General features: G+C 46.4%; 101 protein-coding genes and 1 pseudogene. 57 read left to right on the top strand and 45 right to left on the bottom strand.

From position 1 onward, the window contains the following. Positions 1 to 116: pseudogene (locus ACQ4M5_RS27760) on the bottom strand (IS982 family transposase); the annotation flags it as partial. 82 nt (positions 117 to 198) lie between these two features. On the opposite strand from ACQ4M5_RS27760, the gene ACQ4M5_RS27765 reads away from it, so the two are divergent. The 5 genes from ACQ4M5_RS27765 (at position 199) to ACQ4M5_RS27785 (ending at position 2,690) form a co-directional block, all read left to right on the top strand. Beyond that, a complete protein-coding gene (locus ACQ4M5_RS27765; RefSeq protein WP_430679100.1) occupies positions 199 to 441 on the top strand; it encodes a GNAT family N-acetyltransferase in 243 nt (80 codons plus the stop codon). Between the two features lie 183 nt (positions 442 to 624). After that, the gene (locus ACQ4M5_RS27770) at positions 625 to 1,383 is read left to right on the top strand and encodes an Rpn family recombination-promoting nuclease/putative transposase (protein WP_430679001.1); all 759 of its coding nucleotides are present in this window, start codon (positions 625 to 627) and stop codon (positions 1,381 to 1,383) included. A 182-nt stretch (positions 1,384 to 1,565) separates the two neighbouring features. Beyond that, entirely contained in the window at positions 1,566 to 1,868 is a 303-nt protein-coding gene (locus tag ACQ4M5_RS27775; protein ID WP_430679002.1) for a hypothetical protein, read from the top strand. Beyond that, positions 1,865 to 2,317: a type II toxin-antitoxin system VapC family toxin gene (locus ACQ4M5_RS27780; RefSeq protein ID WP_430679003.1), complete on the top strand. Its 453-nt coding sequence runs from the start codon at positions 1,865 to 1,867 to the stop codon at positions 2,315 to 2,317. The genes ACQ4M5_RS27775 and ACQ4M5_RS27780 overlap by 4 nt, the downstream gene beginning before the upstream one ends. 202 nt (positions 2,318 to 2,519) lie before the next feature. Next, positions 2,520 to 2,690, top strand: coding sequence for a hypothetical protein (locus ACQ4M5_RS27785; RefSeq protein ID WP_430679004.1), 171 nt, complete (start codon positions 2,520 to 2,522; stop codon positions 2,688 to 2,690). A 435-nt stretch (positions 2,691 to 3,125) separates the two neighbouring features. Here ACQ4M5_RS27785 and ACQ4M5_RS27790 read toward each other — a convergent pair whose 3' ends face one another. The 4 genes from ACQ4M5_RS27790 to ACQ4M5_RS27805 form a co-directional block, all read right to left on the bottom strand. After that, positions 3,126 to 3,560, bottom strand: coding sequence for an ArsC/Spx/MgsR family protein (locus ACQ4M5_RS27790; protein ID WP_430679005.1), 435 nt, complete (start codon positions 3,558 to 3,560; stop codon positions 3,126 to 3,128). A gap of 12 nt (positions 3,561 to 3,572) precedes the next feature. Then, positions 3,573 to 4,577: an LLM class flavin-dependent oxidoreductase gene (locus tag ACQ4M5_RS27795; RefSeq protein ID WP_430679006.1), complete on the bottom strand. Its 1,005-nt coding sequence runs from the start codon at positions 4,575 to 4,577 to the stop codon at positions 3,573 to 3,575. Next, entirely contained in the window at positions 4,574 to 4,930 is a 357-nt protein-coding gene (locus ACQ4M5_RS27800; RefSeq protein ID WP_430679007.1) for a hypothetical protein, read from the bottom strand. Before ACQ4M5_RS27800 ends, ACQ4M5_RS27795 begins: the two co-directional genes overlap by 4 nt. A gap of 393 nt (positions 4,931 to 5,323) precedes the next feature. Further along, a complete protein-coding gene (locus ACQ4M5_RS27805) occupies positions 5,324 to 5,686 on the bottom strand; it encodes a winged helix-turn-helix transcriptional regulator (protein ID WP_430679008.1) in 363 nt (120 codons plus the stop codon). Between the two features lie 221 nt (positions 5,687 to 5,907). On the opposite strand from ACQ4M5_RS27805, the gene ACQ4M5_RS27810 reads away from it, so the two are divergent. The 6 genes from ACQ4M5_RS27810 (at position 5,908) to ACQ4M5_RS27835 (ending at position 18,002) form a co-directional block, all read left to right on the top strand. Beyond that, complete coding sequence (locus ACQ4M5_RS27810; protein WP_430679101.1) at positions 5,908 to 6,633, top strand: alternative oxidase; 726 nt, start codon at positions 5,908 to 5,910, stop codon at positions 6,631 to 6,633. 430 nt (positions 6,634 to 7,063) lie between these two features. Beyond that, positions 7,064 to 9,292, top strand: coding sequence for a formate C-acetyltransferase (pflB, locus tag ACQ4M5_RS27815; protein WP_430679009.1), 2,229 nt, complete (start codon positions 7,064 to 7,066; stop codon positions 9,290 to 9,292). Positions 9,293 to 9,312: 20 nt separating this feature from the next. Beyond that, positions 9,313 to 10,056, top strand: a complete 744-nt coding sequence (gene pflA / locus ACQ4M5_RS27820) for a pyruvate formate-lyase-activating protein (RefSeq protein WP_430679010.1) — start codon at positions 9,313 to 9,315, stop codon at positions 10,054 to 10,056. Between the two features lie 2 nt (positions 10,057 to 10,058). Then, positions 10,059 to 12,719: a bifunctional acetaldehyde-CoA/alcohol dehydrogenase gene (adhE, locus tag ACQ4M5_RS27825; RefSeq protein ID WP_430679011.1), complete on the top strand. Its 2,661-nt coding sequence runs from the start codon at positions 10,059 to 10,061 to the stop codon at positions 12,717 to 12,719. Next, complete coding sequence (locus ACQ4M5_RS27830) at positions 12,716 to 15,454, top strand: bifunctional acetate--CoA ligase family protein/GNAT family N-acetyltransferase (RefSeq protein WP_430679012.1); 2,739 nt, start codon at positions 12,716 to 12,718, stop codon at positions 15,452 to 15,454. The genes adhE and ACQ4M5_RS27830 overlap by 4 nt, the downstream gene beginning before the upstream one ends. A gap of 97 nt (positions 15,455 to 15,551) precedes the next feature. Then, entirely contained in the window at positions 15,552 to 18,002 is a 2,451-nt protein-coding gene (locus ACQ4M5_RS27835; protein WP_430679013.1) for a phosphoketolase family protein, read from the top strand. Positions 18,003 to 18,125: 123 nt separating this feature from the next. Here ACQ4M5_RS27835 and surE read toward each other — a convergent pair whose 3' ends face one another. Then, on the bottom strand, positions 18,126 to 18,911 hold the full coding sequence (gene surE, locus ACQ4M5_RS27840) for a 5'/3'-nucleotidase SurE (protein ID WP_430679014.1): 786 nt from the start codon (positions 18,909 to 18,911) through the stop codon (positions 18,126 to 18,128). 65 nt (positions 18,912 to 18,976) lie between these two features. On the opposite strand from surE, the gene pheS reads away from it, so the two are divergent. Beyond that, positions 18,977 to 19,978 (top strand): phenylalanine--tRNA ligase subunit alpha, encoded by a 1,002-nt coding sequence (pheS, locus tag ACQ4M5_RS27845; protein WP_430679015.1) that lies wholly within the window; start codon positions 18,977 to 18,979, stop codon positions 19,976 to 19,978. Here the strand turns inward: pheS and ACQ4M5_RS27850 are convergent. Continuing rightward, positions 19,975 to 20,532, bottom strand: coding sequence for a YIP1 family protein (locus tag ACQ4M5_RS27850; protein WP_430679016.1), 558 nt, complete (start codon positions 20,530 to 20,532; stop codon positions 19,975 to 19,977). The genes pheS and ACQ4M5_RS27850 overlap by 4 nt on opposite strands. Positions 20,533 to 20,606: 74 nt before the next feature. On the opposite strand from ACQ4M5_RS27850, the gene ACQ4M5_RS27855 reads away from it, so the two are divergent. Continuing rightward, positions 20,607 to 21,629 carry a hypothetical protein gene (locus ACQ4M5_RS27855; protein WP_430679017.1) on the top strand — a complete coding sequence of 341 codons (1,023 nt, stop codon included), beginning with the start codon at positions 20,607 to 20,609 and terminating at the stop codon, positions 21,627 to 21,629. A gap of 182 nt (positions 21,630 to 21,811) precedes the next feature. Here ACQ4M5_RS27855 and psb30 read toward each other — a convergent pair whose 3' ends face one another. Beyond that, complete coding sequence (gene psb30 / locus ACQ4M5_RS27860) at positions 21,812 to 21,940, bottom strand: photosystem II reaction center protein Ycf12/Psb30 (protein ID WP_068382178.1); 129 nt, start codon at positions 21,938 to 21,940, stop codon at positions 21,812 to 21,814. Positions 21,941 to 22,164: 224 nt separating this feature from the next. On the opposite strand from psb30, the gene ACQ4M5_RS27865 reads away from it, so the two are divergent. The 5 genes from ACQ4M5_RS27865 to ACQ4M5_RS27885 all read left to right on the top strand — a co-directional run bounded on the left by ACQ4M5_RS27865 (position 22,165) and on the right by ACQ4M5_RS27885 (position 27,989). Next, entirely contained in the window at positions 22,165 to 22,869 is a 705-nt protein-coding gene (locus ACQ4M5_RS27865; protein ID WP_430679018.1) for a response regulator, read from the top strand. Further along, positions 22,866 to 23,990: a sensor histidine kinase gene (locus ACQ4M5_RS27870; RefSeq protein WP_430679019.1), complete on the top strand. Its 1,125-nt coding sequence runs from the start codon at positions 22,866 to 22,868 to the stop codon at positions 23,988 to 23,990. Before ACQ4M5_RS27865 ends, ACQ4M5_RS27870 begins: the two co-directional genes overlap by 4 nt. A 209-nt stretch (positions 23,991 to 24,199) precedes the next feature. Further along, positions 24,200 to 25,009 carry an alpha/beta fold hydrolase gene (locus ACQ4M5_RS27875; RefSeq protein WP_430679020.1) on the top strand — a complete coding sequence of 270 codons (810 nt, stop codon included), beginning with the start codon at positions 24,200 to 24,202 and terminating at the stop codon, positions 25,007 to 25,009. Between the two features lie 191 nt (positions 25,010 to 25,200). Further along, entirely contained in the window at positions 25,201 to 27,003 is a 1,803-nt protein-coding gene (locus tag ACQ4M5_RS27880) for a TolC family protein (protein WP_430679021.1), read from the top strand. A 74-nt stretch (positions 27,004 to 27,077) separates the two neighbouring features. Beyond that, positions 27,078 to 27,989, top strand: a complete 912-nt coding sequence (locus tag ACQ4M5_RS27885) for a M23 family metallopeptidase (RefSeq protein ID WP_430679022.1) — start codon at positions 27,078 to 27,080, stop codon at positions 27,987 to 27,989. Here ACQ4M5_RS27885 and ACQ4M5_RS27890 read toward each other — a convergent pair. Together ACQ4M5_RS27890 and ACQ4M5_RS27895 are read right to left on the bottom strand one after the other, a co-directional pair. Beyond that, positions 27,986 to 28,981, bottom strand: coding sequence for a pentapeptide repeat-containing protein (locus ACQ4M5_RS27890; RefSeq protein WP_430679023.1), 996 nt, complete (start codon positions 28,979 to 28,981; stop codon positions 27,986 to 27,988). The genes ACQ4M5_RS27885 and ACQ4M5_RS27890 overlap by 4 nt on opposite strands. A 13-nt stretch (positions 28,982 to 28,994) precedes the next feature. Then, positions 28,995 to 30,011, bottom strand: a complete 1,017-nt coding sequence (locus tag ACQ4M5_RS27895; RefSeq protein WP_430679024.1) for a hypothetical protein — start codon at positions 30,009 to 30,011, stop codon at positions 28,995 to 28,997. 99 nt (positions 30,012 to 30,110) lie between these two features. Between ACQ4M5_RS27895 and ACQ4M5_RS27900 the strand changes: the two genes are divergently transcribed. The 4 genes from ACQ4M5_RS27900 (at position 30,111) to ACQ4M5_RS27915 (ending at position 32,325) form a co-directional block, all read left to right on the top strand. Continuing rightward, on the top strand, positions 30,111 to 30,434 hold the full coding sequence (locus ACQ4M5_RS27900; protein ID WP_430679025.1) for a 2Fe-2S iron-sulfur cluster-binding protein: 324 nt from the start codon (positions 30,111 to 30,113) through the stop codon (positions 30,432 to 30,434). Beyond that, complete coding sequence (locus ACQ4M5_RS27905; RefSeq protein WP_430679026.1) at positions 30,431 to 30,598, top strand: hypothetical protein; 168 nt, start codon at positions 30,431 to 30,433, stop codon at positions 30,596 to 30,598. Before ACQ4M5_RS27900 ends, ACQ4M5_RS27905 begins: the two co-directional genes overlap by 4 nt. Further along, positions 30,591 to 31,646, top strand: a complete 1,056-nt coding sequence (locus tag ACQ4M5_RS27910) for a DUF3326 domain-containing protein (protein ID WP_430679027.1) — start codon at positions 30,591 to 30,593, stop codon at positions 31,644 to 31,646. Before ACQ4M5_RS27905 ends, ACQ4M5_RS27910 begins: the two co-directional genes overlap by 8 nt. Positions 31,647 to 31,728: 82 nt before the next feature. Then, entirely contained in the window at positions 31,729 to 32,325 is a 597-nt protein-coding gene (locus tag ACQ4M5_RS27915) for a CPBP family intramembrane glutamic endopeptidase (RefSeq protein ID WP_430679028.1), read from the top strand. A gap of 46 nt (positions 32,326 to 32,371) precedes the next feature. Here the strand turns inward: ACQ4M5_RS27915 and ACQ4M5_RS27920 are convergent, their stop codons facing one another. After that, positions 32,372 to 32,710: a hypothetical protein gene (locus ACQ4M5_RS27920; RefSeq protein WP_430679029.1), complete on the bottom strand. Its 339-nt coding sequence runs from the start codon at positions 32,708 to 32,710 to the stop codon at positions 32,372 to 32,374. A 507-nt stretch (positions 32,711 to 33,217) separates the two neighbouring features. Between ACQ4M5_RS27920 and ACQ4M5_RS27925 the strand changes: the two genes are divergently transcribed. The 3 genes from ACQ4M5_RS27925 to ACQ4M5_RS27935 are packed head-to-tail and all read left to right on the top strand — an operon-like array spanning position 33,218 to position 34,287. Then, complete coding sequence (locus ACQ4M5_RS27925) at positions 33,218 to 33,568, top strand: YkgJ family cysteine cluster protein (protein WP_430679030.1); 351 nt, start codon at positions 33,218 to 33,220, stop codon at positions 33,566 to 33,568. 59 nt (positions 33,569 to 33,627) lie between these two features. Next, positions 33,628 to 33,987, top strand: coding sequence for a TMEM165/GDT1 family protein (locus tag ACQ4M5_RS27930; protein WP_430679031.1), 360 nt, complete (start codon positions 33,628 to 33,630; stop codon positions 33,985 to 33,987). Next, complete coding sequence (locus ACQ4M5_RS27935) at positions 33,988 to 34,287, top strand: TMEM165/GDT1 family protein (protein WP_430679032.1); 300 nt, start codon at positions 33,988 to 33,990, stop codon at positions 34,285 to 34,287. It begins immediately after the preceding gene. Between the two features lie 58 nt (positions 34,288 to 34,345). Here the strand turns inward: ACQ4M5_RS27935 and ACQ4M5_RS27940 are convergent, their stop codons facing one another. Continuing rightward, entirely contained in the window at positions 34,346 to 34,816 is a 471-nt protein-coding gene (locus ACQ4M5_RS27940; RefSeq protein WP_430679033.1) for a DUF4149 domain-containing protein, read from the bottom strand. Positions 34,817 to 35,313: 497 nt separating this feature from the next. Here ACQ4M5_RS27940 and ACQ4M5_RS27945 point away from each other — a divergent pair, with 497 nt between their 5' ends. Continuing rightward, positions 35,314 to 35,898, top strand: a complete 585-nt coding sequence (locus tag ACQ4M5_RS27945) for a DUF2808 domain-containing protein (RefSeq protein ID WP_430679034.1) — start codon at positions 35,314 to 35,316, stop codon at positions 35,896 to 35,898. On the opposite strand, the gene ACQ4M5_RS27950 is transcribed toward ACQ4M5_RS27945, so the two are convergent. After that, on the bottom strand, positions 35,895 to 36,248 hold the full coding sequence (locus ACQ4M5_RS27950) for a phenylpyruvate tautomerase MIF-related protein (RefSeq protein WP_430679035.1): 354 nt from the start codon (positions 36,246 to 36,248) through the stop codon (positions 35,895 to 35,897). The two genes, ACQ4M5_RS27945 and ACQ4M5_RS27950, sit on opposite strands and share 4 nt — an antisense overlap. Before the next feature lie 141 nt (positions 36,249 to 36,389). Here ACQ4M5_RS27950 and ACQ4M5_RS27955 point away from each other — a divergent pair, with 141 nt between their 5' ends. Next, positions 36,390 to 36,806 carry a hypothetical protein gene (locus ACQ4M5_RS27955; RefSeq protein WP_430679036.1) on the top strand — a complete coding sequence of 139 codons (417 nt, stop codon included), beginning with the start codon at positions 36,390 to 36,392 and terminating at the stop codon, positions 36,804 to 36,806. Positions 36,807 to 36,905: 99 nt separating this feature from the next. Here ACQ4M5_RS27955 and gltD read toward each other — a convergent pair whose 3' ends face one another. Both gltD and gltB read right to left on the bottom strand, forming a co-directional pair. Further along, positions 36,906 to 38,384, bottom strand: a complete 1,479-nt coding sequence (gltD, locus tag ACQ4M5_RS27960; protein ID WP_430679037.1) for a glutamate synthase small subunit — start codon at positions 38,382 to 38,384, stop codon at positions 36,906 to 36,908. Positions 38,385 to 38,528: 144 nt separating this feature from the next. Beyond that, positions 38,529 to 43,118, bottom strand: a complete 4,590-nt coding sequence (gltB, locus tag ACQ4M5_RS27965) for a glutamate synthase large subunit (protein WP_430679038.1) — start codon at positions 43,116 to 43,118, stop codon at positions 38,529 to 38,531. Positions 43,119 to 43,369: 251 nt separating this feature from the next. On the opposite strand from gltB, the gene ACQ4M5_RS27970 reads away from it, so the two are divergent. Then, positions 43,370 to 43,840 (top strand): DUF4383 domain-containing protein, encoded by a 471-nt coding sequence (locus ACQ4M5_RS27970; protein WP_430679039.1) that lies wholly within the window; start codon positions 43,370 to 43,372, stop codon positions 43,838 to 43,840. A gap of 14 nt (positions 43,841 to 43,854) precedes the next feature. Here the strand turns inward: ACQ4M5_RS27970 and ACQ4M5_RS27975 are convergent, their stop codons facing one another. Next, positions 43,855 to 44,532 (bottom strand): tetratricopeptide repeat protein, encoded by a 678-nt coding sequence (locus ACQ4M5_RS27975; protein WP_430679040.1) that lies wholly within the window; start codon positions 44,530 to 44,532, stop codon positions 43,855 to 43,857. A 153-nt stretch (positions 44,533 to 44,685) separates the two neighbouring features. Here ACQ4M5_RS27975 and ACQ4M5_RS27980 point away from each other — a divergent pair, with 153 nt between their 5' ends. Further along, complete coding sequence (locus tag ACQ4M5_RS27980; RefSeq protein WP_430679042.1) at positions 44,686 to 44,964, top strand: NIL domain-containing protein; 279 nt, start codon at positions 44,686 to 44,688, stop codon at positions 44,962 to 44,964. Here ACQ4M5_RS27980 and ACQ4M5_RS27985 read toward each other — a convergent pair. After that, positions 44,907 to 46,091 (bottom strand): AbrB family transcriptional regulator, encoded by a 1,185-nt coding sequence (locus ACQ4M5_RS27985; protein WP_430679043.1) that lies wholly within the window; start codon positions 46,089 to 46,091, stop codon positions 44,907 to 44,909. The genes ACQ4M5_RS27980 and ACQ4M5_RS27985 overlap by 58 nt on opposite strands. 63 nt (positions 46,092 to 46,154) lie before the next feature. Between ACQ4M5_RS27985 and ACQ4M5_RS27990 the strand changes: the two genes are divergently transcribed. Further along, the gene (locus ACQ4M5_RS27990) at positions 46,155 to 46,883 is read left to right on the top strand and encodes an SDR family NAD(P)-dependent oxidoreductase (protein WP_430679044.1); all 729 of its coding nucleotides are present in this window, start codon (positions 46,155 to 46,157) and stop codon (positions 46,881 to 46,883) included. A 197-nt stretch (positions 46,884 to 47,080) separates the two neighbouring features. On the opposite strand, the gene ACQ4M5_RS27995 is transcribed toward ACQ4M5_RS27990, so the two are convergent. The 3 genes from ACQ4M5_RS27995 to ACQ4M5_RS28005 are packed head-to-tail and all read right to left on the bottom strand — an operon-like array spanning position 47,081 to position 48,177. Beyond that, positions 47,081 to 47,440 (bottom strand): DUF1818 family protein, encoded by a 360-nt coding sequence (locus tag ACQ4M5_RS27995; RefSeq protein ID WP_430679045.1) that lies wholly within the window; start codon positions 47,438 to 47,440, stop codon positions 47,081 to 47,083. Further along, the gene (locus ACQ4M5_RS28000) at positions 47,437 to 47,886 is read right to left on the bottom strand and encodes a hypothetical protein (protein ID WP_430679046.1); all 450 of its coding nucleotides are present in this window, start codon (positions 47,884 to 47,886) and stop codon (positions 47,437 to 47,439) included. Before ACQ4M5_RS28000 ends, ACQ4M5_RS27995 begins: the two co-directional genes overlap by 4 nt. 45 nt (positions 47,887 to 47,931) lie before the next feature. Beyond that, a complete protein-coding gene (locus tag ACQ4M5_RS28005) occupies positions 47,932 to 48,177 on the bottom strand; it encodes a DNA-directed RNA polymerase subunit omega (RefSeq protein WP_068382241.1) in 246 nt (81 codons plus the stop codon). Between the two features lie 153 nt (positions 48,178 to 48,330). On the opposite strand from ACQ4M5_RS28005, the gene ACQ4M5_RS28010 reads away from it, so the two are divergent. The 5 genes from ACQ4M5_RS28010 to ACQ4M5_RS28030 all read left to right on the top strand — a co-directional run bounded on the left by ACQ4M5_RS28010 (position 48,331) and on the right by ACQ4M5_RS28030 (position 51,209). Further along, the gene (locus ACQ4M5_RS28010; RefSeq protein WP_430679047.1) at positions 48,331 to 49,023 is read left to right on the top strand and encodes a GDSL-type esterase/lipase family protein; all 693 of its coding nucleotides are present in this window, start codon (positions 48,331 to 48,333) and stop codon (positions 49,021 to 49,023) included. Further along, positions 49,020 to 49,592 (top strand): RdgB/HAM1 family non-canonical purine NTP pyrophosphatase, encoded by a 573-nt coding sequence (gene rdgB / locus ACQ4M5_RS28015; protein WP_430679048.1) that lies wholly within the window; start codon positions 49,020 to 49,022, stop codon positions 49,590 to 49,592. The genes ACQ4M5_RS28010 and rdgB overlap by 4 nt, the downstream gene beginning before the upstream one ends. Before the next feature lie 237 nt (positions 49,593 to 49,829). Beyond that, positions 49,830 to 50,150 (top strand): NfeD family protein, encoded by a 321-nt coding sequence (locus ACQ4M5_RS28020; protein WP_430679049.1) that lies wholly within the window; start codon positions 49,830 to 49,832, stop codon positions 50,148 to 50,150. A gap of 235 nt (positions 50,151 to 50,385) precedes the next feature. Then, complete coding sequence (locus tag ACQ4M5_RS28025; RefSeq protein ID WP_430679050.1) at positions 50,386 to 50,661, top strand: hypothetical protein; 276 nt, start codon at positions 50,386 to 50,388, stop codon at positions 50,659 to 50,661. A gap of 173 nt (positions 50,662 to 50,834) precedes the next feature. Then, positions 50,835 to 51,209, top strand: coding sequence for a hypothetical protein (locus tag ACQ4M5_RS28030; protein ID WP_430679051.1), 375 nt, complete (start codon positions 50,835 to 50,837; stop codon positions 51,207 to 51,209). Between the two features lie 47 nt (positions 51,210 to 51,256). On the opposite strand, the gene ppc is transcribed toward ACQ4M5_RS28030, so the two are convergent. Next, positions 51,257 to 54,301, bottom strand: a complete 3,045-nt coding sequence (gene ppc / locus ACQ4M5_RS28035) for a phosphoenolpyruvate carboxylase (protein ID WP_430679052.1) — start codon at positions 54,299 to 54,301, stop codon at positions 51,257 to 51,259. 58 nt (positions 54,302 to 54,359) lie between these two features. Then, positions 54,360 to 54,557, bottom strand: a complete 198-nt coding sequence (locus ACQ4M5_RS28040; RefSeq protein ID WP_430679053.1) for a hypothetical protein — start codon at positions 54,555 to 54,557, stop codon at positions 54,360 to 54,362. A 332-nt stretch (positions 54,558 to 54,889) separates the two neighbouring features. On the opposite strand from ACQ4M5_RS28040, the gene ACQ4M5_RS28045 reads away from it, so the two are divergent. The 5 genes from ACQ4M5_RS28045 to ACQ4M5_RS28065 all read left to right on the top strand — a co-directional run bounded on the left by ACQ4M5_RS28045 (position 54,890) and on the right by ACQ4M5_RS28065 (position 59,874). Then, positions 54,890 to 57,895 (top strand): hypothetical protein, encoded by a 3,006-nt coding sequence (locus tag ACQ4M5_RS28045; protein ID WP_430679055.1) that lies wholly within the window; start codon positions 54,890 to 54,892, stop codon positions 57,893 to 57,895. Beyond that, entirely contained in the window at positions 57,892 to 58,128 is a 237-nt protein-coding gene (locus ACQ4M5_RS28050) for a hypothetical protein (RefSeq protein ID WP_430679056.1), read from the top strand. The genes ACQ4M5_RS28045 and ACQ4M5_RS28050 overlap by 4 nt, the downstream gene beginning before the upstream one ends. Beyond that, positions 58,129 to 58,311 carry a hypothetical protein gene (locus ACQ4M5_RS28055; RefSeq protein ID WP_430679057.1) on the top strand — a complete coding sequence of 61 codons (183 nt, stop codon included), beginning with the start codon at positions 58,129 to 58,131 and terminating at the stop codon, positions 58,309 to 58,311. 71 nt (positions 58,312 to 58,382) lie between these two features. Then, positions 58,383 to 59,573, top strand: coding sequence for an RNA-guided endonuclease InsQ/TnpB family protein (locus ACQ4M5_RS28060; RefSeq protein WP_430679058.1), 1,191 nt, complete (start codon positions 58,383 to 58,385; stop codon positions 59,571 to 59,573). Positions 59,574 to 59,589: 16 nt separating this feature from the next. After that, positions 59,590 to 59,874: a PIN domain-containing protein gene (locus tag ACQ4M5_RS28065; RefSeq protein WP_430679102.1), complete on the top strand. Its 285-nt coding sequence runs from the start codon at positions 59,590 to 59,592 to the stop codon at positions 59,872 to 59,874. A gap of 12 nt (positions 59,875 to 59,886) precedes the next feature. Here the strand turns inward: ACQ4M5_RS28065 and ACQ4M5_RS28070 are convergent, their stop codons facing one another. Next, the gene (locus ACQ4M5_RS28070; RefSeq protein ID WP_430679059.1) at positions 59,887 to 61,683 is read right to left on the bottom strand and encodes a DUF3352 domain-containing protein; all 1,797 of its coding nucleotides are present in this window, start codon (positions 61,681 to 61,683) and stop codon (positions 59,887 to 59,889) included. 130 nt (positions 61,684 to 61,813) lie between these two features. Here ACQ4M5_RS28070 and ACQ4M5_RS28075 point away from each other — a divergent pair, with 130 nt between their 5' ends. The 5 genes from ACQ4M5_RS28075 (at position 61,814) to ACQ4M5_RS28095 (ending at position 68,683) form a co-directional block, all read left to right on the top strand. Continuing rightward, positions 61,814 to 62,701 (top strand): CNNM domain-containing protein, encoded by an 888-nt coding sequence (locus tag ACQ4M5_RS28075; protein WP_430679060.1) that lies wholly within the window; start codon positions 61,814 to 61,816, stop codon positions 62,699 to 62,701. Continuing rightward, entirely contained in the window at positions 62,694 to 63,602 is a 909-nt protein-coding gene (locus ACQ4M5_RS28080) for a YgfZ/GcvT domain-containing protein (protein WP_430679061.1), read from the top strand. The genes ACQ4M5_RS28075 and ACQ4M5_RS28080 overlap by 8 nt, the downstream gene beginning before the upstream one ends. A gap of 224 nt (positions 63,603 to 63,826) precedes the next feature. Continuing rightward, complete coding sequence (locus tag ACQ4M5_RS28085; protein ID WP_430679062.1) at positions 63,827 to 64,510, top strand: response regulator transcription factor; 684 nt, start codon at positions 63,827 to 63,829, stop codon at positions 64,508 to 64,510. Next, complete coding sequence (locus tag ACQ4M5_RS28090; RefSeq protein ID WP_430679063.1) at positions 64,504 to 65,868, top strand: sensor histidine kinase; 1,365 nt, start codon at positions 64,504 to 64,506, stop codon at positions 65,866 to 65,868. Before ACQ4M5_RS28085 ends, ACQ4M5_RS28090 begins: the two co-directional genes overlap by 7 nt. 61 nt (positions 65,869 to 65,929) lie before the next feature. Further along, complete coding sequence (locus tag ACQ4M5_RS28095) at positions 65,930 to 68,683, top strand: HAD-IC family P-type ATPase (protein ID WP_430679064.1); 2,754 nt, start codon at positions 65,930 to 65,932, stop codon at positions 68,681 to 68,683. Positions 68,684 to 68,732: 49 nt separating this feature from the next. On the opposite strand, the gene ACQ4M5_RS28100 is transcribed toward ACQ4M5_RS28095, so the two are convergent. After that, positions 68,733 to 70,061: a Rieske 2Fe-2S domain-containing protein gene (locus ACQ4M5_RS28100; RefSeq protein ID WP_430679065.1), complete on the bottom strand. Its 1,329-nt coding sequence runs from the start codon at positions 70,059 to 70,061 to the stop codon at positions 68,733 to 68,735. Between the two features lie 178 nt (positions 70,062 to 70,239). Between ACQ4M5_RS28100 and ACQ4M5_RS28105 the strand changes: the two genes are divergently transcribed. After that, positions 70,240 to 70,425, top strand: coding sequence for a DUF433 domain-containing protein (locus tag ACQ4M5_RS28105; protein WP_430679066.1), 186 nt, complete (start codon positions 70,240 to 70,242; stop codon positions 70,423 to 70,425). Here the strand turns inward: ACQ4M5_RS28105 and ACQ4M5_RS28110 are convergent. The 6 genes from ACQ4M5_RS28110 to ACQ4M5_RS28135 are packed head-to-tail and all read right to left on the bottom strand — an operon-like array spanning position 70,422 to position 76,111. Then, positions 70,422 to 71,684, bottom strand: a complete 1,263-nt coding sequence (locus ACQ4M5_RS28110; protein WP_430679067.1) for a SufS family cysteine desulfurase — start codon at positions 71,682 to 71,684, stop codon at positions 70,422 to 70,424. The two genes, ACQ4M5_RS28105 and ACQ4M5_RS28110, sit on opposite strands and share 4 nt — an antisense overlap. Positions 71,685 to 71,687: 3 nt before the next feature. Continuing rightward, positions 71,688 to 73,010 (bottom strand): Fe-S cluster assembly protein SufD, encoded by a 1,323-nt coding sequence (gene sufD / locus ACQ4M5_RS28115; protein ID WP_430679068.1) that lies wholly within the window; start codon positions 73,008 to 73,010, stop codon positions 71,688 to 71,690. Continuing rightward, complete coding sequence (gene sufC / locus ACQ4M5_RS28120; protein ID WP_430679069.1) at positions 73,010 to 73,792, bottom strand: Fe-S cluster assembly ATPase SufC; 783 nt, start codon at positions 73,790 to 73,792, stop codon at positions 73,010 to 73,012. The genes sufD and sufC overlap by 1 nt, the downstream gene beginning before the upstream one ends. Before the next feature lie 26 nt (positions 73,793 to 73,818). Then, positions 73,819 to 74,247: a clan AA aspartic protease gene (locus ACQ4M5_RS28125; RefSeq protein WP_430679070.1), complete on the bottom strand. Its 429-nt coding sequence runs from the start codon at positions 74,245 to 74,247 to the stop codon at positions 73,819 to 73,821. Between the two features lie 17 nt (positions 74,248 to 74,264). After that, entirely contained in the window at positions 74,265 to 75,701 is a 1,437-nt protein-coding gene (sufB, locus tag ACQ4M5_RS28130) for a Fe-S cluster assembly protein SufB (RefSeq protein ID WP_430679071.1), read from the bottom strand. A 47-nt stretch (positions 75,702 to 75,748) separates the two neighbouring features. Then, complete coding sequence (locus ACQ4M5_RS28135; RefSeq protein WP_430679072.1) at positions 75,749 to 76,111, bottom strand: ferredoxin thioredoxin reductase catalytic beta subunit; 363 nt, start codon at positions 76,109 to 76,111, stop codon at positions 75,749 to 75,751. 253 nt (positions 76,112 to 76,364) lie between these two features. On the opposite strand from ACQ4M5_RS28135, the gene sufR reads away from it, so the two are divergent. Beyond that, positions 76,365 to 77,000 (top strand): iron-sulfur cluster biosynthesis transcriptional regulator SufR, encoded by a 636-nt coding sequence (sufR, locus tag ACQ4M5_RS28140; RefSeq protein WP_430679073.1) that lies wholly within the window; start codon positions 76,365 to 76,367, stop codon positions 76,998 to 77,000. Here sufR and ACQ4M5_RS28145 read toward each other — a convergent pair. From ACQ4M5_RS28145 to ACQ4M5_RS28170, 6 genes are all read right to left on the bottom strand, one after another. Then, complete coding sequence (locus tag ACQ4M5_RS28145) at positions 76,991 to 77,692, bottom strand: gamma-glutamyl-gamma-aminobutyrate hydrolase family protein (RefSeq protein ID WP_430679074.1); 702 nt, start codon at positions 77,690 to 77,692, stop codon at positions 76,991 to 76,993. The two genes, sufR and ACQ4M5_RS28145, sit on opposite strands and share 10 nt — an antisense overlap. Positions 77,693 to 77,761: 69 nt before the next feature. Then, complete coding sequence (locus tag ACQ4M5_RS28150; RefSeq protein ID WP_430679075.1) at positions 77,762 to 78,655, bottom strand: Rpn family recombination-promoting nuclease/putative transposase; 894 nt, start codon at positions 78,653 to 78,655, stop codon at positions 77,762 to 77,764. Next, positions 78,652 to 79,434 (bottom strand): ABC transporter permease, encoded by a 783-nt coding sequence (locus ACQ4M5_RS28155; protein WP_430679076.1) that lies wholly within the window; start codon positions 79,432 to 79,434, stop codon positions 78,652 to 78,654. Before ACQ4M5_RS28155 ends, ACQ4M5_RS28150 begins: the two co-directional genes overlap by 4 nt. Beyond that, positions 79,431 to 80,219, bottom strand: a complete 789-nt coding sequence (locus ACQ4M5_RS28160) for an ABC transporter permease (RefSeq protein WP_430679077.1) — start codon at positions 80,217 to 80,219, stop codon at positions 79,431 to 79,433. Before ACQ4M5_RS28160 ends, ACQ4M5_RS28155 begins: the two co-directional genes overlap by 4 nt. Positions 80,220 to 80,493: 274 nt before the next feature. Further along, complete coding sequence (locus ACQ4M5_RS28165; protein WP_430679078.1) at positions 80,494 to 81,186, bottom strand: GntR family transcriptional regulator; 693 nt, start codon at positions 81,184 to 81,186, stop codon at positions 80,494 to 80,496. 199 nt (positions 81,187 to 81,385) lie between these two features. Further along, a complete protein-coding gene (locus tag ACQ4M5_RS28170) occupies positions 81,386 to 82,339 on the bottom strand; it encodes a glycosyltransferase (RefSeq protein WP_430679079.1) in 954 nt (317 codons plus the stop codon). A gap of 44 nt (positions 82,340 to 82,383) precedes the next feature. On the opposite strand from ACQ4M5_RS28170, the gene rnhA reads away from it, so the two are divergent. From rnhA to ACQ4M5_RS28190, 4 genes are all read left to right on the top strand, one after another. Beyond that, positions 82,384 to 83,169 carry a ribonuclease HI gene (rnhA, locus tag ACQ4M5_RS28175; RefSeq protein ID WP_430679080.1) on the top strand — a complete coding sequence of 262 codons (786 nt, stop codon included), beginning with the start codon at positions 82,384 to 82,386 and terminating at the stop codon, positions 83,167 to 83,169. Continuing rightward, entirely contained in the window at positions 83,145 to 84,245 is a 1,101-nt protein-coding gene (cbiD, locus tag ACQ4M5_RS28180; RefSeq protein WP_430679081.1) for a cobalt-precorrin-5B (C(1))-methyltransferase CbiD, read from the top strand. The genes rnhA and cbiD overlap by 25 nt, the downstream gene beginning before the upstream one ends. Before the next feature lie 107 nt (positions 84,246 to 84,352). After that, positions 84,353 to 85,978, top strand: a complete 1,626-nt coding sequence (guaA, locus tag ACQ4M5_RS28185; RefSeq protein WP_430679082.1) for a glutamine-hydrolyzing GMP synthase — start codon at positions 84,353 to 84,355, stop codon at positions 85,976 to 85,978. Between the two features lie 191 nt (positions 85,979 to 86,169). Further along, positions 86,170 to 86,688 carry a DUF3122 domain-containing protein gene (locus ACQ4M5_RS28190; protein ID WP_430679083.1) on the top strand — a complete coding sequence of 173 codons (519 nt, stop codon included), beginning with the start codon at positions 86,170 to 86,172 and terminating at the stop codon, positions 86,686 to 86,688. 199 nt (positions 86,689 to 86,887) lie between these two features. Here ACQ4M5_RS28190 and ACQ4M5_RS28195 read toward each other — a convergent pair whose 3' ends face one another. After that, positions 86,888 to 88,063, bottom strand: coding sequence for a tellurite resistance TerB C-terminal domain-containing protein (locus tag ACQ4M5_RS28195; protein ID WP_430679084.1), 1,176 nt, complete (start codon positions 88,061 to 88,063; stop codon positions 86,888 to 86,890). Positions 88,064 to 88,070: 7 nt separating this feature from the next. Beyond that, a complete protein-coding gene (locus tag ACQ4M5_RS28200) occupies positions 88,071 to 89,291 on the bottom strand; it encodes an MFS transporter (protein ID WP_430679085.1) in 1,221 nt (406 codons plus the stop codon). Positions 89,292 to 89,476: 185 nt separating this feature from the next. Between ACQ4M5_RS28200 and ACQ4M5_RS28205 the strand changes: the two genes are divergently transcribed. Continuing rightward, positions 89,477 to 94,315 (top strand): caspase family protein, encoded by a 4,839-nt coding sequence (locus ACQ4M5_RS28205; protein WP_430679086.1) that lies wholly within the window; start codon positions 89,477 to 89,479, stop codon positions 94,313 to 94,315. 131 nt (positions 94,316 to 94,446) lie between these two features. Here the strand turns inward: ACQ4M5_RS28205 and sipA are convergent, their stop codons facing one another. After that, the gene (sipA, locus tag ACQ4M5_RS28210) at positions 94,447 to 94,659 is read right to left on the bottom strand and encodes a regulatory protein SipA (protein ID WP_430679088.1); all 213 of its coding nucleotides are present in this window, start codon (positions 94,657 to 94,659) and stop codon (positions 94,447 to 94,449) included. Between the two features lie 100 nt (positions 94,660 to 94,759). On the opposite strand from sipA, the gene ACQ4M5_RS28215 reads away from it, so the two are divergent. Genes ACQ4M5_RS28215 through ACQ4M5_RS28225 form a run of 3 tightly spaced genes read left to right on the top strand, consistent with a single transcriptional unit; the run spans position 94,760 to position 96,957 of the window. Beyond that, a complete protein-coding gene (locus ACQ4M5_RS28215; RefSeq protein WP_430679089.1) occupies positions 94,760 to 95,560 on the top strand; it encodes a class I SAM-dependent methyltransferase in 801 nt (266 codons plus the stop codon). Between the two features lie 50 nt (positions 95,561 to 95,610). Continuing rightward, the gene (locus tag ACQ4M5_RS28220) at positions 95,611 to 96,438 is read left to right on the top strand and encodes a carbohydrate ABC transporter permease (protein ID WP_430679090.1); all 828 of its coding nucleotides are present in this window, start codon (positions 95,611 to 95,613) and stop codon (positions 96,436 to 96,438) included. A gap of 57 nt (positions 96,439 to 96,495) precedes the next feature. Continuing rightward, on the top strand, positions 96,496 to 96,957 hold the full coding sequence (locus ACQ4M5_RS28225) for a MarR family winged helix-turn-helix transcriptional regulator (RefSeq protein WP_430679091.1): 462 nt from the start codon (positions 96,496 to 96,498) through the stop codon (positions 96,955 to 96,957). Here ACQ4M5_RS28225 and ACQ4M5_RS28230 read toward each other — a convergent pair. Together ACQ4M5_RS28230 and ACQ4M5_RS28235 are read right to left on the bottom strand one after the other, a co-directional pair. Further along, positions 96,947 to 97,513, bottom strand: coding sequence for a chromophore lyase CpcT/CpeT (locus ACQ4M5_RS28230; RefSeq protein WP_430679092.1), 567 nt, complete (start codon positions 97,511 to 97,513; stop codon positions 96,947 to 96,949). The genes ACQ4M5_RS28225 and ACQ4M5_RS28230 overlap by 11 nt on opposite strands. 66 nt (positions 97,514 to 97,579) lie before the next feature. Continuing rightward, the gene (locus tag ACQ4M5_RS28235; RefSeq protein WP_430679093.1) at positions 97,580 to 97,834 is read right to left on the bottom strand and encodes a hypothetical protein; all 255 of its coding nucleotides are present in this window, start codon (positions 97,832 to 97,834) and stop codon (positions 97,580 to 97,582) included. Positions 97,835 to 97,975: 141 nt separating this feature from the next. On the opposite strand from ACQ4M5_RS28235, the gene crtH reads away from it, so the two are divergent. Together crtH and ACQ4M5_RS28245 are read left to right on the top strand one after the other, a co-directional pair. Further along, on the top strand, positions 97,976 to 99,478 hold the full coding sequence (gene crtH, locus ACQ4M5_RS28240) for a carotenoid isomerase (RefSeq protein WP_430679094.1): 1,503 nt from the start codon (positions 97,976 to 97,978) through the stop codon (positions 99,476 to 99,478). A gap of 122 nt (positions 99,479 to 99,600) precedes the next feature. Further along, positions 99,601 to 101,304 carry a DUF262 domain-containing protein gene (locus tag ACQ4M5_RS28245; RefSeq protein WP_430679095.1) on the top strand — a complete coding sequence of 568 codons (1,704 nt, stop codon included), beginning with the start codon at positions 99,601 to 99,603 and terminating at the stop codon, positions 101,302 to 101,304. A gap of 27 nt (positions 101,305 to 101,331) precedes the next feature. Here the strand turns inward: ACQ4M5_RS28245 and ACQ4M5_RS28250 are convergent, their stop codons facing one another. From ACQ4M5_RS28250 to ACQ4M5_RS28265, 4 genes are all read right to left on the bottom strand, one after another. Continuing rightward, the gene (locus ACQ4M5_RS28250; protein ID WP_430679096.1) at positions 101,332 to 101,766 is read right to left on the bottom strand and encodes a surface-adhesin E family protein; all 435 of its coding nucleotides are present in this window, start codon (positions 101,764 to 101,766) and stop codon (positions 101,332 to 101,334) included. 7 nt (positions 101,767 to 101,773) lie between these two features. Next, the gene (locus ACQ4M5_RS28255) at positions 101,774 to 102,442 is read right to left on the bottom strand and encodes a hypothetical protein (protein WP_430679097.1); all 669 of its coding nucleotides are present in this window, start codon (positions 102,440 to 102,442) and stop codon (positions 101,774 to 101,776) included. Between the two features lie 237 nt (positions 102,443 to 102,679). Then, entirely contained in the window at positions 102,680 to 103,114 is a 435-nt protein-coding gene (locus ACQ4M5_RS28260; RefSeq protein WP_430679098.1) for a CAAD domain-containing protein, read from the bottom strand. A gap of 286 nt (positions 103,115 to 103,400) precedes the next feature. Further along, positions 103,401 to 104,033: a YqiA/YcfP family alpha/beta fold hydrolase gene (locus ACQ4M5_RS28265; RefSeq protein WP_430679099.1), complete on the bottom strand. Its 633-nt coding sequence runs from the start codon at positions 104,031 to 104,033 to the stop codon at positions 103,401 to 103,403. Positions 104,034 to 104,177 lie beyond the last annotated feature (144 nt).

Below are 104,177 nucleotides of genomic sequence, written 5' to 3' on the forward strand. Positions count from 1 at the left end.
AAGGCAGTGGTGATCACTTCGGCATCACTTAGTTGAGCGCGGCAGTCATCTTGATGTCCGATGGCTTTAAGCAAGTCGTCGGTAATTGCATAAATCGCTATAATTTCGTCAAGCATTTTTCTTCTCTCCGAGGGTCAACATCTTGAAGAGATTTTATTGGCTTTGCTCCCTGACCGCTTCTAACTAGCAACTTGGGTTATTACTGGGCTATACGTTTGCTCATCATGGTGTCGCAGAGGTATTGGTCGTATAATTATGGACAGTCTTGAAATGGAAATCTTGAGACGTGGGTATACGTGCGCGAGACTAGGATCGAGTCCAGATGCTGTCGGCTTCTACACTAAGCTCGGTTATGAAGCAGTTGGATCTCTGGATGAAGATAGAGCAGTTCCGATGAAGAAACATCTTAGAATAGCTGACTCTAAATCTACGGCTGTATAACAAGCCTGTTGCAACGGGCAGTTTGAGAATCTTGGTTACAGTTCAAGGTTGTCTGCCTCCGTTGAACAGGGTCGTTAATCTTTCTAGGTGAGTGAAACAGCGATCGCTTCCCAACCTTTACGAATTGAATTTGATTTTCGAGAATGAAATCGGCATCATAGAGCGTACAATCTTACTATTTCCATGTACGATGATACCTGTCGATTTTTAGCCGAACACTTCTCCGCCGACTTTGCCAGTTGGCTGATGGGAGAACCTGTCGAAATGACAGAACTCCAACCGTCCGAACTTTCCCTTGATCCAATTCGTGCTGATGCGATGATTTTGCTTCAGTCTGAAGACTCCATACTGCACATCGAATTTCAAACGTTGCCGAAGAAGAAAATTCCGTTTCGCATGGCAGATTATCGCTTGCGTGGGTATCGGCGCTACGAAGACAAAACGATGCAGCAAGTCGTAATTTACCTCAAGCCTACTACCTCTGAATTGGTCTATCAAACCAGCTTTACGCTCGAAAACACTCGTCACGATTTTGGGGTCATTCGGTTGTGGGAGCAACCTGCTTCGCTATTCCTGCAATACCCTGGATTGTTGCCCTTTGCAGCACTGGGACAGAGTGACAGCCCAGCCGAGATGTTACGACAAGCCACTCAAATTGTTGATCAGATTGAAGACCCAACCACGCAAGCGAATTTAATGGCAGCCTCAGCGATTCTTGCTGGGTTACGATTAGAGGAAGACGTAATTTACCGTTTGGTACAGAGGGACATTATGCAAGAATCTGTGATTTACCAGTCGATTAAGAAAGACGAGAAGAGAGCGATCGCACGCAATCTCCTGCAAGAAGGTGTATTACTTGAAACTATCGTTCGTAGCACTGGGTTATCGATCGAAGAAGTTCAGCAGCTTCAGCAACAACTCAACGGCTCCGCGCAAAGTTGATCGGTGCACGGAGAGTTGATCGTAAAAAACGGCATACCAACCCGATTGGAGCGGACAGTTGATAGTCTTTTCGTCTATCGTTCGAGTCAATCTGCTGCTCAATCGGATCGTTAATCTTGCTAGGTGAGTGAAACAGCGATCGCTTACGTTAAAATTGGCATAGTCACAGAAAATTTGCATATATGGCAGACCGTTCTAGCTCACCTCCAACCTCTCTTGAATTGCTGCTTCATGAAATCGAAGCAACGCCCAGAGAGTACTGGGCAGATTTGCTGAATGCCTTACGCCAGTTTCGGCAACAGATTCCGCCAACCGCTTCACCGATGATTGATGCCGAGCAAGCCCGGAAAAATCAAGCAGCGATTGACCTGTTAGACTCTTGGCTGGATGAGACTGAAGACGCATCTGAGCATCAGCAAGCTTGGGATTTTTTGAAAACAGCACTTGATGAAGATCGGTTGTCTGATCGTCCCTTGTTTCCATGAGTCGTCTGATTTTACTAGATTCTGGACCATTGGGAATGGTAACGAATCCCAAAGCTACAGGTATTCCCCTCGATTGCCAACTATGGCTAAAATCCCTCCTGCGGCGTGGAGAGAAAATTGTCATTCCTGAGATTTCGGATTATGAAGTCCGTCGTGAACTTCTTCGCGCTGGTTTATTGAAAAGTTTGCGGCGGCTTGACAACTTGAAGCAGACGCTCGATTATATTCCGATTCAGACAGCTACAATGATCCTGGCGGCTGAATTATGGGCAGAAGCTAGGAAGACTGGACAGCCTACCGCAGATCCCAAAGCGTTAGACGGAGATGTGATTCTGTCTGCTCAAGCCTGTCTTCTCGGTAATGAGGTGACAGAAGTAATCGTTGCGACAACGAACGTAGCTCATTTGTCTCGGTTTATTACAGCGTCGGACTGGCAATCTATTGAATGAGTTGATTGGGAAGCGATCGCAGCATAACAATCCCGTTGCGCACCGACTGAATAAAGTTGGTTAGTAAATCCGAAAGGTGACTAGCGGCAGGTGAACGGGGTCGTTAATCTTGCTAGGTGATTGAATCAGCGATCGCTCTCCAGCATCTATCGATTAAATTTTGATTAAAGATATAATCTACGGCTTAGTACGGAGAGACATCATGCAAGAATCTGTGATTTACCAGTCGATTAAGAAAGACGAGAAGAGAGCGATCGCACTCAATTTCCTCCGAGATGGTTTATCAGTCGAAGCCGTTGCCCGTGGCACTGAACTATCGATCGGTGAAGTTCAACAACTTCAGCAGCAACTCAACGGCTCCGCACAAAGCTGAAGTCGATCGGTGTACGAAGCCTCGATCGCAGAAAACGGCATACCAAACCCCAATGCAGTGAACGAGCAAAACCTTCACTCTTCGTCTTTGGCTTTCTTGTCGCTGCTGACTGGGAACGTTAATTTTTCTAGGTGATTGAATCAGCGATCGTGTTCGTAAGAGGGTGTTTGAGAAGTAATCGTTCATCGCATTCACCCGCCCGGAAATGAATCTCCGGGCTAATCAGGGGAAGCCCACTGAACTGGGCTAAGAACTCCGCATTACTCTCCCAGCCCGCTTCAGCGGGGTTTCTTCCATTAGCCCGGAGATTCATTTCCGGGCTGACTCGCAACGTAGCAAAGCCGCTTTTTATCCTTCTCAAACACCCTCTAAGAGCATTAAAACTCGCCTTAAAAACGCGAACATTCCAGAGGCAGTCGAAAAAGCTGAAACCAACTAATGAGAATGACCTCGCGGACAATTTTGTAAATCTTGTTGTTTGAGGGTATCGCTGATTTTCTGTTGGGTTAGGTCAATAGGTTGCAGTCCGATCCAAGTCTCGATCGCTTCAACCTCAAATCCAATCGATCGTTGATTTCCAATCTGAATTAAGGGACGACGAATCAATAACGGATTCTGAATCATCAAAGATAATGCAGTTTCAGCGTCTAATTGTTCGGGAACAATCTCGCCCGATTTCACCATTGGCGCAGAACGATTAAACCAGTCTGAAACTGGAAGCGACCCAAAGAATAAACGTAGATTGTCGATCGACCAATCTTCAGTTAGTAAATTATGCGCTTCTACTGTGTGTCCTGCGGCTTCGAGTAAGGCTTTCTGTTTCGTATTATTGATGCAGCCAGGTTTCTCATAAAAAATTACAGTTGCCATTATTCATCTCCATTACACATACGATCGAACTTCTTGTTGATATCGAGTTAAGCTCTCTTGATTCTTGAGCAAATCAAACGCGATCGGTTGAAGCGCGACCGCATCTACATTCAATTCATCTTGAAATTGTTTGACTCGATCGCGACAAGTTTGCACACTTCCAATAATCGAATTTGCTAGTAGAAAATCAGAATCAAACGCATTCGATTGTTGGCTTAGTTGAGTGAAATTCTGAACATTGCCACTGTGTTGAATTTGATTCGCAAACCCTCGCATTCGATGACTGAATTTATCAATAAAAGGTAACGCTTCACTCACCGCTTCTTCATCAGTTCGAGCAACAAAAAAGAATCGAGACAGCATCAGTTTTTCTGAGCCGCTTTGATTTAATTGGCGATACTTGGATAGAGTTGCTTTTAACTTTTGAAGCGAGAACGGCGCACCACCCATCAATCCAAATGAATGTTCTGCCGCAAATACGATCGCGTCTTCATCTCCACTCGCAACATACACAGGCAGCGATCGCTGAATCGGCTTCGGATAAATCGTCGTGCGATCGCATTCATAAAACTGACCTTGAAACGAAACCTCTGATTCGTACAATAATTTCCAAATCAAGGTCATTGACTCCAGCATCTTCACACGAGCATCTGAAATCGAAGTATCAAACTGTTTATTCTGTTCTGGAAACGGACCACCTTTCGCGATTCCGAACATAAACCGACCTTTACACAAGTGATCTAATGTTGCGATCGCTTCTGCAACTTGAATCGGATGATGAAAAGCTAATAACACCGCAGCAGAACCTAATTGAATCCGATGCGTTGCACCTGCTAAATGAGCTAACAACAGTAAGATCGAAGGACTCACATAGAACGGATCAAAATGATGTTCTGTCACCCAAGCTTGATCGAATTCTAGAGCTTCTGCGTGTTGGACTAGCGCGATTTGATTCGCGATCGCAGAATTCGTATCCTGATGATAGTTCTCGTAGGGGCAGAATAAACCGATTTTCATGAGTCTTCTGGGGGTTGAGCAGGTAAGATCCAGTGCAGTTCCAACCAGAATCGCGGTGCTTCTTGCTTCAACTTAGATTTGGGATCGCGCAGCAACCGAGACACATTAATACAAGCAGGCTCACCTAGTCCCATATAGCGAGAGATATGGCTAAATGCTTCTTGTTGTTGAGAGACTCGATCGATCATCGAATTAGGACAGTAGATCGCCAGATAATCCAAGCGAGAAGGAGGCTGTCCCCAATGAGATGTAATGAGCTTGATGTAGCAATGCCGCAATGCCTTACCAGCTTGCGGATAGGTTCGCCTGAGTAGCGTTGTGAATTCATGCACTAAAAGGGGTTCCGAGAGCATATTGGATGCCGTCAGTGGGGTATGAAATTTGTACCATACGAGGCTCGATCGAGTAGGTTTTAACCGTTCTCATTAGACTGATTAAACTTGTACTCAACATCCAAATGCTTGATCGGATCAAAGCTCAACTTTTTGTGTTGGGATCAGGTGCAAGTATTTTTCGTGGGAGGAACAAGTATTTTAGAGGGTGTTTGAAAAGTATAAAAAGCGGCTTTGCTGCGTTGCCAGTCCGCCCGGAAATGAATCTCCGGGCTAATGGAAGAAACCCCGCTGAAGCGGGCTGGGAGCGTAATGCGGAGTTCTTAGCCCAGTTTAGTGGGCTTCCCGCGATTAGCCCGGAGATTCATTTCCGGGCGGGTGAATGCGATCAACGATTACTTCTCAAATACCCTCTTAGGATTCAATCCGCTGTAAAGGACAAGCACAAGGATCTTGATCGAGCCATTGAGTTCCCACTTGATATAAAGCTGCCATGACAGGCTGAATCTGGCGACCTTTAGCCGTTAAAGAATATTCAACATGGGGTGGAACTTCTGCGAACACTTGTCGATCGATTAAGCCATATTCTTCCAATTCTCTTAACCGGATCATCAAAGTCTTGGTACTAATCCCCGGCAATGCTGCTAACAATTCATGAGTACGACGACTGCCCGTAAATAGCTCTCTTAAAACCAAAATTGACCATTTATTTCCTAATAAATCCACCACAAATTGAATTGGACATTTCACATCAAGGCAATCGTTCACCGTATTCATGTATCCACCTGATCCCACCTGTTCCTATTGTAACCATTGATGAGATTGGCGACTTTTCTCAAACATTTAAGAGTTTCTTTACAGTTCTGCAAACCTCTGACAGCGAGTTAATCTTTTACTTTAAGTAACTATAAGGTGTTCAAAGTAATCAACTTGCAGCTTCAGCAGAAGTGTCTAGGATGAGGAAGTTGATGCAAATCAATCTGAATCCGTCCTGTCTGATGGGTTCTGTGAGTGAGAGTTATTGGGAGACTGTGACAATGATTCGATTATTAGTAGGAATTTTGGCTTTCGTGATCAATCAGGTTTATCGCGATCGACCCATGCCGCGTTTTTATGTGCTAGAAACTGTCGCACGAGTTCCCTATTTTTCTTATCTGTCGGTTTTGCACTTGTACGAAACATTAGGACTTTGGCGCAAAGCAGACTGGCTGAAGGTTCACTTTGCAGAATCTTGGAATGAACTGCACCACTTGTTAATCATGGAAGAGTTGGGTGGCAGTCAAAACTGGATCGATCGGGTGTTTGCGCGGAGTGTTGCACTCGTGTACTACTGGATTGTTGTCGCTCTGTATGTTGTCCATCCCCGTGCTGCTTACAACTTCATGGAGCTTGTGGAAGGTCATGCGTATCGCAGCTATGACAAGTACCTGAAAACGAACAAACAATATTTAGAAGGTCAGCCTGCGCCACAAGTTGCAGTAAACTACTACCGTGATGGCGATCTCTATATGTTTGATGAATTTCAGGCAAGCAGAAAGCCCGAAGAGCGTCGTCCAAAGATTGACAACCTCTATGATGTGTTTGTGGCGATTCGAGATGATGAAGCAGAACACGTAAAAACGATGGTGGCTTGTCAACGTCCTAATGCTCAATTGACTTTGAATAGTCCGCATAGTGTTTGTGCGATCGAGGAAAATGGCTCTGAGTTAGCACCCAATTCTTAGAGGATGTTTGAAGAGTATAGAAAGATTCTTCACTGCGATTGCGTTCCGCCCGTGATTGGAAATCACGGTCTATCGGAGAAAGTCCACTAAAGGGGACTGAAAGCCAGTCGTCAGATCCTCTTCAGTCTGTTTCAACAGACTTTGTTCCGATAGCCCCGAATTCCATTCGAGGGGCGATTCAGGCGATGAACGATGGCTTTTCAAACATCCTCTTAGGGTGATCAAGCAGTTGCAGCTTAATAAGTGTCCATCTAACCCTAGTAGCATCAGAACTGCTAGGGTTTTCTTAAGCTTTCAGATGTTCTCTTCTGAGCATAAAAACTTATAATCATAGAGAACAGGAAACGAGTTCGCTGACCGCTACACTAGCTTTCTCTATTTCTGTTTCGCATTGCGAACTTGCCCGCCTTCACCCACAGGAGCAATCAAGATGGTGGAACAATGGAAAGGCTTCAATTTAGGTAAATGGGAAACCGAGATCGATGTTCGTGATTTCATCCAAACGAACTACACTCCCTATATTGAAGATGCTTCGTTTCTTGCAGGAACGACCGAGACAACGAATGCACTCTGGCATCAAGTCAAAGATTTGATGCAGTTGGAGCGAGAAAAAGGAATCCTGAATGCAGATACGACGATCGTTTCAACAATCACCTCTCATGCACCGGGATATATCGATCGTAGTTTGGAGACGATCGTTGGATTGCAAACGGATCAACCATTGAAGCGATCGATTATGCCCTTTGGCGGAATTCGAGTCGTTAAATCTGCACTCAAAGCGTATGGTTATCAGCTTGATCCCCAGACTGAAACTATCTTCACCAAGTACCGGAAAACGCACAATGATGGTGTGTTTGATGGTTACACTCAAGAGATGCGGTTAGCGCGGCATTCTGGCATCATTACAGGCTTACCCGATGCGTATGGTCGAGGTCGAATCATTGGAGACTATCGACGAGTTGCACTATATGGAGTCGATCGGTTAATCGATGACAAAAAAGCTCAACTCAAAGCCTTGGAATTAGACACGATCGATGAAACGGTGATCCGATCGAGAGAAGAACTGTCTGAACAGATTCGCGCCTTGTTTGAACTCAAAGATATGGCAGCCACTTACGAGTTTGATATCAGCGAACCTGCACAAACTACTCAAGAAGCAGTTCAGTGGCTTTATTTTGGCTATTTGGCAGCGATCAAAGAGCAAAATGGAGCCGCAATGTCGATCGGACGAATTTCAACGTTTCTAGACATCTATTGCGAACGAGATCTTGCTCAAGGCGTTGCAACTGAAACCGAACTGCAAGAGTTGATCGATCACTTTGTGATGAAGCTTCGCATCGTCAGATTTTTGCGAACTCCAGACTATAACGAACTGTTCTCAGGCGATCCCACTTGGGTTACAGAAAGCATTGGTGGAATTGGTGAAGATGGTCGTCCATTGGTGACAAAGAATAGCTTCCGATTCTTACATACCTTGCAAAATCTTGGACCTGCACCAGAACCGAATCTAACTGTTTTATGGTCAGGACAACTGCCCAGAGCATTCAAGGAATTCTGCACTCGATTGTCAATCAAGACCAGTGCAATTCAGTACGAAAACGATGATCTGATGCGTCCGTATTGGGGAGATGATTATGCGATCGCTTGTTGTGTTTCAGCAATGCGAGTCGGTAAACAAATGCAGTTCTTTGGCGCACGAGCGAATTTAGCAAAGTGCTTGCTGTATGCGATTAACGGCGGTAAAGATGAAAAATCTGGAGAACAAATCGCAACTCCGATCGAACCCATTACTTCTGATCAGTTGAATGACGAAGAAGTGATGGATAAGTTCAAGCAAATGATGGGATGGTTAGCAAAGACTTACATCAATACATTGAACGTGATCCATTATATGCACGACAAGTATTGCTATGAACGTTTAGAAATGGCATTGCACGATCGAGACATTCTGAGAACGATGGCTTGTGGAATTGCAGGCTTGTCAGTGGTCACAGATGCGCTCTCTGCAATTCGATATGCAAAAGTGAATGTGATTCGGAACACAGAAGGTTTAGCCGTTGACTATGAGATCGAAGGTGACTTTCCGAAGTACGGCAACAATGACGATCGAGCCGATGAAATTGCTCAATCAATCGTGCATGACTTTATGAGCGAACTACGCCAGCATCAGACCTATCGAGATGCGGTTCCAACTCAATCGGTACTCACGATTACTTCAAATGTTGTTTACGGCAAGAAAACAGGCAACACACCAGACGGACGGAAAGCAGGCGAACCGTTTGCACCTGGAGCCAATCCGATGCACGGTCGAGATCATAAAGGTGCGATCGCGTCTTTAGCTTCTGTAGCTAAATTGTCTTATCAAGATGCTCAAGATGGTATCTCGAATACATTTTCAGTTGTGCCTTCTGCTTTAGGAAGAAGTGAAGCAGATCGACTGAGTAACCTCATTGGCATGATTGATGGTTACTTTCATCAAGGTGGACATCATATCAATGTGAATGTACTCGATCGAGAAACCCTGCTCGACGCAATGCAACACCCAGAGTTCTATCCACAGCTAACGATTCGAGTATCGGGCTATGCGGTGAACTTCATCAAGCTGACGAGAGAACAGCAGTTAGATGTGTTGCAGCGAACATTCCATGAACAGTTCTAGCGAGTTAATGCGGAGAAACAATGGTTAACACACTTGCAACAACAGGTTACATTCACTCCGTCGAAACTTGTGGCACAGTGGATGGTCCCGGAATCCGATTTATTGTCTTTACTGCGGGCTGTCCATTGCGCTGTTTGTATTGTGCCAATCCCGATTGTCGCCATCTCGAAGATGGGGATCAAGTGAATGTCGATCGATTAATCGATGAAATTCAGCAGTACATTCCTTATATGCAGGCTTCGGGCGGTGGTGTAACAGTTTGTGGCGGTGAACCCTTGTTTCAGCCGCAATTTGTTCGAGAAATTTTTCGACGATGTAAAGCGCTAAACATCCACACAGCACTAGATACATCAGGTTTTTGTGAATTGTCGTTAGCACAAACTGTGATCGAGTTTACAGACTTAGTGTTGCTAGATATTAAATCATTCGATGTAAGCACTTACCACAAAGTAACAGGTGTTAAGATTGAGCCGACCTTAGCACTCGCTCGCTATTTAGATCAGATTCATAAGCCTGTTTGGATTCGATTTGTTCTTGTACCCGGTCTTACGGATGATCCTCACAATATTGCTGGACTCGCTGATTTTCTAGCCACGCTCTCGAACATTGAAAAAGTGGATGTTTTACCTTTCCACAAATTAGGTGAATACAAGTGGGAACAGTTGGGATACGAGTATTCGCTAAAAGATACGCCGATTCCAACACCAGAGCAAGTTAAAGCTGCGATCGACATTTTCAAAAGTCGTAATCTGAATGCAATGTAAGCTTGCTCTGTATTCTTTATTGCTACTCTCAAGGGACAAAAGTTATGAATGTTGTAGCTGAGAAAACACAAGACCTTGAAACCCTGATTCAACAGGCAAAAGCAGCACAAGCGACCTATGCGACCTTTACGCAAGCTCAGGTCGATCGCATTTTCAAACAAGCTGCCCAAGCCGCAAATGAGGCAAGAATTCCGCTTGCTAAACTTGCAGTCGCGGAAACTGGAATGGGCATCGTTGAAGATAAAGTCATCAAAAATCACTTTGCTTCAGAGTTTATCTACAACAAGTACAAAAACGAGCAAACCTGCGGCATCCTCGAAGATGATCCTGCTTTTGGCTACCAAAAAATTGCTGAACCGATCGGCATCCTAGCGGGAATTGTGCCTGTCACGAATCCAACTTCAACAACGATCTTTAAGGCGTTGCTGGCACTCAAAACCCGCAACGCCATTATTTTCTCTCCCCATCCAAAAGCAAAACAATGTTCGATCGCGGCTGCGAAAATTATTCTAGAAGCTGCGATCGCGGCGGGTGCTCCTCCCGGATTAATTGGTTGGATTGAAGAACCGACGATTGATCGATCTCAAGCTTTGATGCAGCATCCAGATATCAAATTGATCATTGCAACAGGCGGACCAAACATGGTGAAAGCTGCCTATTCATCGGGTCATCCGTCGTTAGGTGTTGGAGCAGGAAATACTCCTGCGGTGATCGATGAGACAGCAAACATTAAGATGGCAGTTTCTTCGATTCTGCTCAGCAAAACGTTTGATAACGGGATGATTTGCGCGAGTGAACAATCGATCGTGATTGTTGATTCGGTGTATGAAGCAGTCAAGCAGGAATTTATCGATCGAGGTGCATATTTTCTAGATGCGCCAGAACGCGATCGCTTAAGAGGTTGTGTTCTCGAAAATGGTCATCTCAATGCCAAGATCGTTGGACAATCGGTAGAGCGACTTGCTGAACTTGCTGATCTTCACTTTGAGCAGAATTTTCCGAAAGTTCTGATGGCAGAAGTTCAGGACGTAGGAACGCAAGAACCTTTATCGTATGAGAAGCTATCACCAATTTTGGCAGTTTATCGATCGAGTACTTTTGAAGAAGCAGTTCTAACAGCGGAAGCAATTGTCGAATTTGGTGGATTGGGTCATACTTCTGTACTCTATACCTCTGATCCAAACCACATTCGACGCTTTGAGGAGACTTTGAGAACATCGAGAGTGTTGATCAACACACCTGCTTCTCAAGGTGCGATCGGGGATTTGTATAATTTCAGACTTGATCCTTCTCTTACATTAGGCTGCGGAAGTTGGGGAGGGAACACTGTTTCTGAAAACGTAGCTCCTCATCACTTGCTCAACGTCAAAACGGTTTCACAACGTCGTGAAAATATGTTGTGGTTCCGAGTGCCCCCGAAAGTCTATTTTCGCGATGGATGCTTACCTGTCGCGCTGAGAGAACTCACCGGAAAACATCGAGCCTTTGTTGTCACTGATAAACCGTTGTTTGATTTAGGAGTTTCGGAGAAAGTCACAAAAGTTTTAGAGTCTTTAGGTATCACCCATCAAACATTCTATGATGTCGAACCTGATCCCTCGTTAGAAACAGTGCAAAAAGGACTGGCTCAAATCAATCTGTTTCAGCCTGATGTAATTCTTGCGATCGGGGGTGGTTCTCCGATGGATGCTGCAAAAGTGATGTGGTTAATGTATGAGCAACCTGATACCGAATTCGAGGGATTAGCTACTCGATTTATGGACATTCGCAAGCGAGTGTATGAAGTGCAACCTCTGGGACAAAAAGCTTTGATGGTTTGCATTCCAACGACTTCAGGAACAGGCTCAGAAGTCACTCCGTTTGCAGTGGTGACGGATCAACACACAGGAATTAAATATCCGTTAGCAGACTACGCACTTACTCCAAATGTTGCGATCGTTGATCCTGATCTCGTGATGCAAATGCCGAAACGATTGACTGCGTATGGTGGAGTTGATGCCTTGACTCATGCGATCGAGGCTTATGTATCAGTGTTCGCTTCTGAGTTTACAAACGGGATGGCACTCGAATCAATTCGATTGTTGATGAAGTATCTACCTGCTGCATATCACGACGGTGTGAGCAATCCCAAAGCACGAGAAAAGGTTCACTATGCTTCCACAATGGCAGGAATGGCGTTTGCAAATGCGTTCCTGGGAATTTGTCACTCGTTAGCTCACAAACTGGGTTCAATGTTCCATGTTCCTCATGGATTAGCAAATGCACTGATGATCTCTCATGTGATTCGGTACAACGCCACCGATATGCCATTCAAGCAAGCGATCTTCCCACAGTACAAGTATCCGAATGCAAAATGGCGCTATGCTCAAATTGCGGACTATATCGGCTTGTCAGGTGCGACTGATGATGGAAAAATCGATCGACTCATTGATGCGATCGAATCTCTCAAGGCACAGCTTGATATTCCCAAAACCATTAAGGAAGCTTGCTCGATCGACGATCGGACTTTCTACTCTGAAGTGGAATCGATGGCAGAACAAGCCTTTGATGATCAATGCACAGGTGCAAATCCTCGCTATCCTCTGATTGCAGACCTCAAATCACTTTACATCCAAGCTTATGAAGGGGTTTGCGCTGACGTTCTTGTGAAGGAGAAGGTATGAATTTGATATCGTTTAAGGATTCACAAGAGCAGATTTCTAAGCTTTTTCGGACTGAACCTCATCCGCTCGATGCGATCTTTTCACCAAAGACGATCGCAGTAATTGGAGCGACTGAACGAGAAGGCAGTGTTGGGAGAACTGTGCTTTGGAATCTGATGACTCATCCGTTTGGAGGTACTGTTTTTCCAGTCAATCCACAGCGATCGAGTGTGTTAGGAATCAAAGCTTATAATTCGATTTCTGAAGTTCCAGAAGCGGTTGATCTGGTGATTATTGCAACTCCAGCAAAGACTGTTCCTGATGTTGTAAGTCAATGTGTTGATGCAGGCGTGAAAGGTGCGATCGTACTTTCTGCTGGGTTTCGTGAAATTGGTGCGATCGGCACTGATTTAGAGCAACAGATTTGTGCTCATCTCAAACGCGGACAGATGAGAATGATCGGTCCAAACTGTTTGGGCGTAATGAATCCGCACTTAGGACTGAATGCCACATTTGCAAACTCGATCGCACAACCAGGAAAAGTAGGCTTTATCAGTCAAAGTGGAGCATTGTGTAGTGCAATTCTAGATTGGAGTTTGCACGAGAATGTTGGCTTTAGTTCATTTATCTCGATCGGTTCTATGCTCGATGTGGATTGGGGTGATTTAATCTACTACCTGGGCGATGATCCCCACACTGAAAGCATTGTGATTTACATGGAATCGATCGGAAATGCTCGATCGTTTCTTTCGGCTGCACGAGAAGTCGCACTCACTAAACCGATCATTGTAATCAAAGCTGGAAGAACAGAAGCAGCAGCACAAGCAGCAACCTCACACACCGGAGCAATGGCGGGAAGTGATGAAGTATTCAATGCTGCATTACGTCGCTGTGGGGTGCTGAGAGTCGATCGTATTTCTGATTTGTTTATGATGGCTGAGATTCTAGCCAAACAGCCTCGCCCAAAGGGTTCTCGTCTTAGCATTATTACCAATGCAGGAGGTCCTGGAGTTCTCGCCACGGATGCTTTAGTCACCAATGGTGGAACATTAGCTGAACTATCACCCGATACGATCGAACAATTAAACCAGCATCTTCCCGAACATTGGAGCCATCACAATCCGATCGATATTCTTGGAGATGCTGATCCCGATCGATACGCCAAAACGCTAGAAGTTGCAGTGAATGATCCCAATAGCGATGGATTGCTTGTGATTCTAACTCCGCAATCAATGAGCGATCCAACTGAAACGGCTCAACAACTCCAACAATATGCACGAATTGGAAAGCCCATTTTAGCTAGTTGGATGGGCAATTCAGAAGTTGCATCTGGAGCAGATATTCTAAATCAAGCAAACATTCCGACCTTTGCTTTTCCCGATACAGCCGCACGATTGTTTAACTATATGTGGCGCTATAGCTACAATCTGCGAGGCATCTACGAAACACCGACACTCGCACAAGCCGAAACCGTTGACCAAACTGCGATCGCATCATTAATTCAATCGGCAAGATCCGCAGGAAGAACACTCTTAACCGAGTTTGAATCCAAGCAAATTCTCGCAGCTTACGGGATTCCAACGATTGAAACCGAAATTGCTCCAACTGTTGATGAAGCGGTGCAACTTGCTGAAAAACTAGGCTATCCGGTTGTACTCAAACTCCATTCTGAAACGATTACCCATAAAACGGATGTCGGTGGTGTGCAGTTGAATTTGCTTAATGCAGCCGCAGTTCGAGAAGCTTACACTGCGATCGCATCAACTGTTCTAGAACGAACCCAAGACCCAACTGCATTTCTGGGTGTAACCGTACAGCCAATGATCCAGCGAGAAGGCTATGAATTGATTGTTGGGAGTAGCTTAGATCCTCAGTTTGGTGCTGTAATGTTGTTTGGCTCTGGTGGGCAATTAGTTGAAGTGTATCAAGATCGAGCGATCGCGCTTCCTCCATTGAACACAACCTTGGCACGTCGAATGATAGAGCAAACCCGAATCTATCAAGCTTTGCAAGGAGTCCGAGGACGAAAAGCGATCGACCTAGCTGCACTTGAACAGTTATTAGTTCGATTCAGTCAGTTAGTCGTCGAACAGCGATGGATTAAAGAGATTGAAATTAATCCATTGTTAGCTTCATCCAGTACACTAACGGCGTTAGATGCTCGGATTGTACTTCACGATCCGAATGTCACCGAATCTGAGCTTCCTTCTCCTGCCGTTCGTCCTTATCCAAATCAGTTCACCTGGGAAGAAACCTTACCGAATCAAAGAACAGTCACAATTCGTCCGATTCGTCCAGAGGATGAACCCTCGCTGATTCAGTTTCACAAGACTTTATCTGAGGAAAGCGTTTATTTTCGCTACTTTCATCTAATCGGACTAAAGCAGCGAATTGCTCACGAACGTCTCACAAGACTGTGCTTTATTGACTACGATCGAGAACTTGCTTTAGTGGCTGAAGCCAAATATCCCCAAACGGGAACCTCGGAAATTTTAGCGATCGCACGACTCAATAAACTCCATGCGATCAATGAAGCCGAATTTGGGTTGATGGTCAGCGATCGACATCAGCACCAAGGATTAGGCACACTCTTGCTTCAATGTTTGCTCAAAGTTGGACAGCATGAAGGGATCGATCGGATTCGGGCTGAGATCCTCTGTGAAAACCGAGCGATGCAGCAAATATGTAAGAAATTAGGCTTCCAACTCCGTCGCAACTCAGAAGACGGCGTGATGCAAGCTGAAATTTCACTCTAGTTCAGGGAGCAATTTCGTCACATTGTTGCTGGCTGGTCATCTCCCATTAACCCAGTCGTAAGAACAATTCAAACATATCCTTTGAGGAGTAACAATCATGGTTTCAACCCCTAGCAGACCGACTTCTAGTAATCTCAGTGCAGAACGATCGATCAGTGCGTATGGTGAAGCTCGATCGACCGTTAAAGGTTCGCCCCTGTCTTCAGAAGAACTCCGCAAAACTCACGCCTTCTGGCAAGCTTGTAACTATCTTGCAGCAGGCATGATCTATCTGCGGGACAATCCGTTATTGAAAGAACCGCTCAAGCCTGAACACATCAAAAATCGTCTCTTAGGACACTGGGGATCTAGCCCAGGATTGAGCTTTATCTACACGCACTGCAATCGATTGATCAAGCAATTGGATCTAGATTTGATCTTTCTTGCAGGTCCAGGACATGGTGCACCTGGTGTACTAGCTCCCATCTATCTCGAAGGTACTTATTCTGAAGTCTTTCCAGATAAAAGCGAAGATACTGACGGACTCTTGCGGTTCTTCAAACAATTCTCATTTCCAGGTGGAATTGGAAGTCACTGTACTCCAGAAACACCAGGCTCAATCCATGAAGGTGGCGAACTCGGTTACAGTGTTTCTCATGCTTACGGAACTGTCTTCGACAATCCCGATTTGATTAGCGTCGTCGTTGTGGGTGATGGTGAATCTGAGACAGGACCTTTAGCAACCGCATGGCACTCGAACAAATTCATCAATCCTGCTCGTGATGGTGCAGTGTTGCCGATCCTGCACTTGAATGGCTACAAGATCAACAATCCAACAATCTTGTCTCGTGTGAGTCATGAAGAGCTTGAGGATTTGTTCAAAGGCTATGGTTACAAGCCTTACTTTGTAGAAGGCAGCGATCCTGAAACCATGCACCAAGCAATGGCAGCAACACTCGATCGCTGTATTCATGAAATCAAAGCGATTCAGCAACTTGCTCGGAGTGGGAATGTTGTTCAGCGTCCTCGCTTTCCGATGATCATTTTACGGACTCCGAAAGGTTGGACAGGTCCGCAAATGGTTGATGGTCATAAAGTTGAAGGATTTTGGCGATCGCATCAAGTTCCCCTTTCTGAAGTTCAACGCAATCCCGAACATCTCCAACAGCTTGAAGCTTGGATGAAAAGCTACAATCCAGAAGCTTTATTTGACGAACAAGGAAAGCTGATTGCTGAACTCAAAGAACTGGTTCCAACTGGAACGGCTCGAATGAGTGCGAATCCTCATGCCAATGGTGGACTCCTAAGACGATCGCTGAAAATGCCCAACTTCCGCGATTATGGAATTGAGATTCCAAAACCTGGTCAACTCGAAGTTGAAAACACGAAACCATTGGGTCAATTCCTCCGAGACGTGATGAAGATGAATCCAAATAACTTCCGAGTTTTTGGACCTGATGAAACTACTTCTAATAAGCTCAATGCAATCTACGAAGTTAGTAAAAAGTTCTGGATAGCAGATTATCTCCCTGAAGATGAGGACGGGGGCGAACTTTCTCCAGACGGTCGCGTGATGGAAATGCTGAGTGAGCATACCTTAGAAGGTTGGCTAGAAGGCTATTTGCTCACAGGACGACATGGTTTCTTTTCAACTTACGAAGCGTTTGTGCATGTGATTGACTCAATGTTCAATCAACACGCAAAATGGCTAGAAATCTGTAATCATCTCTCTTGGCGTGAAGATGTTGCTTCGTTGAACCTTCTGATTACTTCTACAGTGTGGCGGCAAGATCACAATGGTTTCACTCACCAAGATCCAGGCTTCCTCGATTTAGTTGTAAACAAAAGTCCTTCGGTCACTCGAATCTATCTACCGCCTGACGTGAACTCTCTGCTATCAGTTGCAGATCATTGTTTGCAAAGCACAAACTACATCAATGTGATTGTGTCTGACAAGCAGCAGCATTTCCAATACATGGATATGGATACTGCGATCAAACATTGCACCAAAGGAATTGGCATCTGGCAATGGGCAAGTAATGATCAAGGGTCAGAACCGGATGTTGTAATGGCAACCGCAGGGGACATTCCAACTCAGGAAGCACTAGCCGCAACTGCAATGTTGCGAGAGGAATTTCCAGAGTTGAAAATTCGATTTATCAATGTTGTGGATTTGTTCAAACTCCAACCGAGTAGTGAACATCCACATGGAATGAGCGATCGAGATTTTGATAGTCTATTCACAACCGATAAGCCGATCATTTTCAACTTCCACGGTTATCCCTGGCTGATCCACCGTCTTGCTTATCGTCGAACGAATCACCCCAATCTACATGTCCGTGGCTACAAAGAGAAAGGCAACATCAATACGCCGTTGGAACTGGCGATTAACAATAATATCGATCGCTTTAGTTTAGCGATGGATGTCATCGATCGAGTTCCAAAACTGAGAATTGCGGGCGCTCATGCGAAAGAGAAGTTCAAGAATTTTCAGATTCAGTGTCGCCAGTATGCCTACGAGCATGGGACAGATCTGCCTGAAGTCATGAACTGGAGGTGGGATCTTTAAGGAGAATTTAGACGAACAGACAATTGCGGCTCAAGCTGCAAGAGAACTGCGCTCTCTAAGTTAAATCTAAGTAGAGACGTGATTAAGAGCCTTGCCGTACTTCGCGTCTCTACGATTGGAATCTTAAATCTCAAGTTTCCGATGTTTCATCAGATTTAAGCCGATCGGGGAAGTCAAATTGTAATGCAGCGGAGTCACCGTGATGTATCGATCGCGAATTGCCTCTACATCGGTTGGAACATCGTTCGGAATATCCGGATCTTCAACATCTTCAAGCAGTTCGCCCGATAGCCAGTAATAAATTTTACCTCTTGGATCAACCCGCTTTTCAAATACATCGGTATAACGACGAACGCCTTGACGAGTGACGATCGCACCTCGAATTTGATCACGCTCGATCGCTGGAACATTCACATTCAACAACATCAATTCCGACAATGGATCTTTTTCTAACTGTTGAACCAGCGTACAAGCAAAATCTGCCGCAGGCTGAAACTCCTTCGACTCAAAGCTAGTGAGACTAAACGCAATACTGGGAATCCCTTCGATCACGCCTTCCATTGCCGCAGAAACCGTTCCCGAATAAAGCACATCCGTCCCAAGATTCGAGCCGTGATTAATTCCAGACAATACGAAATCGGGTTTTTCATCGAGCAACGCCCAGAGCGCGAGTTTGACACAATCCGAAGGAGTTCCCGAACACGCCCAGGCTTTCACCGATGAATGAAAAACATGATCCATCTGCACCACACGAATCGGATCGTGCAAAGTCAAACCGTGTCCTGTGGCGGATCGTTCTCGATCGGGGCACACCACCGTCACTTCGTGTCCCGCCTCAGCCAGAGTATTCGCAAGCGTCCGAATCCCCAGAGCGTAAACACCATCATCGTTACTGACCAGGAGTCTCATATCCACTACAATAAACAAGTTCGCAGTTCATTGTGACGCGAATTAGGACTTACAAGTAACTCATTATGGCGGCTCAACCGAACGAACTTGAATCTCAATTAGATGCCATTCGGCAAGAAGCGAAATATGCGATCGCCGAATCCACCACACTCGATCAGCTTGAACAATTGCGGGTCAAGTATCTCGGTAAAAAAGGTCCAATTCCTCAAGTCTTAGGCGGAATGGGCAAACTCGATCCGGCAGAACGTCCGAGAATCGGGGCACGTGCCAATGAGGTGAAAGAAGCGATTCAAGTTGATTTAGACGAGAAGAAATCTGCACTTCAAACGGCAGCGATCGCGGCTCGACTCGAAGCCGAAACGATCGATGTAACGATGCCGGGAGTGACGCGCCCTCAAGGACGATTGCATCCTTTAAATAGCACGATCGATCAAGTGCTCGATATTTTTGTCGGACTCGGCTACACAGTGGCAGAAGGTCCCGAAATGGAGACCGATTACTATAATTTTGAGGCGTTGAACTTCTTGCCGGATCACCCTGCGCGAGATATGCAAGATACGCTGTATCTCCCAGATGGCAATCTGTTGAGAACTCATACTTCTCCGGTGCAGATTCGCTACATGGAAGCCAATGATCCGCCGATTCGTGTGGCAGTTCCAGGAAAAACTTACAGACGAGATACGGTTGATGCGACTCATTCGGCTGTGTTTCATCAGATTGAAATTTTAGCGATCGATGAAGGTCTGACGTTTACCGATCTCAAAGGAACGATCAAAGTGTTCTTGCAAGAACTTTTTGGCGAAGTTGAAATTCGATTCCGTCCAAGTTTCTTCCCGTTCACGGAACCGTCTGCGGAAGTAGATGTGAAGTGGAAAGGACGCTGGCTCGAAATTCTCGGATGTGGAATGGTCGATCCGAATGTGCTAAAAGCAGTGGGATACGATCCAGAGGTTTATACCGGATTTGCGGCTGGATTTGGAGTCGAACGCTTGGCAATGGTGCTACACCAAATCGATGATATTCGTCGGTTGTACAACAGTGATTTGAGATTTCTCAAGCAGTTTTAATCAAACAATTGCTGTGCAGCTTGAATCACTCCGGTTACAACTTGAATCACCGGGAACCAGAGTACACAAATCAGGGCAGCCCGACGAGTGCCAATATCTAAGCCTTGACGGGTTGCCACAATGACCGCAAGTAATGTCCAGCCCGAAAGTAAAAGCTCGATCGCTCTTCCCAACAACGGAATCACGGTCAGAAAATTGAGAACCTGTGGCGCATACGCAAACCCGATCGGACTCAGTAAAGCCCGATAATTTGGCGCGTCCGTCTTCATCCAATGTCCAATTCTCCAAATCGTGAACGTCCAAACATAGTAGCTGACGACCACACTGAGAAGATCAAGGAAGAAAGACAGCACAGCAGCAATCAATGTCGTTCGTGTTAGAAGCAAAATTACTATGCTGCCGATCGCACGAGAGAGCGCAGCAAGAAGCACGATCGATAAAGCGAGTCCTTGTGTTCTCGGCGTATTCTGAGCATCTTCATAAAATTGCCCGTTCAGTGTCAGGGCATCCCGAATCGTTCGCCAAATTCCGCCGTGAGAAATATGTTCAGACATAGTTCTATCTTTTGAGAGTGATGTCGATCGAGTCTGTTTGAGAAAGTGATCACAGACTATACCGCGATCGACTCATGAAGGAATGGCTCAGAAGTGCGATTCAAGAGTTGAGCGGCACGACCTCTAAGCTGATTTTTACACTTGGAGGCTTCTTGCTGCTCTGGGGAATTTTTGCGCCTGTCACCACGATCGTTTGGTGGCTGAATCACGGTGGTGAAGAGCTAAGACTGATCGAGGAACAAGAACCGAATCCAGTCGCAAGCTTGCCTGGAAATGGTTCAGCTAAAGAAATCGATTGTTACATTGTCTTTCTCCCCGGAGTTGGGAATTTCTCACCCGATGAAATTGATTCAGGAGAAAAGTACTTTATCGAGCAGTTAGCGAAACAGCATTCTAACTGTGTGGTTGTGCGAGATGTGTTTCCGTATTCGATCGCAAATCGAGATTTAGGTAGCCAGCGATTGTTAACTCCGTTGTGGGAAGAAGCAAAAAACAGCGATGGATGGATTGGCACGGTTTTGATTCAGCTTCGGAACTTATGGCGATTTGCGATCGCGGCTGACTACCGATATAGTCCGGTTTACAGTCTGGGGATTGCAACTACGATCGTGGAGCGAATGAATGCTGCTCATCCCATTTCCAATTCTGAAAAACCGATTAATTTAATTCTAATTAGTACCAGTGGCGGAACCCAAGTTGCATTAGGCTCAACCGCTTATTTAGATGAGTGGCTAGATGCTCGACTCACAGTAGTCTCGATCGGTGGAACGTTCGACGGCAATACTGGATTTGAACACATTCAACACATGTACCATTTCCAGGGCGAAAAAGACTTCGTTCCAACCTTAAGCTATCTCGTGTTTCCGTCGCGCTGGAATTGGACTGTCGGATCGCCCATTAATCGAGCAAACCGACAAGGAAGATTCACCGTGTGTAATTCTGGAGCGCATGAACATAGTGGTGATCAAGGCTACTTTGGAACCGACAAGGCGGAGAATGGTGAACCTTATGTTGAGCAAATGATCGCTCAAGTTGCACAGTTACCGATTTGGTCGATCGATCAGCCTTTGATCTCTAAATGTCCCTCAGTGAAGTAGTTCTTTTAGCAAGCTGTTAGTTCGTTCAATCTGTTCTGTGTCTTGCAAGTTCTGATTCTGCGATCGATCGAGTTGCACAGCAGTTCCACACATGAAAAAGCCCGATCGCTAAACACGATCGAGCCTTGGAGCTACTCTCTCTTAAACCTGATAAAACTTTGATGTCACACTAATCGAAGATCTTACAAATCGCCGCCTCGAAACGCCAACAAGAAAATGACCACTGGACCTGCCAACATGATCATGGCAATCAAAGTCAATTGAACGATCGCTTCAAAGTTAACATCGTTCAGAAAACTTAAAAACTCCATCTGTTCCCCCCGTTTGCGTTTAGCCCTAATAGAAATTTGTGAAGCTTCGATACAAGTTATTTTATCGGTCGATCGCTGCGTTCTTAAGGATGTTTACAAAACTCCATAATCTGAAACACGATCACGATAAAAGTTCTTGAGTTGAAAAATTCCGACCTTCTTCGAGTTGTCAAATTGATACACTCAGAGCTATACCAGTTGTGACCTTCTAGCGCCCGGTGACTATGGAAATCTTGATTGTCGAAGACGAAGCCGAAATCGCCCAACTGATTCAACTTTACCTTGAAAAAGAAGGCTTTTCTTGTCGAACTTGTCGCGATGGCATTTCCGCTTTACAAGTCTTCCAAGAGCAAAAACCGGATCTGATTATTCTCGATTTGATGATTCCAGGACTTGATGGACTGGAGGTTTGTGCCCGTGTCCGCCAAAAACCAGGAGCCAAAGATCCATTCATTCTGATGCTGACCGCGAAAGGGGAAGAAATCGATCGAATTATCGGACTTTCGACGGGCGCGGACGATTATATGGTGAAGCCCTTTAGCCCGAAGGAATTGGTAGCACGAGTTCGGGCACTTTTGCGGCGAACTATGCGACAAGGCGGACAATCTCAGGTGTATCGAACGCAGAATTTTGTTTTAGATGTAGATCAGCGATCGGCATCTCGACAAAAGGACGATCGAACGGAGCCTTTAGATTTGACCACGCTCGAATTCGATTTGCTCTCCACGTTTATGAGCTATCCAGGACGAGTTTGGAATCGCACTCAATTAATCGATAAACTCTGGGGCAGTAACTTTTTTGGCGATGAACGAGTCGTCGATACCCACGTCGCACGATTAAGAAAGAAAATCGAACCCGACCCAGCCAATCCAACCTTTGTTAAAACGGTAATCGGAGTCGGCTACAAATTTGAAGACACTGCCGCATGAGTAAACCCAACCTCCGAACCCGTCTATTTTTGTCCCACATGATCGTGATGGTGGTTGGGATTAGCACCCTCCTGACCGTTGGAAAAGTCTACTCGCCGCGATTGTTTCTGGTGCATCTAGAACAGTTGCAGGGCATTGATTTTAGTGTCGTTCGGATGAAAGGGCGACTGGTCGATGGGTTTGAATCGGCTTGGAGTCGGGGCGCATTCTGGTCGGTGATTGTCGGGGGCACGACCGCGATCGGGCTAAGTTACTGGGTGTCGAAACGCATCATGCAGCCTTTGATTCAAATGGAGGAAATCACTCAGCGATTTGCGTCGGGTCACATGGAAGAACGGGTTCCTGAGAACGAAATTCCTGAACTGAATCGATTAGCGGAAAGCTTTAACCGCATGGCTCAAGATCTTGAAGGAGTAGAGCAACGCAGACGAGATTTAGTCGGGGATTTAACTCACGAACTGCGGACTCCTTTGACCGTACTCGAAGGCTATTTAGAAGGATTGGCAGACGGCACGATCGAGCCATCTCCTGACATTTATCAACGTCTTGCCAGAGAAACCGTTCGCCTGCGTCGATTAGTCAACGATCTTCAAGAACTCTCGAAAGCGGAAGCAGGCTATTTACCGATTCAACTCCAACCGCTGCAAATTCGTCCCTTATTAGTGTCGATCGTTGAAAAATTCTCAGATCAATTAATGGACGATAGCCCAACGCTCAAATTGGATTGTCCCGAATCGTTGCCTTCTGCGATGGCGGATTCTGAAAGAGTTGAACAAGTCTTAATGAACTTAGTCGGAAACGCCCTGCGCTACACCTCCAAAGGCAGTATTACGTTACGAGCTTGGACAGAATCCGACAAATTATGGATCGCAGTCGAAGATACGGGACAGGGAATCAAAGCCGAAGATTTGCCGCATGTATTTGAGCGATTTTGGCGATCGGATCGATCCCGCGATCGCACTTCAGGCGGAACCGGGATCGGACTTGCCATCTCGCGCCGCCTTGTCGAACTCCAAAAAGGCTCGATCGAGGTCGAAAGTGAATTCGGCAAAGGCAGTACCTTTCGATTCTGTTTACCGATCGTTCCTGAAAAATCTAAACTTCTGTCTCTACGAGAATAGAGATACTGTCATTTTCTTGTCATTTCATTGTGATAAGCCAGTCAAACGAGTTCTCTAAAATAACAGAGTCACAAACTCCCACCCCCCTCTGTTATGGTTCCTATAGCTCTTGTCGTGTTGATCATTGGCGCAATTACGCTTGGGGGACTCGCCTCAATGCGCTATTTATTTCCGCAGAGTCATCGTCCTTATCGCACCCGAAAACTTAGATGACGCGATCGACCGCCCTTTCCGACTTAGACGGATCACCGATCAAACTCGGCAAAGTTACACTCCAAGTTGCTCATTCTCCAGGGACATCTCCCGCGATCGTCTTCGTTCACGGCGGATTAGGCAGTCGATTAAATTGGTGCTTACAGTGGGAGTATTTCCAGTCCCAGGGTCAAGAAGTTCTCACGTATGATTTAGCCGGACACGGACAATCTGGACGCTACAGCCGCTACTCGGTCGGACGACATCGCCGCGATCTGACTCGCCTCATTCACCATTTCAAGCTGCATCGTCCGATTCTCTGCTGTCATAGTTACGGAGTCCCAGTTGGATTAGAGTGGGCAAGACGACACGCCGCTACTGCACTAATCGCGATCGGAGGCGGAACTCACAATCTCACGCCTTGGTGGGAAATTCCGTTAATTAAATTCTTCGCGATCGGCGGTCATCATCTTTACCGCTGGCAATTTGTCCAAGAGTTTTTGCGATCGCTGATGGTATCGAATGAAGCAATGGCAGAATTTCACGATCGCAATCCAGTCCCAAGTGATGCTCATCCGTATGAAGCGATCGAAGCCTTTTGGGGCTATAACGCTCAACATCATCCGCTAAAATGTCCCGTCACGGTGATTACAGGCGGGGATGATCCGATGTTTCCTCCTGCAATGGGTCACGAATGGTTAGCCAATTTGTTGCATGACCAACCCCAGAGCCAGCACATTACTGTTCCGAAAGTGGGGCATTTAGTTATGGCAGAAGCTCCAGAAATCGTGAATCAAGCGATCTCTAATTGGATCAATGTTGATTAAATCCAGTATCGATTCGCACCACAACCATTACAGCAAGCTCGATTTGGCGGTAGTACGTATCTGAAGAAACTCCAAAATTTTGTCGATCGACCTCTAGAAGCGGTATTCTGCTTAAGACTGAACAAATCTAAACGAGTGTGCTAAAACACAGTTCAGATTTGATTGTGATTGCGTGGGCGAACCGAAATCGTATGAAACCGTCTTTTGAATTACTCGCTTTAGGTGTGGGAGTGTGGTTGAGCGTTGGAACGATGGGAGCGGCATCTGCCAATCCTGTCCCCAAACCAGACGAATCGGACTCCTCCCCGCCAAATATCACGAACTCTCGTTCTGCTGCGACTCCGTTAACTTTGAGCGCACATCGCGACACCGATGGCGATCCAACTCCACCCTTTGCGTTAACGGCACTGCAAAAACCGTCCGCGCTGATCCCTAAACCCAGCGCACCCGATACGATCGCACAAGCGGTTCCCATCCGCAAACCGACCGCCGCCAAACCAACTACGGCTCAAGGCACTCCTTCTGCCCCTCTGCCCACGACCGGATCACCGACTCCTTCTAGTACTCCTGCTCCCACCAATCCCACTGGCGCACCCGCAACGCCTAGCGCCCAGCCCCCGACTCCCCTCACGCCAGGAACCGGAGGAGCCAATCAACTCGTTCCCGTTCCTCCCGGTCTTGAACCGTCTCCAAACCGTCTCCAGTTCCCAACTCGACCCGGAGAAGTTCAAGTTCGTAACGTTCAGCCGATTAGTCTCCAGCAAGCGCTCGAACTGGCAGAACGAAATAATCGCGACCTAGAAGTGGCACGTCTGCAAGTCGAGCAAAGTCGAGCGGCAATTCGAGAAGCCAGAGCATCGAACTTTCCGACCTTAGCGCTGACTGCCAATCTGACGCGATCGGGCAATGTTTTTATTTCACAGCAGCCCAGTCTGGCACAGCAATTCTCAGGGGTTGATCCCAATTCGACCAGTACCGCATTCAGCACAGGGCTTCAACTCGATTACAGTCTGTTCACGTCTGGACTGATTCAGGCGCAAATCCGAGCCGTCGAACGCCAATCTCGATCGCAGGAATTACAGCTTGAACAAACTCGTGAACAACTGCGTCTCGATGTCTCAACCAACTATTACAACTTGCAGAACGCCGATTCTCAGGTGGCAATTTTTGAGGCAGCCGTTCGGAACGCAGAAGCCAGTTTGCGAGATGCGAGAGCACAGGAAACCGCAGGTCTTGGGACTCGATTTGATACGCTGCAAGCCGAAGTGAACTTGGCAAACGTACAGCAGCAGTTACGCAATGCTCAAGCAAACCAGGAAATTGCTCGTCGTCAATTGGTTCAGACCTTGAGCTTGTCAGAAACGGCAACGCTAACCGCCGCTGATCCGGTTGAACCTGCCGGAAGTTGGACAATTCCGCTCGAAGACAGTATCGTTTTGGCATATCGAAATCGGGCAGAGTTAGAACAACAACTCGCACTCCGAGAAGCGAGCCAAGCGCAAATTCAAGCCGCCCGTGCCCGAAATGGTGTCGCTCTCAATCTAGTCGGCGCTTATAACTTTCAGCGATCGGGCACAACAAACACCAGCACCAACAACGCCGACAGCTACAGTTTGGCACTGCAAGCCCGCTGGAGTTTGTTCGATGGCGGTGCGACGAATGCAATTATCAGTCAGCGAGAACGCGATCGAGATATTGCAGAAGCCCGATTCGCCCAAAACCGCAACGTAGTCCGGTTCCAGGTCGAGCAAGCCTATGCCAACCTGCAAGCGAACCTGGCGAATCTCAACACAACTCAGCAGTCCGTGGCACAGGCACAAGAAGCCTTACGACTGGCTGCACTGCGGTTTCAGGCAGGAGTCGGAACTCAAACCGATCGGATTGCTGCTGAAGCGGCTCTGACTCAGGCACAAGGCAACCGGATCAGCGCGGTTATCAACTACAATCTGGCACTTGCCCAGCTTCGACGGTTCGTGAGTAACCTGAGTCCGTGAGCCATTTTGTTGAATTCCCGGCAAAATGAAGGGTGAGCTTCTTCATTCGCTGTTGTTCTCTTATAAATTGTCCTATGCGTCAATCTCTCTTAAATGCCACTTCCATCCTTCGAGTTTTTTTACTTTCGGGATTAGGCAGCTTGATTGGGTTCAGCGAAATCAGTCGCGCTCAAACTCCTGCGGCAATTGATTCGATTCCTGCGCCTCAAACTCCTGCCGCTAAAATTACGATTCCTGCGGGTGGCGATGCGTTTATCGATCGAACGGATTACGGTCTAGGGGCAACAGAACGGATTGAACCGGAAAAGGCGATCGCAAAACCCGTTCCTGCTGCTCCAAAGTCCTATGCTGCCTCTGATCCAGTGAGTGCGGCTCCGGTTGAAGTGGGTGGTTTTAGCTTGTCGTCGAGCGGAATTTCCTGGAATACGACCGCGCCCGCGAACTCGATCGGGTCTGCTTACGGCACAGTTCAGAATTATTACAATCGCACCGTTCGCCCGATCGGAAGAATCGGAAATGGTGATCTCAAGCTAATTTTCCCGTTAGCGATTCCGGCTCCAATTACGTCGATGTTCGGTTGGCGACTGCATCCAATTACTGGAGATGCTCGACTTCATACTGGAACGGATATTGGTGCGCCGCTTGGAACACCTGTGTTAGCGGCTTTAACAGGTCGAGTGATCATGGCAGAGTTCTTCGGAGGATACGGTTTATCTGTCGCACTTGAACACAATGCAGGCGCACAACAAACCCTATATGCTCACTTGTCGGAGCTTTTTGTTAAGCCGGGTGAGATTGTGAAGCAAGGAGCAGTGATCGGACGAGTGGGCAGCACCGGAAATTCGACGGGACCGCACTTGCACTTTGAAGTCCGTCAGCAAACGACAGAAGGTTGGGTCGCGATGGATGCAGGCGTTGTTCTAGAGACGGCGATGGCGGAATTGGTGAAGTCGATGCAGGTGGCGCAGGCTCCTAAAACTCGTTAATCTTCTACTGTGCCATCGGGTCGAATCATGCCTTGGACGATCGCATTTCTCAAAAGCGCACTACTCATTTCGGCTCGTGTAAAGTTCGCGTGAGACAAATTGGCTTCTCGGAGATCTGCACGTCCAAGATAGGCTTCGACTAAGGTTGCATCGATCAAAATTGCAGATTGGAGATTGGCACGACTGAGATCGGCATGATTCAATTTTGCACGAGTCAGATTTGCCTGAGTCAGATTTGCTTTGTGCAATTTGGCGTGATTTAAAGTTGCTTCTGTGAGATTTGCAGATTGGAGATTGGTTTGAACGAGTGTCGATCGATTTAATTTGGCATCTCTAAGATTGGCTTCGCTCAAATTCGCCTCAGTTAAATCGGCATCCGTGAGGAACGCTCCCGTCAAAATTGATTCACTTAAGTTTGCTTGAATGAGTTTGGTTTCTCGGAGGTTGGCATCACTTAAATTTGCGCCTGCGAGATTCGATCGAGTTAAATCCGCTCCCGTCAAATTTGCTCCACGTAGATCTGCTCCACGTAAATCTGCTCCCCGTAGAATGGCTCCTTCATAGCTGCGTTTCTCTTCTCGAAAATTCGCCCCGCGTAAATCTGCCCCGCGTAAATCTGCTCCACTAAAATTCGCGTTTCGTAAGTCTGCCCCACTCAAATTTGCATCAAGAATCATCGCGAGTGAAAGGTCTGCCCCGCGTAAATCTGCTCCACAGAAAATTGCGCCATGCAGATCTGTATCGCGCAAATTGGCATTGATTAAAATCGATTGACTCAAATTTGCGCCGCTCAAAACGGCATACGCGAAATTCGCTTGAGTCAGGTTTGCACGATTCAGATAGGCAAAAGTGAGGACGGCATGATTGAGATCGGCTTGAGATAAATTTGAGCCGATTAAATCAGCATCGGTGAGATTAATTCCTCCCAAGTTCTTGCCCGCAAAATCTAATTGACCTGCGTTGTATCGTTGGATCAATTCTTGAGCATTCATGGTGATGCAACCTTTATAGACTGGGCTTTGTTGAACTGGCTAAAGTTCTATCCGCAACGCTGCTGGTTCTAAGCGACGTTAAAAGATTTTGGCGCAACTGAGTGTAGTTTGATTTGAGCGATCGTACTAAAATCGGCACAATTTCCAAATAGGTTTCTGGCTCTTTCAAGTAGCTGGCTTTCTCGTTCAAAAGCTGCTCGAATTGCTCGATCGTTTCTACCTGAGTTAGAACTGTTCGCAGCAATCCATCCAAGCTATAGAGTTTCAAATTTGACCAATCTTGCGAACAGAATTCAAACGAGTAATAGACCGATGAAAACAACAGAATCTTAGCTTTCAAAGGATTTGCATATTTGAGAATTTCTTGACGGACATTGAACAAATCAACTCGCTCAATTTGTTCAACAACAGGATGAGAATTTTTTGTTCCATAAATTGGCTCAACTTCGTGCAAAATGCTTTCAGCGACGACCGCATATTCAGCAGGTTTATTGAGCGTTTTAACCACAATATTTAAGCCCGATCGCACTTCTTCTAAAGTTGCATATTGCTCCATCAATTCATTGAGCAATTCTGAAGTTAAAGTCTGCTCAATGATGTAAGAATTAGCTTCCCAATATTTGCGACAAGTGTAAATCAAGAGCTTTTTAATTCGGCTCACATTCACATCTTGATCAATTTGCAATGGTTTTGGAGTCGTGATTTCTGTAGCTGCTTCCTGTGCATAAATCCGCTCAAATACAGATAAAATAATTTGTCCAATGAGTGCATATTCAGCCGATTTATTCAGCGTTCCGATTTGATGAGCTAGACGCGATCGCAATCCTTCAATTGTCGAATACTTCTCGCGAACTTCTTCAATGAGCGATCGCCAATTGGCAGCATCCAGCCGAGTACTATCACTTTCCCAACGATTCCGACACACATAAAACAGCAGTTTTTGAATGCGAACGGCATTGGGGTCTTGTTCAAACTGGTGAATCACACTCATCGGCACAGGACACCGAGTTAGGGCTATCGAATCGTGCATTGTTTTCTGTCCATTCCACACCTCGATAGCATTCCCGAATCGATCAGAGGGTTAACCGAAGACCGTATAATGAGGATCTTTGACTAGACACGTTTAGATATGGCTAACACATACACCGTTGAAATCTCGCATCAAGGACAAACTTATACGATCGAGGTTCCTGAAGATCGAACGATTCTTGAAGTTGCGAACGACGAAAAAGGCTTAGATTTACCCGTTTCTTGCACTGCGGGAGTTTGTACCACTTGTGCTGCTTTGATTACCGAAGGAACGGTTGATCAGGCAGATGGAATGGGAGTCAGCACTGAACTTCAAGCACAAGGATATGCGCTGCTCTGTGTTTCTTATCCTCGATCGAACATTAAGCTCGTCACCGAAAAAGAAGAAGAAGTGTACAAGCAACAATTCGGAAAGCAAGGATGATCACGGATTTCATTACGATCGCGATTCCACTCCAAGCTTCAGTTCGAGATCTTCATCGAGCGATCGACCAAGAGTTACGAATCTTTGGAGAGCCATTACGTTGGGCGATTACACGAGTCACTTCAGAAACCGTTGAAATCGAAGCGGTGGTGACTCGTGACTAGACCCTATACGGTTGGATTGATCATTCCGACAGGGATCGGAGCCGCGATCGGGGGTTATGCGGGTGATGCGCTTCCGGTTGCTCGTGCGATCGCTCAAGTTGCCGATCGGTTGATCACGCATCCGAATGTCCTCAATGGCGCACAGCTTTACTGGAATATTCCGAATGCACTTTATGTAGAAGGCTATGGTTTAGATCAGTTTGCAGCGGGACATTGGGGATTGTTGCCAGAACGATCGAATCGAATTGGAATTATTCTCGATCGTGGAATTGAACCCGATCTGCAATTGCGGCATCTCCAAGTCGCGGATGCTGCAATTGCAACATTAGGACTAAATTTGACTGATTACATCGTGACAGATCAACCCTTGAATGTAGAACTGAGAGCGGCGAAATCGGGAGCTACTTGGGGCACGATCGAACATCCAGATAGTTTGCTAAGAGCCGCTGAGAAGTTGATCCAAATTGGGGGAGCCGATGCGATCGCAGTTGTTGCCAGATTTCCCGAAAATCCAGAAAGTGAAGCGTTGCAGAACTATCGACATGGACAAGGAGTCGATCATTTGGCGGGCGCGGAAGCGGTGATTAGTCATTTAATTGTTCGATCGTTCAAAGTTCCCTGCGCTCATGCACCTGCACTTTCTCCATTGCCGATTGATCCGAATTTATCTCCTCGATCGGCTGCCGAAGAACTTGGATACACTTTTCTCCCGTGTGTGTTAGTTGGATTAAGTCGCGCTCCTCGATTTACCGATGTTCCAAATCCTCATGCAATTTGGGCGGATGAAGTAGATGCTTTGGTGATCCCCGCTTCAGCTTGTGGGGGAAGTGCGACTTTGAGTTTGAGCCAGACGAACACTCGAATCATTGCAGTTCAGGAGAATCACACGAAGATTCAAGTGCCATCCGAAGCATTGGGAATTCGATCGACGATCGTAAAGTCTTATCTCGAAGCGTTGGGCGTTTTGATTTGCGATCGGGCGGGGATCAATACAGCATCCTTCAGTCCGGAGATGGCTTCGATTCGATCGCAAATTTTAGGAACTTGATCACCTGGTTTCCTTTCTGAGTCCTAAGTTATACTGTGAGCCTTCAGAGCTAGATTCAGATATAAACGCGATAGAGATTCCTGTGGCAGAACAAATTCCTGATACTCCAGAAATGCAGCCACTCACCCGTGTCCAAGTTCTGATCGCGATGGGTGTGACTGCCGTTGTTTTATTAGTAATTTCTAAAGTTTGGCTCCATTTCAGTACAGTTCCATTGCTTGCGGTACGATTCTCAACTCCAGCTTTACTTCAAGGCATCGGACTGGGAATTGGAATTTCGGTTGCAAGTTCGATCGTCTATCGAATTTGGGGCGAGTACCGCAAAAGCGCTGATCAATATCTCGCAATGGTATTAAAACCGTTGTTGCTTCCCGATATTCTCTGGCTTGGATTGTTACCCGGATTGAGCGAGGAATTGCTGTTTCGGGGTGTGATGTTGCCAGAAGTTGGCTTAGATTTTATTGGTGTTTTAATTTCAAGCCTTTGTTTCGGTGTGCTGCACATGAGCAATCTGAAACAATGGTCGTATGTTGTGTGGGCATCGATCGTCGGGATTGCCTTGGGAATGAGTGCGGTCTGGACGGGGAATTTACTCGTCCCGATCGTAGCTCACGTGCTGACGAATTTGGTTTCGGGCGCAATTTGGAAATTTAGCGATCGCACCTCTAAAAACTCATAAGCCCCAATTTCTAAATCAAGGATCGGGGCTTCGTGATCAATTCTTTTTAGATTACTCTTCGCAAGAATCGGGACATTGCAAACAGAATCAGGACGGCGAAAATAAAATCAACAAGATCGTAAATAAATGCGCCAATCCGAAGTCCTCCAATCACCAAGCTCTGCATACTGCTAATGCCGATGCCCTTGAGGATGGGCGTGAAAATGATGGGTGCGATAAAGTTCGCCATGAATGAGCTTAATAAATTGGCAACACTGAACGCCGCCACCAGTGGAACTGCTAGAACGATTAACACAAGTATCCAATCCTTGAAATTTCCTTTAAGTGCCAAAGCTCTCAAGGCATTTAGTAAATTTCGTTTTGCGTCGCTTCTAGATCCCGTCATTCTTATGCTCCATGATTGACTGGCTCTAGAATGCCCAATCAATCGAAAATGAAAAAGCTCCAGCGTAAAAGCTGGAGCTTCTCATTTGGTGGCGGGGCATGGATTTGAACCATGGACCTTCGGGTTATGCTTACCACTACAGTTTTCACTGCCTGAATCAATCAGTTTGTGGTCTGGACTGTCCCTTCACCCTCAGCTTTCCTGTTAGGGTGCTTGCCTAACCAGTCTCTACACCTTCCTCTTTCGAGGCTTGGTTCGGGATTACCACGCTAATGGCTTCCCCGACTTAGACAAGTAATCACATATCGGTTTCCCAATATGCCGCCCATCTAGAAAATCAGCTTGTAAGCGTATAACTGACTTTCGATCCGAGCCCGACGAGCTACCAGACTGCTCTACCCCGCGTCGTTTTTTAACCAACTTATCCAGTATAGCCCTAAGTTCCCAAAAGTTGCAATACCCAATTTAAAACGAGAAGATGGAGAGGTTCTTTTTCGATCTGCACTTATGGCGACTTGGCGCTGCGTTAAATATTGTGGGGCTTGCTGCAACCTTGATCCGAGCGATCGACCCGATTTAGAAACCTACCTCAACCCTGAAGAACTCCATCTGTATCTCAGCCTGGTGGGCGAGGATGGCTGGTGCGTGAATTTCAACAAGATGACGCGAGAATGCAACATTTATGAAACTCGTCCTCGGTTCTGTCGGGTAACTCCTGAGACGTTTGAAGAGATGTTTGGGGTGGAGCCGGAAGAAATGAATGATTTCGCGATCGACTGTTGCCGCGAACAAATCGAAGCCGTGTATGGCGATCGGAGTCTGGAACTCTTGAAGTTCGAGCGGGAAATTGGTGTATAGCGAAAATCTCCAATTGCAGGTATAGTGCTAGATAATGAAAAGAAAATGAAAACAAGTTCATGTCTTCCACGAACCTACCCGTTACTGAAACCCAGGAATTGCTGATCCTCGAACAGACCCAGCCTGCGAAAGCAAAATCAAACTTCCTCAGTGTGTTTGGCTCGACGTTTATCACCATTTTTCTCGCAGAACTGGGAGACAAAACTCAGATTGCGACTCTATTAATGAGTGCTCAGTCTCATGCTCCTTGGATTGTGTTTACAGGGGCGGCTTCTGCGCTGGTGGCGACGAGTTTGGTCGGAGTTCTGGTTGGACGCTGGTTATGTCAGAACGTTTCGCCTAAGACCTTAGAGAAGGCAACAGGCGCAATTCTGCTCCTAGTCTCAGCGCTATTGGTTCTTGATGTAGTGGGGATGTAGATGATGGACTGGCAACTCTTGGGAATTAGCTTCGTGACGGTGTTTTTGGCGGAGTTGGGAGATAAAAGTCAGCTTGCCGCGATCGCACTCAGCAGCGATTGTCGGAAGTCTACAAAAGCGATTTTTCTTGGAAGTGTTACGGCTCTGATTTTGGCGAGTTTAATCGGAGTTGTACTGGGAGAAGGAACGGCGCAACTGTTACCGACGAAATGGACAAAGATCGTCGCCGCGATCGGGTTTGCGATTCTCGCGGTTCGACTCCTGTGGTTTAACAAAGACGAAGAAGAAACGGTGCAATAGAAAAAAGCCTCCCGAACAAGGAGGCTTCTTTAATGGAGTTCACCGCATCCAAACTTGATTAGAATTCGCGCTTGATTAGCCAACCACCTGCCACGAGTTTCACCGCTTCGAGCATCCAGTAGGTAAGGTGGAGTTGATTCATTCCAGCAGGAATGTGCGCGGGTTCAAAGAGATTGAGATTAAGACCGATCGCACTCATTTGCGGAGAGAGAACGTAAGTGCAAGCGATCGTAATCGTAAATAAAATGCCTGCGAGACTGAGCGAAATTGGCGATTTCTCAAACTGTTGACGCACTAAAACCGCAGTCAAAGCAAACGCAGCGCAGAGCAATTCTAGGCGATTAAACACCCAAAAAATTCCATAGCCTGCTGTTGTAAAGTCAGGCTGCGTCATCATTCCAGCCGCAAAAAGACTCGGCATAACAACGAAATCAAGCAATACACTACTGCCGATCCAGAATGCTAAAACGAGAATTAAACGTTTATGCCAGTTAACAGAATTGAAATTGGCTCTTGAAGCGATAGCCATTATCTAGACCTATGCTTGAAATGTTCTAAATTCAGACTAACAAATCTGTCTTGAAGCGGTTGAATTGGGACAAGAAACTTAGCAAAGAATTAAACCAAAATAAAGGGTCTAGCCAAATGAACTAGACCCTTTATTTAGAACGAAAGTAATGTGAATTAGGGTGGACTAGAATCTGCAACTCTTGAATTGAAGAGATAGAAATTCCTCCTTGAAAGTCAACGGTAATGAAATTAATCAACAACGTATCGAAATCGTGGAACAATTGAGTTGCAGGTAGCTCTGAGACGGGTGACACAGCTCTCAAAGCGGTGGTGTGGAGATTGAGGAGATATCTCTTCTGTGCCATGTATTTAAATTAGCATTCCTCTCCTCGATCGAGCCTTGCTTTTAATAGTTAAAAACCGAACTTAATACAAGTTAATCTTCGCTTAATATGGTTAAGAATTTGGCTCGAAAAAGAATCGATTAGACTAAAGATATTGCTCTAAAACCGTTCTATGAAACGCTTTCTTCGCAGTTTGATTGTTCCGATCGGGATTACCTTAAGTTCGATTTTCTCTAGCACGATGATTCCTGCTCAAGCGGTTCAAGTTCGCGGCACGACTTATTTTGTGTCTCCACCGCGATTAGTGGATGCTTCTACCACTCAAAATTCTGTCTATGCCTGGAGCGCGACTTATTACTTTACGCTGGATGTTCCCGAAAATGCGGGTGAGCCGTTACAGCGAGTGACGATCGCACAAGATCGAGGAATCGATCGCGTTCGTTTCAATCTCAGAGAAACCGAAGCATTTGACGGCGATAAACGCTCGAATACTAGACTTGGTTTAGGCGAAGTCACTCAAGACGAAAAAACCAGAGCGATTACAGTAAATTTCAATCCGCCCGTTCCGCCTGGGAAACGAGTAACGATCGCGCTTTCACCGTATCAGAATCCCGCTTTTGGGGGCGTTTATCTTTTCGGGGTCACGGCGTTTCCGCAGGGTGAACCTGCTTATGGGCAGTTCCTTGGCTTCGGGCGGATCTCGATTTACGACAGCGGCAATGATTCGGTATTTTTCAGACCATTTTTCCGCCACTAACCGAAGGTCGCACCATTCCAGCCCCACATATACCCTTTCGCATCTGCAAACTCGATATAGATGCGATCGATTGGAACGTTCAAAGCTTGCTCAATCTGCTGACAAAAATCCTGGCTCATCGATTTCGTTTGATCTGGAGTCATTGAGCCAACACTTTTCACTTCGATGTAGCAAGTGGGATCAGTCATGCCACCAAAGGTCATTGGGACAGCCGCTTCAAATGCGGTCATCACATACGATTCAGGTTTACGAGTATGTTTTGCCAGTGCCGCAGAAAGTTGTTTGAGCAGATTTGTAACTTGAGCGGCATCAGGATTCGCGATCGAGGTTTGGACTTTGATCAGAGGCATCGATTTCACATCAAACACAACGAGAACGATTGTAGTTCCTGATGTGTCCGTGCCACTTGCAGAACAGGAACAGGATCTTGGACAGTCTCGATTGCGACTGGTCATACTGAAGATAGCTACGAGTCCCCAGGAGTGAACACTATGCAAGCTTCTCTACGTTGGTCTGTTTTACCTACCGCGATCGCAGCCGTCGTCGCAATGTCTAATATGGCACTGAGTCAGGTTGTCTCGATCGCTCAAAATTCGCAACCGATTACCCTAAGTGGTACATCAGGCGGCGACAAGAAAGATTCGAGTTGTGCAGGCTTTATCAGCGATCAACCAAACCATACAGTGCAAGTCACCGCTGATAGCAACTTGAAATTCACACTACAAGGCAGCGGAGAACCGACGCTATTGATTACAGGTGCAGGACAAACTTTTTGTGTCCAAGCCGATCGCTTATCGAATGGTAAAGTCGAAATTCCGGGACGCTGGACAAAAGCAAATTACTCGGTGTTTGTGGGCGATCGGGGCAGAGGGAGAAATCCTTACACGTTGTCGATCGCGCCTCAGTAGCTCACGTTGCGAACTCCTCTGGAACAAAATTCGGGGCTAATAGAATGAGATCCACTGAAGGAACCAAATCTTGAGTCTCTTCAGTGGATTTTTGTTGAATTAAGGCAAATCAGTTTCGCCCATGAGATAGCGATCGCATTCTCGTGCGGCTCCTCGACCTTCATTGAATGCCCAGACCACTAAGCTTTGTCCGCGTCGGCAATCTCCCGCTGCGAATACACCTGGAATACTGGTGGTGTATTTGCCGTATTCCGATTTGATGTTGCTGCGGGGATCTCGATCGAGTCCCATTGCATCAAGTAGCGGCTGTTCAGGACCTAAAAAGCCCATTGCTAACAGAACGAGTTGTGCTGGCAATACTTTCTCAGTTCCCGGAATGTGCTTTGGAATGAATTGTCCTTGCTCGTTGCGCTCCCACTGCACTTCGACAGTATGGATTGCTTTTACATTCCCGTTTTCGTCGCCTTCAAACTTAGTCGCTGTTCGCAGATAAGCTCGTGGATCGGCTCCAAATTTGGCGGCGGCTTCTTCTTGTCCATAGTCCATTTTGTAGACTTTGGGGTATTCGGGCCAAGGATTGTTTGCAGCACGTTCTTCGGGAGGTTGAGGCATAATTTCCAATTGCACAACGCTGTTGCAGCCATGTCGAATTGAAGTACCAACGCAGTCAGTTCCGGTGTCACCCCCGCCAATGATCACGACATCTTTTCCTTGGGCGGAAAGTTCGGGATTGGTGCTGTCTAAGACAGATTTAGTGTTTGCAGTGAGGAAATCCATTGCAAAGTGAATGCCTTTGAGGTCGCGACCTTCGATCGACAAATCACGCGGCTTGGTGGCTCCGGTACAAAGCACGACTGCATCATGGTTGTTGATCAAGTCTTCAGCAGAGATATCCTTGCCAATTTCGGTGTTGCAGACGAATTTTACGCCCTCAGTTTCGAGTACGTTTAACCGCCGCATGACCACTTTTTCTTTGTCGAGCTTCATGTTGGGGATGCCATACATCAGCAATCCACCTGGACGATCGGCGCGTTCGTAGACTGTTACCCAATGTCCAGCTTTGTTTAATTGAGCTGCCGCACATAATCCAGCGGGACCCGAACCGACGATCGCGATTTTTTTCCCGGTTCGTTTTTCGGGTGGCTCTGGTGTAATCCAGCCTTCATCCCAGCCTTTATCTACGATCGAATATTCAATGTTCTTGATCGTCACAGGCGGATTGTGAATTCCTAGCACACAGGAACCTTCACAGGGAGCGGGACAGACTCGCCCAGTGAATTCGGGGAAATTGTTCGTTTTGTGTAATCGATCGAGCGCTTCTTTCCACAGTCCGCGATAGATCAAATCGTTCCACTCAGGAATCAGATTATTGATCGGACAACCGCTTGCCATGCCGCTGATCAAGTTCCCGGTATGACAAAAAGGGATGCCACAATCCATACAGCGAGCGCCCTGAGTGCGTAGATTCTCTTCAGGCATTGGTAAATGGAATTCGTCCCAGTTGCGAATGCGATCGAGCGGTGCAAGTTCAGACGGCAGTTCGCGGAGAAATTCGATGAATCCAGTCGGTTTTCCCATAGTTCAAAATTGGATTGTGTAAGAGATTTTGATCGATAAAGGAGTGGGGAGTGGGGAGTGGGGAGTAGGGAAGTAGAATTAGTTTCATTGGCAAAAAGAAGTTATTCTTGCGTTCTATCTCCCCACTCCCCACTCCCCACTTTCCTAGCTGCCGCCAACCCGCGCTACATCTCGCACGTTTTCTTCAAACGCTGCTGAGAGTGCATCATCCCCACTTAAGCCTGCCTCTTCTGCCCGTTTCAGAGCTTGTAGAACTCGCTTATAGTCCTTCGGCATGACTTTGACAAAGCGCGATCGTACTTCGTCCCATTGTTCCAGTAGCTCTTTGGCTCGGTGGCTGTGAGTCAAGTTAGCGTGATTTTGGATCATCTGACGCACGATCGCGATGTCTTCTGGATCGTCAAAGGCTTCGATCGCGACCATTTGAGTGTTACAACGAGTTGCAAAATCGCCTGCCTCATCGTAGATGTAAGCGGCTCCTCCACTCATTCCTGCTGCAAAATTGCGCCCAGTTTTTCCGAGAACAACAACTGTACCGCCTGTCATGTATTCGCAGCCATGATCACCCACTCCTTCGACCACAGTGTTCACACCAGAGTTGCGAACACAGAATCGCTCACCTGCAATGCCGCTAATGTAAGCTTCTCCTTTAGTTGCACCGTAGAAAGCAACATTGCCGACAATGATGTTTTCTGAGGCTTTAAAGGTTGATGCTTTGTGGGGATAAACAATGATTTTCCCACCACTTAAACCTTTGCCTACATAGTCATTGGCATCGCCTTCGAGTTCGAGTGTGACTCCTTTCGGAACGAACGCACCAAAGCTCTGTCCTGCACTTCCTTGGAAATGGAGTTGTACTGTATCTTCGGGTAGCCCGTTCCAGTGGCGTTTAGTGATTTCGTTGCCGAGAATTGTGCCAACGACTCGATTGATGTTCTGAATCGGTAGAGTTGCTTTCACAGGTTTGCCCTGCTCGATCGCATCTTTGCAAAGTTCTAGAAGCACTGATAAATCAAGCGATTTCTCTAAGCCGTGATCTTGTGAAATTTGGCAATACAAGCCCACAGACGGATCAACATTGGGTTGATAAAGAATCTTAGAAAAGTCTAAGCCTTTTGCTTTCCAATGGTCGATCGCTTGTTTCGGCTCCAAAACATCAGTTCTTCCAACCATCTCATTTAATGTTCGGAATCCAAGCTGCGCCATCAGTTCTCGAACTTCTTGAGCAATGAATTTCATGAAGTTCTCGGTGTACTGTGGATCGCCTGTGAAGCTTTCGCGCAGATGTGGATCTTGAGTGGCAATGCCAACCGGACAAGTATTGAGATGGCAAACGCGCATCATAATACAGCCCAATGTGACCAAAGGCGCAGTCGCAAATCCGAACTCTTCAGCACCGAGCAATGCAGCCATTACGACATCGCGCCCAGTTTTCATCTGACCATCAGTTTCGACTACAATTCGCGATCGTAGATTGTTCAACACTAAAGTCTGATGCGTTTCAGCCAAACCCAGTTCCCAAGGCAATCCCGCGTGTTTGATGGAAGTCTGTGGTGATGCTCCGGTTCCGCCATCGTAACCAGAGATTAACACCACATCCGCGTGAGCTTTTGCAACTCCAGCCGCGATCGTGCCAACTCCAACTTCCGAGACGAGCTTGACGCTGATTCGGGCAGCCCTGTTCGCGTTTTTCAAATCGTGGATCAGTTCGGCAAGATCTTCGATCGAATAAATGTCATGGTGCGGAGGGGGCGAAATTAAGCCAACTCCTGGTGTGGAATGTCGAACTTTCGCGATCCAAGGATAGACTTTACGACCTGGTAACTGTCCGCCTTCTCCTGGTTTTGCACCTTGAGCCATTTTGATTTGAAGTTCTCTTGCTTGTGAGAGATACAAGCTCGTCACTCCAAAGCGACCGGATGCAACTTGTTTGATCGCACTGTTCTTAGAATCGCCCCGATCGTTTGTCCAAGTATAGCGATCGGGATCTTCGCCACCCTCGCCAGTATTGGATTTGCCGCCGATTCGATTCATTGCGATCGCTAAAGCTTCATGGGCTTCTTTCGAGATCGATCCATAGCTCATTGCACCTGTTTTGAAGCGGCTCATGATAGCTTCAATTGGCTCTACTTCTTCGAGTGGGATTGGTTGTTGAGCTTTGAACTGCAACAATCCACGCAAAGTAAAGTGCTGTTGATTCTGCTCATTTACTAATGCAGCATATTGCTTGAACAGATCATAGTTTCCTTCTCGAACGGCTCTTTGAAGCGTGTGAATGGTTTGAGGGCTGAATAGATGCGCCTCACCTTCTTTGCGCCATTGGTATTCGCCGCCAACATCAAGTGTATGTCCATTCGTTTGACGCTCAGGAAACGCATGATGATGACGCAAGAGAGCTTCTTTAGTGATTACTTCTAAATCGGCTCCTTCTACGCGAGAAGCAGTCCAAGTGAAATATCGATCGACAACCGAATGATTTAGCCCGATCGCTTCAAAGATTTGCGCTCCTCGATAGCTCTGAATCGTGGATATTCCAATCTTAGAAGCCACTTTGATCACGCCTTTGGTCACAGCTTTGATGTAGTTCTTACAAGCTGTTTTGTAATCCACACCAACGACTGAACCTTGAGCGATCATCGAATCCATTGTTTCAAAGGCAAGATACGGATTAATTGCACCGCATCCATAACCGATTAACATTGCAAAGTGATGAACTTCGCGGGGTTCACCGGATTCAAGAACTAGACCAACTTTGGTTCTTGTACCTGTTCGGATGAGATGGTGATGTAAACCTGAAACTGCTAACAATGCAGGAATTGGAGCATTTTGAGCATTGACACTACGATCGCTCAAAATCAGAATGTTCACACCCGACTCGATCGCTTGATCCGCTTGCTTGCAGAGATTAACGATCGATTGTTCCAATCCAGTCACACCAGACTTCGGATCAAACACGATCGGTAATACGATCGACTTAAATCCTTGCTCATTGATGTACTTCAGTTTCGCGAGTTCTTCATTACTGAGAATCGGCGTTTTTAGCTCGATCAAATGACAGCTTTCGGGTTCCGGTTTGAGCAAGTTTCGCTCTGATCCGATCGTTGTTTCAGCAGAGGTAATAATTTCTTCGCGGATGGAATCGATCGGCGGATTTGTCACCTGAGCAAACAACTGTTTGAAATAGTCATAGAGCAACTTTGGTCGATCGGATAACACTGCTAACGGCGTATCGGCTCCCATTGCTCCAGTTGCTTCTACACCATCTCGCGCCATCGGAGTCAGCAACAATCGCAACTCTTCAAAGGTGTAACCGAATGCAAGTTGCCTCTGCATCACAGTTTTGAGATCAGACTGTGGAATTTCTGGAGCATCTTTGAGGTCTGCCAGTCCTACCATGTTCTGATCGATCCATTCTTGGTACGGTTCAGCCGTGGAAATGCCTTGTTTAATCTCTTCATCTGAGACAATTCGACCCTGCTCCATATCGACCAAGAACATTCGACCTGGCTCTAAGCGACCTTTCAGAGCAACATTCTCAGGCGCAACAGGTAGCACACCCGCTTCTGATGCCATGATCACAAAATCATCTTTGGTGACATAGTAGCGTGACGGACGTAGACCATTTCGATCGAGCACTGCGCCCATCATTCGACCATCAGTAAATGCGATCGAAGCAGGACCATCCCAAGGCTCCATCAAACACGAATGATACTTGTAAAACGCTTTCCGCTCTGGAGGCATCGATTCATGAGCCGTCCAAGGTTCCGGAATCATCATCATCACTGCATGAGGCAGCGATCGACCGGATAAAGTCAACAGTTCTAAAGCATTATCAAAAATCGTCGAATCACTGCCATCAATGTTAATGACAGGTTGAGCTTTTCTTAAATCATCACCAAACAAATCAGATTGAAACAACGCTTGTCGAGCATTCATCCAGTTGATATTGCCGCGCAACGTATTGATTTCGCCATTGTGAGCAATGTAGCGGTAAGGATGCGATCGCTCCCAGCTTGGAAATGTGTTCGTACTAAACCGAGAATGCACCAACCCTAAAGCACTTTCTAAGTCGGGATCGCTCAAGTCGGGATAATATTCGCCCACTTGCAGCGGCATTAACATTCCTTTGTAAACGATCGTGCGGCAGGAAATACTCGCCGGATACCAAAACGAATCAATTCCGGTCGATCGAATCGCACTATGCGATCGCTTCCGAATCACATACAGCTTTCGTTCAAATGCCAAATCATCCTTTAGATCCGCAGAACGACTAATGATCGCCTGCTGCATAAACGGTTCACTCGACTTCGCGGTTTCGCCCAAAGTCGAATGATTCGTCGGAACATCGCGCCAACCGAGAACCGTTTGCCCCTCTTCTGCCACAATCTTCTCGAATTCGCGCCGTCCAGCCTCACGAGAAGCGCGATCGGGAGACGAATAAATCATTGCGACCCCGTACTGCCCAGCATCCGGTAACGCAATATTGAGTTCTGTTGCGACTTTTTGAAAAAACCGATGCGGAACCTGCATCAAAATGCCTGCCCCGTCTCCTGTATTTGTTTCTGCACCACAAGCGCCTCGATGCTCCAAATTCGCCAAAATCGTTAGCGCTTGTTGCACGATCGCATGAGACACTTTTCCTTTCATCTGCACAATAAACCCGACTCCACAGGCATCATGCTCGAACTGCGGATCATACAAACCTTGCTTCGCTGGCAGTCCGTATCTAGTCATTATCATTACCCTATTCAGTGGCAGAGAGAGTATGAACTAGAGCTTCGGTGAAGATATCTCTAGTTCTCTTGAAATTCTCTTACATCCTTCCGAAATACCTCAAAGGTCTTAAGGAAATCGTCAGATCTGTTGAAGAGAATTTTCAAGTCTCTTACTTAATCCTGATGGAGTTTCGATCGACTGTGGTTAGTGTTAATTAAATTCAATATTTGATTCACGAATCTTGTAGTTTTTTATTAGGTAGACACGTCATGAAACGCGGACAACTTTACGCTTTTGTTACAGGTATTTTCTTTTTATCACTGTCAATTTTAGGTTTTATTCCTCAACTACAAAATCCAATTAATGCGATCGAGGTTCACAACGGTCTGGAAATTCAATTGGGCTATCTCTTCGGGTTACTCCCAATCAATCCGATCCTGAATACGGTTTATGCGATCGTTGGAATTCTCGGCTTGGTTAGCTCGATCGGTCTGGGTGGTTCGCGCTTCTATGGTCGCGGATTGTTCCAGTTCTTTGGGGTGTTAGCAATTCTCGGATCATTGACCCCGACCAACACCTTTTTTGGCTTGATGCCGCTGTTTGGTAGCAATGCTACGTTGTATGCGGTGATGTCGATCGTCTCTTTCTACTTCGGATTTATCGATGCTCCTGGATTGCTGGAAATTGCCGCTCAACCGCCTGAGAATGCAGTTGGACTTGATAACTCGATTACTGAGTAACAAGCAATCGAATTTTATTTAGTTAGAACGCATCCCCCGATCGTTACAGATTTAGCCGCTTCTGCGTATCGGGGGTCGAATGCTTCCCAACCCAACGATAGATCTCGGATGAGCTGAAGAAACTGACATTCTTTCTGTCGATCTCCCATTGCTCTGACGATCGGTAAAGCTTGATAATAGGACTCTACCGCCTGTTGATACTGATTATCTAACAGGTAAGCAAGACCAAGATTCTCAAGTGCGGTTAGGGTCTGCTTTTGATCTCCGATCTGTTGAGAAACTGTGAGAAGGCGTTGAAACGACCCGATCGCTTTTGTGTTTTGCTTCAAGGCGAGTTGCAATCTTCCGATGGTGGTTATAATCTTGGCTTCCTCGCGCTGGTCGATTTGTTTTGCGATCGGCAATGCTTTTTCAAAAATCTCCAGCGCCTTCGGAAGGTTCTTGATTTGTACATATGCAGCGCCAATATTGCTCAACGTTGTGAGTTCTCCTTGTTTCCAGTTACTCATACGGACATCAATTAAGGCTTGCTCAAATTTTGGGAGTGCTTCTTGAGCCTGTCCTTTCCTGAGCAGTTCCAATCCATCTGCATTTAGCGCATTCGCCCTCGCATTGTCAGAGCGAGCGGCAGGAACAAAGAGAAGACAGAACATCAAAATCGTAAAACCAGTAGTTTTCAGACAAGCATTCATCCTGAAACCTCTCAAATGACTACATATTGCTTCTAGTACTACACTTCTTCAACAGAAGCATTTGTAGGGTTTGGGCTACCTTTTTTACTCGGCATCCGGTAGAATTAATTTACGGTTAACCAATCGGGTTTTAGTAATATAGGAGAAGAAGAGATGCGATCGCTGACAACGCCTTCTGAGCGCACGACTGAGCAACGAATCCGGATTCGGATTCCCAAGCATTATCATCAAGAGCCTGTGATTTCTCATCTCGTGTCGCAGTATCATCTGACCGTAAACATTGTCGCGGCGATTCTGGGTGCGAATGCGAATGGGGACGGATGGTTTGATCTCAATCTCAAAGGCAGCGATACCAATATCGAAGCGGCTTTGAGCTATTTGGATGAACTTGATTTGGAAGTGTGGCGCGGCGAAGAATCGGACGGCTGGTGAGCCGTTTGATATGCTGCAAATCCAAGCAAAATCGGTAAGGATAGATTAATCGTGAGCAGTCGAATGATGTGCGCGATCGTAATAATCTCCGGATCTTGCTGGAGGGTTAACGCAATCGCGATCATTTCTGGAGAGCCACCCGGAGCCGCCATCAACAAGCAAGATAGCCAACTCAGATGTGTCAGAGCGTGAATGATCGCAGCAGCAATTAGTCCAGCAATTAGCATCATTCCAACGGGAACGATCGCTCGTAGAACAGTTACGAATTTTAAGCGGGGATTGATTCCCCAATATTCACCGATCGTAATTCCCAAGAGGATTTGACCGATGACATTGAAGATGATTGGATAGTCCACATGAAAGAGGTCATCCAATATCGAGAGAAATTCAAAGCCCAAACCCACTGCGATCGCACCGAAAAAAGCTGCAAGTGGAATGTTTAGCTGAGTCGCAAAGTGAACGATTACAACTGCGATCGTAATCATCAAACTAGATTTTGCATAAGTCTGCCAAGGAACATTCAGCGCTTGTCCGACAAAGGTTGTAACCGTGTGAGTAGAGTTTGGAAGTGCAACATTCGCGATAAGTGGTACAGAGAAAATAACAGTTGTAAACCGCATCAATTGAACCAGAGAAACCAGTGCTATATGGTTTCCATAATCTGCCGCTAAACTGGACATCACGCCAATATTGCCGGGAGTTGTCGCTAACAATCCGCTCATCAGATCAATCTTTTCTAAGCGCGAATAGAGAACACCGATCGCGCCTCCTGCAACCATGAGAAAAATCGGCAATCCGAGCAGAATCAAGCTCTGAGAAGCAAAATTGGCTAAGCGATCGATAGGAAGCGAAAGCCCGATCGACAATCCAACAATCAATTGCCCTGCTTTTCGAGCATTCCGATTTGGTTGAATATCTGGATCGAAAGGTCGATCACCAAAATACACGATCGCGCCCGCAGCAATTCCACTCAGAATCCAAGCTGCACTGCCCAAACCAATTGCTAACAATCCGAACCCGATTAGCGATGCCAGACTGATTTCGAGTGCGACTAACAGCGATCGGGCTTGTAGCTTCGATTGTTCAACATTCGGCACGATGCAGCCTTCCAAAAACCCACAAGGCATTTTACCTGCCTGACTAGAATTCCGATGGTATACTCAGAACAATTTGAATTGTAAAGAAATGTAATGGCAACCACAGCGCTGATTGTAGGAGCAAGTCAAGGCATTGGATTAGAGTTTGCACGACAGTTCTTAGAACGAGTCGATCAAGTATATGCGACTTACCGCACTCCAGACTGTGACCTCTCCAATTTAGAACATCCGAACTTAGTTCGATTACTGCTAGATATTACCGATGAAGCTCGGATTGAAGAAGCGATCGCTAAAATCAAATCCGAAACTTCAGAACTTCAGTACGTGATCAACTGTGTTGGTGTTCTACATGATGGCGCAATGCAACCGGAAAAAAGCTTGCGTCATTTGAATGCAGATCAGCTTGTGAAATACTTTCAGATCAATAGTATTGGCGCGGCATTGTTAGCGAAGCATGTTCAACCGTTGTTAAAACATCGCGATCGCTCAATTCTCGCAACCATCTCCGCTAAAGTTGGAAGCATCTCAGATAATCAAATCGGCGGATGGTATGGGTATCGTGCCTCGAAAGCTGCCTTGAATATGTTCATGCGAACGACTGCGATCGAATTTAGACGCACTTGTCCAAATGCGATCGTTGTGACCTTACATCCAGGGACAACAGATACGAGACTGTCTAAACCGTTTCAGCGTAGTGTTCCGCCTGAGAAATTATTTTCTGTCGATCGAACGGTTGGACAGTTAATAGCTGTGATTGACAAACTACAAGATAGTGACAGCGGTGAGTTCTTTTCTTGGGACGGGACGAAGTTACCGTATTAAGATTAATTCAACGGTTAATTCTCGCTTCGTTTGGGTCGGCTAATGCCCCCTAAATCCCCCAAATTTGGGGGACTTTGAACCGTGAATAATCTTTAGAATTCTGAGGATGTTTTTTCTCAAAGTTCCCCAGAATGGGGGATTTGGGGGGCGAACTCTAAAGAGGATTCGTTGATCAAATTATCTATCAAATTGCGTTTCTAGAAACCCTCGATCGTATTCAAAGCCTGTCTCAATTCCAGCGCATTTTCCCAATATCCTTCAGCTCTGCGTCCGGTTTGAACAATCAATCTCAAACTATAAGCATTCGGAAATCCTTCAGCTTCGAGCCAAATACGATCGCTTTCCAGTTCACAAGAAATACGCTCCTCGTCCATCAATTCCTGGGCAATCTGCTGAAGGGCTTCATGCAATTGATCACTCAGACGACGAAAATCGTTCCATTCCTCTTCTGTAAGCTCGATCGCCCAATCATTTCCCCCGACCAAGCCTTTGAACTCAGAAGCCGTCGCATCCCATCCCAAACGCCAACCTTCTCCAGATTTTAGAATTCGGCTCATTGTGACGGACGAGTGAAGGCATTGACTAAGGCTTGAACGATCGCATCTCGTTGTTGGCGATTTAGTTTTTGAATGATGGCTCGATCGCTTTCAAATGGATTTTTTCGCAAGTTATCTGAACCCGGATAACCCTCAGCCTGCATCGGCTCATTGATGCCTAAATAATCCGCCAGCGTGTATTTCCAATCGAGCCGAAAATTAACGGGACGACCTTTGACAAAATAGTGATATCGAATAAGACGAGTGACCAACGTATTATTCGGATCGACTTTGCCCGTTTCGCGACTCATATACTGATTCTCAAGTGGCAACTCTGGAACTGCCTTGTACACTTCCTGCCAAGCTTGTTGAACCCGATCTTGGCGAACAGGAGCAACTTGAGCGATCGCTGGACTGACCGAAAACAAAATCGCCACCACACTCGCAAGCATTAGAAATCGCTTCATCCGTGTCATCCTAAAAAAAATCGGGGCGATCTCGCCCCACTAACTCTATTCTCCAATAATTTCGGGCTGCGTCAGCTCATCTGACATTTCGATAATTGCCCGCATTACAGGTTTCATCATCGGATCGTCTCCGCTGTCGAAATCCTCGAACCGACGACGCTTCGCCCGATTTGCGACCTGAACCGTAATGCGATACCGATTCGAGGCAGCGCTAATTAGTTCATCAGCGCGGCGCATCAATTGAACGGTGTCAAACGTATTGCGTTTGTGTAAAGAGCCAGATTTAGCCATCAGTAGTTCTCTCAGTAAAGACGAGCGGAATCCTCGATCGTGACAGATTGCCAAAGCTTGTGTAAAGTTTTGAAAAAATCCGTCTAGAGTGATAGAGTCCGAGTTAGCTCAGACTCTATTAATAGCGCAGACCTGTTTCTTTCGCACGAGTTCATGCAAATTTTCGCTCCTTCTCCGATCGATTTAACCGCTTCTTCTGCTCCGTCCCTCCGAATTTTGGCATTAGGGGACAGTCTCGTTTACGGATTTGGTGATCCGGTGGGCGGCGGCTGGGTGGAACGACTTCGACGACGCTGGATGAGTCCTGGTGGAACGAATCATGCGCTTTATAATCTGGGCGTTCGAGGAGATGGTGTGCGGCAAGTGGCGCAACGGCTTGAGGATGAATTTCGCCATCGGGGAGAATTACGCAATCGTGTCCCGGATTTGATTATTCTTTCGGTTGGTGTGAATGATTCGCCGAGACTGGGTAGACCGGATGGCAAGAATTTTCTGCCGTTTGAAGGATTTGAAATCGGGATTGCGGACTTGCTCGATCGAGCTTTACGCCTATGTCCGGTTTTATTCGTCGGCATGATTCCTGTGGATGAGGAGAAAATGCCGTTTCTCGATTGTATGTACTACAATCATGCGGATCAGAGCCAATATAACGATGCGATTCGATCGGCGTGTGAAGCGCGTCAGATTCCGCATTTGAACCTGTTTGAAATTTGGCGATCGAGAGGATTGGACTGGTGCAGGCAGCAATTCACCGAAGACGGCTTGCATCCAAATGTCAGCGGATATCAGGCATTATTAGAGGATATTTCGAGTTGGGATGCGTTTCGGCATTGGATTGAACAATGACAGTTTTAGTAGTTGCCACCGGAAATCCAGGCAAAGTTAAAGAGATCGAGCCTTATCTTGCGGGGCTGAATTGGGAATTGCAGTTGAAGCCCTCGGATTTAGAGATGGAAGAAACCGGAACCACGTTTCGGGAAAATGCAGCGCAAAAAGCCACCCAAGTTGCGATCGCAACGGGACATTGGGCGATCGCAGATGATTCTGGTTTAGAAGTGACAGCACTTAATGGCAGACCGGGGATATATTCGGCTCGATATGCAGATTCGGATCAAGCGAGAATTGCGAAATTATTAGGGGAATTAGGCAACAATCCCGATCGACGAGCGCAATTTGTTTGTGCGATCGCGCTTGCGAAACCGGATGGCTCGATCGCGCTTCTGACTGAGGGAGTTTGTCCGGGTGAGATTTTAACGGCTCCACGCGGTGAAGGTGGATTTGGCTACGATCCGATCTTTTATGTGCCTGATAAGAGAATGACATTTTCAGAGATGCCGTTAGAGGTGAAACAGGAGATTAGTCATCGCGGACGAGCATTTCAGGAATTGTTGCCGCAGTTAAGAGCGATCGACTAATCCCTCTTCACGGAACAAATGCAAAGGGTAAGGGCAGCTTGATATTGCTCTTACTAGATTTCGCTTAAAGATTTCCGGCAAGATATTGACACACTAAGCTTACACATTTATTGTGTATATATGGCTGAAATTCAGCAGTTAAATTGTTTAGATTTTGGTGTGAACTGATAAAAGCATCTCTGTCAGTGGTGAGTGAAACATACTGAATTCAGCCTCAAATCTACTGTGGAGGCAATCATGAACTATTCCCTATTGCAATCGTTTCGATCGTTCTTTTCTGTTGCCGATCCCTACCACGAACCCGATCCTGAAATTGCCAAACAAGTGTTTGATTTATACGAAATTGCAGTCGTGTGTTACAGAATTTCCCCTCGAAATGTAGGACAAGTCGAATATCAAGGACGACACTGGAGCGCAGTCTGTTTGGAAGATCTTGTCCTTCTTCCTGGAACTCAAGTGAAAGTGATCGATCGAGTCGAACTCAATCTTGTCGTTAGACCGCTCATGATCTCTCAAGCGCGTTCTCTTCCCAAAAAGCGGTTGAATCGGTCTGCCTGAATCAATGCGTCGTCTGAGACTTGTCGATCGACAGACGATGCAATTTAAAAGTTGTGTTAAATTTACACAAAAGATGAACAGATCCAGCGCAAATTTCTTAATCTAGACTAGAACTTGTAAGCAGAAATCGCACAAGTGAGCAAAAGCAGACTCAAATTACCCGAATGGCTGCTTTTGGTACGGTTCTGATTTTCAAGTTTGTGGATCGCGTAGTCGCTCGTAGAGGATTAAAACAATGGCGGAGAATACTCCTGTAGCAGAAACAGCATCACAACAAAAAGGTGCAACCAAATCTGCAACATCCAAGCTAAAAAAGCGATTGAATCTGGATCTGTCGCCGGAAGCTTACGATTTGCTCCAAGAACTCTCGGAAGAATCGGGCAAGAACATGGCGGAAGTCTTACGAACTGGGCTGGCTCTGTATGGGATTGCACGAGAAGAAAAGAAAAAAGGACGGAGCTTGGGCGTAGTTGAGGACGATCGAGTTGTGAAAGAGATCGTCATTCCGTAACCAAAGTCTGCATCCTATTGAAAAACTCAGGACGGTGATTTCTCTTCAAGCCAAAGTAGGTGACTCAGGTTAGATGGTGAGAGTGAGTGGCAAACGATAGTGACAAACTACTGTGTTTGCTTGACTGGGTTTGCTCGACATCGTTCTGAGGCTTTTTTAATACGGAGGCACTTATGGATTTGCTGGAGGATTTTTTTGCCCGAAAAAGGCTGTACGAGAATGCGATCGAGATTGCCAAAGTCGAAGACACGAAGATCGCAGAACTACCGACTCCTGCATTAGTCATTGTGATTCGCAAAGTTAAACCTCGAAAACTACTGCGTAGACCTGCATTCAATCGGGCAAAACTCGCACCGATAAGAAGTACACGCCAATGGCTCGAATGGGTGCTGATTCCACTTGCGATCGGGCAGTTCTGGTGGTTAGCGCTGTTGTCTCTTCCAGCCTTGAGTGCTCAATGCAATCCACTACACAATCTAGGTTCTGTCGATGTGAGCCATTGGAAATTACCAAACTCAGAGGATTTCTTGAGTTTGTTTAGAAAATAAATCAAAGGCGCGATCGCATCGCCATCGTGATTTGATCGCACCCTTGATCAACCTGTGTTCCGCATTCCCGCAGCGATTCCATTAATCGTGAGTAATGCGCCGCGTAGCAGTTCACCTTTGCTGTAACGCGATCGTACAACTCCAGAAGCTGCAAGCGTTTTATGTTGCCGTAATCGTTTCAACAAGGACACCTGTAGGAATCCGAGGGGCACGATCGTCCCATTGCGTAACTGGACTGATCGCTGAAGTTCTGGATCGCCATCTAACAATCGATTGTGTCCAGTAATCGTCAGAACCAGTTCACGAGTTAGCAGATACTCATTGCGAATCTGCTCGAACACAGGAGCAAACCGCTCTCGATCTTCAGGTTGTGTCAGTTCATCGACGTAGTGACCTGCAATTTGCAAATCGACTTTAGAAAGCGTCATTTCAACTCTGGAAATTGCCATTTTGAAAAAGGGCCATTTGAAGTAGAAATGCCGTAGAAGCTGCATGTGTTTTTCAGGCGCTTCATCTAAAAATCCTTGCAGCGCCGTTCCAACTCCATACCAGGACGGCAGTAAGAATCGGCTTTGTGTCCAGCTAAAGACCCAAGGAATTGCTCTGAGGCTACCTAAATCTTTTTTGCCACCTCGACGAGCGGGACGAGAACTAATTTGAAGCTGGCTAATTTCCTCGATCGGGGTGACTTGATGGAAGAAGTCAATAAAATCGGGTTGCTCGTAAATGAGTGCGCGATAGTGTGTGCGCGATCGCGCCGCCAATTCTTCCATGACTTGCTGCCACGGTGCAATCTCATCGAACTTATTCTGCAACAAGCTTCCTTGAATCACAGCAGTTGTAACGGTTTCCAAGTTATACAGCGCAAGTTCTGGTAACGAATACTTAGAAGCCAGCACTTCGCCTTGTTCTGTAATCTTGATTCGACCATTCACACTGTGTCCAGGTTGCGCCAGAATCGCTTCGTAAGCAGGACCACCACCACGACCCACAGAACCGCCGCGACCGTGGAAAATTCGCAGCACGACACCATGTTCATCGGCAATACTTTGGAGAGCTTGCTGCGCTTTGTGAATTTCCCAGTTACTACTCAGGAAACCCGAATCTTTGTTGCTATCTGAATAGCCGAGCATCACTTCTTGGAGTGCAAGCTTAACGCCGATCGATTCGAATCCACCTGCCAATAGTGCTTTATAGAACGGCAGATCGAACACACCGCGCATAATACCAGGTGCTTTCTGCAAGTCTTCTACCGTTTCAAACAAAGGGACAACTTGAATCGTTCCGAATCCAGTTGCTGGATCATACAATCCTGCTTCCTTTGCAAACAACAGCACTTCGAGTAAGTCACTGACATCATGACTCATACTGATGATGTAAGTGCGACAGATATCGATGCCAAACTCCTGTTGGAGCTTGCGAACCATGCGGAAAGTTGCGATCGCTTCACGAGTACGATCGGAAAATGGCAGTTCAGAAGGAATCAAAGGTCTGCGGGTTTTTAGCTCACTGATCAACCATTGACATCGTTCTTCTTCGCTCATGTCGTTGTAAGCTTTTGGCAGAACTTGAAGATAGTCCACGACTTCATTCATGGTTTCTGAATGACGTGGGCTTTCCTGGCGAATATCTAAGTGAGCTAAGTTGAATCCAAAGATTTCGACTTGGCAGATTAGATGATCCAAATCGCGACAGCTTAATCCAGTTGCCGCTAGATTGCTTTGAATTAATCGCAGTTCAGTTAAGAAATCATCGCCCGATCGATAAATTTTCGTTTCATCGTATTCGGGCATTTCTTGTTGTAGCCCGTCAATGTTCGAGAGTATTTGATTGCGCTCTAGCGTGTTTTCTAACCGCTTGCAAATATAAGCCAACTTGAGTCGATACGGCTCTTGGCGGAACCGGATCGATAAGCGATCGTACACTTCTGGCATTCGCTGTTGCTCTTGTTCCAAAGATTCCAGCAAATCGGGCAGAACATCACTCCAGTGCAGCGATAGACTGAGCAATTCGCTCAAGGCTTGGATCGAATGCACATAGCGTTCTAGAACCAGACGACGCTGATAACAAGCGGTTTGCCAAGTCACTTGCGGCGTAACGGACGGATTGCCATCTCGATCGGCTCCCACCCAAGATCCGAACTGACAGAAATTCCGGCGCGGCATCTGCATTTTCGGAAACGATTCATGTACGGCTTCCTCTAAACGCTTGTACAGATGAGGAATCGCATCAAAAATCACTTCTCGGAAGTAATGCAGCGCATGATCCACTTCATCGAGAACAGTTGGCTTAAATTGGTGCAGTTCATCAGTCCGCCACCAGAGACGAATCTCTTCGGTCAACTGATCGCGCAGAGAATCCGCTTCCCAAGACGAAGAAAGCCCGATCGCTTTTAAGCTATCTTCCACGCTGTCCAACTGCCGCAGAATTTTCGCAATCCGTCGCTGCTTATCGCGAATCGTATGTCTCACAATTTCAGTCGGGTGAGCCGTAAAGACAAGCCACACATCCAACTGATTGATCAATTTCTGAATTAACTGAGGTGGAACATTCAACTGTTTGAGCCGAGGAAACAGCCAGTGGAACGTGCCAATTTCCCGCCGAGAAGCCGCCTCATGCAAGCTCCGTTCTAAAAAGTCTGCCTCTGGTCTTCCCGCATCTTCCTCTGTCGCATAAGCTTGCCGTTCATGTTTCGGATCAGGCTGCCCGTGTCCCTCTCGTGCCATCCGGTACTGTAACTGTTGATCTCGCTGTTCGTAATGCTGCTCAACAATATTGATCAACTGAAAATAAAGTGCAAACGCACGAGCCGCTCGAATCGCCTCATTCAAATCGAGCTTTTCCACCACTTGCAGCACTTCTGATCCCATGAACGTCGTCGCCTGACCTTCTGGAGAACACATCCGCCTCAACTGATTCAGCAGATCCACCAATTCCTGTCCACATTCTTGGCGCAAGACAGCTTCCCAAAGATCCTCCACAATTCTGAGACGATGACGCAAAAATAGATCGGACATCATCGCAGTGACATCTTCAGAAGCTGTGGTGAGACTGGTCGAAAATTCGTCAGAAGAAGGTCGGGTCGAACTCATACAGTAATCCAGAGAGGTTCAACAATTTTAGGGGACAGGGGCACGATCGCGGAAATGATCAAGACTGATCGGGCGGAAAGTCGAGTCGGGGAAGACGATCGCCCCGAAAGATCTCTTCACTCATTGCGCCGAGTTCCTGAACGGATTTCGCGATCGCGTTCCCTCCCACGAGTGCGACTAAAACGGGAACCGTTGCTAAACTCAAAGCAACATCAGGATCAAGAAAGCCTAAAATGCGATCAGATTCAGATTTCATTGATTGTAAGTTCCAATAAGAAAGTAAACCAGTGTTTAGCGTAACAGTCTGATCTACACGGATGTGCATCAGTTCTCTAGATGTATCTAAAGAGATGCGATCGAGATCAGAATTTAAAATCAGACAGAAAGTTAAGGTATCGGCGTAACAGCACTTTAGAGCGATAAAGGAATCGCTGAAAAAATTGTCCTAACGGCGCGGTTTGTGCTTACCATAACTAAAAAAAGTGTATCAAAATCGAAAGTTAAGCTTAAATGCACAAGGTGGGATTTTAGATTGATCTACCGCTGACTGTTGGATATTGGAACATTACACAGGGACTCTAAATTCCGATGGGGAATCGATCGCCGTACACGCTCTCTTCGTCACCACAAGCTGTGGGATCACGTTTGCCATTGTTGCCGTGGCTCTATCGCGTGATCGGGATTCCTCACACTCATCTCCAAGTCCGACTACGCGGAAACAATCTCTACATCTTAGCGGAAGGGCGAAACTGTCCGGAGCGATCGCTGATTTTCACGCATCTGGTTCGCGCTCTTTCCAAAACAGAAATCGAGACGCTGCTTCCTCCCTCTCAGCCCAAAGTTTATCAAGTGATTCTCTACGGACGGAAAAGCGGTGAGTCGCGTCCTCAGTGGGCAGACGTGATTCATTTGGCGCAACTCGATCGCTATTTAGAAAATCTTGATGACCCCAAACCCGAAGTAACGGTCGCGATCGAGCTTGCCAATTTAGGCATGGCACGACGGGGAAGACCGGATGCGATCGCTCGGTATTTGAGTGAATCTCTCACTTCTTTGGGTGTGGCAGTCCGAGCGAGTGTGAAATCAGCCGCATTGCCCGAAGAAGCAGGAATGCCCCAAACCGCGAATCTATCTTCGGTGCTGAGTAGTACGGCTTCGCTGACTCCTCAAGCCTTGTTGAATCGGTTGTGGGTTGTGTGTGAATCGGCATACAGTCCAGATTCGACTTTGCTCACAGAAACGATCGCGCAAAAACTCCGAGATTTGGAATTAGACGGGTTTCGAGATGCGATCGTCTTTAGTCGCGTTCGAGGTGAGACGAAACCTGAATGGGTGCTGCGGGTTGATCTGACTCCTCCCCAGGAAATGCTCAAAGATTGGGCGCGGTGGGGAGATATAGAAGCGCTCACTCGTTTGATGAATAATGCGGTGCGAGATCAAGGCGTTGAAATTTCTGCGACTCTGATGGACATTACGCTGCACGTCACGGCTCAGAGAGAAACCCCTCCAGAAAAGCAGCGACTCTTTGCCGCGATCGCGCCGTTGATCGACACGATCGCGCCTCAAGGCATTCATTCAATGGCGGTATATGGTCTAAGCGGTTCACCGAATCCAATGCCTCACCTTTCGATTCCGGATTCCCCGGTGTGGGTGCAGTGGATGGATCTACCCGCGAAGGAACATCGTGCGCTTTCGGAATCGACTAGAGAACTCGCAAAACAAGGAGATTTAAGCGCGATCGCTTTTCTTCTCACGCGCCAATTGAATCCGAATCTCAATGACCAACTCGCGACAGGTGGAATTCGGCTGCAAATTCGACAGAAAGAAGATTTGCTCCACATCATGACCGATGCCCCGGTTTGCCCATCTCAGGGACAAGTGGGGGCAAAAGTCGCTAACTATATTCGTGGATTGAATCTTCCAGAAGTTCAAGGAGTCCGAGTTTACGGCAGACGATCGGGACAAAAACGCCCGCTTTGGAGTTATGGCGTAGATTTCTTAACGAGAGATAGTCTTATCCCCGAAGCCACTCCCGAATTTGCTGCCTCAGATGCGTATGTAGGCGATTTGCTGACGAAAGAACCTGGAGCGCTTACCGTTCCAGAATTTGAAGAGACAGAACCCTCTGCTTGGGATCGAATCGTCGAAGCCATTCAAGGCACATTGGCGCGGACTCGAATTTTTACGATCGAATCCGAAACCGCTCCCAACACTGCAAGAGCGACCCAATCTGCGGTTCCAAATGAAGCCAAAGCCGCGATCGTCTGGGGGATTCTCGGCATTCTGTTAACCGTTCAAGCCGATTGGCTCTTGGGGCAATTCGTTAAACCATTACTCGCATCGAAACCCGCTCCAACTGCGTCTCCCGCTCCGCAGCCTCCGGAACAAATGACGCTGCCAGAACTCTCTCTGCAAAAAACACCTGGATTCGAGTCGATCGGTTCAGGTTTCACACAATCCGGATCGACTTTACTCACTCCCGGATCAGGTTCGACAGCTTTACTCGCGTCTCCGTTGAAACCGAAAGCCGCGATCGACACTTCTCGATCGCCTTATCCCACATTCAACGCGCCGCAGCTAGACGAAAAATTCATGCTTTATCGTCAGTATGTGGCTCAAAACGGTGCACCTGATGTTCTGATCGTCGGAAGTTCTCGTGCGATGCGAGGGATTGATCCAGTCGTTCTAGAACAAACGCTGGCAACTCAGGGCTATCCTGGAATGCGCGTGTTTAACTTTGGAATCAATGGCGCAACTGTGCAAGTTGTAGATCTCGTGGTGCGACGATTGTTAGCTTCAGAACAACAGCCGAAATTGATTTTATTTGCAGATGGTTTGAGAGCGTTTAACGATGGACGACCGGATGTTACCTTTAACGCGATCGCATCTTCCCCTGGCTTCCGTAAACTGCCTGAAATTGCGGTCGAATCTGCTCCAAATCCGACTCAAGCTTTCACGAAACCGCTGGAAACTCTCGCTCGAACTCAAACCACAGTTGCCGATCGCTATCAATCATTTAATGATCAACTCTTGCAGCAAGTCGGTCAACTCTCAACCGTTTGGAGCGATCGCAATAAGTTACAAACCTTACTCAAGAGCAGTTTAACGTTTAGCTCGATCGCGAGTTCTGAACCTGATCCAGAATCGACGATCGAAGGTGCAGGCTTGATCGATATCAATGGGTTTTTGCCGATTTCTAATCGATTCAATCCAGTCACGTACTATCAGAAATTTTCGCGAGTTCCTGGAGAAAGTGATGCCGACTATGCGGATTTCAATCTAGACGGGGTACAAACTCAGGCACTACGATCGCTGGCTCAATACACAAAATCTCAAGATATTCCGCTCGTCGTTATCAATCTGCCGCTGACTGAGCAATATCTTGATTTGTATCGTCGGGAACGTGAGCAACAATTCCAGCAGCACTTGATGAGACTGTCTGGAGAATTGGGCTTTACTTACCGCGATTTGTTAGAGAACTGGAAAAATACGCCTGACTTCTTCTCCGATCCAAGCCATCTCAACCGATATGGGGCTTATGCGGTTGCAGCACATCTCGGAAAAGATCCGCTCATTCCCTGGAGGAAACGATGATAGAAAAAATTCAACTCCGTCAGCACACTGGAAAAGATGGTGTTCTACACCTAGAAATTCCAACAGGACTGATTGAACAAGAAATTGAAGTCGTGATCACTTACAAGCAGTTAGAGGAGTCGGATTGCTCTTTGGAACAGTTGTATGGAATTTGCGCTGACAATCCAATCGTGATTGATGAAGGAGGCATTTCCGAAAGCCTTGACGATGATATGGTTGGAGCATTTCAATAGATGCGCTATCTGCTGGATACGAATGTTTGTGTGATGTATTTGAATGGTCGATCGACTTCGCTTTCCAATCGATTGCTTTCAATCCCGACTGATGAAATCGCAATTTGCTCGATCGTCAACGAACTCGCTATCCCTCCCCACACCGCTTCGCTGAGTGTGGGGAGGGATAGCGACAGGGCGTAAGCCCTAATCTCTCATCGGGCATAGCAAATATCTCTGTTCTGGGTATAATCAGTACGTGAAGTTTTAGAGCTATGAAACAAGTCCTGACCGTAGCTTGCAAGATCGTAGTCACCTCTAAACAGTTGCCAAAAGTGCAAAATCTGTTTCAAGTGTTCGCGGATGCTTGCGAGTACGTGAATCAGGAAGTCCCTGAGAAGCTGACAAACGAACTTGCAATGCAATCTCTGATTTATCAGGATGTTCGCGCTAAGTTCGGTTTGTCGTCTCAGCTTGCGATTCATGCAATCCGCCGTGTTTCTGGAAACAGAAAGACAGCAAGGCAGAAAGGTAGTCCAGTAAAGCAATTTGCACCAACTTCCGTAACCTATGACGTAAGAACGTTCAGCTTCCGCGAATCGGACTGGACGGTGAGCCTCACAACATTAGGTAAACGGGAACGGCTCAGACTGCATATCGGTAACTATCAGCGCGGATTGCTGAAAGGGCAGAAACCTAAGACGGCAACCTTCTCGCTGAATGCAAACGGTGAATACTATTTGAACATTCAGCTTGAATCGCATCCAGATCCACCCAAGAAAACTAAAAACGTTCTGGGTGTGGATTTGGGTAGAACTGATATTGCAGTCACTTCGGACGGGGGCAGTTTCAGTGGTAAAGACGTAACGAATGTTCGGAATCACCACACCAAGGTGAGAGCATCGATCCAGCAAAAAGCCTCGAAAGGCACAAGGTCTACTCGTCGTCGGGCGCGGAGACTCTTGCAACGGTTGTCGGGCAAGGAAAGACGCTTTCAGCAGCATACCAATCACGTCATTTCTAAGCGCATCGTCCAACACGCTAAAACCAACAATCAGGTGATTGCGTTGGAGGACTTGACTGGAATTAGAGAACGCACAAACGAGATGCCGCGCACGAAGAAAGAGCGTCGGTTGTCGAATAGTTGGGCGTTCTACCAGTTGCGTACCTTCTTGACCTACAAAGCGGTGAAGAACAGCGTAAAACTGATTCTGGTGAACCCTGCCTACACCTCGCAAACTTGCCATAAATGCCTGCACATTCACCCCGTTAGAGGTGAATCGTACAGAAGTGGTAAGCGGTTTACTTGTGGTCATTGCGGTTGGGTTGGGGATGCAGATTTGAACGGCTCGAAGAATATTGAAGCAATGGGGCGTTCTATAAACACGCCTGGAGGTTCGGAGTTGTTTAGCTGTTCGCTCAGCTATTCAGCTTCAGGGCTGCTGAAAACTCCCCGCTCAGCGTAGCAGCGGGGAGTAGTTTATAGCGGAATTATTCTATGGGGCAATGCGAAGCAGCAATCCGACGCAAACTTTGAATCAGCAACAGCGATTTCTTAATCGATTTGTGTCACTGCCTTTTGAAGACCAAGCCGCCCGAATCTCAGGACAAATTCGGGCGCAGCTTGCATTTAACGCAACCCCAATCGGTGCTTATGATCTCCAAATCGCTGCGATCGCGTTGTCTCACGATCTAATTTTGGTGACGCACAACACACGCGAGTTTGAGCGAGTTGAAGGATTACAGCTCGAAGATTGGGAAATCTAGCGCTCTGAATCGCTATTTTCTCAACCGTGGAGAAAGCGATAAAAAGCCCTCAAACTGAACTCGATCGTCTGTGATCGAACTTGCACCGCTGATACTGCGAATACTGCCCAAACTGTCTTGAATTTGAGTCACAAACGGATTTGCTTGAGTCGATCGACCCATGAACGCAGGCAACAGTGCAGTATTCACAAAGGACATAAATGCGCCTTGATTCACATAGAAGTAGCCCAGGTTTGCATTTGGGAAAGGCTCGATCGCAGATTTGAAATTCGCCGTTTGAGTCAAATTCCGCGTCGGGGCTGGACTAAATTCGCTCACTGCACCACCCCCAAACAACATCAGCAAGGTGTTTTGATCCGTCCAACCGTGGCTAAAGAAATTCAGCGATCGACCTTTATCAACGCCTCCATAGTTCGTGAACGGCTGACCTGCGATCGTGCCTTGTTGAACCAATGGCTTTCCTAAACGTGGCTCAACAAATGAGGTGAATTTCTTCAGAGCGGCATCTGCGGCGGATCGATCGTCGGTTTGCACCATCAAACCGAGCGCAATATCCATGCTTGGAGCCATTGCAGGAACGAATCCTCTTCGGGTGGGATACGCGAAGACAACGTATTCCCCGTTCATCCAAGGCAGCAGATCGCGATCGTCTACTCCGAAAGCTTGCTGCATTGCTGTTCTACCTTGATCCAGCGCAGTTTTCCAGGAAGGCTGCGATTCTAATCCTGTTGTCAACGCTCGCCAATACAGCGCCAAATTCTGACTGTTTGCCACCATGTAATTCACTTCGGGCAAGCGTTGTAAAATTTCGTTGCGAGTGGTGAGCGGCGTTAACAAGTTCTCTGGAACGGACTGCTTGAGGTTCAGAGCAAATTGGACGCGGAGTCCGGTTGATTCTGCCCAGACGTAACCTTCTGCGGTGTCGTAGAATTCTGCTAGCGGATCAACCATTTTTGGGTCGATCGTGAAATCTGGGAATGCAGGCGCGTTTGGAGAAATCTTTCTAAGTTCTTCGAGTTGCGCTTTCTGAATTTCATTGATGGCTTTGAAGGCTTCAATGTATTTGCCGTAAAGCATCGCGATCGATTGACTTGCTTTCGGATTGTTCGCCAATTTCTGATACTTCGGATTCTCGGTGAGTTTTCCTTGTCCATCGAGCATTTCTTTGATCGCATCGGCAGAATTCGCACTGACGAAATAACCGGGGAGAATAGCGATCGCGAATTTTGGAACTGGAATAGAAACTTGTCTTGGTTTAGCAGCGGGTGGTTTTTGACCTTCCCCGACTGCGTAAAGATCAACCTGTGTCCCAGATTGCTTTTCTGTTTGAAACTCTAAAATTGTTGCGCCTTTGTACTGAATTTCTTTTGGCGCTTTCTGACGTGTTTCCTTGAGAAAGGTAATATACCGATCTAATGCTGCTTGATCTTTTACTGCTGAAATGGTGACAATGCTTTTTCCAGATAGCAAAGCTACACCAAATTGATCCCCTAACCAGGGTTTAATGTCTCTTGTGAAATTCGCGAATTGCCCCTGGGTCGGATAAAAGAGTGTGCCTGGAAACGAGAAATCGCTGGGAAATAGAGCGAACTGGCTCAATTCTTTCCAACGATCGTTCTGCGTATTCACCATCACCACACCGAGCGTTTCTGCCGGAAGAACAGAAGCGATCGACTGCGATCGAGCCACTTCAGGAACAGTAACGGGTGCGGGTTGAGCAAAAACTTTAGGTGATGAAATCGGCAATTCGGGCGCAGCAACTAGACTCAGCGCGGCGAGCGTTGTAAACAAAGAACGTTTCAGCAACATAATCCGTTTGATTGAGGTAATAATGAAATCCTGCCTGGGAGAGTGAAACTCCCGAAATTAGTCAGTAATCTTTACATTAAGATTCCCAAAAATGAATTCTTTGACGTTGTAAACAACGGGGGAAACGACTTTGACGGCTCTAGAAACGTTTGAAATCGAAACGGCTGAAACATTAGTGAGATTGGCAGTATTGCTGCTTTTTGTTGTGTTTGTGGCGTTTTTTGTTGCAGTAGAATTAGCGATCGTCTCTTCATCAAAAGGCGAAATCGATTCGCTGGCTCGACAAAGTGAAAATCCAGGCACTCAAAAAGCTGCTCAACTGGTTCAGAAAGCTCAGAACAATTTGGGACAATATCTTTCGGTCACTCAAACCGGAACGACTGCCGGAAGTCTATTGCTCGGATGGCTCGGTGAAGGTGCAACGGTTCATTGGATTGAGCCTTGGATTCAACTGCTGCCCATGCCAAAAATGTCGATGATGATCACGACGCATACAGTCGCAACCGCGATCGCGTTTCTGATTGTCACGTATGTTGAAATTGTATTAGGTGAACTGGTTCCGAAAGTGTTAGCAGCACATGAACCAGAAAAAACCGCATTGTTATTAATTCGTCCACTTCAGATTTGTTCTTATTTATTCTTTCCAGCGTTAGTTATTTTGAATGGCACTGTGCGATTGCTAACTGGACGATATACGAGTCGCGATCGTATTTCAAAAGATGAGTTTATTCGTAAAGATGACTACTCTGTGTTGGTTTCTGGAACGGTTGATCTTTCAAAGCTGAATGAACAATTGCAGCTAAGTTTGCCTGAGAGTGATGCTTATCGAACCGCAGCAGGCTTTATGATTCACCATTTGCATCAAGTTCCAGCAACAGGCGATCGATTGCAATGGGGCGAATTAGAGTTTGAGGCGACTCGTGTGGTAGAAAATCAGATAGAAACAATTTTGTTGCGTCAAGTGACTCGTCCGTTGCCCGAACCTGAAAAAACTCTCGCAGCTAGTTCCTATGATTAATTTTGATGTGGCATTTTACGATCGCTCTCACTGGGGAAGAATTTCAGTTTCAGATAGCGATCGCTTAAATTTCCTACACAACCAAACTACGAACACGTTTAAGCTCAGAAAGTCCGGTGAAGGTTGCGACACGGTTGTTCTCACTTCAACAGCAAGAACGATCGATTTAGCAACTGCTTATATTCTCGATGATTCTGTTTTGTTGCTAGTTTCTCCGGGAATGAGCGAGAAAGTGATGAGTTTCTTCGATCGCTATATCTTCTTCGCAGACAAGGTAAAACTTGAAGACATCACAGAGCAAACTGTAGCATTCAGCTTACTTGGTGCAAAAAGTCATGAAATTGTGAAAGCACTTGGCGCAGAAGAATTAATCAATCAGCCTTACGGAACTCATTGTTGGGTGAATGATATTCGGATTGCAGTTGGAAGTGGATTAGCAACCGAAGGCTATAGTTTGATTTGTGATAAAGCGATCGGCTTAAAGCAAAAGCTGATCGAGCTAGGTGTTACTGAAATTAATGAACCAGCCTGGAATACGTTACGCATCGAACAAGGTCGCCCGATGCCTGGTTCTGAGCTAACCGAAGACTACAATCCATTAGAAGCGGGATTATGGCACACGATTTCATTTAACAAAGGTTGCTATATCGGACAGGAAACGATCGCCCGTCTTGATACTTACAACGGCGTGAAACAGCAACTTTGGGGAATCAAGCTCAATCAACCGACCGAACCAGGCGCGATCGTCAAAATTGGCGATGAAAAAGTTGGAGTAATTACGAGTGTTGTAGATACGATCGGGCTTGCTTACATTCGTACCAAAGCGGGAGGAGCAGGCTTGACTGTCGATTTGGGTGAGATCATTGAAGTCCCCTATCTTACTTATCAGAAACAGAGCTAATACCAAATCAATTTGTTAATGCTACAGATCCTTCGCCCCCTAAATCCCCCAATTCTGGGGGACTTTGATTCTTGTTCCCCCAAACTTGGGGGTTAGGGGGCTTGCCGGATCTGTAGCACTCAAAAATCGACTCAGTATAAGCAAAGTCATAGACACTCTGAGCATCGTGAATTGCTCTCAGCCTGATAGCATCAGAACATGGCTGTTGTTGTTGAGATTGCACAATGCGAATTCTAGTTGCAGAAGATGATCCAGCACTGCTCGACCCAATGTATTTCGTTTTATCCGAAGCAGGTCATATTGTCGATGCGATCGCAGAAGGAAACACGGCTCAATGGCTCCTGGGTGAAAAAGACTACGATTTGTTGATTTTAGATTGGATGCTGCCAGGAACAACGGGACTGAGCTTGTGTCAGCACTATCGGCAAATGGGGAAAACGGCTCCGGTCTTGATGCTTACGGCTAAAGATACGATCGTCGATAAAGTCACCGGACTCGATGCGGGAGCCGATGATTACGTGGTTAAGCCTGTGGATCTGATCGAACTCCTAGCACGAGTACGGGCACTGGGACGACGATCGCCGCTTTGGGTGGGTGAGAGGATTTGCGTCAATGAGCTTCAGTTGAATTTAACGACCTTAATGCTAGAACGGCACGACGCAACCCTTCAGCTTTCGGTCCGAGAATTTCAGCTTATGGAATATTTGATGCGTCATCCCCGACAAGTTTTGACTCGCGGACAACTCGAACAAGCACTCTGGGAATGGGGCAGTGAACCGGAAAGTCGAGCCGTCACGACACTTGTTCATCGACTGCGCCAGCGACTCGAAGAATTGGGGGTTGCAGATTGGTTAGAAACGGTGTACGGCATGGGCTATCGGTTGAATCCGAAAGGTGAATCGTGCTAAAACCGATTTCGACTGGCTGGAAAACGCTACCGCTACGATCGCGCAGTACAGCAATTCTGGCGATTCCAATTTTGTGCTTACTCGCAGCAGTAGCGGTTTTTAGTTCGTATCAGCGATCGCTAACTGAAGACAAACGCTTAGTTGCTGAAGTCAAACAAGTCAAAATCGTGACAAAACAGGTATTGATCGCGCTATCCAAGGCAGAAACAGGACTGCAAAACTACAGTTTGACGGGCGATCGACAATCCCTAATCTCGGCTGAATCCGCGATCGAGCAACTTCCTCGATTCACCGCTCAACTCAAACAAATCACGCCACTTGCCTCCCAACTTCAGCAAACTTATCTGCAACTGGAGCAGCAACGCGCAACGGTCGATCGCATTCGACAAGCTGAAAATCGTTCTGTTCTTTATCAATGGCTTCAACAGAATGACACAGCATTGAATCCAACTCGTCAACAGATCGATCAATTAATCGAACAAGAAGAAAGACGACTTGAACAGTTTCAAACGAATCTCATTCAGCAACAGCAGCGAGGATTGTGGATCATTTGGGGATTTATTCTCGTGGGTGCAATCAGTACTGGAGTTGCGATCGCGCTCTTTCGCCAGCTTGCTAAGGAATTAAGCGATCGCGAACAGCAGTTACAGCAAGCAAATCAGCAGTTGACTCAGGCAAACGATCGTCTACAGCGATTTACAGCCGATGCGTCTCACGAACTCCGCGCCCCTGTTGCCGCAATCTTGGGACAAGCACAGGCTGGAATTCTGGCTTATGAGCGTCATCCGCAGCTTGTGGTCGGACGGCTGAATACGATCGTAGATACAGCAAAATCGATGGCAACTCTAGTAAACAATCTTTTGTTTCTAGCACGTCACGAAGGAACGCAACCGCTGAACGTTTCAGCAATTGATATCGCGCCGTTGCTAACCCAAATCAGTGAAACTTACACGATCGCTGCGACTCAATCTCAGATTCAATTTTCGGCTTCAATTCCAGAGCGACCGATTTTGATGCAGGTTGAGCCAGATTTGCTTAAGCAAGCGATCGTCAATTTGCTCGATAATGCACTGCGCTACACTCCGCCTCCTGGAACTGTGCAACTTCAGGTGATTTTGCAAACCAATACGATCGTCATTGCTGTGAACGATACCGGAATTGGCATTCCAGCCGATGATCTGCCTTATATTTTCGATCGCTTTTATCGGGTCGATCGCGCTCGAACTAAAACGGGAGGCTTCGGACTCGGACTCGCGATCGCTCAACAAATTGTACAAATTTTTGGTGGTGAAATCCTGGTTAGGAGCGAGGTCAATCAAGGATCGCAGTTTCAAATTGTTCTACCGCGATCGTCTTGAAATTTTTCTGAAATATTTGCCTGCAATCCTAAGAGTCAACGCACCATTAGGAGGCTTTGATATGGCACTACCACAGGATTTGGCGACGTATAACTGGCATGAACTAGAACAGGATAAAGTCGCTCACTTGCTGGATAGCGACTTGGAAGTGGGCTTAACGATCGCAGATGTGCAAGATCGTCAGACTCAGTTTGGTTTAAACGAACTGCAAGCAAAACCCGGAAAACCAATCTGGCTGCGATTCTTGATGCAATATCATCAGCCTTTACTCTATATCCTGTTATCCGCTGGATTAATCAAAGCCCTAATCGGTGAATGGGTGAATGCAGGCGTAATTTGGAGTGTGACCACGATTAACGCTCTGATCGGGTTTATTCAAGAATCGAAAGCAGAAGGCGCGATCGCAGCATTAGCGAAAGCGGTCGTCACTGAAGCAACAGTGTTACGCGACGGCAAAAAACAGCGCATTTCTTCGACAGAACTGGTTCCAGGCGATGTTGTGTTACTAGCTTCGGGCGATCGTACTCCAGCAGACTTGCGCTTGATTCAGGTGCGCGATCTTCAGATTGATGAATCAGCATTAACCGGAGAATCCGTTGCGGTCGAGAAAGATCCCACAGTTTGCATTCCTGAAACTCCACTCACCGAACGCAGCAATATTGCTTATGCAGGTGGCTTTGTCACGTTTGGAAAAGGAACAGGCATCGTGATTGCGACCGGGAATCGAACTGAAACCGGAAAAATCGCTGAGATGATCGAGCATCGCACCGATCTCTCTACGCCGCTCACCCGCAAATTCAATCAGTTCAGCCAAAACTGGCTTTATTTGGTGTTGGGACTGGCGACACTCACCTTCGCGATCGGACTCAATCACAAATCTTGGTCAGAAGCGATCGAAGCCGCAGTTGCGCTGGTTGTGAGTGCCATTCCTGAAGGGCTGCCTGCGGTAATTACGATTACCTTGGCAGTTGGAGTGTCCCGAATGGCGCGTCGTCATGCGATCGTTCGTAAGCTACCTGCGGTCGAAACATTGGGCAGTGCGACTGTGATTTGCTCAGACAAAACTGGAACGCTGACCGAAAATCAGATGACCGTACAATCGCTGTTTGCTGGAAGTACTGTCTATACTGCAACCGGAAATGGCTACAGTCCCGAAGGTGAGGTTTTAATCGAACAAAAGCCTGTCAATCTCCAAGATTCTCCCGCGCTCTCTGAATGTTTAGTGGCTGGATTGCTCTGTAACGATACGCATCTCGAAGCGCAGTCTGGACGCTGGAAAGTGGTGGGCGATCCGACTGAGGGCGCATTAATTACCGTGGCAGGCAAAGTTGGATTAGAGCAAGCATCGCTGGATCAGTTGATGCCTCGAATCGACTCGATTCCGTTTGAATCTCAGTTTCAGTACATGGCAACATTGCACCAAGCCATCGATCGTACAGACACCCCGTATTTATCACAGCCTCACTTAATTTACGTGAAAGGATCGGTCGAAGCACTGCTCGATCGCACTTCACAAATGCTAGATGCAAGGGGAAAACTGGTATCAATCGATCGACAGGACATTGAAGCTCAAGTGCAATCGATGGCAAATCAAGGATTACGAGTACTAGCGTTTGCTCTAAAGCCCGTCGATAGCAATCACGTCACGCTCAATCATAGTGATTTGACTCAAGGACTGATTTTCCTTGGACTTCAAGGCATGATTGATCCGCCGCGTCCTGAAGCGATCGAGGCTGTGCAAATCTGTCAGCGAGCAGGCATTCAAGTAAAGATGATCACCGGAGATCACATTACGACTGCAAGTGCGATCGCTCGTCGTCTGGGATTACGCAAAGACAAAAAACTGTTAGCTTACACTGGAGCAGAATTGGAGCAGATGGATGCCAGCCAACTCGCTCAAGCGGTCGAAGATGGAGTCGTCTTTGCTAGAGTTGCCCCTGAACAGAAACTCCGCATTGTTGAGGCACTACAAGCAAGAGGTGAAATCGTTGCAATGACCGGAGACGGGGTGAATGATGCTCCTGCGCTCAAACAAGCAGATATTGGGATTGCAATGGGCGACGGTACAGAAGTCTCAAAAGAAGCGGCAGACATGATCTTGACTGATAATAACTTTGCCTCGATCGCGGCGGCTGTTGAAGAAGGACGGACTGTTTACAAGAACCTGACCAAAGCTTTTAGCTTCATTCTGCCTGTGAACGGCGGCGAATCGATGACGATTTTAATTAGTGTTCTGTTGCAGCGTGCCCTACCAATTCTGTCGCTGCAAATCCTTTGGTTAAATATGCTCAACTCAATCACGATGACTGTCCCCTTAGCCTTTGAACCAAGATCGCAGGGTGTGATGAAACAACCACCGCGCCCAGTAAAAGAGCCAATTCTGACAGGCTCCCGAATCAGGCGAATCTTGGCAATTTCGCTGTTTAACTGGACAGTTATCTTCGGAATGTTTGAATGGGCAAGACAAACCTATACACCCGAATTTGGCACTGAAACCGGATTAGCGATCGCTCGTACAATGGCAATCCAAGCTCTTGTCATGGGACGCATCTTCTACCTGCTGAGTATCAGTCAACTCATTCCCTCGATCGTGGCGCGACTCAAAGGCAAAGGACAGATTCAAACGGCTCCCGCGATCGCGGCTGGATTAATCGGAGCAATGGTGTTACAGGTGATTTTTAGTCAGGCTCCAATCATCAATCAAATCTTCCAAACTGCACCTTTAACGCTGAATCAATGGTTGATTTGTTTGCTAGTCGGTTCCCCAATGATCGTGATTGCAACTTCGGTCAATCGATTTGATCCAGCGAACTAGGCTTAAACTTTAGTGCGATCGTGGATCATACAAAATCCGCGATCGCTTTTCATTTTTCAGCGTGAACATAGTCCACAAAGTAAAACCTTGGACTTACCCAGAGTTTCAGCCAGCCGTAAACGCCCAGACCGAATAATGCGAATCCAATCAGGGGCAATCCCAATTTCAATCGCAATTCGTCGGGCAAGAGTGCTGAGGTTGCAACTGCGATCGCAAAAAATAACAACAGCGCTATCTGAACCCGATTGATCACGAGCAGTGCAGCGCGACAACTACTACAGTGTTGCGTATGTTGGTGATAGCGATCGAGCATCTGTTTACGATTGTCATTGACTGTGGCATTGATTGCCGATTGTCCCTCTTCAACCCACGGAAGTCGTCCTTGACAATTGCGATCGAACCAATTCCGAAACTCAATCACCAAACGATCAGCACTGGTCGGCAACTTATAGACCGTTTTCCAGCTTTCCGTAGAACTTCTTTGTTGCAGAAACTGTTCTTGCTGCTGAAGCAGAATCATATCTCCGTCCAATACGCGATTTCGCACGTTGATGTGTTCCCACCACCGTGGCGTAATGTGATGCAGCGTTTTGGCAAAGTTGCGGGGAAACTGAGCCACAATTCTCGATTTGCCTGGAGAGACAGGAATACAGTAGGTGACTAACCCGACTTTTTTGCTGCCATCGCCAAATTCGATCGCGTACTCCAATCGACAAGGCGGCTCAAACGTGATCGTTGCGGGGAGTCGTCCAGTCACCGTCGCTTCAATCAAGCTAGGGGTAGATTGCACAATTTTGATGGGCATCGCCGTTGCTTTATTACGATCGCCCTGAACCCCATGATGAGCAAACGGCACATGACTCGGATCGGTGACATTTTCTACCAAGGTTTGCCAGTCGTAAGCCAAGTCCCGCACAAAGGAAGACCACACAAAGCCTTTGTTGGCATCGACTTGTGGAGATAAAGGTAGGGGAGTCTGCATCGCTTGTTCACTAGAGGACGCATCCAGCCAAACCCAGAGTAAATCTTGCTGTTGTTGAACTGGAAGGGCGATCGCACAGAGATGATTTTTGTTCTGATTGATCAGGTCTGGATGATCTGCCTGGGGAATCTGGGTGCAAGTTCCTTGTGAGTCAAATTGCCAACCGTGGTAGCTGCACATCAAATCACCCGTTGTTTCATCAATGCGTCCCTCGCTCAATGGGGCAAGACGGTGAGGACATTGATCGATAAATACGCGGAAGGTTTCAGCGGATTTAGGTTTCCAAACGACGAGCCGCATTCCCAGAATGGTCACTGGTGTAGGACGTTTGAGATCTAGATCCTCGATCGGCGAAAGCGGATACCACTGCTGAAAGAAGTTAAATGGAGTTTCCATGAAGGCGAAAGCAAATTCAACATCGAGCCACTATTGCTATTGTGCTGTTCTGCAAAAATTCTGCAACCTTTGGTCAACTCCATCCTCCCGCCAAAAAAGTCGATCGTCGGAAGAAGTCCATCGTGAGGCTTAACTGTTAAGAGTACAATCGTGGCATGAGCCAGCAGCAGGAACAGCAATGAGTTACGGCGATATTATTACGATCGAGCCGGGAAAACGAGGAGGCAAACCTTGTATTCGTGGGATGAGAATTACGGTGTATGACGTTTTAGAATATCTAGCAGCGGGAATGACACACCACGAAATTCTCGAAGATTTTCCTTACCTAACCGAAGAAGATATTCGAGCGTGTCTAAGTTATTAGCTCATCATTCCGCCAAAGAAGTCGATCGTATCTTTCAGCGCTTCGATAAATCGATCGATTTCCTCACGAGTATTGTAAAAATACAAACTTGCACGAGCCGACCCCGGAGCATTTAACAATCGATGTAACGGCTGAGTGCAATGATGTCCCGATCGAATCGCAATCCCTTCGTGATCCAACAATGTCGAAAGATCATGCGGATGTAATTCTCCCGCTGTGAATGATGCCAACGCCGCTCTTCCTCCGCCTTGTGCATCTGGCTTCGTGCCATAAATCCGCAGATTCGGAACTTCTGCTAATCGATCGAATAAATGAGCCGTCAACTCTTCTTCGTAAGCACGAATCTTATCCATACCGATATTTGCGAGGTAGTCCACCGCAGCACCGAGCGCGATCGCTTCTGCAATCGCAGGAGTTCCCGCTTCAAATTTATGCGGCAAATCAGCATAGGTAGAATGATCAAGGTAGACATCTTGAATCATTTCACCGCCACCGAAAAAGGGAGGCATCGATCGTAAGATCTCCAGCTTGCCATACAAGAATCCGATCCCAGTCGGAGCGCACATCTTATGCCCGGATGCAACTAGCCAATCACAATCGATCGCTTGCACATCGACAGGCATATTCGGCACAGCCTGACATGCATCGATCAGCACCTTTGCTCCAATCTTGTGAGCTTCTGCACAGATTTCTTTTACTGGATTAATGCAGCCAAGGGTATTGGAAACATAAACGACAGAAACTAGCTTCGTCTTCTCAGAGAGCAATGACTTGTAATGCTCAAAGTCAAAGCCTTCGTTCTCATCTAATTGAACGTGCTTAATCACAGCCCCAGTTCTCGCAGCAATCAATTGCCACGGAACTAGATTGCTATGATGCTCCATCACAGAAGAAATGATTTCGTCGCCTGCCTGCAAGTTATTTAGCGCCCAAGCATACGCGACGATATTGATCGCTTCACTCGCATTTCGGGTGTAAACGATCTCTTGCCGAGATGCTGCATTGATAAACGCTGCTACCTTATCTCGCGCTCCCTCATAGGCATCGGTTGCTCTCGCACTCAGAGTATGTGCGCCGCGATGTACATTGGCATTGTCATGCTCGTAATAATGCCGCAGAGCATCTAGAACCGCGATCGGCTTTTGAGAAGTAGCTGCATTGTCGAGATAAACCAGCGGCTTATCATGCACACGCTCGTTCAAGATCGGGAAGTCCGATCGCACTTGTGCAGCGAGGGTTTTTTCTTGCAGGAAAGTCATGGCTTAGGTGTGTTGGGAACGAATGAATGCAGAGAGTCGATCGCGTAATGTGGAAACCGGAATCTGATCGATGACTTCGATCGCAAACGCATAAGTTAAGAGCTTACGCGCTGAGTCTTGATCAATCCCCCGACTCTGGAGATAAAACACTTCGTCATCTTCAAGCTGGCTGACTGTCGCACCGTGAGCGCACTTGACGTTATCAGCAACGATCTCTAACTGCGGCTTGGTATCGACTCGCGATTTTGGAGAGAGTAATAGATTGCGACTAAGCTGACGGGCATCGGTTTGTTGAGCGGCTTGGGGAACAAAGACCTTGCCATTGAAGATTGCATGAGCGCGATCGCTAACAATGGTCTTATTCACTTGATTGCCCACACCATACGGCTTACTCAGCGATAGCAAACTATGAGTGTCACCGACGCGATCGCCATCAATCACAGTCAAACCATTCATCGTCGTCTCGGTCTGCTCACCCGTCTGATAGACCTCTAGATTGTGTCGAGAAAGTCGTCCGCCGAGATGAATCGCAGTACAGGAATAACGAGAATCTCTTGCTTGCGAAACAGCAGTCTTGCCAATGTGAAAAGCAGCAGTGCTATCCCTCTGAACTCTAGTATGGCGAACTTCTGCGTTTTCTGCGATCGCGATTTCCGTAACGGCATTGGTGAAGTATGCGTCCTCATTCAAGCTGACGTAATCTTCAATCAATGTTACTCGACTGCCCGTTTCCGCAATTACAAGCGCACGAGGCTGCACGATCGTTCCTGCTTGAGTTGAGACAAACAACAGATGAATCGGAACTTCGACATCTTGGTTTTTGGGAATGAACACGATCGCACTATCGTTCAAACTTGCTGTATTCAACGCAGTGAAAACTTCGTCCTCTCCCGGAAGATTAGCAATGTAATCTTTAACGGTTGGAATCAGTTCTAGAGCGGTTTCGAGATGAGTGATCATCACACCATCAGGAAGATTGTCGATCGCGCTCAAATCTGGTGCAAAAATCCCATCAACAAAGACTAACCGAGAATTCGTTGCTTCTGGTAGCAAAAAGGCTTCAATCTGCGGAAAGCCTAATCGAGCAGGCTCAACAGCTTTCAGTGTGAGTGTGAGTAAGTGAGATACATCTGTAAAGCGCCATTCTTCATCGCGAATCGAGGGAATGGAGCGATCGTGAACATTGGCTGCGGCTCGATCGCGAATTTCTTGGAAAGGGGAATTCGTCGATCGTAAGTTAAGTAATCCGTTGAAATAACTTGCTCGATCGACGGATGTAACTGTACCTGCATTTCCAACTTCAGAAACGGCTGAAACTTCTACCATCATGCACCTACCGTTTCACCTTCTACAACCCAGTCATAACCTTTCGCTTCAAGCTCTAGCGCCAGTTCTTTACCACCACTGAGCAGAATTCGTCCATCTGCCATGACGTGAACAAAATCTGGCGTAATGTAATTCAATAAGCGTTGATAGTGTGTGATCACAAGCGTTGCATTTTCCGGTGTCGTGATTGCGTTTACACCGTTCGCAACAATCTTCAACGCATCGATATCTAAGCCAGAATCAATCTCGTCTAGAATGCCTAATTTCGGCTCTAGTAATGCCATCTGCAAGATTTCATTCCGCTTTTTCTCCCCGCCCGAAAAGCCCTCGTTCACGCTGCGAGAGAGAAATCCAGCATCCATCTTGAGCAAGTCTAGTTTTGAATGTACGACATCATCAAAATCGAACGCATCCAATTCTTCTAAACCTTCTTGTTTGCGCTTCGCATTGTACGAAACTCGCAAGAAATCCACATTTGTTACGCCCGGAATTTCTAACGGATATTGAAACGCCAAAAACACCCCAGAGTTTGCGCGTTCATGCGGCTCTAGTTCTAATAAATCTTGTCCACGGAACAGAATCTCTCCACCTGTCACCGTATATGCGGGATGTCCTGCCAGAATCTTAGAAAACGTACTTTTCCCCGATCCATTTGGACCCATAATCGCGTGAATCTCACCTGCTTTAATTTCGAGATTCATCCCCTTCAAAATCGGAGTTCCATTAATCTCAGCAGTTAGATCCTTAACTGACAGAATCACTTCACCATTTTCAACAATCATTCGCGCCCTCCTAACTGCCGTTCCCGTCACATCAACATCATTTTGGCGATTTCTGGACTTTCAGGATTAACGATTAATCGCTGCCGTTTCGGGTCAATTAATACATCCATCCCTTCCATCGGAATCGCACCAAGTAAAACCGTCGTAGAGTTCGGAGTCACGATCGCTTCAACAAACGTCCGACGATTCTGAAACCTAACTTCTACGGGTCCCACTACATCTAAACTCACGCTCGAACCATCTGCTAGATCTGCTTCGATTTCGCGAGATTTGCGTAAGTCTAACTGCGATCGCACAATTTCTGGAATGGCAAGCATGGTCGCACCGCTATCAACTAGAGCTTGAACGGTACAGCGTCGAATCTGCTCAGGCTCGATAAAACCTTCCTGAGCGAGAACAACGTCTGCACCTCGCACCAATTCGATCTCAGCGTAAACCAGCCCCATGCCTGCCATCCCAATCACACTCCCAATTAACCCACGCTACCTTCAAGCTTCAGGCTCAAGAGCTTATCCGCTTCTACTGCAAACTCCATCGGCAACTGGTTAAACACATCCTGGCAGAAACCGCTAATCATCATCGAAATCGCGTCTTCTGGAGAAATGCCCCGTTGAGCAAAATAGAACAATTGGTCTTCCCCGATTTTCGAGGTAGATGCTTCATGCTCAACCTTGCCTTTGTTGTTCTGCACTTGGATGTAGGGGAACGTATTCGCTTGAGCGCGATCGCCAATTAACATCGAATCACACTGCGAATAGTTCCGCGCACCCGAAGCTTGCGGTGAAATCTTCACTAAGCCACGATAGCTATTTCTCGATTGACCCGCCGAAATCCCTTTCGAGATAATCGTGCTGCGGGTATTCTTGCCAACGTGAATCATCTTGGTTCCGGTGTCCGCCATCTGATGATTGTTCGTTAATGCCACCGAGTAGAACTCACCGACAGAATTATCGCCTACCAGGACACAGCTTGGATACTTCCAAGTAATCGCTGATCCGGTTTCAACCTGCGTCCAGGAAATCTTAGAATTCACCCCTTTGCACATTCCGCGCTTGGTGACGAAATTATAGATACCACCTTTACCATTCGCGTCTCCTGCGTACCAGTTCTGAACCGTCGAATACTTGATGTCAGCGTTATCAAGTGCGACCAACTCAACCACCGCAGCATGAAGCTGATTTGAGTCGTACATCGGTGCAGTACAGCCTTCGAGATAGCTGACCTGTGCGCCCTCTTCCGCCACGATCAATGTCCGCTCGAACTGTCCCGAATCCCCGTTATTAATGCGGAAATAAGTCGAGAGTTCCATTGGGCACTTCACGCCTTTGGGAATGAAGACAAACGAACCATCACTAAATACGGCAGAATTCAAAGCTGCAAAATAGTTATCCGCAGGCGGAACCACGCTGCCCAGATACTTCTGAATCAGATCCGGATATTCCTTGACTGCTTCAGAGAACGAACAGAAGATCACGCCATCTTTCGCCAGCTTCTCTTTGAACGTGGTCGCAACAGAGACACTATCAAAGATCGCGTCTACCGCAACATTGCTCAATCGCTTCTGCTCAGACAAGGAAATCCCAAGCTTCTCGAAAGTCTCCAACAATTCGGGGTCAACTTCGTCGAGGCTTTTCTTCTTCTCGCTGACTTTCGGAGCCGAATAGTAAATGATGCTTTGGTAATCGATCGTAGGATAGCCAAACTTTGCCCAGTCCGGCTCTGTCATCTTCAACCACTGCCGATAAGAGCGCAACCGGAAATCGAGCATCCATTCCGGCTCTTCTTTCTTAGCAGAAATCAAACGGATGACATCCTCGCTGAGTCCACGGGGAATCGTATCGGCTTCGATATTGGTAACGAATCCGTACTTGTAGGGTTGGTTAACGAGGGTTTGAACGGTTGCACTCATGGTTAAATTCAGTGTTCTCAGGATCTAGAGGGTGGAAAAGAGCAGTCTTAACCGAGATTGGTATGATTGCGGATCTCGTCAAAGGCAATGTCTTGTTTGTCGCCTGCAAAATCGTTATCGGGCGTGAGGAATAACATACAGTGGCATTCTTTCCGCTCCCGCATCGGCACACAAGGGCAATTCCAATAAGCGGCGGACACTTCAGCTTCTTTGTCTTCGTAGTGACGGCAGGGACAGAGGGGCGCTCCCAATTCGTCTTTATGCTTTGCCAAACCTTCGATCACAACAGCAGTCACACCTGGATCGACGCAGAAATAGGTTCCGGTGCGCTTTGCGTATTGCTCCGAAAAGTGGCGCATCGCTTCGAGATGCTTATCGGTCGCTTGTGTAGTCTGAGTTTCAGTATTCATGAGCCAAATCCGCAGAACATCTAATGGATCTTATTACTAAAACAACACGAATGTTGCGCTATTGAGCGAGAAAAGCCGAAACGACCGAGATCGGTTTATAATTAAAACAACTTCTTTGTTGCTTAACTCTATTGTAGAGTACTTTAGCAACTTGGGTGTTGTCAAAGTCAATTTTCTGTCTTTTGGCAAGACGAGAACGATCGAGTATTTCGAGTAAACTAACGTTACGATTCGTTGACGTGAGACCCCAACCATGACCACGACTCAGCAACCCTCGACGAAACAAGATATTTTGCAGCATCTTCTGAAGCAAGGTGAATCGACCGCACAAGAGTTGGCGGAACGGTTGCAGGTGAGTCCCCAAGCGATTCGACGGCATTTGAAAGATTTAGAAACCGAGGGCTTGATTCTGCACAAGGCAATTCAAGCGGGAATGGGTCGCCCGAATTATGTGTATGAACTAAGTCGGCAGGGTCGATCGCAGTTTCCCGATCGATATGATGAGTTCGCGGTTTCACTACTTGGAACGTTGGCAGAAACAGTCAGCAAAGACCAGATGAAGTCAATTCTTCAGAAACAGTGGCAGCGAAAAGCGATCGAATATCGAGAACGCCTTGGAACGGGATCGGTTGCGGAACGGGTGGCGAAACTGGTTGACCTGAGAATTTCAGAAGGCTACATGGCGGAATCTCATCCGGTGGAGCCAAATCAATTTGTTTTAACTGAATACAATTGTGCGATCGCGCAAATTGCCGAATCGTTTCCAAGTGTGTGTGGTCATGAATTGGAGATGTTCGCGATCGCGCTTCCGGATTGCAAGGTTGAACGAACCCACTGGCAGGTGAACGGCGAACATCGTTGCGGATATTTGATTCAGACTCAGGCTTGACAGGCAGCGATGAACGATCGAAAAAATCTCTGATGAGCAGGATTTTCGATCGACATTTCTGGATGCCATTGAAGCGCGATCGCCCACGGATGAGTTTGATGTTCGATCGCTTCGATCACGCCATCGCTCGATCGGGCTGCAAGTTTCCAATCTGAACTGAATTCTCTTACAGCTTGATGATGCCAAGACACAATATTTAGGTGTGTATTGTCAAGCAATTGAGCCAATCGGCTTTCTGGCAAAATCTCGACATCATGCGGAATCGGACGACGGGGATTATCTAAACGATGATCGATCGCATTCCCATACACTTCGGGAACGTGCTGGATCAAGTTGCCCCCACTTGCAACCGTTAGAACTTGCATTCCTCGGCAGATCCCTAAAACGGGAATTTCTTTTATTAGCGCCAATTTTGCCAACGTAATCTCAAAGATGTCTCGCTCTTCATCAATTCCATAAACGGTTGGATGATCTTCGCCGTTGTAGTGAATCGGGTGAATATCTCCGCCGCCAGAAAGAATTAAACCGTCCAGAACATTCAGCAAAGATTCAGGATCAGTTTGCGTTGGAGGAAGCAGAATTGGATTGCCGCCAGCAGATTGAACTGCATCAATATAGGTTCCAGGAAGAACAACTTCACCTGCCGAATTGCGACTATGGCTGGTGATTCCGATGATGGGAACAAACGTCATGGGCTAGGATTGCGAAAAATTGATTGCACTAGCTTAACGAGATTTGGGAAAGTCGATCGACTACATTCGCTACCTTTCAAGCCATTGTTCCAAATCCTCGATCGATTGAAATCGCAGTAGTGCAAGACTGAGAGATTGAATGCGATCGCTCGGTAATTCTTGAATCTGAGTTTTAATTGGCTCTGGCAATTCACCAAGCAGCGTCGTTAATTGTTGAAGAACGAGCGATCGTGTTCCTCGATCGATGCCCTGTTCCATCCAGCTTGTCACGATTTCCATAACGTCTTGCCTCTCTCGTGTTTCTAGTCTACCAATCTCAGTTTGAAACTCTTGATTCTCCTCCAAATTCAAGCGTAAGTAGGTATCGACAAAGCCCGAAATCAGACGAGTTCGGGCTGGATCGAGTCGTAAAGTCGCAAGTAATCGCAGACATTCGACCTTAACTTTGGGTCGATCGATAGGTGCAATTTTCATTTTTGCCATCAGCGCCGCTGCAACCGGATTCGACTGATTCAAATAGTCACGCCAGTTCAAGCGATTGAGTTGAATTGCTCTATAGTTGAATTCCAGAACTTTGTAATCAGGAAATTCAACTGTATAGCGATCGCTCTCTAAACGCTGCGGTTGATCGAATGAGAAAACCACGATCGGATAAATCCGTTGCAGGTATTTCTGATGCAATCTGGCGAAATAGAAAAACATTCTTCTCGCGAAATCAGCCTCAGAAGAAGATTGCGCTTCAATATGTACAAGGAATCCAACCGCTTCTCCAGCTTGTCGTACTTCGACTAGAAGATCGATAATTTTGTCTTCGCCTGTCGTTAAGTCGGCAAAGTATTCTTGCGGTAGAAATCGAACGGAAGAACGATCGAGCGTTGCCGCAATTTCAGGCAGAAATAGATCGAGAAACTCAAGGAAAAACGTTGAGAGAAGCTCTTTGAAAAGACGATCGTGATCAATCATGACGAAGCACTGGTGTAGAACCGGAGCGCAAATCTCCAGAAAAAGCGGGAGACGAAAAGAAGCACGATCGCTAAAATTCCCGCCCCGATTATCCAGCCAAATTCGGTTCGTCCTAACATTGCCTCTGCTGGAATTGTTGTCAGAAATGCAACTGGAACGATGAACGTGAAAAAGAACTGATACGCGATCGGGTAAGCTGCCATCGGATATCGTCCCGCTTCGATCAGTCCTCGCAATACCTCAGTCACGTTATAGATTTTGACAAACCAAATGCTGGTTGCGCCCAACATGAACCAGAGACTATATAGAATTGCCAATCCGAATACCAATGGAATTAAGCTAATTAAATAAGCATTTGGAGAAATGCCAAGTCTGCCGCCTGCATAGAAAATGACGATCGCCCCAAAGATAATATCGGGCAGTCCCCAAGGTGAAATCGTGTGACCGGATAGCCAGAATTGAGAGCTAATCGGTTTGAGCAGGACAAAATCGAGTGTGCCTTCTTGAACATGGCGGACAATTCGATTCAAATTTGGCGCGAGAAAGGTGCTGGAAAATCCTTCTAACAGCGTGAAAATTCCGACCACGATTAGGGCTTCTTCCCAGCGCCAACCTGCGAACGTATATCCGGTTTGATAGAACAAAAATAAGCTGAATAGGCTACCGACTAAGCCACCCAGACTGGTGAACGCTGCAATGACAAAATTAATGCGGTATTCGAGTTCAGCCGCGATCGCAGTTCTCCAAAATAATTGCAAAACCTGAAGATACCGTTTCATGCGCCCATTCCCGAATATTGCTTAAGTCCTTGTTTCCAGAGCCATCGATTCAGTACAAAAAATCCTGCACTCCAACCGATCATCACGAGAAACCCTTGAATAAGATCGGTAGGCAATCCAACCAAGATATTGGCTGGGAAGTTTACGAGATACGGAAATGGAGTGAATAATGCAAGTGTTCTCACAGCAGGCGGAAACACTTCTAATGGTGCGATGACCCCAGAGAGAAATAGATAAAACAGAAACCAGAATTCCTGTAGTGAACTAGCTCTTTCTGTCCAGAATGCTAATAAAGCTAATGTGTACTGAATCAGAAAATTCAACGTGAATGCTAATGCGATCGATATCGCAAACAAAATCACCGTTGTAAAACTTGGAACCCAAATTGCAGTTGGGTATAAAAAGAAAAATAAAACGATTAGCAGAATTGCAAACGGAATTCGGGCGAATCGTTCTGAGATGTGAGAGAAGACATGATGCCAAACGGGATCGATCGGTTGTAACAATCGCAGAGATAGCTTGCCCTCGATCACTTCGCGTTCAAATTCCCAAATCACCCAAACGACGGTAAGTTGCCGCACTAGAAATACCGATAAAAAGTATCGTGCGAAATCGGTTGGAGTTAGCCCAAAATCGCTTTGTCTTGCGGCTTGAGTCCAGACTCCCATCAAGATAATCGGCAGTGACCCCGAAAGTACCCAAAGAATTAGTTCTGCTCGATATTCCACCATGTAGGCGTAATAAACGAGCAGCAAAGTTTTAAACACCCGAAAAAATCGCTTCATGCTGTTTTCATTGCTCGACTGATATTCATGCTAGTCGGAAATAATCTAAGTTTCCTGTCTTTTAGAGGGTGTTTGAAAAGCAATCGTTCATCGCATTCACCCGCCCCGAAATGAATATCCGGGATAATTGTGGGAAGCCCACTAAACTGGGCTAAGAACTCCGAATGATGCTTCCAGTCCGCTTCAGCGGGGTTTCCTCCATTAGCCCGGAGATTCATTTCCGGGTGGACTCGCAACGCAGCAAAGCCGCTTTTTATCCTTCTCCAACATCCTCTTAGGTTTCTTGTCTGAGGCGATCGATTTCGCGGATTACCCGATCGCGACTTGCAGACAGATGAGAGACGATCGTATCCACGGCTTTTTGACGATCACGAGATGCGATCGCACTATAAATCTCTCGATGTTCCTGCCGAATCTCTAGCACTTGAGGATTTCGCTGCAACGTTTGAATCCGCAAGAGTGCCATTTGATCAAACACTTGATCCAGCAGCGAAGTTAGCCAGAGATTTCCAGAGCTACGAGCAATCGATCGATGAAATTGATAGTCCAAATTTAACAAATGAGCATTCGTCGATTGAGATCGATCCGTCTGCTCAGCCGCGATCACTAACTCTTGAAGTGCAGCAATTTCTCGATCGCTGGCATTCTCGCAAGCTCCCGCTACAGATAGCTGCTCTAAGGCAATTCGGCAAGTGTAAAGCTGAATGGCATCTTGCATAGATAACGTTGCAACTCTGAGCGTTCCAGCAGTATCGATCGTAATTAAATTCTCTTGTTGAAGCTGGCGAATTGCTTCTCGGATTGGAGTGCGGCTGACTTGTAATTGTTTGGCGAGTTGGGTTTCAACTAACCGAGTGCCAGAAGTAATTTCGCCAGATAAGATTGCCGATCGCAATGCTTGATAAGCTTGCACCTGCAAAGATTGACGACGGGCAAGGGGAGCCATCCGCTCCGGTTCGCCTGACATTGAGGATTGATCAAATCGTTCATTGCCTGAGTACAAGCTGCCTTCCCTGTCCTTGGTTCGACTGAACCACTCTAGTTTAATTCTGCCTAACTTGTTGTGTTGCAGTTTCTATCTTGCAGCAATCGTAAATTATTACAGACTCTTGCACCTTTTTCCGACAAACTTGATTTTTTGTTCTCGAATGTATACAGGATACGAATTACTTTGTATTCAGAAATCTATTGTAGGTTTTCAATAAATAGTTTGGATAGCGGGTTGTAATCAGGTAGCCAATGTAAATGAGTAAGGATGAAATCATTGCTACTGGAAGTGAAAAGATCAGAAAATAGGCATGACGAAAATCTCGATCGAGCATTTTACGAATACGATCGACAAAGATATCTAATTTTCCTTTTGTCCCCGACATTGTAGGTTCAGCATTGGTCGAATTTGGAATTAACTTCTTCTGCCAATAGTAGTCGTGTCCGATGAGAAGAAATCGCCAAAAGAAATGCGATAAACCATTCGGAGGAGCATGAAGAACACGGGCTTGGGGTTGCTGCCAAACAATCGTTCCAGACTGGACTAATTCATGAGCATGAACCGCACAATTTCCGCGATAAAGCGGTAAATCGGTGGGAATCGGATGATCGAGTAAGAACGATCGACGAAATGCCACATTATTCAAGAAGTAGCTTTTTCCTGGTGTTAATTCTGTTCGTCCAGAATACTGAGGAAAAATATAACCTAATGCCATTGCGGTTCCGTAGATCCCAACGCCGCTCGTTGTTGTCTCACCTGCGACAACTTGAATCTCTTCAGATTGATTAAACGGGGTCAAAATCTTTCTCAACCAATCCGATTCGTACACACAATCTGAATCGTAATAAACAACAATCTCTCCAGTGGCTAATTTTGCCCCTAACATTTTTGAATCATAATATTCTGTTCCTTCTGGAGCCGAACAGATTTTAATCCAAGGATATTGCTCGATTAATTGCATCAATAACTCTTCAGGAATATCGCCACTTTCAATTAATAGAACCTCTTGTGCCTCAATTGGGGACGGATCTTGACTTGCCAAACTCGAAAGCGATCGCAGTAATCCCTTCAAATCTGCATTCGCTAGATTTTCAGTTTCAAGCACGATCGAGAAATTAAATTCCGGGCACATCTTCCTCTCCAATACGGTAGTCTAGATCAGTTTTCCAATCGACTATGACTTCTCGAACAATTCAAAAAATTTACACCGATGGCGCTTGTTCCGGCAATCCTGGACCCGGTGGTTGGGGAACCGTGATTTATTTCGGCGATGGAACCGTTCAGGAACTCGGCGGATACGATCCCGAAACAACCAACAATCGAATGGAAATGCAAGCCGCGATCGCTGCACTTGATTACTATCGATCTTCGGGTCAATCTCATGTCGTTGCCCTCTACACAGATAGTGAATATGTGAAGAATGGCATCACTAAATGGTTGCCGGGATGGAAGAAAAAGGGGTGGAAAACCTCTACCGGAAAACCTGTTTTGAATCAAGATCTATGGGAACAGTTGGATGAACTCGACTCGCCTAAAGTTGAATGGCGATATGTGCGGGGACATTCAGGAGATCCAGGAAATGAACGATGTGATGTGATTGCTCGATCGTTCTCTCTCGGTAAACAGCCCAAGCTAAAATCGCCCGATTCTGACCCGCCTGCTGCTGCCCCCGTTCTGGAAGTCCCTATGACCGATACCTCTCAAGCCTCTGATGCTCTAGAGAATTTGCCCCGTGAAGTCCGAGTCGAACAGCTTCGGAACTTGGTAGATACATTGCACATGGCGGATGAAATTGCGAGTAAAGGCTATTTGATTAGTAGTTCCGAGCTTGCTGATTTGATGGATATTAATGCGAATGCGGTGACGAGTCGCGGGGATAATTGGGTGTGGCGCAATTGGGTCGTTTCACGGGTGCGACGAGAAGGAAATCAAATTTTGTGGCAGTTGGAACGAGTGGATTAAACATGGTGAAATCTGGGTATACGTTGCCTGTATTTGCTTGTGCTTCCGCGATCGCTGCTCTCGAACAGTTGCGGAACAAAACGGTCGATCGCGTTCAACTCGATCTAATTAATCCAGCCGAAACGGTCGAAATCTCGATCGAACAAGTCGCCAAACTCACCGATTATTCTGCTCTTGCAATTACCCGAAGCGATCCCGGTGATAATCTCGATCTGACCCGGAATACACCCGTCTGGGCAATGGTGGAGTTGAATCAAGGTCAAGGAATCACGATCGTCGGTGGTGAAGGAATTGGAATCCAATCCAATCAACAATCGGCAATCTATTCCTATGCTCAAAAATTACTGTTCACGAACCTCGATCGACTTCTAAACCCGAATGAATCCCTCCGCGTTACGATCATTCTTCCTGAAGGTCGGCAACTCGCAAAACGCACCTCAAATGAAGCCTTCGGAGTGGTCGAAGGTTTATCACTGCTTGGAACTTCTGGAATTGCTCATCCGTTGAGCGCACCGGATCAGTTAGAGATTTTCAGAACTGAACTTCAGCAAAAAGCCAAACAGTTCGACACCCTTGTATTTTGCATTGGGGAAAACGGTTTAGATCTAGCGGCAAAGCTCGGAATTGAACGCGATCGCACAATCAAAACCGCAAATTGGATCGGCTCACTCCTAGTCGAAGCTGGAATTCAGCACGTGAAATCGATCCTACTTTTTGGCTATCACGGCAAATTAATTAAACTCGCAGGCGGCATTTTTCACACGCATCATCATGTCGCAGATGCCCGACAAGAGATTCTTACGGCTCATGCAGCAAAAGTCGGAATCGCAACTTCTGATTTACAAGTGCTGCTGAATAGCGCTACAGCGGAAGACGGATTGAAATACTTAAGAAATTTAGGAAAAGCGATCGAGGTCTACGAATCCATTGCACAAACGATCGACGATCGCGCCCAGCACTACATCTACACCCACAGCGAAAGTACGGTCGAAGTTGGGACAATTTTGTTCGATCGCTCTCGTCAGATTTTAATCAAAAGCAAAAAAGCCGCTCAACTGCTTGAGTCGGTTTGCTAATGTGATTAAAATAGCCTGATTATCCAAAACCCGATTATTTTCCCTTCCACTTCAAAAACGTTCGTTTTTTCCCGGTTTGTTCCCGTTCATTTCATCAGGAAACTCCCGTGACCCCACATACTGAACCATCCGTTTTGGATGCCCCGATTGCGTCTACATCAGATTTGGATGCTCTCGATCGACAGATGATTGTGATTCTCGATTTCGGTTCACAATACTCAGAACTCATCGCCCGTCGAATTCGCGAAACTCAGGTCTACTCTGAAGTTTTGTCGTATCGGACAAGCGCTGAACAACTCCGCCAACTCAACCCCAAAGGGATTATTTTTTCTGGCGGTCCCAGTTCGGTTTACGACACAGGCGCACCGCATTGTGACCCAGAAATTTGGAAACTTGGAATTCCGGTTCTTGGAGTTTGCTACGGAATGCAACTGATGGTTCAACAACTCGGTGGTAATGTTGACAAGAGCGATCGAGGTGAATATGGCAAAGCCAATTTATCGATCGATGATCCGACGGATCTCTTAACCAATGTTGAAGATGGCTCGATCATGTGGATGAGCCACGGCGACTCGGTGACGAAATTACCAGACGGATTCGAGTTGCTGGCTCATACTGCCAATACACCTTGTGCCGCGATCGCAGAACACGATCGAAAACTCTACGGGGTTCAGTTCCACCCTGAAGTGGTGCATTCCCAATACGGACAGGCATTGATTCGGAATTTTGTGTATCACATTTGCGAGTGTGAGCCGACTTGGACAACCGATGCTTTTGTCGAAGAGTCGGTTCGAGAAATTCGTGCCAGAGTGGGTGATAAGCGAGTTCTCTTGGCGTTATCCGGTGGTGTTGATTCTTCGACCTTGGCGTTCTTATTGCACAGAGCGATCGGGGATCAATTGACTTGTATGTTCATTGACCAGGGCTTTATGCGGAAGTTGGAGCCAGAACGGTTGGTGAAATTGTTCCATGAGCAATTCCATATTGATGTCGCGTATGTGAATGCGCGTGAGCGATTTATCTCTGCGGTGAAAGGCATCACTGATCCTGAAGAAAAACGTAAACGGATTGGACACGAATTTATTCGCGTGTTCGAGGAAGAATCGAAGCGGTTAGGACCCTTTGATTATCTGGCTCAGGGCACGTTATATCCAGACGTGATCGAATCGGCGGATACCAATGTCGATCCGCAGACGGGAGAACGGGTTGCAGTCAAAATCAAGAGCCATCACAATGTCGGTGGATTGCCGAAAGATTTACAGTTCAAGCTCATCGAACCGTTGCGGAAACTGTTCAAAGATGAAGTGCGAAAAGTGGGTCGATCGATTGGTTTGCCAGAAGAAATCGTGAATCGTCAGCCGTTCCCTGGTCCCGGTTTAGCGATTCGGATTCTCGGTGAAGTGAACGACGAAAAGCTGGATATTCTTCGCGATGCGGATCTGATCGTGCGGCAAGAAATTAATCGCGCAGGCATCTATCACGATGTGTGGCAGGCTTTTGCAGTCTTGTTACCTGTTCGGAGTGTCGGTGTCATGGGCGATCAGCGGACGTATGCGTATCCGATCGTGCTTCGCTGTGTGAAGAGTGAAGACGGCATGACCGCAGATTGGGCAAGAATCCCTTACGATCTGCTGGAAACGATTTCTACTCGAATTGTGAATGAAGTGAAGGGCGTAAATCGGGTGGTGTATGATATCACCTCGAAGCCGCCTGGAACGATCGAATGGGAGTAAAACTCTAGAGAGGCGATCTATAGCAATCCTAGATAGTTGTAAGTCGCATGGTTGATCTAGCCCCCTAGCCCCCAAGTTTGGGGGAACAGGACTCATAGCCCCCAGAATTGGGGGTTTGGGGGCTTTCCCGAATCTTACAACTCAAATTGGATTGCTGTAACGAATCGCCTCTTCTCATAAATTGTGGTGTTGTGGAAAACAGCGGGTTGATTGTGGAAAACTTGGCGCAGTTGTGGAAAAGTTGCGTTTTAGCGGTCTTAATTTGGGCGATCGGCACAAATATTGCACTCGCATCCGTTCATACTTATTCAGATTCAAATAGCGTTTTGTTTCGCTCTTTGTCGAAGCTTCAAGACGATCGCGATCGAGCTTGGCAAGTGGTCTTCTACAAACGATTTCCACTGGGACAATCCGACACGATTCATGTGAGATTGGTTGGATTTCCGGGTTTAGTGAAGCTCGATCACGATCGACCTTTAGAAATTGAAGCGAACCGATCGCTGTTGAGTGCGAAAGATGTTACGCCAAGTGATTTCTCGATCGCTTATGTGGGCGAATACGATTTCAAACCTGTGCTTAATCAGTTGGATACGGATACAAAACTGACATTGATTTTGCCTCTCGATTCGGGTGAGGCTCGATTGAAGATTCCACAGGAAACTGCTTTGGAATGGTGGCGCGTGGCGAGTTGGCAGCCTGGAAATCGATGATAGTTTGTTGCTGCGATTCAGTCCGCCCGGAGGTAAACGCTCCGGGCTAATCGGAGAAAGGAGGCTGAAGCCCCCTAAGAAAGCATTTTCAGCCCGCTTCAGCGGGGTTCCCTCTATTAGCCCGGAGCGTTTACCTCCGGGCGGGTTCATGGATGAACGACTACGCCAAAATCTACAATCTCCAACACCCTATCCAACTCTACGATCGAGCTAACAATTGTCGAACCGTTTCCAAATATTCAGGCGCGATCGAGGGAGCCGTTCCTGGGGTTGGATCAATCACAAAATCACCGATCGTTTCAATCGATCGTTCGTTGATCGCATCGATTAGCAATTCTGGCATCGTTAAATTTGCTTCGGCAATCTGTTTCAGGCTGGCATTCGGATTTGATTGATGTGCGATCGCATTTAACGCCTCGAATTCGGGTTGCTGTAATTGACTGAGAAAAATCTTCCATTCCGAGTAAGCTTCAGCCTCTGCATCCGGTTCGAGTTCGCGACGAAGGGTAGACAGTTCTTGATCGAGGACTTCTTTTTGCTGACGACGCTCTAGGATTTGATGTTCGAGTTGACCGAGTTCGCCTTGCAGTGAAGAAATTTGGGTTTGCAGATTCTCGATCGCGCCTTGTAGCGATTTTGAACTGCTTTCGACTTGTTTGCGTTTCGGTTCTGCTGTTTCGAGAAACTGACTTAGTTCTGAACGATATTTCTCTAGTTCTTTAACTTTTGGCTGTAGCGTTGTGAGTTGTATGTCTAATTGCTGTTTCTGTGACAATAACGCATTCACTTCTTTTGCAAGTTCAACTTTCTGGCTTTGCTGTTCTGCGAGTTGTGCTTGGAACTGATTGAGTTGCGCTTGTGTTGTTTTTAATCCCAGTTCTGCTCGTTGCTTTGCCGAAAGTGTTGCTGATAGCGATTTATTTAATTCTGCTTCTTTTTGCTCTAGCTCTTGTAGCTTGACTTGAAGGACATAGATTTGATTCGTAGGTGAAGCTTGTGGAGAAGTGAGATTCCAGCTTAATTCTTCTTTTTGCTGCCAGAGATTTGCGCTTTGAACTTGTAAATTACGCAGTTGAGTTTGAAGCGAATTCAAACTATTGGAAATACGATCGCGCTCTTGAGTAATCAAGACCAAGGATTCGTATGCTTCAGCCCGTTTCCGTTGTAGTGACCGAATGTGCGTTGTGAGTTCTTCCGATCGACGATACAACGACTGTCGATATTGATTTTCTGAAAACGCTGCTCCGACTAAACTGGCAAATAACGTCACTGCCCCACTGATCAGCGATCGCGTAAAGTCTCGCGTGATCAGTAAACTAATCACAAAACTCACACTAAACGCAACGAGACTCAGCATCAAACGGCTTTTGAACATAACACGATCACACGGAAGGGCTGTGACTGACCATTTTATCCAACACTCGTAAAATCAGAACCGCGATCGCAGTCGTTCCAATCAAAATCAACCAATACCCACTCGCAATCGATCGCGATTGATCCAAAGCCCAACCTCCGATCGGCGGTCCAATAAAGTATCCCAATGCCCAACACTGCGAATTCACAGCTAGATAAACGCCGCGCAATGATTCCGGTGCAATATCAACCACGAACGAGGCAGCAGACGGCATATAAGTCACAATTCCAAACGCCAACATTCCAAAAGTCGCGATCGCCCAACTAAAGTGAACCGTTCCAGTCATCCAAGCACAGAAGAACGCGATCGCCCAAAATCCAGCAGAAATCATCAACACCTGAGTGCGTCGCAATCGGTTCATCCGCCTCGCGATCGGCAACTGCATCAGAACCGAAAGCGTTAAATAGCCCGTGTAGAATGTGCTGATTGTTCCAGGTGCAAAGCCTTTCTCGCCAGTTACACGCACAAAATTCGTTAGATACAGCGGCAAAGTACTATCAATTTGCACAATGTAAGTCGTGAATATCGTATTGACGATCGCGAAAATCATCAATCGTCGATCGTTCAGCGCCACGTTCCACCCGCTCCATTGAGATTCGGAACAAATCGATCGATTGGTTTCTTTGATCAGTAAGTAAATCACCCCAAAGAACACCAGAAACGAAATGCCGTCAATCACAAACAAGGCGCGATACAAGCCAGTCTTGCTAATCAGCAAACCGCCCAGAACCACTCCGATTCCTAGTCCCAAAGCATCAGACAATCTGGTAATCGAATAAGCTTCATTTCGCTGTTCTGCGGTCGTCAAATCTGCGACAACTGCTTCTGTGGCGGGCCAATAGATTCCTGTGCCCAATCCCATCAAGAGATTCCCGATTACAAACGTCGGAAAATTGTATGCGATCGCTAATGCAAAAGACGCGATCGAGCTAATCATTGCCGACAACAATAGCGTTCTCCTACGTCCCCAGAACTTAGAATCCGAGAACGATCCGCCCAACGCCCGACCAATCACCCCAGAAATCGATGCGCTCCCAATCCCGACTCCCACCGCTGTCGCCGACAATCCCACTTGATTCACAAAGAAAATCGGTGCGTAGAACAACGTGAACCCAGTGCCAATCTGAGACAACAATCGCCCGAATGCAAGTAACCAAACCTGATGCTGTAGACGCGGCAAAAACCCCATGAAAATCAATCTCTTGCGGTACTTGCTCAGTGTAGTGGAAAGATCCTGACGGTTTACTGACGAATCTTAAAACGATCGACAATCAGGCAGGCATTACCAAGTGGGACAATTGTTCGATTATACTTACGCCATCGATCGAAAACGATCAGGTGCTGTGTCTGCTGTGCTATCTCTCTGAATGACTTATGCTCCGCGCTGTAAACCGTTCCACCGTCTTAGAGACGGGACAAGCTAAACTCTGGATCTTGCTAATCGGTGTGAATCGATACAAAGATCTGGAACTCCCTTCGCTGCAATATTCCGCGATCGATTGTCAGGGTTTATCCGAAGCTCTGATTGATGCGACTCAAGCCTTTCCGCAACGCTCAATGCAGATTCGCCATGATTTTGGAGTGCCTGCAACATTGAGTCAAGTGCGCGATAGCTTAATGTCGATCGTGCAATCGGCTCAATCTGCCGATACTGTTTTAATTTATTTTTCTGGTCATGGAGTCCTAGAGCCGGACACTCAAGAACCGATTCTGTGTTTGAGCGATACTCAGAAAGCGGATTTGCTCAAGACTGGGCTGAGTGTGACTGAGCTTTTAGAACAGTTAAATCAGTGTTCAGCAAAGCAACAAATTGTATGGTTAGATGCCTGTCATAGTAGAGAAACATTACCCAATCCAACAGTGCAGATGATGGGATTGTTGGGGCGACAGGCTTTTCTGAATCAAGGCTTTTATGCATTGTTATCTTGCGATCGAGAACAGCAATCTTGGGAGTTTCCAGAGTTAGGACATGGCGTATTTACCTATTTCCTGATGCAAGGACTTCGAGGAGCCGCAGCCGATTCGACAGGAACGATCGATGCGAATGGATTGTACAAATATGTGTATCACCAAACGCTTCAGTACATTGATAAAACCAATCAGCAGCTAGGATTGATCAATCAACGAAAGCGTAAACGTGGGAAAACACAACTTCAGCCAGAGTACTCATTGCAGACTCCAAAGCGACTTGTAGAAGGATCTGAACAGTTCGTGATTGGTGCAAAATCTAAGTCGATCGCGTTTCCATCTCGTCAAGCGATCGTGATTGATGCTTTTCCAAATCATCGATTAACGTTGCAATTCAGTAAGTTGCTCAGTCCTGGATTCGAGTTGTCGTATCATTCCGAAGATTGGGAAACAATTCGATCGAGCATTCAATCCAAGCTCCAAACGCCTGAAGCGACAACGGTTTTGCTATATATTCGTGCAAAAGTTAGCACTACTGTCGAAGGTGAACCTTGTCTGGTTTTAGGAACTGAACGAATTTCTCGATCGTGGTTCCGTCAAATCTTGCGCCAAAGTTCTGCCAATCAAATTGTGATTCTCGATTGTCCGGGTGCAAGCAATCTATCGGGTTGGGTCGAGGAATTGCAGCGCGGACAAGGACAATGTTTGATCGCAGCCGCTTCACCTCGGAATGATGGGAAATTGTTTACTCGATCGCTGATTGAAACATTGAGCGATCGCGGCTCTGACTATCCGGTTGCAGCTTGGATTACTCAGCTTCAAGTCACATTAGCGGGAACAATTCCGCTCTATGTTTGGCTCTCTGGAGAAGGAGTAATTGAAGTCTTTCCAAGCCAATCTTTAACGCGAAGTTCAGACACGAGTGTTTGTCCTTATCGAGGCTTACAAGCATTCACAGAAGACGATGCAGAGTTCTTTTACGGACGAGAAGCTTTAACTCAACAACTTTTACAAGCGATTCAGCGACAGTCTTGTTTAGCTGTAATTGGTGCATCGGGAAGTGGCAAATCATCGATCGTACAAGCCGGACTAATAGCACAATTGCAGCAGGGAAATCGCATTCCAGGTAGTAAACAATGGTGGATTGGGCGAATGTGTCCAGGAGAGCATCCCTTTGAAGCCCTTGTTCAGTGTTTGAGCGAGGAACCTGAAGAACAAGACCAGATCGAAGGATTGTTGTATCAAGGCACTGAGGGATTAGTGCAATGGCTTCGGACTCGAACTGAACCAATGATATTGCTTGTGATTGATCAGTTCGAGGAACTATTCACGCTTTGTCCTGAGTATGTTCGGCAAGACTTTCTCGACATCATTCTCGAAGCATTGGAATACACAAGCGATCGCTTTAAGTTAGTCCTGACGATCAGAGCCGATTTTGTTGCAGCAGGCTTAGAAATTCCACAATTAGCAACGATCTTACAGCGATCGAGCATTTTAGTTCCACCTTGTCTTAACGATGAAGAATATCGCCAAGTGATTGTTCGTCCAGCGGAGCAAGTAGGATTAACTATCGAACCCGAATTAGTAGAAGCCTTGCTGCAAGAACTCGACAGAACTCCCAGTGACTTACCAATTTTAGAATTTGTTCTAGAGCAACTCTGGCAACAACGAACATTAACACTAGAAGCATATCGCTCTGAAATTGGTGGACTGCAAGGCGCATTAGAACATAAAGCACAATCGATTTACGAAGAACTTGATCCAGAAGAGCAACAATGCGCCCGCTGGATTTTTCTATCGATCGCACAGCTAGGCGAAGGAACAGAAGCCACTCGACGAAGAGTTCTGAAATCAGATTTATCGGCTGCAAAGTATTCTCAACAGTTAATCGATCGAACATTACAATCGCTTAGTGCTGCGAAGCTAATTGTGATTAGTCCAGAAGCTCCAACTACGATCGAGCTTTCTCACGAAATTCTCATTCGGCATTGGTCAACATTGCGCTGGTGGCTAAATGAAGACCGAAAGCGGCTTAGTGTTCAGCGACCGATCGAGCAATCCGCGATCGAATGGAAAAAGAGCAATCGTTCGCCCGATTTACTGTTACGAGGAATGCAATTAGCAGCAGCAGAAGAACTCTATGCAAACTACACGGATGAACTGACGTTAGAGACTCAAGCCTTGATTGCCTCAAGTTTAGAAGCCCGTCAAGGTCAACAGATTGCACTCAAACATCGATTAAGAAGTGCCAAGCAAGCGATCGCAACCATTGCAACAATCGCTTTAGCGGCTTTCGGTCTTGTCGGTTTAGCACTCTGGAATCAGCGCAGTGCTCAAGTCCGAGAACTTCAAGTGCTTTCTACCTCGTCTGAAGCATTGTTGAATTCCAATCAGCAATTAGAATCTTTGACCACCGCAATTCGAGCAGGACAACAGTTAAAACAACTCGATCGACCCTGGAATCAGATTTCAACTGATGTAAAAATCACTACGATCGCAGCTTTACAACAATCGCTCGATCAAACTAAAGAATCGAATCGGCTCACAGGTCATGCTCAATCCGTAAACGATGTTCGGATGAGTTCTGATGGTCAAATCATTGCAACCGTGAGCGATGATACCTTAGTCAAACTTTGGTCGCGAGAAGGACAGTTACTACAAAATTTAACTGGACACAGCGATCGAGTTCTTGCAATAGCATTCAGCCCAGACAATCAACAGATTGCAACAGGGAGCGAAGATAGAACAATTAAACTATGGAATCGAGATGGAACATTGATTCAAACCTTGACCGGACATCAGAACTGGGTCACAGATGTACAATTTAGCTCAAATGGTCGATCGCTGATTTCAAGTAGCAGAGACGGAACTGTAAAACTGTGGCAGCTTGATCAAATGAAAGAAGCTCAGACCTTTCGAGGACACAGAGGCTGGGTGAATCGGATTAGCTTTGGACAGAACGATCGACAAATTCTCTCGGCTGGCGAAGATGGCACAGTCAAATTCTGGCAAGTTGGAGAATCGGATGCAACGAGAAGCTTCAACGTGCATCGAGATCGCGTCACCAGTGTGATGATGGCTCCAAATCGTCGATCGTTTCTCACCAGCGGAGACAATGTTGCAAAGCTTTGGACACTGAATGGAAAAGAAATTGCCACCTTTGAAGGACATCGCGATCAGGTGAATACTGCAAGCTATAGTCCCGATGGAAAACTGATTGCAACAGGCTCGATCGATAGGACGATTCGACTCTGGGACTTAAAAGGCAAACCGCTCGAAACCCTTCAAGGACATGGAGCCGCAGTAACTCATCTCAGTTTTAGTCCAGCAGGAACACAACTTCTCAGTGCCAGCGCAGACCGGACGGCTCGAATCTGGCAAGTGAATCCATTACCGCGACTCAACACAGGACTATCCGCAATGAGTGTGAGCGCAGATGGAAACATTATTGCGATCGCGGCTCCAGAGGATACGATTCAACTCCAAACCGCAACTGATTCTCGCATTCTCAAAGGTCATACAGCACCCGTCACTCAAGTGCAAATCAGCCCCGATGATTCTTTGCTTATTTCTGCTAGTGCCGACAAAACAATCCGCCTCTGGAACATCAGCACCGGAGAACTAATTAGAACGATCGCAGGACATAACGATCGTGTGACTGCTCTGAGCTTTAGTCCCGATCGAGAAAGTTTTGCGTCTGCAAGTGCCGACCGAACAATCAAAATTTGGTCGATCGAAGGAGATTTACGCACGATTTTGCAAGGTCATACTGATGAAGTAACCAGCATTGCTTACAGTTCCGAGGGGCGATTAGCTTCGGGAAGTATGGATAACACTGTTCGATTGTGGGATATCGATCGTAGAACTTCTACCATTCTAGGCAAACATCGAATGGCGATCTCTGCGCTTGCTTTTAGTCCTGATGGTAAAACGCTCGCTTCTGCAAGCTGGGATAATACAATCCAACTTTGGTCAGTTAATGATGCAACACTAAGACGAACGTTGATCGGACATAGTGGCGGTGTAACCACTCTAAGCTTTAATCCAGAAGGTTCAGTCTTAGCTTCTGGTAGTGATGATAGTACGATTCGCTTGTGGAACCCCGAAACGGGAGCGCTTCTTAAAACATTAACGGGCACTCAAGATCGAGTTTCGAGTGTTGTTTTTCAAGCAAATCAGATTTTGAGTACGAGCGATCGACTAGGTTTAACGCGCTGGAATCTCGACTTAGATGAGCTAATCAATCAAAGCTGCGATCGTGCTCAATCTTATCTACGATCGCAATCCTCGACTCTCTGTAATTGATATGAGCGAACTGACTTCTTTCTTAATTGGCGTGGGTGTCCTCATTCTGTATCTAATTCTCTCTGCATATACGGAGATGGGCACTAAGAATCCGTGGAAAAAGACTGACACAGACAAAGATGAATAGAACTCTAGACTGATTCCAAATACTGATCATCTAGCAAAAATGCGCCTTTAACAAACCGAACGCCCCAATATCCGCCGGGTCTTCGATCGAGAACGGTTCCTTCGTCCCCCACTTGCAAAATATCCGCTGGACGTAACATCGGCATTGGATCAGCCGTTTTGAGATAAGGCGGAAGGGAAACGAGGCGAACTTTTTCACCGATCGTAAATTCTTTCATAGCAACGAACTTCAACTTTTACTTTTACTCTACCGCTTTATCTTTGTTCTACTGCTAAATCTCGATTAGGATTAAACACGATCGCTATTTCTCTCAAACAATGAAAGATGATTTGCTGCGCCGGGAACAGGCGTTTCATGACCAATGGGCAAGCACGATCGATGTCGATGGCATTCGAGTGGCTGATTATTTTGAAGCGTGTACGGCTCCCGAAAATCGCTTTATTCTGAAACAGCTTGGTGATGTTCGCGGAAAATTATTGCTCGATCTTGGGTGTGGAGCAGGTGAAAATAGCGTTTATTTTGCTCGGCTTGGGGCGCGGTGTGTGGCATCGGATTATTCGCCGGGTATGGTGGATGTGGCGCTTCAGTTAGCAGAGCGAAATGGGGTACAGATTGAAGGTCGCGTGATCAATGCAATGTCGATCGACATTCCCGACAATACTTTTGATATTGTTTACGCCTCGAATTTGCTTCATCACATTCCTGATCCGAAGATTACACTGCAAGAGATACATCGGATTTTGAAACCGGGTGGAAAGGCTTGTTTCTGGGACCCGTTGCGACATAATCCAGTGATTAATGTGTATCGACGCATGGCAACCGAAGTGCGGACTGAAGACGAAACGCCGCTCGATATTAGCATTGTGGATTTTATTCGATCGCTTTATTCTCAAACAAATTACGATACGTTCTGGATTGCAACGCTTTGGATTTTTCTACAGTTTTATCTGATTGAAAAAGTGAATCCGAACAAAGAACGCTATTGGAAGAAAATTATTATTGAACAAGCGAGATTAGAGAAAACCTATTTGCGATTGGAAAAGCTCGATCGAGTTTTGAAAAAACTGCCGCTGATGAAGCGAATGGCTTGGAATTTAGCAGTGGTCGCGACGAAGTAAATTCAAATTCGGATAAGATTGACAATCAGTTCACGGACGGATGAAAGCCCATGCGCGACCGCATCTCAAAATCGATACTGACCTATAGTTTGTTGAGCGCGATCGCGGTTTTGATGCTGATTCCACTCGTCTGGCTTGTCAGTACTTCGTTCAAATCTCCCACTGAAGATCTATTTCAATTCCCGCCTCAATTCATTCCAAAACAGCCAACGTTAGAGAATTTTATTACCGTTTGGCAAAGTAATCCATTTGGACGATATTTGTTTAACAGTACGTTGGTTTCAGGATTAACCGTTGCGTTGAATCTAATATTTTGTTCACTGGCAGCGTATCCATTAGCAAGATTAACGTTTGCAGGGCGAGAAATTATTTTTAGCGCGATCGTCTCGACGATTCTGATTCCATTTCAGATTGTGATGATTCCGCTGTATATTCTTGCGGTGAAATTAGAGTTAATTAATAGCTATCTTGGGATTATTTTTCCTGGAATTGCTTCTGCGTTTGGAATCTTTCTACTCAGACAAGCCTTTCAAGGTGTGCCAAAAGAACTCGAAGAAGCGGCACGAATGGACGGTTGCTCAGAACTGGGAATCTGGTGGTATGTCATGCTCCCATCAATTCGTCCTGCGTTGGTCACTTTAGCAATCTTTGTGTTTATCGGCTCGTGGAGTGATTTTCTGTGGCCTCTTCTCGTTGTCGATCGACCCGAATTTTTCACGTTGCCGCTCGGTGTTTCCAAACTTGCTGGGACGTTTACACTCGATTGGCGATTGATTGCAGCAGGATCAGTCATCTCGATCGTGCCAATTCTGCTCTTTTTCCTCATCATGCAGCGCTACATTGTGCCGACTGAAGCCGGAAGCGGTGTGAAAGGATAATAGTTCTAACCAAAACAGTTCGATGTACAATAGTAAAACCTCAGTTGAGATTCGCCTGTGAAAATTGAGACTTCTTTCGATGCCAAAACCGCTGCAAAACAACCCTTTCTTTCAACGATGCGCGAACTTGCCACTACTTACCAAGCATTCTGCGCTTACGACGAAGCCCACATCCGCGAAACGGGTTTAACGCCGCCACAATTCGATGTCATTTGTACTTTGGGCAATACATCTGGTATGTTCATGAATCAACTGGCTGAAAAAACGCTAGTGACAAAAGGAACACTGACCGGAATTATCGATCGACTAGAACAGAAAAATCTCGTTCGGCGAGAAGTTCCCCCCGAAAATCGTCGCTGTTTCTTAATCGTTCTGACTCCTGAAGGTGAGAAACTGTTTGAGAAAATTTTCCCCATTCATATCGCTTACTTGAAACAGAAGTTCGATCGATTAACGCCAACCGAACTCGATGAAATTAGAACTGCACTTCAGCGCTTAAAGTCGATTTTTACCGACTAACTTTCTGAAATTCATACGCGCCCATCAACGCGCCCCAAATCGGTTGCTGTGTTTCAGGATCGATTCCTTTGTCGTAGCTCAAAAACCGCTCAGACATCGCTTCAAATCCCAAAGCCACCTGAATCGTACTGCCCTGAAGTGAGAAGACACAGCGCGAATCGGCTGGCGGCGATGCAACGAAATGATAGCCTTGAGCGATCGCTTTCACAGCAACATTCAACGTACAGCCCGGAAGCAGTTCGATTTCTTCGTGCGTTAATCGATCGAGCAATTCCGGTCGCTGTCCCGCACCTTTGACACGGCTTGGATCTTTGAATTGATAGTACTGAACCTTCAATCCATCCTCAGTTTCTTGCAATCGTAACAATCGCTGTCGATACGGCTGATCTAACTTCAACACATTCGATTGTTCAGCGAAAATCGTTGGCTCTTCAAACAATTGAATCGATCGCTGCCACAACCGAAGATGTACAAACCAAGTCGGACTGTCTCTCGCCTGACTCTGATTCTCGAATTCGCCTGTCATGTATTCGGCAAGAACTGAAACAAGGGACATACCAGAATGCTATCAGAAACACCTGATATTGATTCTCCAAGACATTCAGGCAAGAAGTCTAGTATTTCACAATTCTCCAGGTGAATCCGGTTCAACGATTACGCCATCTAAAGTCACTGCAACAGGCTGATCTTTAACCAAATCACTCAGTTCATGAAATTCGATTCTCATGTGATCACAGGCTTGTTTCAACTCCGATCGGAATCCTGCCAAATCCGTTCCATACCCGCAAAGATGGGCTGCGGTTTCGATTCCTTGTTTAGCGTTCGCTCTCGCACAATCGACTAAATCCAATCCAGTTAAACGAGTGGGAGAAGCCATCCGAAACTCCTAAATTCGATGGGATCTAGTTTCGGGGATCATTCTGCGATCGAGTCTCCCCCACAGGAAAGAACTTCGTCACCAAATCATGCCCGAATCTCGATACACTGAAATCTATACAGTTGAGCGATCGCAGGTTTCATGAGTTCTACCGAGTACGATGTGATTGTGATTGGGTCTGGGATTGGTGGATTAGTCACCGCGACCCAACTCGCAGCCAAAGGAGCCAAAGTTTTAGTTTTAGAGCGCTATCTCATTCCGGGTGGCAGTGCAGGATCGTTCGATCGAGACGATGGCTACCGTTTTGATGTCGGCGCATCAATGATTTTCGGATTCGGAGATAAGGGAACGACGAATCTCTTAACTCGTGCTCTAGATGGCGTGGGAATGTCGATCGAGACGATTCCTGATCCGGTTCAAGTTCACTATCACTTGCCCGATGGCTTAGATCTAAAAGTTCATCGCGATTACGAAAAGTTTTTGCAGGAATTGACCGCATACTTCCCACACGAGGAAAAGGGAATTCGGCAATTTTACGATGAATGCTGGAAGGTGTTTAACTGCCTGAATGCGATGGAATTGCTTTCACTCGAAGAGATTGGGTATCTCACCCGCGTCTTTTTTCAGCATCCCTTTGCTTGTTTAGGATTAGTGAAATATCTGCCTCAAAATGTTGGAGATCTTGCCCGTCGATACATTAAAGACCCGCAACTTCTAAAATTCATTGATGCCGAGTGCTACATCTGGTCAGTTGTGCCTGCCGATCGTACTCCAGTGATCAATGCAGGAATGGTTTTTAGCGATCGACATTACGGCGGCATCAACTATCCCAAGGGCGGAGTTGGTCAAATCGCCCAGAAATTAGTTGAAGGATTAGAAAACGCTGGCAGTCACATCAAATACAAAGCCAGAGTCACAGAAATTCTCACCGAAAACAATCGTGCCGTAGGCGTGAAATTAGCATCCGGTGACACATTTCGAGCAAAACGAGTTGTATCAAATGCAACACGATGGGACACATTCGAGAAATTACTTCCATCTACACAAAAGCCAAACTCTGAGAAAAAATGGAGCCAACGCTATCAACAATCCCCAAGTTTCCTGAGTTTACATTTAGGAGTGAAGGCTGAGTCATTACCTGCGGGAATCGAATGCCATCACATCCTATTAGAAAACTGGGATGACATGGAAGCAGAACAAGGAACGATTTTTGTATCGATTCCAACGCTGCTCGATCCGAGTCTTGCACCGGAAGGACATCACATCATCCACACCTTTACACCCAGTTGGATGCAGGAATGGGAAAGCCTTTCTCCGAGTGAATACGCTGAGAAAAAAGAACAAGCAGCGAATCGACTAATCGATCGATTAACCAAAATCATTCCAGATCTCGATCGAGGTTTAGATTTCCAAGAAGTCGGCACACCGAGAACCCATCGCCGCTTTCTAGGGCGAGACAATGGCACTTATGGACCTGTCCCTTCTCGCAAATTGCTTGGATTGCTTGGAATGCCGTTTAATCGAACTGCGATCGCGAATCTCTATTGTGTAGGTGACAGCACCTTCCCCGGACAGGGCTTAAACGCAGTCGCTTTCTCAGGATTTGCTTGCGCTCACCGAATCGCAGTCGATTTGGGGCTGTGATCCCAAATAACAACTCACTAAGAATACTTCAAGGTGTTGCGGTTATCAACGCGATATTCTTCCACCTCAATTGGGCGCACTCCTGATACCTTAGAAGGGAACGCGGTACACTCTCTTGATCTATGCCTCGAATTAACTTATTAGAGACCCGTACAACCAGCTTCGGCGACTTAATCGGCAATGGGAAGATTTATAGGGTGCCACTTTTTCAGCGCGATTATTCCTGGGATGAAGAAAACTGGGAAGACCTTTGGCAAGACATTCTAGTGCTTCATACAAACCCCGATTCTAGTCATTATATGGGTGCGCTTGTTCTTCAAAGTTCTAGCACTTCAGATAAAGAGTTCACCATTATTGACGGGCAACAGCGCTTAGCAACACTTAGTATCATTGCGGTTGCCGTGATCGAAAAAATTCAAAAATTAGTGGAGCGAGAACAGCAAAAGGAAGCCAATCAAGAACGCCAGGAAATTCTAAAGCGTACTTACTTAAGCGATCGAGATCCACGCTCTCTTCGCTACTCTAGTAAACTTCTTCTGAATGAGAATAACAACGACTTCTATCAAAGCAATCTCATTAATCTTAGAAAACCACTAAATGTCCATTCTCTCTCAAAGTCTAATCAGTTGCTTTGGCAGGCTTTCCAGTATTTCTCAGGTCATTTAGAAGAGCTTAAAGATATTGTTCACGATGGGGAAAAGTTAGCTGAATTTTTAACTGATACTGTTGCTCGAAGACTACTGTTTATTCAAATCAGTGTTGAAGATGAACTCAATGCTTATACCGTTTTTGAAACTTTAAATGCTAGGGGAATAGAGCTGAGTTCAACCGATTTGTTGAAGAACTATTTGTTCTCCCTCTTCCAAGGACCCGATGATTTGCAAGAGGCGCAAAGGCAATGGAGGAGAATTATCAATACGGTTCAGATGGAAAGGTTTCCTGAATTTCTTCGCTACTATCTTAGCCTACAACAAACAAGGGTAAGACGTGAACGGTTATTCAAGCTTACTCGTGCTTCGATCAAGAATGGTCAACAAGCATTTGAACTACTTGATCAGCTTGAAAACTATAGCAGTCTTTTTATTGCATTAAGCAACTCTAACGATGAGTTCTGGCGCGATGCGGCAGCAAATCGACCTTATATTCGCGAACTTGAATTATTTCGAGTTAAGCAAGCTTACCCTGCCTTATTTACTGCATACGAGAGGTTCTCGCCTGAAAATTTCACTCGCTTATTAAAACTTGTATCTGTACTTTCTTTTCGCTACACCATTGTCAGTAGTCTGAATCCAAGCGAATTAGAAATACTTTATAACAAGGTAGCCATTTCGATTACGAATGGCGAAATAACTAATCCAAAACAGGTCTTTGATAGTCTTCGTTCTGCATATGTTTCAGACGAGAAATTCGTTCAAGATTTTTCCTTGCTCTCAATCTCTACAAAAGGACAGAAGAAGAAATTAGTGAGATATATTCTGTGCAAACTTGAAGCAGATGCGTCGCACATTGATGTAAATGAAGACAGTTTTTCTATCGAACACATCTTACCCGAATCACCTGGTAGGGACTGGCAGCAAAACTTTACGGATGCTCAAATGGAGGAGATGGTTTACCGCATTGGCAATTTGACACCTCTAGAACCTAACATTAATCGTCGCATTGGCAATGAGCTTTATGAGATTAAGCGGGAGAGTTATCAACAGAGCGTATATCAACTTACGCGAAGCATTTTGTCAGAGGAATGGACTCCGAATACCCTTGCGGCTCGACAACGGCAACTAGCTCAAAGAGCAGCGCATATCTGGCGAACCGACTTTCCTTTGTAACCTAGAAGTTGCAAACACGGAAAATTGCTATCTCTTTTGCGACGATCGACAAACGTAGTCCATTACTTTGTGCGTACTGCTTCCCGCTTGGGGTCGAAGCAACATTCCATCATTGCCATAGTCAAACTTCTGAATCAGCTTCCGATTCGTGGTGTAGGCGTTCACTTTTCTCAACCGCTGCGCTCCGTTAGAGCAATCTGCTGACCACCGAATCACCGCACCATGAACAGGCTGATCGACCTTCACATCAAGCAAAGCATTATTCGCTTCTGGAAACTCGCGATATTCCCAATACCAAACGATCGAGCCATTGCGCTGAATCGAACTGGCATCGACAAAGAATCGATCTTTTACAGAATTTTCGGCGATTCTTGTCCATTGAGCCGATTGAGCGATCGCGCCATTTGCCGTGAGTAAAACAGCACTACTCAAAAGTGCAGCCGAGTATTTAATCAGGTTCATAGGTAAATTAGCGATTGGGTTTTTCAGTAATTGGAGTGCGGTTGGGATTGCCTTGAGCAGTTCCAAGATTGCGAAGGGCTTGGAGTGCAAATTGATCTTGTGGGCGTTCGTCTAATGCACGTTGAAAGTAGAGCCGCGCTGTTTTCTGATCTTTTCGCTGAACCGCATCATAGCCCGCATTCATATACCGCCCGTAAAGAGAGTCTTGCCTTGCTGGTTTTGCTGCTGATGCAGTTTGGTAAGCGCTCAGTGCTCTTTGAACGTAAGGAGCAATCTCGCGAGAACCGAATCGATTAGAATCCCCGGTCATCCACCAAGCTGCAACTCGCTGAACCGCGATCGTTTCATTATTCCCGATCGCTCTTGCATCTCGTTTCAGCACATCACGCACGACGCAAGTGACAATCGATCGAGCCGTTCCCGGATTTGCCTGAAATTCAGCCGGAGTAATTTCTCGACCGCCACACTGTTTTGACCAGCGAGGAATATTGGAAGCTCTCACTTGCCAATCGCTATACAATCCGGTGTTTGAATTCTCTGGCTTTGAAGCTTGGCGCAGCGCTTCAACAATGCGATCGACTTGGGTATCACTCAATTGGGCAAACGCAGGCAGCGCGACCAAACTCAGAACGCCGATCGCGACTGCTGATCCAAAAAACTGTTTACAAACCTGCATAGTAGATAAATTTTGCATTAAATGGAGAATACGATCGTAGACCTAATTTTGATTCAAATTTTCAGATTGACAAGGCGCATCTCGTCAAGGAATAGAACAATCCTGACATCAAGAAACTATGAAGGATGAATGCACAAAGGTCAAGCGAGGAAAGAAGCGCGATCGGGGTTGTATTTCAAACAAAAAGAGGGGGCAGACAGACACCCCTCTCTTGTTTTGTTGGATTTTTAAGAAATTCTACTGGCTGACACGCCCGATCACTTGATCTTTTAACTTGTTGAATTCTTGCCCTAACTCTTGACGGTGCGAGGCTTTGAGCAAATAGCGATACACGAACCAAATGCTGTAACCGAGTCCGACGAGTTCAAAAGTCGGCTGTAAGAGCGGCACATCGTTGATCGCGCCCAAGAGTGCGAGGGTAAGCTTGACCGATACGATCGAGCCAAAAATCAAACCAACTGTCACGAGCGGCTTGCGATATTCGGTGAAAAATTTGCCAATGTATTCAGGCAGCGTTGCCAAAACCGAGTAGGTTTTCTCTGCAATTTCGCGCCACTGTTCGCTATTTGCATCCGAAGACATCGGGGCTAACGATCCAGCGTGATCCATTTTGATCGTTGAAGGGGTCTCAACGACGGCGGGGGCTTCCATTTCTTTCACTTCAGGTTCCATGCTAAATACCTTGGAAACAATTACTTAGTTGTGTATTGCTGGCGTAGAAATTTCCAGCATCTGGACAGTAGCAGAATTCACCTTTGAGTTTCGCTATCTTTCAAACATAGCGAAAGTTGAACCATGAACTTGTCACTTGCAAGATAGATAATTACTCAGAAGTCCGAATTCTGTAAACCCTACCTTTGAGTAGATTTACCTCCTGTCTAAAAGATTTGGGGTCGAAATAGTCTATTTGTTCTAGTGAAATTAGCTTACCATTGTGTGCGGCGATCGACAAAATTCTTTACGATTCGATGTCACAGAATCGCTGAATCGCTTGCCAGATCGCGTTTTCTTGATCGACTAAACTATGATCGCTTTCTAATTCGATCAGCTCAACCCACGATCGAGATCTTGCATACGATCGACTTTCTTCGATCGAAATTGTTTCATCTCGAATTCCATGCAATATCAGGGTTGGGTTCGCTCTCTGAAGTTTCGTTTCATCATACTTCGCTAAATCTGCAACAATTTCGTAATCCAGGGGTAATGGTTTCCCTTTGCCATAGTGATAAATCAAAATTGGCTTCCCCGATCGCCATTTTTCCAATTCAGAAGGCGCGATCGTCGGAAGCCAATGATTCAAATAATTAAACGCAGGTGCAAGGAGAATAATGCGATCGACGTTCTGACATTCCTGAGCAATCCAAGCTGCTGTTAATCCTCCAAAGCTAGAACCAATCAGCGTTACAGGCTCTTCTTGTAATAGATTTGTGACCTGTTGAATTTGCCGAGTCAAGGTCAAATGTTGAAAATCGTTTTGATTGAGATCGGGGATTTCGAGGGAGAGATGAAGGGATTGGAAGCGATCGCTTAATTGACGAGCTTTTGTCGATCGTGGACTCGATGCAAATCCATGCAGATAAAAATATTTCATCTCTCCAATTCGTCTAGTAACCCAAGTTGCTAGTTAGAAGCGGTCAGGGAGCAAAGCCAATAAAATCTCTTCAAGATGTTGACCCTTGAAGAGAAGAAAAATGCTTGACGAAATTATAGCGATTTATGCAATTACCGACGACTT

Origin of the sequence: Leptolyngbya sp. AN10 (assembly GCF_050565645.1) — a bacterium.
GTDB lineage: Bacteria > Cyanobacteriota > Cyanobacteriia > Leptolyngbyales > Leptolyngbyaceae > Leptolyngbya.

What these genes read in the sequence shown, in the direction of transcription:
- ACQ4M5_RS27770 (WP_430679001.1), top strand. Translation starts at nt 625, where the DNA reads ATGTACGATGATACCTGTCGATTTTTAGCCGAACACTTCTCCGCCGAC.
- ACQ4M5_RS27775 (WP_430679002.1), top strand. Translation starts at nt 1,566, where the DNA reads ATGGCAGACCGTTCTAGCTCACCTCCAACCTCTCTTGAATTGCTGCTT.
- ACQ4M5_RS27780 (WP_430679003.1), top strand. Translation starts at nt 1,865, where the DNA reads ATGAGTCGTCTGATTTTACTAGATTCTGGACCATTGGGAATGGTAACG.
- ACQ4M5_RS27785 (WP_430679004.1), top strand. Translation starts at nt 2,520, where the DNA reads ATGCAAGAATCTGTGATTTACCAGTCGATTAAGAAAGACGAGAAGAGA.
- ACQ4M5_RS27790 (WP_430679005.1), bottom strand. Translation starts at nt 3,560, where the DNA reads ATGGCAACTGTAATTTTTTATGAGAAACCTGGCTGCATCAATAATACG.
- ACQ4M5_RS27795 (WP_430679006.1), bottom strand. Translation starts at nt 4,577, where the DNA reads ATGAAAATCGGTTTATTCTGCCCCTACGAGAACTATCATCAGGATACG.
- ACQ4M5_RS27800 (WP_430679007.1), bottom strand. Translation starts at nt 4,930, where the DNA reads ATGCTCTCGGAACCCCTTTTAGTGCATGAATTCACAACGCTACTCAGG.
- ACQ4M5_RS27805 (WP_430679008.1), bottom strand. Translation starts at nt 5,686, where the DNA reads ATGAATACGGTGAACGATTGCCTTGATGTGAAATGTCCAATTCAATTT.
- ACQ4M5_RS27810 (WP_430679101.1), top strand. Translation starts at nt 5,908, where the DNA reads ATGGGTTCTGTGAGTGAGAGTTATTGGGAGACTGTGACAATGATTCGA.
- pflB (WP_430679009.1), top strand. Translation starts at nt 7,064, where the DNA reads ATGGTGGAACAATGGAAAGGCTTCAATTTAGGTAAATGGGAAACCGAG.
- pflA (WP_430679010.1), top strand. Translation starts at nt 9,313, where the DNA reads ATGGTTAACACACTTGCAACAACAGGTTACATTCACTCCGTCGAAACT.
- ACQ4M5_RS27830 (WP_430679012.1), top strand. Translation starts at nt 12,716, where the DNA reads ATGAATTTGATATCGTTTAAGGATTCACAAGAGCAGATTTCTAAGCTT.
- ACQ4M5_RS27835 (WP_430679013.1), top strand. Translation starts at nt 15,552, where the DNA reads ATGGTTTCAACCCCTAGCAGACCGACTTCTAGTAATCTCAGTGCAGAA.
- surE (WP_430679014.1), bottom strand. Translation starts at nt 18,911, where the DNA reads ATGAGACTCCTGGTCAGTAACGATGATGGTGTTTACGCTCTGGGGATT.
- pheS (WP_430679015.1), top strand. Translation starts at nt 18,977, where the DNA reads ATGGCGGCTCAACCGAACGAACTTGAATCTCAATTAGATGCCATTCGG.
- ACQ4M5_RS27850 (WP_430679016.1), bottom strand. Translation starts at nt 20,532, where the DNA reads ATGTCTGAACATATTTCTCACGGCGGAATTTGGCGAACGATTCGGGAT.
- ACQ4M5_RS27855 (WP_430679017.1), top strand. Translation starts at nt 20,607, where the DNA reads ATGAAGGAATGGCTCAGAAGTGCGATTCAAGAGTTGAGCGGCACGACC.
- psb30 (WP_068382178.1), bottom strand. Translation starts at nt 21,940, where the DNA reads ATGGAGTTTTTAAGTTTTCTGAACGATGTTAACTTTGAAGCGATCGTT.
- ACQ4M5_RS27865 (WP_430679018.1), top strand. Translation starts at nt 22,165, where the DNA reads ATGGAAATCTTGATTGTCGAAGACGAAGCCGAAATCGCCCAACTGATT.
- ACQ4M5_RS27870 (WP_430679019.1), top strand. Translation starts at nt 22,866, where the DNA reads ATGAGTAAACCCAACCTCCGAACCCGTCTATTTTTGTCCCACATGATC.
- ACQ4M5_RS27875 (WP_430679020.1), top strand. Translation starts at nt 24,200, where the DNA reads ATGACGCGATCGACCGCCCTTTCCGACTTAGACGGATCACCGATCAAA.
- ACQ4M5_RS27880 (WP_430679021.1), top strand. Translation starts at nt 25,201, where the DNA reads ATGAAACCGTCTTTTGAATTACTCGCTTTAGGTGTGGGAGTGTGGTTG.
- ACQ4M5_RS27885 (WP_430679022.1), top strand. Translation starts at nt 27,078, where the DNA reads ATGCGTCAATCTCTCTTAAATGCCACTTCCATCCTTCGAGTTTTTTTA.
- ACQ4M5_RS27890 (WP_430679023.1), bottom strand. Translation starts at nt 28,981, where the DNA reads ATGAATGCTCAAGAATTGATCCAACGATACAACGCAGGTCAATTAGAT.
- ACQ4M5_RS27895 (WP_430679024.1), bottom strand. Translation starts at nt 30,011, where the DNA reads ATGCACGATTCGATAGCCCTAACTCGGTGTCCTGTGCCGATGAGTGTG.
- ACQ4M5_RS27900 (WP_430679025.1), top strand. Translation starts at nt 30,111, where the DNA reads ATGGCTAACACATACACCGTTGAAATCTCGCATCAAGGACAAACTTAT.
- ACQ4M5_RS27905 (WP_430679026.1), top strand. Translation starts at nt 30,431, where the DNA reads ATGATCACGGATTTCATTACGATCGCGATTCCACTCCAAGCTTCAGTT.
- ACQ4M5_RS27920 (WP_430679029.1), bottom strand. Translation starts at nt 32,710, where the DNA reads ATGACGGGATCTAGAAGCGACGCAAAACGAAATTTACTAAATGCCTTG.
- ACQ4M5_RS27925 (WP_430679030.1), top strand. Translation starts at nt 33,218, where the DNA reads ATGGCGACTTGGCGCTGCGTTAAATATTGTGGGGCTTGCTGCAACCTT.
- ACQ4M5_RS27930 (WP_430679031.1), top strand. Translation starts at nt 33,628, where the DNA reads ATGTCTTCCACGAACCTACCCGTTACTGAAACCCAGGAATTGCTGATC.
- ACQ4M5_RS27935 (WP_430679032.1), top strand. Translation starts at nt 33,988, where the DNA reads ATGATGGACTGGCAACTCTTGGGAATTAGCTTCGTGACGGTGTTTTTG.
- ACQ4M5_RS27940 (WP_430679033.1), bottom strand. Translation starts at nt 34,816, where the DNA reads ATGGCTATCGCTTCAAGAGCCAATTTCAATTCTGTTAACTGGCATAAA.
- ACQ4M5_RS27945 (WP_430679034.1), top strand. Translation starts at nt 35,314, where the DNA reads ATGAAACGCTTTCTTCGCAGTTTGATTGTTCCGATCGGGATTACCTTA.
- ACQ4M5_RS27950 (WP_430679035.1), bottom strand. Translation starts at nt 36,248, where the DNA reads ATGCCTCTGATCAAAGTCCAAACCTCGATCGCGAATCCTGATGCCGCT.
- ACQ4M5_RS27955 (WP_430679036.1), top strand. Translation starts at nt 36,390, where the DNA reads ATGCAAGCTTCTCTACGTTGGTCTGTTTTACCTACCGCGATCGCAGCC.
- gltD (WP_430679037.1), bottom strand. Translation starts at nt 38,384, where the DNA reads ATGGGAAAACCGACTGGATTCATCGAATTTCTCCGCGAACTGCCGTCT.
- gltB (WP_430679038.1), bottom strand. Translation starts at nt 43,118, where the DNA reads ATGACTAGATACGGACTGCCAGCGAAGCAAGGTTTGTATGATCCGCAG.
- ACQ4M5_RS27970 (WP_430679039.1), top strand. Translation starts at nt 43,370, where the DNA reads ATGAAACGCGGACAACTTTACGCTTTTGTTACAGGTATTTTCTTTTTA.
- ACQ4M5_RS27975 (WP_430679040.1), bottom strand. Translation starts at nt 44,532, where the DNA reads ATGAATGCTTGTCTGAAAACTACTGGTTTTACGATTTTGATGTTCTGT.
- ACQ4M5_RS27980 (WP_430679042.1), top strand. Translation starts at nt 44,686, where the DNA reads ATGCGATCGCTGACAACGCCTTCTGAGCGCACGACTGAGCAACGAATC.
- ACQ4M5_RS27985 (WP_430679043.1), bottom strand. Translation starts at nt 46,091, where the DNA reads ATGCCTTGTGGGTTTTTGGAAGGCTGCATCGTGCCGAATGTTGAACAA.
- ACQ4M5_RS27990 (WP_430679044.1), top strand. Translation starts at nt 46,155, where the DNA reads ATGGCAACCACAGCGCTGATTGTAGGAGCAAGTCAAGGCATTGGATTA.
- ACQ4M5_RS27995 (WP_430679045.1), bottom strand. Translation starts at nt 47,440, where the DNA reads ATGAGCCGAATTCTAAAATCTGGAGAAGGTTGGCGTTTGGGATGGGAT.
- ACQ4M5_RS28000 (WP_430679046.1), bottom strand. Translation starts at nt 47,886, where the DNA reads ATGAAGCGATTTCTAATGCTTGCGAGTGTGGTGGCGATTTTGTTTTCG.
- ACQ4M5_RS28005 (WP_068382241.1), bottom strand. Translation starts at nt 48,177, where the DNA reads ATGGCTAAATCTGGCTCTTTACACAAACGCAATACGTTTGACACCGTT.
- ACQ4M5_RS28010 (WP_430679047.1), top strand. Translation starts at nt 48,331, where the DNA reads ATGCAAATTTTCGCTCCTTCTCCGATCGATTTAACCGCTTCTTCTGCT.
- rdgB (WP_430679048.1), top strand. Translation starts at nt 49,020, where the DNA reads ATGACAGTTTTAGTAGTTGCCACCGGAAATCCAGGCAAAGTTAAAGAG.
- ACQ4M5_RS28020 (WP_430679049.1), top strand. Translation starts at nt 49,830, where the DNA reads ATGAACTATTCCCTATTGCAATCGTTTCGATCGTTCTTTTCTGTTGCC.
- ACQ4M5_RS28025 (WP_430679050.1), top strand. Translation starts at nt 50,386, where the DNA reads ATGGCGGAGAATACTCCTGTAGCAGAAACAGCATCACAACAAAAAGGT.
- ACQ4M5_RS28030 (WP_430679051.1), top strand. Translation starts at nt 50,835, where the DNA reads ATGGATTTGCTGGAGGATTTTTTTGCCCGAAAAAGGCTGTACGAGAAT.
- ppc (WP_430679052.1), bottom strand. Translation starts at nt 54,301, where the DNA reads ATGAGTTCGACCCGACCTTCTTCTGACGAATTTTCGACCAGTCTCACC.
- ACQ4M5_RS28040 (WP_430679053.1), bottom strand. Translation starts at nt 54,557, where the DNA reads ATGAAATCTGAATCTGATCGCATTTTAGGCTTTCTTGATCCTGATGTT.
- ACQ4M5_RS28045 (WP_430679055.1), top strand. Translation starts at nt 54,890, where the DNA reads ATGGGGAATCGATCGCCGTACACGCTCTCTTCGTCACCACAAGCTGTG.
- ACQ4M5_RS28050 (WP_430679056.1), top strand. Translation starts at nt 57,892, where the DNA reads ATGATAGAAAAAATTCAACTCCGTCAGCACACTGGAAAAGATGGTGTT.
- ACQ4M5_RS28055 (WP_430679057.1), top strand. Translation starts at nt 58,129, where the DNA reads ATGCGCTATCTGCTGGATACGAATGTTTGTGTGATGTATTTGAATGGT.
- ACQ4M5_RS28060 (WP_430679058.1), top strand. Translation starts at nt 58,383, where the DNA reads ATGAAACAAGTCCTGACCGTAGCTTGCAAGATCGTAGTCACCTCTAAA.
- ACQ4M5_RS28070 (WP_430679059.1), bottom strand. Translation starts at nt 61,683, where the DNA reads ATGTTGCTGAAACGTTCTTTGTTTACAACGCTCGCCGCGCTGAGTCTA.
- ACQ4M5_RS28080 (WP_430679061.1), top strand. Translation starts at nt 62,694, where the DNA reads ATGATTAATTTTGATGTGGCATTTTACGATCGCTCTCACTGGGGAAGA.
- ACQ4M5_RS28085 (WP_430679062.1), top strand. Translation starts at nt 63,827, where the DNA reads ATGCGAATTCTAGTTGCAGAAGATGATCCAGCACTGCTCGACCCAATG.
- ACQ4M5_RS28095 (WP_430679064.1), top strand. Translation starts at nt 65,930, where the DNA reads ATGGCACTACCACAGGATTTGGCGACGTATAACTGGCATGAACTAGAA.
- ACQ4M5_RS28100 (WP_430679065.1), bottom strand. Translation starts at nt 70,061, where the DNA reads ATGGAAACTCCATTTAACTTCTTTCAGCAGTGGTATCCGCTTTCGCCG.
- ACQ4M5_RS28105 (WP_430679066.1), top strand. Translation starts at nt 70,240, where the DNA reads ATGAGTTACGGCGATATTATTACGATCGAGCCGGGAAAACGAGGAGGC.
- ACQ4M5_RS28110 (WP_430679067.1), bottom strand. Translation starts at nt 71,684, where the DNA reads ATGACTTTCCTGCAAGAAAAAACCCTCGCTGCACAAGTGCGATCGGAC.
- sufD (WP_430679068.1), bottom strand. Translation starts at nt 73,010, where the DNA reads ATGGTAGAAGTTTCAGCCGTTTCTGAAGTTGGAAATGCAGGTACAGTT.
- sufC (WP_430679069.1), bottom strand. Translation starts at nt 73,792, where the DNA reads ATGATTGTTGAAAATGGTGAAGTGATTCTGTCAGTTAAGGATCTAACT.
- ACQ4M5_RS28125 (WP_430679070.1), bottom strand. Translation starts at nt 74,247, where the DNA reads ATGGCAGGCATGGGGCTGGTTTACGCTGAGATCGAATTGGTGCGAGGT.
- sufB (WP_430679071.1), bottom strand. Translation starts at nt 75,701, where the DNA reads ATGAGTGCAACCGTTCAAACCCTCGTTAACCAACCCTACAAGTACGGA.
- ACQ4M5_RS28135 (WP_430679072.1), bottom strand. Translation starts at nt 76,111, where the DNA reads ATGAATACTGAAACTCAGACTACACAAGCGACCGATAAGCATCTCGAA.
- sufR (WP_430679073.1), top strand. Translation starts at nt 76,365, where the DNA reads ATGACCACGACTCAGCAACCCTCGACGAAACAAGATATTTTGCAGCAT.
- ACQ4M5_RS28145 (WP_430679074.1), bottom strand. Translation starts at nt 77,692, where the DNA reads ATGACGTTTGTTCCCATCATCGGAATCACCAGCCATAGTCGCAATTCG.
- ACQ4M5_RS28150 (WP_430679075.1), bottom strand. Translation starts at nt 78,655, where the DNA reads ATGATTGATCACGATCGTCTTTTCAAAGAGCTTCTCTCAACGTTTTTC.
- ACQ4M5_RS28155 (WP_430679076.1), bottom strand. Translation starts at nt 79,434, where the DNA reads ATGAAACGGTATCTTCAGGTTTTGCAATTATTTTGGAGAACTGCGATC.
- ACQ4M5_RS28160 (WP_430679077.1), bottom strand. Translation starts at nt 80,219, where the DNA reads ATGAAGCGATTTTTTCGGGTGTTTAAAACTTTGCTGCTCGTTTATTAC.
- ACQ4M5_RS28165 (WP_430679078.1), bottom strand. Translation starts at nt 81,186, where the DNA reads ATGTCAGGCGAACCGGAGCGGATGGCTCCCCTTGCCCGTCGTCAATCT.
- ACQ4M5_RS28170 (WP_430679079.1), bottom strand. Translation starts at nt 82,339, where the DNA reads ATGTGCCCGGAATTTAATTTCTCGATCGTGCTTGAAACTGAAAATCTA.
- rnhA (WP_430679080.1), top strand. Translation starts at nt 82,384, where the DNA reads ATGACTTCTCGAACAATTCAAAAAATTTACACCGATGGCGCTTGTTCC.
- ACQ4M5_RS28195 (WP_430679084.1), bottom strand. Translation starts at nt 88,063, where the DNA reads ATGTTCAAAAGCCGTTTGATGCTGAGTCTCGTTGCGTTTAGTGTGAGT.
- ACQ4M5_RS28200 (WP_430679085.1), bottom strand. Translation starts at nt 89,291, where the DNA reads ATGGGGTTTTTGCCGCGTCTACAGCATCAGGTTTGGTTACTTGCATTC.
- ACQ4M5_RS28205 (WP_430679086.1), top strand. Translation starts at nt 89,477, where the DNA reads ATGCTCCGCGCTGTAAACCGTTCCACCGTCTTAGAGACGGGACAAGCT.
- sipA (WP_430679088.1), bottom strand. Translation starts at nt 94,659, where the DNA reads ATGAAAGAATTTACGATCGGTGAAAAAGTTCGCCTCGTTTCCCTTCCG.
- ACQ4M5_RS28215 (WP_430679089.1), top strand. Translation starts at nt 94,760, where the DNA reads ATGAAAGATGATTTGCTGCGCCGGGAACAGGCGTTTCATGACCAATGG.
- ACQ4M5_RS28220 (WP_430679090.1), top strand. Translation starts at nt 95,611, where the DNA reads ATGCGCGACCGCATCTCAAAATCGATACTGACCTATAGTTTGTTGAGC.
- ACQ4M5_RS28230 (WP_430679092.1), bottom strand. Translation starts at nt 97,513, where the DNA reads ATGTCCCTTGTTTCAGTTCTTGCCGAATACATGACAGGCGAATTCGAG.
- ACQ4M5_RS28235 (WP_430679093.1), bottom strand. Translation starts at nt 97,834, where the DNA reads ATGGCTTCTCCCACTCGTTTAACTGGATTGGATTTAGTCGATTGTGCG.
- crtH (WP_430679094.1), top strand. Translation starts at nt 97,976, where the DNA reads ATGAGTTCTACCGAGTACGATGTGATTGTGATTGGGTCTGGGATTGGT.
- ACQ4M5_RS28245 (WP_430679095.1), top strand. Translation starts at nt 99,601, where the DNA reads ATGCCTCGAATTAACTTATTAGAGACCCGTACAACCAGCTTCGGCGAC.
- ACQ4M5_RS28250 (WP_430679096.1), bottom strand. Translation starts at nt 101,766, where the DNA reads ATGAACCTGATTAAATACTCGGCTGCACTTTTGAGTAGTGCTGTTTTA.
- ACQ4M5_RS28255 (WP_430679097.1), bottom strand. Translation starts at nt 102,442, where the DNA reads ATGCAGGTTTGTAAACAGTTTTTTGGATCAGCAGTCGCGATCGGCGTT.
- ACQ4M5_RS28260 (WP_430679098.1), bottom strand. Translation starts at nt 103,114, where the DNA reads ATGGAACCTGAAGTGAAAGAAATGGAAGCCCCCGCCGTCGTTGAGACC.
- ACQ4M5_RS28265 (WP_430679099.1), bottom strand. Translation starts at nt 104,033, where the DNA reads ATGAAATATTTTTATCTGCATGGATTTGCATCGAGTCCACGATCGACA.